The sequence below is a fragment of the Pseudofrankia saprophytica genome (assembly GCF_000235425.2).
Classification (GTDB): Bacteria; Actinomycetota; Actinomycetes; order Frankiales; family Frankiaceae; genus Pseudofrankia; species Pseudofrankia saprophytica.
Window position 1 is genome coordinate 1,621,686 of the sequence record NZ_KI912266.1, and the last position, 115,343, is coordinate 1,737,028.

The window sequence follows — 115,343 nt, forward strand, 5'->3', positions numbered from 1 at the left end:
GGGCCGGCCCTGGCGCTGGAACTGGTGCGGCTGGCGGCCGAGGACGACGACCGGGCCGTCGACGCGGGCCGAGCGGCGGCCCCCGGCGCCGGTCCGGCGGCCACCGGCACCGGGGCCGACCGCTACGCGGTGCCGGCGGCCACGGCGCATACGGCGGGCTGGCTCGCGTGGCTCGGGAACGAGCCGGCGTTCGCCGGACAGCTGCGACCGTTCGCCGACGCCATCGCGGGCAGTCTCGATCAGAAGGCTTTCGGTGAGCTGTTGCGGGGGATGGACCCCGGCTACCCGCTGGTCGTGTTCCGCCTGGCCCGGCTCGCCGGCCGCGCCCAGCCACTGCGCCGGCAGGTGTGGCTGTGGCTGAGGGACACGTGGGTCGAACGACCGCCGCCCAAGGTGCCCTCCGACCTGGAGCGGGCCTGGGCGGACGAGCTGTCCAAGCTGCCGGCGCGCCACCCCCGGGAGAGCGGCGTGCCCAAGGAGGAGGCAGAGCTCGATCTTTGCGGGGTGCTCCTCGGCACCGGACCGGTCGAGGCGCTGAAGGCCCGGATGATGAGCCTGTACTGGACCGAGTACCGCGGATCCGTCCACATGCTGTTTCGCGACCTGGTCAACCGGTACGGCTCCGGCGTGGCGGGCCTACCCATCCTGGAGGCGGTGATGGACGGGCTGGCGGCCTCGTTGGACAGCGATGGCTGGCCCGAAGACTCCTACCGTGCCGACGACACGCTGATGCTGCTGGGCTGGCTGGCGCAGGATGCGATGAGTGTTTCGCCCGGCCTGGCGAAGATCGTTACCCGATACCTGGGTGCGAAGCCGAAGCCTCGTCTGCGCCATGAGACGGCGAAGACCTGGAAGATGCTGCTCGAGGCCTACGTGGTTCCGCGCAGGGACCGGTAGCGGGCAGGGCAACGGCGCGAAGCGGCGCGGGCACCCGGCCCGCGCCGCGCCGGCGTCACCACAGGTCGGGACCCTCGTCGAACCCGCCCTCCGTCGGGTCCGCGGATCGATCCCGCCTCGCCTGGCCCGGTGGCACCGGTCCGGCGGGGCGCGCCTGGTCAGCGCGGGCCGCGTCAGCGCGCGTCGCGTCAGGGCGGGCCCGGTCAGCGCGGGCCGCGTCAGCAGGAACCGGGCCTGGCCCCGCGGGTCGCTGCCGCCCACCACCCTCGGCACCGCGCGTCGCCCGTCCGCCAGCGCCGTTCGGCTCGGCGCGGTTCGGCTCGGTCGCCGGGACGCGTGGGACGAAGCCGGGTGCGTCGCCGGCGGGGCGAGCCGGGCCTGGCCTGCCGTCCGCCGGGGCGACCGGTCGCTCGGCGCCGCGTCGCGGCTGCTCGTCCCTCCTCGGCGGTGGCCACTCCCGCCGCCGCAGGTCATCCATACCGGCGCGTCCGCCAGCGCCGTTCCGCGCGTCCTCCCAGTTCTCGGGCGGCTGCCGCTGGGAGGGCGGGAGCAGGGTAGGCGCCGGCGTCGGGCCGTTCGCCAGATACTCGCCGGGGTCACGCTGGATGCGCCTGCGCTGCTCCTGGGTCCAGCGGTCGAGCGCGTCCTCGGCGAGCTTCACCTGGCTGTCGATGGTCTTGTTGGCCAGCTCCTCGATCGCGGCGTCCCGCCTGTCCCTGGCCGCCTGTGCCTCCCGCAGCGCGTCCTGGTCGTAGATCAGCGCCGCGGCCCGCTTCTGCCGGCTCTGTGCCTGGGAGATGGCGAGATGCTCCCGCTCCTCGATCTCCAGTGCCTCCTCGTACTTGTTCTTCTTCCCGAGCGACATGAACAGCTTGAACAGGATCGGCAGGCACTCGATCGCGGTGATGAACAGCAGCAGCAACAGATGGGCGGTGCGCATCGACGGACGCTCGCTGGTGAGCCTGTCCAGCGCCTCGATCCGGATCAGCAGGCCGGTGTCGTCGGCGTTCTGGTCTCGGAAACGTTTCGTGTCGGCGTCGACCGCGGTTCGCAGCGTGCGCAGTTCGGTCTCGACCCTCGTGATGTTCGCGGTGATGGAGGGACGCTCCGTCCCGGTGGAGCTGTTGTACGCCGCGAGCGCGTTGTCGTGGGCCGTGGTGTATTTGCCCTGGGCGGTCGTGAGGGCGGTCTGGGCCCGGTCCCTGATGCCGGAGAGCTGCTGGAGGTAGGGGCCGTCGCCGGGTTTGCCGGAGGCACCGATCGGGCTGCCGCAGTCTGACCGGCCAAGGTACTCACAGGTGTAGTTGTTATCGGCGGTGGTGAAGTCGTCCTGCGCCTTCTTCAGGTCGGCCTTCGCGGTCCGGACGGGCTCGTAGTCGTCCTCGTTGAACGGCTTCCCAAGATCTTGCAGCTGCTTCTTGAAGGCGGCGTCCTGCTTTTCCAACGCATCGATCCGGGCGCCGCGCTGGTCAGTGCTGGACTTCTGGATGAACGCCGCCTCCCGTTCGGCGTGGATAAAGTTGATCTCTGAACTGATCTCCGGCTGGAACATCTGCAGAACGAACGGCGTCGAGACGACGATGCCGATGAGGACGGCGAGCCCGGCGCGCGGCAGCAGGAGCAACAGGTTGCCGCGCCCGGCGGTGGCGAGCAGCCAGCGGTCGAAGCCCAGGATCGCGCAGCCCCAGAGGAAGCCGGCGATCACGCAGATCGCCACCGGCAGCTTCAGCCCCATGTGCAGCGCGAAGGACGCCGAGACGGCGGCCACCGACGAGGTGATGAACACCGAGCTGCCGAGGCCTATGTACTTCGGCCGGTCGGACGGGAAACGTTCCAGAACCTCGAGGTTCGCCGTGGAAAGCCACAACATGAACCGGCCCATGGCCCGAAACGGCGCGCCGATGAGCGGCCCGGCGCCTGTCATCGGCGGGCGCGCCTGATCTGAGCTCGATCGCATTTCTCTCAGTCCCCCGTCATTCGCGCCGCGATCGTCCCGCGCGGTCGCGCGCCGCCGCCACGGCTGGAGCTGACCGCTCCGCGGTCACCGCCACCACAGCCACCGTCGTTTTCTGCCGACGCCGGTATTCTCGTCGTCCTCGCCGCGGGCCTGATCGGCGCCTGGCTCCGCCGTCGCGTCGAGTGCCCGCACCCGCTGGAAATGCGCGTTCCACGACTGGCTCCGGCCGGGAGTGCGTCCAAACCGGCTGGTCAGCGCGGCCGATGGCTTTAGCCAACTGGACGGATGGACCGTCGGCATGCCGTCGGCTCGCTCACCCACGCTGCCCCGGGGGCTGGGCGGCCGGTACCTGGCCAGCAGTTCGTTGGGAGTGGGCGCCTCGGCGCCGAGCCAATGCGTATCGCGCCGGCCGCCGCCCAGCGCGCGGCGCGGCCAATCAGGCAGGACCAGGCCCACGGCGGGTTCGGCGAAGGTGATGGTCTGCGGGCTGAGTTCGCGGTTGGCGCCGCCGGGGCCGTGGGCCGTCAACCAGCGCCGCGGGACGTCGTCGAAAGCCACCATGACCGAGCCGATCGGGCCGTGTACGCCGTATCCTTCGAGCTCGACAGCGGTGGCGCCGATCGCGACCCAGCTAAGTTCATACGTCCTGCCACGGGGGCCGGCGCGTGGTTTTGCTTGGATGCTGGTGAAGTGGGGTGCGACGCCGCGAGCGCGGGGCATGTTCGCCATTCGGTCCCCCTCCGGACGCATCCGAGTTGGGGATCGGAATCCGTCAACCGGCCCGGGTGACTGGGCGGCTTGGCGTGTAGCCATTTCCGCTGGTCACCGGTCTGGCGGTCACCGTACCGCGTGGCGACCGTGCCGCCCGGTGATCGGGCTGCCCCGTCGAGATGCCATCCGGTGACCGTGCCGCCGTATCCCCGTCCCACAGCGTCACATCGACAGGATACGCGGGGCAGACCAACCAGAAAGCGGTCTGTTCACGCTTCCCGCCATTCATCGACCAAACAGCGCGAAACCCTACCCGGAGGTCGTAGGTTCCCTCCGTGGTCCGGATGCGTGATGGCCGGTCCAGGAGCCCTGCTCAGCCCATGACCCGCCGATCGGCTGGGTGAGGAGGTGGCGATCGTTCATACGGTCGCGCCCACCCACTCGGCGGCCGATCGGCGGGGACCGCCGGAAGCGTCGGTCCGTCGGTCCGCCTGTCAGTGCTCGTCGGTCCGTCGGTCAGTGCTGACACCGCCGGCGGTCTCGCCGAAGACGCCCTCGGTGCGGGCGAGCAGCCGCATGCCCTCGACGGTCTCGCCGTCGGTGGCGTCGGTGGCGTCGGTGATCACGCTGCCGGCGCGGCTTGTCGCCGCTGGTCGCTGTGCGCCGCTCTGCCGGATCGACGTCGGCGATCCGGCAGAGCGGCTGAACGCCCCGCGCTGACGCGGCGCGGCTCGCATACGCGTCCGTACCGGGTATCAGTCGTCGCCGAGCCCGGCCGCCTCGAAGGCGGACAGGGTTGGCGGGATGGTGGCCGTCGGGACGGTGTTGCCGATGAGGGGGTCGAGGGTCTTCAGGCCGTCGCCGGTGTTGTAGATGACGGTCTCGGCCTCGGGGTCGAGCAGGCCCTCGCGCAGCTGGCGGCGCAGGTTGGCGACGGTGACGCCGCCGGCGGTCTCGCCGAAGATGCCCTCGGTGCGGGCGAGCAGGCGCATGCCCTCGACGATCTCGTCGTCGGTGACGTCGGTGATCACGCCGCCGGTGCGCCGGGCGACGTCGAGGGCGTACGGGCCGTCGGCCGGGTTGCCGATCGAGAGCGACTTGGCGATCGTCGACGGGCGGACCGGCGCGACCGTGTCGGTGCCGCGGGCGAACGCCGCCGCGACCGGGTTGCAGCCGGCGGCCTGCGCGCCGAACACCTTGTACGGCGACTCCTCGACGAGCCCGAGCCTGATCAGCTCGCGGAACGCCTTGTCGATCTTGGTCAACAGCGAGCCGGACGCGATCGGCACGACGACCTGTTGGGGCAGGCGCCAGCCGAGCTGTTCGGCGACCTCGTAGCCGAGCGTCTTCGAGCCCTCGGCGTAGAACGGCCGGACGTTGACGTTGACGAACGCCCACTCGTACTCGTCGGCGAGCTGGCTGCACAGCTTGTTGACGTCGTCGTAGTTGCCCTTGATCGCGACGAGGGTGCCGCCGTAGACGGCGGTGGAGACGATCTTTCCGTTCTCCAGGTCCTGCGGGACCAGCACGATCGAGCGCAGGCCGGCGTGGGCGGCGTGCGCGGCGACGGAGTGCGCCAGGTTGCCGGTGGAGGCGCAGGCGACGGTGGTGAAGCCGAGGTCGCGGGCGGCCGACAGCGCGACGGAGACGACCCGGTCCTTGAAGGAGTGCGTCGGGTTGGCGCTGTCGTCCTTGACCCAGAGGGTCTTCATGCCGAGCTCGGCGGCCAGCCGCGGCGCCGGGCGCAGCGGGGTGAAGCCGGCGTCGAGGGATACGCGGCGGGCCGGGTCGTGGCCGGCGGGAAGGAGGCCGACGTAGCGCCACAGGTTGCGCGGGCCAGCCTCGATGGAGGCCCGGGTGACGCGGCGCAGCCGGTCCTCGTCGTAGGAAATCTCCAGCGGAGCGAAGCACTCGATGCAGACGTGCGAGGGTGCCAGAGGGTAGGTTGCGCCGCAGTTGCGACAGGACAGACCTACCGCTGGGTTCGCGGTGTCATCTGAGGTGAAGCCCGACTGGGCAGAGCGCTCCGGCGCAAGAGTCATTGGAACTCCTCATCTTTCCCGGGGCCGCCATGGCACCACGGGTCGGAATTGGCACCTGCCGCGGAGGTGCGCTCGCGTCGTCCGGTTGCCCTGCCTGTCCCGTCGCGCGGAGCGCGACACTGGGTCCAGGGGCCGCCTCCCAGGGGGAGATACGGCTAGGACGAACCGCCCGAAGGGCGGCGAGCACACTCATCCGCTCGGTTGCCGGGGCTTCACTGGGCCGTTCCCTCTGCCCCTCTGGATGAGCCATCTTCAGTTGTGTCTCCGTACTGTAGACCGACGCACCTCCGAGCGCACCGCACTTCTTGGCGTATGCACTGTGACGCCGCTTGCGTCCTAGCGCTCGCCCGGGCATCGGCGGGCCCTCTTGGCGGATGCTGTCCCGTGGGACTGCCGGCCTGAGCGCGAGCCCACCGGAGGTCCACCAGCGTCGCTGGGACATTGCAGATCCAGGCCTGTGGCCGCGGGGCCGACGATGATCGGACCGCGCGACCAGTGGGCCCTCGGGAGGAGCCGCGCACGTGAGTGTCCGTGTCGTCTACACCGACCTCGACGGGACCATGGTCGGGCCAAAGGGCTCGTTCTTCCTGGCCGAAGCGTCTCCCGACGACGCGCTGCGCGGATCTCCGGGGACGTTGACGCTCGCGGCCGCGCAGGCGCTGCTCGACCTGCACACCGCCGGCATCGTGCTGGTCCTGGTCAGCGGGCGGACGCGGCCGCAGCTCGTCGAGGCCGCGGCGATCTTCGGCGCCGACGGCTTCATCGGTGAGCTTGGCGCCATCGTCGGCTGGGACCAGGGCCGCCAGAGCGAGATCCTGCGCGGCGCCATGCCCGAGCGTTTCAGCCAGGTGCCCGAGGACCTGCTGCACGAGCTGATCGCCGCTCATCCGGGCCGCCTGGAACTACACACCCCGTGGCACACCGGGCGTGAGCTGGACGTGATGTTCCGCGGCAAGGTCGACATCGCCGCCACCGACGCCTGGCTGCGCGCCGCCGGCTATGGCTGGCTCTCGCTGCGCGACAACGGGCTGATCGCGCCCGCCCACATGCCGGACCTCGGCGTCAACCCGCACGTCTACCACCTCGTGCCCGACGGCGTGGGCAAGGGCGAGGCGGTCGCCTGGGATCTCAAACGGCGCGGCATCGACCCGTCGGACGCCATCGCGATCGGAGACTCCGCCAGCGACCTGAGCATGGCCAGCCACGTCGGCCAGATGCATCTGGTCGCCAACGCCCTGCGCCACCCGGACATCGCGGGCCTGCTGCCCGCGTACGACAACGTCGTCGTCGAGAAGGAGCCGGTGACCCTCGGCTGGGCGAGCGCCGTCCGCGCTGCGGTCGCGACCTGGCAGTCCCCACCGATCGGGTAGGGGCTGCCCCGGTCCCGATCAGTCTGCGCGACCGCCGATTAGCGGGAGTAGCGGGACCTCCGCGGGCGGGGCGGCCGGAAGGGCGGCCAGCTGTTGGCGGAACCAGTCGCCGGGAGGGAGCCTGGCGGCGAGCGTGGCGAGGTGGCGGGCGCGTCGGCGGCGTTCGGCGGTCGGCATGCGCAGGGCAGCGTCCATCGCTTCGGCGGTCTCGGTCACGTCGTACGGGTTGACCACCAGCGCGTCCGCGGCCAGCTCCGCGTAGGCACCGGCCTCCCGGGAGAGAACCAGCGCGACGTCGCGACCGGAAATCGTGGGGCCTTCCTTGGCGACGAGGTTCATGCCGTCGCGAATGGGGTTCACGACGAGGACGTCCGCCAATGTCAGCGCCGCCAGCGAGCGTGGGTAGTCGTCGGTCACCTCGAGGCGCAGCGGCAGCCAGCCGTCGGTGGCGAACTCGTCCTCGATCTCGGTCGCGATCCGCTGCACGGCCGCCGTGTACTCGCGGTACTCGGGCAGGTCGTGCCGGGAGGGGTAGGCGCAGACCAGGTGGGTCACGCGCCCTCGCCAGACCGGATGGTTGCGCAGAAGCTCCCGATAGGCGTCCAGGCCGCGGACGATGTTCTTCGACAGTTCGGTGCGGTCGATCCGTACGATCAGCCGCCGGTCGCCGACCAGCTCGCGCAGCTCGGCCGCGCGGGTGACGACGTCCTTGGCCGCGGCCCGCGCGCGCAGCGCCACCGCGTCGACCCCGAGCGGATGGATCCCGATCCTGACTCGGTGGCCGATGTGCCCAAGGGGGGCGTTCGGCCGGGCGGCCTCGCCCTGTCCGTCCTCCTCGTCGGGCGCGGTCCGCTGCTCGACGATCGGGACGGTCTCGCCCAGGGCCGCGGGCACGGTGGCCGCGGGCACGGTGGTGATGACGGCTGGACTCTCGCCGTCGCTCGGGAGCCGGTCGTCGATCTGGATACGGTCGTCGATCTCGATCTCGTCACCGAACAGCGCGCGGGCGCAGTCGCGGAACGCCGTCGCCCAGCGAGCGGTCAGGAAGCCGAGCCGATCGGCGCCGAGCATCCCGCCGATCACCGCACGCGACACCCGATCCGGCAGGATTCGGAAGTAGTCCGGCGGTGCCCAGGGAGTGTGGGTGAAGTGCGAGATTCGCAGGTCCGGGCGCAGCTTGCGTAGCAGACCAGGTGTCAGCGTCAGGTGGTAGTCCTGGATCAGCACCGCGGCGCCGGGCGCGGCCTCGGCTGCCAGCGCCTCGGCGAACATCGCGTTGTAGGCCTCATAGGCCTCCCAGTCCCGCCAGAACACCGCGCCGAAGCTCGGCTCGGCCGCCGGCGCGAACAGCAGGTGCAGGACGAACCACAGGGTGCGGTTCGCGACCCCGTTGTAGGCCCGGTCGAACACGACGCGGTCGACGTCGAGCATCCGCACCGCAGCGCCGCCGGTGTCGAACCTCGCCCGGTCCAGCCGCCCGTCCGGCGACTCGCGCGTCGCCTTGCGGTCGGCGTCGCTGAGCGCCGCGCAGACCCACACGATGCCGGACGGGGGATCGCCGCCGTCACCGTCGGCCGCGTCCCCGAGCTCGGCGGCGGCCGCCCCGGTGCCCGCGGCGGTCGCGGCGGCGTCGCGGATGACCTCCTGCATGCCGCTGACGAGCCCGCCGCTGCCGCGCCGGGCCACCAACATGCCAGTCTCCGAGAAGGAGAAGGCGACTGGACCTCGGTTGGAGGCGACGAGCACCCGCGCGGTGCCGGCGGCCGCTGGATCAGGCCCCGCCACCGCGGCTCGGCTCAGGTATGGCACATGGGCACACTAGACGAGTAAGCCCCCGCCGTTGACCAAGTAGCGCTACACGACGGTGCCAAAAGTTAACTTGGTGGACAGGCTGCTGTGACAGGTCTGTGGACTTGGTGACGTCGGGGATTGACCTGGGTCAGCGGAGGCAGTCGGCACTCACCGCAGGCGGTTGGTGAGGACGCGCAGGAGGGCGACGACGCCGGTCGGCCCGTCGACGACCAGGTCGGCGCGGTCGCGCAGCACCGCGGGGACCTCTGGACCGTCGCTGCAGACGGTGAGGCCGGCGACGCCGGCCCGGCGCAGCTCGTCGACGGCGTCGAACGCCGGCAGGTCACCGAGGTCGTCGCCCGCGACCAGCACCGAGCGGGCGGCCCGCTCCTCGACCAGCCCGCGCAGCGCCCTGCCCTTGTCGTGGTGCGGCGGGCGCAGCTCCAGCACCTTCTTGCCCGGCGCCGCCTCGAGCCCGTGCTCCTCGGCGAGGCGGCGCAGGGCCGGCGCCAGCGCGCCGAGCGCCGCGTCCGGGTCGGCGGCGCGCCGGACATGCACCACCAGGGCCTGGACCTTGTCCTCGACGGTCACGCCAGGCGGTGCGTCGCGCAGCACCTCGGGCAGCAGCGCGCGCACGGCGGCGACCCCCGGCAGCGGCTCGGGGCTGCTCGTCACCCCGGTCGCGCCGTCCCAGCGCTGCAGCCCGTACTGACCGAGGACCGTCAGGTTGGTGAGCGCCTTCGCGGGCGTCTCCGGCGCGGCGCCGTTGCCGGCGGTGGCCTTCCTCCTGGCACCGCCGTTCTCGGCTCCGTTGCGCGGCGCGAGGCCGGTGAGCTCGAGGACCGCGTCCACCGGCCGGCCGGTGATGATCGCGCACGTGCCCACCCGGTCCGCGAGCGCCCGCAGGGCGTCCACCGCGCCCGGGGCGGGCACCGCGTCCGACGGCCGGGACACGATCGGCGAGAGCGTGCCGTCGTAGTCCAGTGCCACCAGCGCGGTCTCCGGCGCCGTGATCAGCGCGGCGAGCCCCGCGCCACCGGCCGGGGTGCGTGGGGCGGGGGTGGGAACAGTTGTCATGACGCTGCCTCAGTTGGGCCTACCTGGGCGACCATGGCAACAAGTGTGCCGGTGGCGTCAGATCGGCCACGCACCGACCACCCAACGAGACCTCAGAGTAACCACACCTGTCGCCTCTCCCGCCCCACTGGGCGGCTTCCCCCGCCGCCTCGTCCGCGAGGTCGTGCAGGATGCCGGGCTGGTCAGGGGATGCCCGGGCGCGGCCAGCGCGAGCGTCAGGGCCTGGGGCTGGGATTGGGGTAGTACTTGGTGATGACGAGGAGGAGCGTGTCGTGCTCGCCTGCCGGGCGTACCAGATCGGCCGGGTCGACCTTGCGGACCTCGTCGATGCCGGGAACGAGGCGCTGCAGGGTGCGTGCCGCCGGCAGCAGGTCGTCCTTCTCGTAGAGGACGACGGTGCGGGGGACGTTGATCGAGCCTCCCCAACCACCGATGCGCGTCACCGTGAAGCCGGCCGCCTCGACGCGTGAGCGGGCGTCCGAGGCGAGTCCCTCGACCTTGGAGTTGTTGAGGATCACGACCGGGGCGAAGGCTTGTTCACCGCCGGCCGGGGTCGGCGGGCGGGTGGCGGGTGTGGCCGGCGCCGAGGTGGTGGTGGGGGCGGCCGACGGGGTGGCGGTGGGGCTCGCGGTCGGGCTGGCGGTCGCGGAGGCGCTGGCCGTGGTGGTGGTCGCCGTGGTGGTGGTCGCCGACGGGCGGGCGGTGGCCTGGTCGGCGTCGTCATCGGGGTTGTGCAGCAGGTTCACCAGCAGGATGCCGGCGCTGACCGCGAGAATGGCGATCAGGGCGCCCCACAGCCCGCGCGGCCCGCGGCTGGGCGGTGGCCGGCGCCGGCCACCGCCACCGCTGCCCGTGGCGCCGCCGGAGCTGGAGGCGCTGCCAGCGGCGCCCGCGGTCCCGGCGGTTCCCGCGGTCCCGGTGCCGCCGCGGGCGGCGCCGGCGCGCGGGGCGGGTGTCGGGTCGGTTTCGCTCATGCCCGGTCGGCTGGCTGGGAGCCGCTCGCGGACGCGGACGCGGTCGGCGTGGCCGGGGACCAGCCCTGGCGGCGGGCGGCGCGCAGGCGGGACAGGCGGCCGACCAGCATGGGCTCGGCGGCCAGGGCCGCGGGGGATTCGATCAGCACGTTGAGAAGCTGGTAATAGCGCGCGGGGGACAGGCCGAACTCGGCGCGGATGGCCTCGTCCTTGGCAGCCGGGTACCGCCAGGTGCGCTGCTCGAACCGCAGCACCCGGGTGTCGCGCTCCGACAGCCCTGGCACGGTTGGTTCGGACGTCCCGGCGACCGCTGTCGGCTCGCCGTCATCCATGGCCCAACCCCCTTCGGCCCGTAGGTGCCGCGGGTCCCGCGTCGACGGGACCGCTCCAGTCGCCTGATTCCCGCGAACGCGGCTATCAGGCTGGACGTCACTATTTCACCCCCTGGCCCCGACAAACCGGGGAGCCCCCACCAGCCCTCCGATGTCAGGATCTGGCCGGGCCGGGCCGGGCCAGTGGCGGGCGGCGCGGGCAGGAAACGGTGAGCGGCGGCTGGTGGGCGAGCGGTGGGTCACTGGTCCGGAAGGCGCTTGCCGCACCATCGGTCGGCGCCGCCGGGGTCCTTGACCAGTTCGTAGTCGGTGCCCTGGTCGTTGACCCGCACGAACGTGTAGCAGAGGTTCAGCTGTCCCCAGTTCTTGAAGTCGACCGGGCCGGGCAGGAGGCCACCCGCGTTGTAGTCGGTGACGCCGCGCAGGGTCCTGATGTAGCTGGCGCGGGTCGGGCAGGCGGGGCCCCGGAGCAGGCCGGTCAGGAAGATGTCGGTGCTGAGGTAGGCGATGAGGGCGAGCTCCTGGTCCGGCGGCTGCAGCTCCGGTGCGTAGGCGCGCATCGCGTCGATGTAGAGGTCGTGGGCGGGAGTTCGGTTCAGGAAAGGCACATAGTTCATGTAGGTGTACAGGCCGGCGATGGTCGCGCCCTTCTCCTGGAGCACCCCGCGGTCGTAGCCGGCGGCCGACAGGAAGACCTTCACCACGGCGCCCGCCTCGTGCGCTCCTGCCATGACCTCGCTGGTGTCCGCGGCGGACAGGGCGCCGGCGACCGTGTCCACGCCGGCGTTCTTCAGCTGCTCGCCGAGCTGGCTCCGGCTGGTGTGGGTCGGGTTGTAGATGAACTTCGTCGGGGACACCTCGATGCCCGCCGCCCGCAGGCTGTCGGTGACCTTCTCGCTGATCTGGTTGGAGACCTGGTCGGTGTCGCTGAGCACGATGGCGGCCTTCGTGCCGCCCCGGGCCTTGACGAAGGTGCCGAACGTGTCGACCGACGGGCCACTGGTGATCACGTAGGCGTGGGCGAACATGTTGTCGTAGAAGTGCTCAGCCCAGATTGCCTCAGCCGGCAGGCCCGCCACCGGGACCTCCTGCTCGTGCAGATAGTCGGCGCCGCCCGCGGCGGCGGTCGTCGACTCGACCACCCCGAAGACGTGCTCGTTCTCGACGAGGTCGCGCATCGCCTCGAGGTTCTGGGCCCCGCTGCCGACGTCGTCCCGCCATGCGAACGTGAGTTTTCGGCCGTGGATCCCGCCGGCTGCGTTCTGTTGCTCGACCCGGGCGACGAATCCGGAGCGGGCCGCGCCCAGGGCCTGGGCCAGCGGCCCGGTGTCGGGATAGACCCAGCCGAGTTTGATCGAGTCGGGGCTGAAACCGGGGGTGGTGCAGGGCGCCGGGCCGGTGGCGGCGCTGCCTGAGGTCCCGCAGCCGGCCAGGAGGGCGGTGGCCATGGTGACCGCGGCGAACAGCGCGGTTCTTCGCAACCGGGTCGGCGGCTGTAACCGGCCCGGGCTTTGTAACCGGGTCGGGCGTTTCGGCCGGACGGCCCGGGACCGGGTACGCGAATGGCGCATACGAGACGCTCCTTACCTCCTGGCCGGATTCCGGCAGACGATAGTCGGACCGATGATCGCGACGTGAGGTACCCCGGTGTTTTCCGAGTTCTGGAGAGTCCCGGTTGATGCTGAATTAATGATTGGCCCCCGTTCGGGGGCCTGGACCACGTCGCGCGGGCTACGGTGGGTCCGTGGCCCGCAGGTTCACCCGCACCACCGAGGACTTCGACTGCCTGGTGTGCGGTACCCCGGTACGGGGCGACGGCTACACCAACCACTGCCCGCGGTGCCTGTGGTCCCGGCACGTCGACGTCCAGCCGGGTGACCGGGAGGCCGGCTGCGGCGGCCTGATGCGCCCGGTCGGGGTCGAGGCCCGCGCCCATGACACGGTGCTCACCCATGTCTGCGAGCGCTGCGGCCACCGGCGGCGCAACCGGGCCTCGCCCGTGGACGATCAGCAGGCCCTGCTGCGCCTGGCGGCCGAGGCGGCGAGCGCGGCCCTCGCCGGCGGCATCGACGGCGCCGTGGCGAGGTCCGCCGCCAGCGCCAGGGAGCGGCGCCGGCGGCGATAGCGATCCCTCAGGGGTAGAGGCCGCGGGTGCGGTGTGCCTCGGCGACCCTGCCGACGCCGATGACGTGCGCCGCCTCGCGCAGCGTCAGCCCGCGTTCGGTGGCGAGCCGGGACACCTGGGCGTAGGCACGCTCCATCAGCTCGGCCAGCCGTTCGTTCACCTGGTCCTCGGACCAGAAGTAGGCCTGCAGATCCTGCACCCACTCGAAGTACGAGACGGCGACCCCACCGCCGTTGGCCAGGATGTCCGGCACCACGACGACGCCGTTGTCGGCCAGGATCGGGTCGGCCTGCGCCGTCACCGGGCCGTTGGCGCCCTCGACGATCATCCTGGCGCGGATCCGCGGGGCGTTCTGGGCCGTCACCACACCCTCGAGCGCCGCCGGCACCAGCACGTCCACGTCGAGCTCCAGCAGCTCGGCGTTGGTCAGGGTGTCGGTGCCGGGGTAGCCGACGACCGTGTCGGCGCCACGGGCGAGGTGGCGGATGAGCGCCGTCGGGTTGAGCCCGCGCGGGTTGTAGACGCCGCCCTTCACGTCGGACACGGCGACCACCCGGCAGCCCGCGTCGTGCAGGTACTGCGAGGCGAGCGCGCCGACCTTGCCGAAGCCCTGCACGGCGACGGTGATGCCCTTCGGGTCGACGCCGCGTTCACGCAGCGCGGCGAACATCGCGAGCTGGACGCCGCGGCTGGTGGCGCCCGCCCGCCCGGCGGAGCCGCCGACGGCCAGGGGCTTGCCGGTCACCACGCCGTGGGTCGTGTGGCCGGTGTGCGTCGAGTAGGTGTCCATGATCCAGGCCATGGTCTGCTCGTCCGTGCCGACATCCGGGGCCGGAATGTCCTTCTCCGGTCCGATCAGTGGCACCAGCTCGGCGGCGTAGCGGCGGGTCATCCGTTCCCGCTCGCGGTCGGAGAGCATGCGCGGCTCCACCGCGATCCCGCCTTTGGCACCGCCGTACGGAATTCCCATCAGCGCGCATTTCCAGGTCATCCACATGGCGAGCGCCTTGACCTCGTCGAGGTCGGTGGACGGATGAAAGCGGATGCCGCCCTTGGCTGGCCCTCGCGCCAGGTTGTGCTGAACCCGGTATCCCGTCAGCACCAGCAGCTGCCCGTCGTCGCGCTGCAGCGGGACGCTGACCGTGACCGACCGCCGCGGCATGCGCAGCAGGTCGTGCAGTCCGTCGTCTAGTCCCAGGTGCCGCGCGGCGTCCGCAAGCTGGACGCAGGCGGTGTCCCAGGGTGATGCCCCGAGGCTCACTGGCCCTCCTATGTGGCCCGCGGGGACGAAGACCCGCCGCGAGAGCCACCCGGCAGGTAGGCGCGCCGGGCGAGCCCGCGACCTACCTGACCGGCTCCACCGATCCGGGACCTCCCAGCAGATCCGCCGGCGGACCCCCGGATCGGCGGACCGATCCGGGGGCCGCCGGCGGGAACCCCGTGAACTCCGTGGCGGGAGAGCCCCCGCGAGCGCATCGCCGTTGATGCACTAAGTCACGCACGGTACCCGCCTTGAGCGATCCCCTCCACGCGGCCCGGCGTGGTCGGCCGGTACGGTCCGCGATATGCGCCCTGATTCGCCACGGCGAGACAACGCGTGGGCGGCGCGCGCCGTGGCCGCTCGTCGCCGGACGGCAGGGAAGATCGCTCCTCGCGCGGCGGTGGCCGACTTCGAGACACGGTCGGTGGCGTGGTGAAGGACATGGAGCGTGTCGTCCCCGAGCGTGTCGCCGATCTCGCCGCGCACGGCGGCGGCGCGGTGCCGCCCGCGGGCGTCGGCGAGAGCCGCGGCTGGTCCGCCCGGGCCATGGGCAGGTGGCGTGAACCGTGGTCGCGGCGGCGGTTGTGGACCTTCTGGGCGGCCAGCCGGGCCGTTCTGCTGACGTTGGTCTTCGCCGGCCGGGTGCTCGGCGCCCAGCAGGGCGTCCTCGGCGACGTCCGCCTCTACGCCGGCTGGGGGGAGGCGTTCGTCCACAGCCACGGCCTGCCGGTCGCCGACGAGACCTGGCAGTACCCGCCGGGCGCGGTCCTCGTCTTCGCTGTCCCGGCGCTCGTCCACGCCGTCGTGGGCCTGTCCTACCGGGTCGGCTTCCCGCTGTTCATGGTCGCCATCGACGCCGCGGTCACCGCCGCCCTCGCCCGTGCCGGCGGGCGACCGGGACTGCCGGGGCCCGGGGCGCGGATCTGGCTGGTGGGCACCCTGCTGCTCGGGCCGGTGACGCTCGCCCGGTTCGACCTCGTGCCCGCGGCCTGCGTCGTCGCGGGGCTGCTCGCTCTCGGCGCCGGGCGGCCCGGCCGGACGGGCTTCGCCGCGATGGTCGGCACCCTGGTCAAGGCCTGGCCCGCCTTCCTTCTGGTCGCCGTCGGCCGGCCTTCGGCCCGCGCCCTGGCGCGGATGGCCGTCGGGGCGGCCGTCGCCGTCGCCGCCGTGGGGCTGGCGCTCGTCGCGGCCGGGGCGGGTGGCGACCTGCTCGGTTTCCTCGGCGCCCAGCGAGCCCGGGGCCTGCAGCTGGAGGCCGTGCCGGCAACCGTGCTCGTCGTCATCCGGATGTTCGGAGCCGGCGAGACGGCTCGGTACTCCTACGGCTCGCTGCAGTTCGGCGACTCCACCGCCCGCACGGTCGCGACCGTCTGCACCGTGGTCGAGCTGGTGGTGGTCGCGGCCGTCGTCGTCCGCTGGTGGCTGCTGCCCGCCAGAACGCCCGCCGCGGCCGGTGCCGCCCGCGCCCCGGCCGACGCCTCGGCCGGCTGGGCGGTGATCGTCTGCGACCGGCTGCTGGCGCTGCTGCTCGTCGTGCTCGTGACGTCACGGGTGCTCAGCCCGCAGTACCTGCTCTGGGTGCTGGCGGTCGCCGTCACCGGCGTCGCCCTCGCGGCCGGGACCGGGAGCGACGCCAGGGCCGGGGCCGGAGCCGATCCGGCGACGTCCGAGGTCGGCCGGGACGCCCGCGGGCGGCGGCGGACGTGTCTGGTCATGCTGCTGGCGGTGGTCGCGATCAGCCAGCTGGTCTACCCGTGGCGTTACAACGACGTCATCCAGGGCCGGGTGGTGATGAGCCTGGTCCTCGTGGGGCGCAACGCGCTGCTGCTCGTCGCCACCTGGCACGCCGTCCGGGTCAGTCTGGCGCGGCCCGGTGGTGAGCCCGTCGCGTCGCCACGGCGCCGGTGGCCGTGACGAGCGCGGCCGCGACGGCCAGCGTCACCACCAGCGGGGCCGGGAAGGCCGGCCCGTGCGGACCGAGCAGCCGCCACGTCTGCGCCAGCGGAGACAGCGTCGCCCCGCACAGCAACACCGAGGTGAAGCACACGACCGCCACGCCGGCCCGGCAACGCCTCCGGGCGGGCCCCGCCGCGTCCCGTGTCCGGACGTGCTCGTCGGCGATGAGGACGGCGAGCATCGGCAGAGCCGGGCCGAGGTACCAGGGGTAGAGCACCGGGCTGCCGATCGCCACCGCGAACCCGCCGATCCCCAGCACGGCGAGCCCATCCCGGTCGCCGGCCGTGGCCGCGGAGGTCCGCGGGCGCCGCCAGGCCCGCCACAGCAGGACAGCGACGACCGCCGCGGCGGCCGCGAGGGTCACGGCGCGGCAGTCGGTCAGCAGGGCCGAATCGCGCCCAGCCGGGACACGCCAGCCCACCAGGCCCGCCCCGGCCGCGACGAGGGTGGCGAGGAGCGACGCGGGCGCGATCCCGGTCGTCAGCTCGCCCGAGGTGGCCAGTGCCTTGATCCAGGTCGGCGGGAACCCGCTGGCCAGCACGCTCAGCCCGAGCACCGCCGCCGCCACGGCCAGGTCGACCGCCACGGCCGCCGCCGCGAGCCACCACCGGTTCCCAGCCGCGGCCCGGCTACCCGGGCCGACGGCCGGCGGTTCCGAAGCCGCCGGTCCCGGAGCCGTCGGCCGGGGCGCGTCCGAAGCCGGGGCGAGCCGCATGGCGTCGCGGGCGTGCGCCACGACCAGCCAGGCGAGTCCGAGCAGAGCCGTCACCTTGATCATGCCCGCGAAGCAGGCCAGCGCCGTCGCCGCCACCGCGGCGCCGGAGACGACCCGGCGGGCGTTCCCGCCGAAAGGCCCTCCACTCGGCTCTACCCCCGGCCCTCCGGCCGGTCTCTCGATGGGAACGTCGTCGCCGGCCCGGCGTCGATCGATCAGCAGCGCCCCGGCCAGCGCGGCGGCGGCCAGCGCGTCCAGGTGCATCCCGCCGACGAGGTGGATCACCGTCACCGGATTCGCGGCCACGAGCGCGAGCACGACGGCCCTGGCGAGGGCGCCGTCCCCCGCGCCGTCCCGGTGGCCCTGGCGGCGGCCCTCGCCGGCCGGGCCGGCGGTGCGCGGCAGGCGGCCGACCAGGCGGACGGCGCACGCGACCATCACCACCACCGCGACGACCGCGACGACCCGCAACGTCACCAGTGCCGTCGTCGGCCCGCCGCCGAGCAGATGGCCAACCGTCGCGGCGAACCTCTCCACGGCCACCGCTCCGCCGCCGTACGGCGTGTGCGTGTCCCGCCAGCGTGGGTCGACGGCGTCGCTGAACGCGGCGCCCAGGGTTCCAGCCGGATGGGGGGAGCCGGTGCCGGGCGCCGGTCCGCCGGCCGCCAGGGCAGCCACCCCGTGGGTCGCCGGGTCGAGGCCACGCCGGGCGAGCTCGCCCTGCGCCGCGTAGGCGTAGGCGTCCCGGCTGAACAGCGGCGGGCCGAGCGCGAACGGCAGGGCCCAGGTGAGGGCGGCCGCCAGCGCGGCGCGCGGACCCGCCCGACCGGACAAGGCTCGCCGGACCAGGGTGATCCAGCACACGCACAGGGCGATGACCGCGAGTGCGGCGATACCGGCAAGGGCGCCCCTTGTGGTGCCGGTGGGCGGAGTGGATGGGAGAATGCCCCACCAGGGTGTCGGGTCGATTGCGCGCGGATCACGTGGCCCGAGCCGGCCCTCCGCAGTAACAGCCGCAATGGCCGCACCAGTGCCCGCGACGACCAGCCAGACAGTCGCGGAACCGGCTCGGTCGGTCGCCCAGCCGGGGAGTGGGCGAGGACTCGGGAACGTCTGGGAGGTAGCACCGGGTGGCAGGACCCCTCGCCATACCCGGATCCTCGACGGGCCCCCAGCGTGCCCGTCCGCCGTCGGAGCCGCGGGAGGCATCGCCGCCACCGGCCGCCTCGCCTCCGCCGCAGGTCGGGCCGCCTCCGGAGACCGCGGAACCGCTGACAGACCACCAGGGGCCGAGCCATCCCGCGCTGGGCGATGATCCGGCTCCGTCACTCCCACAGACCTCCTCGGTCGTTGATGCCAGCCCCCCGGCCGTCGAGGTCCCGGCGGTGGAGACCCAGACCGTCGATTCTCTGCCCGTCGATCCCCCGGCCGTCGAGGTCCTGGTCGTCGAGACCCTGGCGGACGCCGCCCCGGCCAGCCTCGATCGTGCCCTATCGGTGCACCCGCCATCCGCCTCGGCTTCGGCTTCCGCCCCGACCTCGGCCTCGACCGAGGCGCGGGCTGGCGAGCCGGGGGACGCCGGCGAACGGCACACGTCCACCGGCGGGTGGGCCGGCCGGTGGGGGGCCGTCCGCCGGGCGGTGGTCGGATCCGGGCTGTTCGTCGGCCGCGCCGTGCGGGCGCGGCCCTGGCTGCTGACGGCCGCGCTGTGCGCGCTGACGCTGGGTCTCGGCCTCACCGGGCCGGACACGCCGGCGCAGGAGTACCGGGTCTGGCTGTTCGAGCACGGCGGCGCGCGGCTCTGGGACAACCAGTGGTACGGCGGGCACACGGTGCTCGGCTACAGCGTGCTGTTCCCGCCCCTCGGCGCGCTGTTCGGAACCCGGCTGCTCGGGGCGCTGTCCTGCGTCGCGTCGACGATGCTGGTGGCGCGGCTGCTGCGCGGTCCACGCCGCCGCAGCGGCCACCACGATCTCGCGGTCGTCTGGTTCGCCGTCGTGACCGTCGCGAACCTCGTCGTCGGCCGCGGCGCGTTCGCGCTGGGGATGGCGTTCGGGGCGCTCGCGCTGGTCGGGGTGCGGGAGCGACGCGGCTGGGTGGCCTGGGCCGGGGCGATCTGCTCATCGCTGTCCTCGCCGCTGTCCGGCGCGTTCGTGCTGCTGGTGGCGGCGGCGCTGGTCGGCAGCCTGCCGTGGCGGCGGATCCTGCCGATGGTGGGAGCGCTCAGTGGCCTGGTGGTGTCGCTGGTCTTTCCCGAGGAGGGCGTCCAGCCCTTTCCCGCGCTCACCTTTCTCTGTCTGCTGGCGCTGATCGGCGGCGGCCTGCTGGTGGTGCCGCGCCGGGAGCGGGCGGTGCGCCGTGGCCTGCTGCTGTGGGCGGCGGCGGCGACGGTGTTCTTCTTCGTGCCGTCGTCGGTCGGCGGCAACATCACCCGGCCGGCGACGCTGCTGGCCGGGCCGATGGCCGCCGTGCTGCTCGCCCGCCGGCCGCGGGTCCTGCTGGTCGTCGCGGCACCGCTGATCGGCTGGTCGATCGGGCCGGTGCACGGCGCGCTGATAACCCAGGGCGACCCATCCGCCTCTCCCGGCTACTACAACGGGCTGCTCAGCTACCTCGATCGCGACGACGGCCTGGTCCCGGCCGGCCGGGTCGAGATCCCGTTCACCAAGGCGCACTGGGAGGCCCGCTACGTCGCGCCGCACGCGGAGATGGCCCGCGGTTGGCTGCGCCAGCTGGACACGAAGGACAACACGCTCTTCTACGACGGCACGCTGACGGCCAGCACGTACCACGACTGGCTGCTGGCCCGGGGCGTCACCTACGTGGCGCTGCCGAACGTGCCGCTGGACGCGTCGGGGCAGGCCGAGGCCGAGCTGCTGCGGTCCGGGCTGCCCTACCTCGACCTTGCCTGGCAGGACGCCAACTGGAAGGTCTGGATCGTCACCGACTCGAGCGGCCTGGTGCGGGGACCGGCGACGCTGACCGAGCTCGGCGTCAGCTCGATCGCGGTCGACTTCCAGACGCCGGGCGTGGCGACCGTCCTGGTGCACTTCACCTCCCTCTGGTCGATCACGGAGGGCAACGTCTGCGTGTTCCGCGCCGCCGGCGACTGGACCGGGATCCTGGCCGAGACCCCGGGACCGGTGCGGCTGTCGGCACGCCTGTCGGTCGACGGCCTGACCAAGGCCAGCGCCCTGGACTGTCCCGCCGATCAGCGCGTGCACTGAATATCTTCAGCCGTCGACCGACCGCCTGAACGCCGCAAAAGGGTGACTGAACACCGCGAAAAGGGTGACGGGCCCGCCATTACGCGGGGGTTGCCATGCGGACGGGCGGTTCGGGTGGAAGATGGCCAGATGGCCAAGCCGGTGTCGGTGTTCCGACACTTACCCTCGCGGCCATGGTCTGACGTCTTTCTTAGGACCAACGGGACAGATACCGGCGGTCGGGCATGCCCGCGATCTGGCAGCATGACCGGCACGATCAGTGTGACGAGTGGCGGCCCGCGTCAGGTCGGCCTGATCGATGGCACGGCGGGGGTACGGAGGCCATGAAGAGCTCACTGCTACCGATTATGTTGATCGTCGTGCTCCTCGTGGGCGCCACGGTCTTCGTCGTGCTGTCCAGTCGTTCGGGCCGCACGCAGTACGGCCCCGGCGGTCAGCGGCCGCCCGCCGACGAGCCCGGGCGGGACGACGGCCTGCCGGGCCGCCGGGCCGGCCGCCGCCGAGCCGGCCGCGGCAACGCCGGCGGTGGTGCCGGCGGCGCGCGCCGGCCCGCCCCGGACGACCGCTACTCCTCGGACGCGGCGAACCTCATACCGGGCTTCGGGCCAACCGTGCCCGCCGGCGGCCGCGCCGGAACACAGGCGAGCGCGCCCGGAGGCGGGCCAGCCGCCGCGGCCGGCGGCGCCGCCGGCCCGGGACCTGACCCCGACCTTGACGCGCGCGGCGCTGACCATGCCTGGAGTGATGACGTGACGACGCAGGTTCCCACCGGCGGCGACGGCGGCTGGCCGGACGACGACCGCGACCCGGAGTCCACCGGCTGGGCCCCGCCGCCCAGCGGGCCGCCGCATCCCCGGGCGGCCCCGCCCGAGCCGGCCACCGTCAGCTCGACGGCGCCGACGGATGGCGTGGACCCCGCCTGGGTGGCCGACGACGCCGCGTGGACCGTCCAGTCGCCCTCGAACCGCACGCCGCTACCCGAGGTGCCGGCTGCCCCGCCGGCGCCTGCCGCAGCGGCAGCTCCTTTCCCATCAGCCCCGACCGAGCCGGCGCCCGCGGCGCCCCCAGCGGCATCGGCGGGCATCACGAGCACCGGGCCCGGGCCATACGTCGCCGAGGAGCCCGAGCACTTCAGCGCGCCACCGCTGCGGCTGGCCGCGGCCGGGCGGACGCGGCGCGGCAAGCGCGGCGGGCCCAACGAGGACGCCTTCGTCGTCGTCGACGGCCTGCTCGCCGTCGCCGACGGCGTGGGCGGCGAGGCGGCGGGGCAGATCGCCTCCACGCTCGCCGTCACGACGGTCGCCGGCTTCCGGCCGCAGTATGCCGCCGACCCCCGGGAGGGGCTGCGCGCGGCGGTGGAGCGCGCGAACCGGGTGGTACGGCAGCGTCCCAAGTCCGAGCCCTCCTGGCGCGGCATGGCCTGCACCCTCGACGTCGTCGTGCTCGGCAGGCAGGAGACGACCGGGCGGACCATCACCGTCGCGCATGTCGGCGACAGCACGGTCTGGCTGCAGCCGGGCAAGGGCGAGCCGCGCCAGCTCACCACCCCGCACGCCATCACCGGGGGTCCGCTGCTCAACGCGGTGGGCCTGGCCGACGAGATCGAGATGGACCTCTTCCAGGTCGAGGTCCGGGCCGGCGACCGGGTGGTGCTCTCCAGCGACGGCATGACCAAGGTCATGAAGCCCGAGCAGCTGTACGGCCTGCTCCACCAGCTCGCCAGCGATCCGCCCGAGCGCGCCGCCGACGCCCTCGTCGAGGCTGCGCTGCTCGCCGGCGCCAGGGACGACACCACCGTCGTCGTCGCGGACCTGGTTCCCGAACCGACGCCGCGCTGACGCCGCGGACCACCCCGTACCACCCGCACCACCCGCGAGGCCCGGCCAGGGCGGACGCGGACGCCCGACCGGCGTCCCGCCCCGGCCGGGCCTCGTCGTTTCCGAGGTGTGCCAGGGATCTCGGCCTGTTCTCCGTGCTGGGCCACGGCAAGGCCCGTGCCCGCGGTTATTCTACGGTCCGTAGAACTTTCTACGTTACGTAGAAGATAGAGCCGGTCATCTCGGGGCACGGCCGGCTCGGAAGGGACCACGGATGGTCCTCGACTCGCCGGTGGTCGCCGAGGCCGCCACCCAGCTCGCCGGCGCCCAGCTCGCCGGCTCGCTCGCGCTGGCGCGGGGCCAGACCGCCTTCAGCCTCGCGTTCCACATCTGCTTCGCGGTCTTCGGCGTCGGCATCCCCTGGCTCTTGCTGTACACCGAGGGCCGGTGGTTGCGGACCGGCGACGAGATCTGGCTCGCCCTGACGAAGAAGTGGTCCCGAGCGTTCGCCGTGCTCTTCGCCGTCGGCGCCGTGTCCGGCACGGTGCTCTCGTTCGAGTTCGGGCTGCTCTGGCCGGCGTTCATGGCCCGTTACGGCGGTGCGCTCGGGCTCTCGTTCACCCTCGAGGGCTTCGCGTTCTTCGCCGAGGCGATCTTCCTCGGGATGTACCTCTACGGCTGGAGGCGCCTCTCGCCTCGAGCCCACTGGCTGACGCTCTGGCCGATCGCGATCGCCGGGACGCTGTCGACGCTGTTCATCATCACCGCGAACGCCTGGATGAACGTGCCGGGCGGGATCGTGGAGACGGCGGACGGCCAGGTCGTCGCGGCCGAGCCGCTGGCGCCCCTGCGCAGCCCGTCCGCGCCGCCCCAGGTCGCGCACATGCTGCTCGCCGCGCTGATGTGCACCGGTGGGGTGGTCGCGGGGATCTACGCCGTCGGAATGCTCCGGGGCCGCCGCGACACGTACCACCACAGGGGCCTGCGAGTCGGCCTCGTCGTCGTGCTGGTCTGCGCGCCGCTCCAGCTCGTGGTCGGTGACTGGGCGGCCCGGGTCGTCGGCGCCCGCCAGCCGGCCAAACTGGCCGCGATCGAAGGACTGTATGACACGCGGGACCACGCGCCGCTCACGATCGGCGGTCTGTACGACCCGAAGACCGGTGACGTCCGGTACGGCATCGAGATCCCGGACGGGCTGTCGCTGCTGGAAGGGTTCGACCCCGACCATGTGATCACAGGGCTGGACTCGGTACCGGCGGACGAGCGGCCGAACGCGACGATCGTGCATCTCGCGTTCGACACCATGGTGGGGCTCGGCACCGGGCTGATCGCGCTGTCGGCGCTGGTCGCCGCGGTGGCACTGCGCCGCCGACGGCGCGGGCTGCGACCGTTGCTCCCCACCGGTCGGCCCTGGCTGCTCGCGGCCGTGGCGAGCGGGCCGGCGTCGGTGCTCGCGATGCTCGCGGGATGGGAGGTCACCGAGGGCGGCCGGCAGCCCTGGATCGTCCAGGGCCGGATGCGGGTGGCCGACGCGGTCACCGCCACCGGCGGGATCGGCTGGATCTTCGCCGGCACCCTCGCGCTCTACCTCGGCCTCGCCACCGCGCTCGTACTCATCCTGCGGCGGATGGCGACCGGCGGCCCCGGCTACGAGCCCCGGACTCCGACCGAAGGACCGCCGAGCGAGCCGTACCCGCCCGACCCCGACCGCCCGGATCCGGACGTCGCGCCGGCGGGGCGGGCCGCGCGGGACGGCGGGGCGGGGCGATGAGCGCGGCGGACCTGCTCGTCGTCGTCATGGTCGTCGGCCTGACCGTGTATGCCCTGCTCGCCGGCGCGGACTTCGGCGGCGGCCTCTGGGACCTGCTGGCCCGTGGCCGGGACGCCGCGGACCAGCGGGCGCTGGTCGCCGGCTCCCTCGGCCCGGTCTGGGAGGCCAACCACGTCTGGCTGATCTTCGTGATCGTCGCCCTGTTCAGCGGGTTCCCGGCCGCGTTCGGCGTCGTCGGGTCGACGCTGGAGGTGCCGCTGGTGGGCGCGCTGCTCGGGATCGTGCTGCGCGGCGCTGCCTACGTGTACCGCGCGTACGGTGGCGGCGCCGCCGGCCCGGACCACTGGTGGGGGCGAGTGTTCGCCGCCGCGTCCGTGCTCACGCCGTTCTCGCTCGGGGTGGCGGGCGCCGCGCTGGCCACCGGTGACCTGGCCGAGGGCGCCCCGTTCGCCCCGCTCACCAACGCCTTCGGGGTGGTCTGCGGGTTGTTCACGGTCGCGGTCACCGCGTTTCTCGCCGCGGTCTACCTGTGCCGGGACGCGGCGGCGCGGCCGGCGGCCGCCCATCTCGTCGCCGGCTTCCGGCGCCGGGCACTGGCCGCGGCGGTGGTGGCCGGCCTGCTCGCGGCGGTGCTGCTGCCGCTGCTCTGGTCGGACGCGCCCGTCGTCGCGGACCGGTTCGCCGCCCGGTCCGTGCCGCTCGTCGCGGTGTCGGCCCTCGGTGGTCTCGGGGCGGTGGCGCTGGTGTGGCGGCGGCGGTTCACGGCGGCGCGGATCGCCGCGGGGCTGGCGGCCGCCGGAGTGCTGTGGGGCTGGGCGGTCGCTCAGTACCCGGATCTCGTGGTCGGCCGAGCCACCGTCGACGGTGCGGCGGCACCGGCGGCGAACCTGCGCGCCCTGCTGGTCGCGATCGCCGCCGGCATGCTGGTGATCCTGCCGTCGCTGGTCGCGCTGCTCAGGCTGTTCGCACACCCTGAACCGGCGGGATCAACGGGGCCGTCCGGGCCGTCCGGGCTGTCCGGACCATCCGGACCATCCGGGCCGTCTGGACCGACTGGACGGGCGGGATCGGCGGGGCTGGAGGGGCACCGCTGAGGACCGCGGGCGGCCGTTCCGGTCAGTCCGGGACGGCATCGTGGCGGGGGCGGGTGAAGAGCACCTCGTCGAACGGCGGCTCGTCCGGCGTGAGCGAGTCGTGGACGGTGAGCCGGATGGTCGTCGTCCCGCCGGGGATGCCGGGGTCGACGTGGAGGGCGGCGAACGCGTAGGGGTGGTCGGTGGAGCGCGCGGCGAGCCACGGCGCTCCCTCCGTCACGTGGATGGTGCGCCGGCGGCTGACCGGGCTCTTCCCGAACCGGCGGCGGCCGGGACCGGCCGGCGGGTCCGGCGGCTCCGGCTCGATGACCACCTGGCCGGCCGGCGGGTGGAACAGCGCCCCCGTGCTCGGCGACGACGAGCCGCCGGTGCCGATGGTGACATGCACGGTTCCGGAGGTCGTGTCCACGACCTCGCCGGCGAGCGCCAGCCCGGGTGGTGTCGCGGTTCGCGCCGCCATCGGCACCGTGGGCGCGGTCGGCGACACCGCCGCGTCGGCCGTCGCGGCGGTGCTGGTGCTCACGGGCACGACCGGCCGTGGCGTCAGCACCCTTGAGCCTGGGACGACGCCGCGGACCGGGTGGGTCCGCTCGTAGTGGTGCTCATGCCCGCAAAGAACCAGATCGACCTCGTAGCGGTCGAACAGCGGCAGCCACTCCTCGCGCAGGCCAAGATCACCGCCGTTGTGGTAGGCGGCGGTGGACATCGCCACCTGGTGCATCGCGACGATCACCCAGTCGATCTCGGGGTCGGCGCGGGCGGCGCGCAGGGTCTGCTCCAGCCAGGCGGTCTGCCGGCCGCCGCTGAAGCCGCGCAAATAGACCAGCCCGTGCTCCTGGTAGCAGGCATCCTCACCGAAGAGCACGACGAAGCGGACGCGGCCGACGGTGAACGCGTACCAGAGGCCCTGGAAGTCGCCGCCGGCGCCGTTGTCCGGCAGCTGGAAGTAGGCCTGGTACGAGTCGAGCCCGAACCGGCCGAGCCCACGCTCGCTCTCGTGGTTCCCGGCGACCGGCATCCACGGCCGCCGGCTGGCCGACGGGGCGATCATTCGGAACCAGTCCGCCCAGACCTCGGCGGGGTCGCGCCGCAGGCTCGCGTACGACAGGTCGCCAAGGGCGAGGTGGAACAGCGGGGCCAGCATGTCGACCGCGGCGACGACCGCCCCGGAGGCCGGCGTGCCGTACGGGTCGTCCTCCTGGTCCGTGCCGTGGTCACCGAAGCAGGTGAACGTGAAGGCCGAGCCGTCCGCCTCCGAGGCGCCCGCCCCTGAGCCGTCCGCGCCCTCGCCGGTGCCGCCAGCGCGGGGGGCCGTGCGGAAGTCGCCGGTCGGGGTTCCCGCCCGGGAGGTCCGCTGGGAGGCCGGCGGCTCGGATCCGCCGAGCGCGGGGGAGATCTCGTAGCGATAGTGGACGCCCGGCCGCAGCCCGACCAGCGTGGCGTGCTGGACGTAGACCCTTCGGCGGTCGGCGTCCCGGTAGGTGCTGGTCGTCGCGTACGCCTCGCCCGGCTCGGCCGCGTCCGGGTCGACCGGCGCGAACCGCACCATGGGCCGGCTCACGGGGCCGTCCGTCAGCCAGGACACGACCATCGATCTGGCCGGGTCCGCCCCGAACGCCAGGTGAACCCCACCGCCGTCCGCCACCCGCCGCGTCACGGCTGTTCGCCCCCGTTCCCATCCTGGTGACCTGCTCCCGACACGCCAGAGGGCGGCCACGGACTCCGTGGCCGCCCTCCCGCTTTCGATCAGTCGCCGCCGGCGGCTACCAGCGGCGCTCTGGCCGCCTTACTCGCTGGACTTCGCCAGGTCGATCGGCGGGGTGTCCGGGACCGAGCTGGGCTTCGTCTCGCCGCGGAAGACGAACTTCGCGTCCTCGCTCTCGGGGTCGCCCTCGACGTCGCCGATGACGATCTCGCCGGGCTTGAGCGTCCCGTAGAGGATCTTCTCGGAGAGGACGTCCTCGATCTCCCGCTGGATCGTCCGGCGCAGCGGCCGGGCGCCCAGCACCGGGTCGTACCCGCGGATGGCGAGCAGGGTCTTGGCGGCCGGAGTCAGCTCCAGCGCCATGTCCTTGTTCTTCAGCTGCGTGTCCACCCGGGCCAGCATGAGGTCGACGATCTGGATGATCTCGTCCTTGCTCAGCTGGTGGAAGACGATGATGTCGTCGATGCGGTTGAGGAACTCCGGCCGGAAGTGCTGCTTGAGCTCGTCCTGGACCTTGGCCTTCATCCGCTCGTAGTCGACCGCGCCCTGACCGGTGGCGAAGCCGATGCCCGGGCCCTTGGAGATGTCGCGGGTGCCCAGGTTCGACGTCATGATCAGGACGGTGTTCTTGAAGTCGACCAGCCGGCCCTGGGAGTCGGTCAGACGACCGTCCTCCAGGATCTGCAGGAGCGTGTTGAAGACGTCCGGGTGCGCCTTCTCGACCTCGTCGAACAGCACGACCGAGAACGGCTTGCGCCGCACCCGCTCGGTGAGCTGGCCGCCCTCTTCGTAGCCGACGTATCCGGGCGGGGAGCCCACCAGTCGCGAGACGGTGTGCTTCTCCATGTACTCGGACATGTCGAGCTGGATGAGAGCGTCCTCGTCGCCGAAGAGGAACTCGGCCAGCGTCTTGGACAGCTCGGTCTTACCGACACCGGACGGGCCGGCGAAGATGAACGAGCCACCTGGGCGCTTCGGGTCCTTCAGGCCGGCGCGGGTACGCCGGATCGCCTGGGAGACGGCCTTGATGGCCTGCTCCTGGCCGATGACCCGCCGGTGGAGCTCGTCCTCCATGCGCAGGAGACGCGCGGTCTCCTCCTCGGTGAGCTTGAAGACCGGGATGCCCGTCCAGATGGCGAGCACCTCGGCGATCTCCTCGTCGCCCACCTCGGCGACGACGTCCATGTCGCCGGCCTTCCACTCCTTCTCGCGCTTCGCCTTCTCCGCGAGGAGGGTCTTCTCCTTGTCGCGCAGCGACGCCGCCTTCTCGAAGTCCTGCGCGTCGATCGCGGACTCCTTGTCGCGGCGGACGTTGGCGATCCGCTCGTCGAACTCGCGCAGGTCCGGCGGCGCGGTCATCCGGCGGATGCGCATCCGGGAGCCGGCCTCGTCGATCAGGTCGATCGCCTTGTCCGGCAGGAAGCGGTCCGAGATGTACCGGTCGGCCAGCGACGCGGCGGCGACCAGGGCGGCGTCGGTGATCGAGACGCGGTGGTGCGCCTCGTACCGGTCGCGCAGGCCCTTGAGGATCTCGATGGTGTGCGCCACCGAGGGCTCCGCGACCTGGATCGGCTGGAAGCGGCGCTCCAGCGCCGCGTCCTTCTCCAGGTGCTTGCGGTACTCGTCCAGCGTCGTCGCGCCGATGGTCTGGAGCTCACCGCGGGCCAGCATCGGCTTGAGGATCGACGCGGCGTCGATCGCGCCCTCGGCGGCACCCGCGCCGACGAGCGTGTGCAGCTCGTCGATGAACAGGATGATGTCGCCGCGGGTGCGGATCTCCTTGAGGACCTTCTTCAGCCGCTCCTCGAAGTCACCGCGGTAGCGCGAGCCGGCGACGAGGGCACCCAGGTCGAGCGTGTAGAGCTGCTTGTCCTTGAGCGTCTCGGGCACCTCGCCCTTGACGATCGCCTGCGCCAGGCCCTCGACGACCGCGGTCTTGCCAACGCCGGGCTCGCCGATCAGGACCGGGTTGTTCTTGGTTCGGCGGGACAGCACCTGCATGACCCGCTCGATTTCCTTCTCGCGCCCGATGACCGGGTCGAGCTTGGCCTCGCGAGCGGCCGCGGTCAGGTTGCGGCCGAACTGGTCGAGCACCAGCGACGTCGACGGCGTGCCCTCGGACGGACCGCCGGCCGTGGCCGGCTCGCCCTTGCCCTGGTAGCCGGAGAGCAGCTGGATGACCTGCTGGCGGACCCGGTTGAGGTCGGCGCCGAGCTTGACCAGCACCTGGGCGGCGACGCCCTCACCCTCGCGGATCAGGCCGAGGAGGATGTGCTCGGTGCCGATGTAGTTGTGGCCGAGCTGCAGCGCCTCGCGCAGGGACAGCTCGAGGACCTTCTTCGCGCGCGGGGTGAAGGGGATGTGACCGCTGGGTGCCTGCTGCCCCTGGCCGATGATCTCTTCAACCTGCGACCGCACACCCTCGAGCGAGATCCCCAGCGACTCCAGCGCCTTCGCCGCGACACCCTCACCCTCGTGGATCAGGCCGAGGAGGATGTGCTCGGTGCCGATGTAGTTGTGGTTGAGCATCCTGGCCTCTTCTTGAGCCAGGACGACGACCCGACGTGCCCGGTCGGTGAATCTCTCGAACATGTGCGCTCCTTCGAGCTGCGACCGACCACACGACAGCCGGTATCCGCATGCTAGCTCCGCCGAGGCATGTCCTCACGCATCGAACAGAAACCTACCCGCCAGAACCCGTCCACCTCGTCGCGGACGGGGCCGACATCGCTGTCGTGCCCCGATGGGTCCAGACGTCTACTGCAACGTCTATGGCAACCGTGGCGGAGCAGGCATGATTCCGTCACGGGGTTCCGCCGAGAGCGGAAACGCGCAGGCCGACGACCGGCGTCCGTCTCGGCGGCTCGAACCGCCGCCCCCGGCTGCTGGGTCCTGGCTGCGCGGAGGCACGGCGGCGCGGGCGGGCGAGGGAGGGAACAGAACCCTCGCTTCCCAGCGCGGCCGTCACCGTATGTTACAGATCGCGGGACGCCTTCGTGGAGTGTGCTGGTCGTGATTCACGTCGGACAATCGCGCTTTGTGTTTGCCATGATGCTTTACGTGATGGCGCGGCGACCGGATCGTGCTGGTTCCGGAAACGTGCCGGCGTCGACATCTTGAAGCTCACGGACGAGACCGACGGGCGGCGCATGGCCGGGCCGTCCGTTGGGCGTTCGCCGTGCGCGCCGCGGGCCGCGCCACACCGCGCGCCGTGGCATCGCGAGAGCGCGGCGCGGGTGGCGCGAGCCGGGGCCTGACGTCGCGGGCGGGGGCCTGGCCACCGCGAGCGGGGCCGGGCGCCGACGACGGCGTGCTGGTGGCGAGGCAGGTCAGCGGTTCATGCCGAGGCGCCGGGAGACGCCGCCGGTGCGGGCCGGCCCACACCGGCCCACACCGGTCCGCGCCGGCCGGCTGGCGGCCCGGAAATGCTCTTGGCGTTGTCAGCCGACGGCGGCGGAGGCATCCGACGCGTCCGGGCCGACTCGTTGGCTGAGGAACCGCCGAAGCAGGGTGCTGGACGTGTGGACCGTATACGGGAAATAGATGATTCGTGCACCAACGGTCGCGAGATCGGCCTCGAGCTTCTGCGCTTTCGCGGTACCGCGCCAGTCGTCGCCCTTGAATAGCACGTCGTAACGGACGGACGGCCACATGTCGAACTTGTCCCGGTGGGGATCGGCGACCACCTCGTCCACGAGCCGAAGGCTGCCGACGATCTCGATGCGCTCGACGAGTGGAATGACGGGAGGCCGCCCCTTCACCGCCAGCACGACCTCGTCGGTCACCACCCCCGCCACCAGCCGGTCGCACTCCAGCCGGGCGCGCCGGACGATGTTGAGATGCCCGATGTGGAACATGTCGAAGACGCCGGGCACGTAGCCCACTGTGGTCATCCCGAGCTTCCGTTTCCTGGTCGTGCCGGCGCCGCCGAGGGCGCCAGCGCGGTCATGGTTCCGTACCACCTGACCAGCGCCGCGAGCAGGAACAGCAGGTTCGCCGCCGCCAGGACGCCGTAACCGACGGCGAACACGCCGCCGAAGGTGCCGCCGACACCGAGCAGGGCGAAAAGAAGGCAGAGGAGCCCGTAGTCGCTGGGTACCACCGCGAGTGACCGCCAGACGGGTGCGTGCACCGCTACCGGCTGGTTGCTGACGGGGAGCCCGGCGCGCGCGGCCTGGCGCTGGCGCAGCAGATCGTTGAGGATCATTCCGAAGAACGCCACCGCGTTTATGACGGCGTACCCGAGAGGCACCAGCAGGTAGCTGCCGCGACCGAGGTCGGAGAACCGGTAGCAGGACACCGCGACCGCGAGATGCAGCGACGAGATCTTCGCGGCGTCCACTATGTGGTCGAGCCACTCGCCGGCCAGCGAGCCGCCGCCCCGTAGCCGGGCAAGCTGCCCGTCGGCCGCGTCGAACGCGTAGCCGAGCACCAGGGCCAGGCAGATCACGACGCCGATCGGCACGGTCGGCCGGACCAGGGCGAGGAGCGAGATGCCGCCGAACGTGAACACGGCGCTGATCGCGGTTACCTGGTTCGGGGTGAGCCCGACGACGTAGGCCCCGGCCGCGAGCAGCCGGCCGATGCGCCTGTTGACGAACCGGGAGTAGGCCGGGGCGCCCTTGACGGTCTTCTGCGCCAGCCGCAGGCGGGCGAGCGCCTGCCGGTAGGTCAGCCGCTCCGGTCGCGCCGGCGGCGCGCCGGCCGCCCGGTGCGGCTCGGCGGAGGTGTCGACACTCATCGGCGCCTCAGGACTTCCGTGTCCGTCCCGAGCACCTTCGTGTCTGTTATGACCGCCGTGCCCGTCGGGTGTGGGCGCGCTCCGTTCATCACGTCCGTCCACTCACTTCGTCGGAAACGGCTGAGGGTATTGGCAGGTCATGGGCAGCGCGGCACCGGCCGTCAGGAGGCGATGGGCTGCTGGTCCGGTGCCGGCTCCTCCGCCAGCGGTTCGACCATCCGCGGTTCGGTCAACCGCGGTTCCGTCATCCGGGGCTCGGTCGACCGGGGCTCGACCGGTCGCGTGTCGGGTCCGGACTGTCCGGGGGCGCTCGACGGCACGTCGGCGGCCGGGGTCTCGTCGTGCCGCGGGGGCGGCACCAGGGCCGTGGGCACCCACTCGATCCCACGCACGTCGGAGGAACGGCGCAGTGACGTGATCAGGCCGGGGCGCTTCGGCGGCTTGCGTTCGGCCAGCCGTAGGCAGAGCCGCTCGTAGCCCGCCGCCACGTCGTCCCAGTCGAACTCGCGCGCGGCGCGGGCGCGGGCCTTGTCGCCATACAGCGGCCCGATCGAGGCGTCCCGTTCGGTCAACTCGAGCAGCTCGGTCAGCTGGTCGGCGTCCTCCCAGAAGAATCCCGCGTCGCCGAGCACCTCGCGGTTGAACCGGTTGCCGATCGCGAGGACGGTCGCCCGCCCTCCCATCGCGCGCAGCAGCGACGGGTTCGTGCCGCCGACGCTGTGACCATGGCTGTAGGTCCGGCTGGTCTGGTACAGGGCGTTGAGCAGCTCCTGGTCATAGACCCCGCCGAGCGGCCTGATCTGGTCCTCGTCCTGGAACGACGCCATCAGGCCCCGGGTGTAGTCCGTCGGGTAGGGGTTGCCGCCGACGATCACCAGCGGGTACCGGCAGGAGCTGTTCCGGTAGGCCTGGGCGATGAGGTCGATGTTGTTCTCGGGCTCCAGGCGCGCGACCACCAGGTGGAACTCCCCCGGCCGCAGGCCGACCTCGGCCAGGCGATGGGCAGCCGGCTCGTCGAGCAGGGGCGCGCCGTAGGTCAGCACGGTCGACTCGACCTGGAACTTCCACCGGTAGTAGTCGGCGATCGCGACGCAGTCCGCGATGAGGTACTGCGCCCACGCGACCGAGAGCGCCTCGGCGGCCAGGTAGTACCTGCGTCCCGCGCCGGCCCACTTCCCGCGCTTCCACTCCAGGCCGTCGACGTGCACGGCCGTGGGGATCCGCCGCAGCTTGAGCAGCGGGAGCAGCGGAGCGTTGGCCGCGTTGAAGACGAGGGCGACGTCCGGTTTGTGCCGCAATGCGTGCAGGCAGCTGAAGCCGGTGTGCGAGAGCGTTTCGAGTGATCGCCTGCGCATCGCCGGGACCTGAACCCGGCGCATTCCGAGGTACTCCTGGGCGCCCCCGGAACGGCAGTAGACCGTGACCTCGTGGCCGAGCTTGACGAGGCGGTGGCCCACTTCCTCGACAGCGGTCTCGAACCCGCCATAGTTCGCGGGCACGCCTCGAGTGCCCATCAAAGCTATATGCACGCCAGCCCCCGCTGAATCTAGCGCCGCGCTCGGTGGCAGCCGCGCGCGGTCGTCGTTCCTGGCGCCGGTTTTCCGGCATTGCGCCGCGGACCGTCGATACCCGCTGGCCAGGTGAATGGCCGCCGCCGGTCGACGGCCGTGGCTCGCCAGCTGTTCACGGTTGGATCATGAAATGATCATGTGCCCGTCAGCTGGGTCTGATGTCGGCTGTTGTCGGACTGAAGGCTACCTTAAATCAACGCGCGAGTCATGGTCTAGACACTCCACGTTCATGGCATGCCCGATGGGCGATCCTGGTGAGTTTGGGGGGTTGTGCGGGCCGCCCGTACCGCGCTGCGACGTGCCGACCCGCCAACGGACGGTCACGGGTCCGTCACCTATTTTGCCGATGAACACATCCTGGCCTGGTATTTTTCCCAAACTATACGCAGCGGTCATGCGGTCGACATGTTCCCGGCGATTGCGGTCGTGGGCTCGTCGCGCCTGTGTCGCGAGCCTCAGTTCACTGACATCCGGCCCAGGGCGGTGAACGAATCACACTGCCTGGCATCTTTGACTGGTCGCCAACAAAGCCGGTCGCGGCCCTCGAAGCGCCCGCGCGGGCGGACCTGCATCCATTTCAAACGCCCGTGGGCTCCACCGCTCGACCGAGCGGTGGAGCCCACGGTTTGTCGGGCCATCTCGGGCCATCTCGGGCCGCTTCGGGCCACTTCGATGGCTAGTGGTGGCTAATTCGTCATGGGACGGTGACCGTCCTGGTCGTGACGTCGGTCCAGCCGAAGGTGTTCGTCACGGTCAGGGTTATCCGATATGTCCCGGCCGCGGCGAACGTGTGGTTCGACGTGACCCCGGTCGTGACCGTCCCGTCGGCCCAACTCCAGGTGTACGAGCTGATGGCGTTGTTCGGGTCGGTCGAGGCCGAGGCGTCCGCCGAGCACGCCAGGGCGGTGCACGAGGTGGTGAAGGACGCGGTCGGCGCCCCGGCCGTCGGCGCCGACGCGAAGGCGCTGAACTGCGTCACCACCGGGGCGTTGGTCGCCGACCCGGACAGGAACGAGCTCAGGCCGACCGAGCCCGCGGCCTGGAGGGTCGCGGTGCTGTCGGTCGCCGTCCGCGTCCAGGTCCCGGGTTCGGCGACGCTCGCCGGCCACACCTTCAGCCGCAGCGTCGTCGGAGACGTCCCGACCACCTGGAGACGCACCTTCAGCTGCAGGCCCGGCGTGTAGGTGACACCCGCCAGGCTGACCTCGGTCGCCAGCGTCGCCTCGGTCGAGGAGTTCAGCAGCCCGGTGATCGCCACGGCGACGGTGTTCGACGAGGTCAGCCGGATCCGGCCGCGGTACTCGTTGTTCGACGCCGTCCGCCGGCCGACGGTGTAGATGTAGACGCCGTTGCCGGTACCCACCTTGTCCGTCGTGACGGTCACCGTCGTGTCGCTGTCCGTCTTCGAGACGCCGCCGAGGTAGGCACCCGTCTGGGAGCCCGTGGTCGCCGTCGCGAACGAGGCCACCCCGGCGGAGACGGTCCGTGGACCGGCGCCGAAGTAGTTCGTCCACGCCCCGCCCGTGTCGGCCGTCCCGACGCTGTTGCCCGTGACGGTCCGGTTGAACGCGTCGAGGGCGAACGGCGACGGCGATGGGTTGGCGGGTGGCCGTGGCGCGACGACCTGGGTGACGGTGCCGGTCGCGCCAAGGTTGTCGGTCACCGTCAGGGCCACCGTGTAGTCGCCCGCGGCGGCGTAGGTGTGTGACGGGGTGGAGCCGGTGCCCGTGGTTCCGTCACCGAAGTTCCAGGCGTAGCTGGCCACGGTGCCGTCCGGGTCCGACGAGCCGGAGCCGTCGAACGAGAGGGCGAGCTCGCCGCCGCTCGACGTGAAGCTAGCCGTCGGAGCCCCGTTCGTCGGCTGTGTCGGCGAGACCGTGTGGGTCACGGTGCCGGTCGCGCCGAGGTTGTCGGTCACCGTCAGGGTCACCGTCCGGTCGCCGGCGGCCGCGTAGGTGTGTGACGGGGTGGAGCCGGTGCCCGTGGTCCCGTCACCGAAGTCCCACGCGTAGCTGGCCACGGTCCCGTCCGGGTCCGACGAGCCGGAACCGTCGAAGGTGCAGGCCAGGCCCGTGCAGGTCTGCGTGAACGCGGCGGTCGGCGCCGTGTTCACCCCACTCCCAAGCGAGTAGTGCGCCGCCACCTGGTTCGCGGTGAGCTCGGCGGAGTAGACCGCCACCTCGTCGACTGTGCCGGCGAAGTAGTTGCTGCTGGCGCCGCCCCAGGTGTTGTCGCCGCCGACTCGCCAGCGGCCGGTGTAGCCCTGCGCCTGGGTCTGGGGATTGGTGCCGACCAGGGTGCCGTCGACATAGAGCTTCATGCCCGCGCCGCTTTGGGTGGCGACCAGATGGTGCCACTGGCCGTTGTTGTAGCTGGTCGGCGAGGTGATGGTGTTGGTCTGGCCCGTCCACACCCCGAACTCGAGCTGGCCCGAGTTCAGCATCCAGACGTGCCGGTCGTAGTTGCTGCTGTTGCCGCTGACCGCGTCACCAAAGCCGATCAGCTTGCCACCCGAGGTGGTCGCGGTCTTGAACCACAGCTCCTCGGAGTACACGGTGGGGTTGGTCACCGGAGTGTTGCTCACGATCAGGCCGTTGGAACCGTTGAGCGTGACGCCCTTCCCGCTCGCCCCGGTCACCGTGCTCGGGACGTTGTAGGTCACCCCGCCGCTGTAGGTGCCGGCAGAGCCGTTCGGCGAGGCGTCCGCGGCCGTCGGGCCCGACGCGTCGTCCAGCCGCCAGTACAGGTCGGGACCCGCGCCGTAGATGCTCGCGCCGTAGGCGTCCGCCGGGGCCTGCGGGATGTTGAGCGTGTAGCCCGCGTCGACGTAGTGCTTCTGGACCTGGGTCGAGGTCAGCGCGGTCGGGTAGACGGCGACGTCGTCGATCGAGCCGTTCAGGAAGTCGCTGCTCGGTCGCGACGGCCAGCTGCCCAGGTTGTCGCCGCCGATACGCCAGTAGCCGGCATACGGCTGGCCAGAGGTCGTTCCGGTGTCCCGGCCCACCCGCTTGCCGTCGACGTAGAGAACCATTCCGCCGCTCGACAGCGTGGCGACCACGTGGTGCCACTGCCCGTCGTTGTAGGTGCCCGGGCTGGACACCGTCCGAACGGCGTTCGGGTAGACGCCGAAGATGAAGTGCCCGGCGTTGTCCATGTAGACGTGGCGGTCGTAGCTCGACGACGTTCCGGTGTTCCGGTCGCCGAAGCCGATGACCTTGCCGCCGCTGGTCGAGGTCGTCTTGACCCACGCCTCGGCGGTGAAGGTGTTCGGTCCCGGCTGCGTCGTGCTCTGCGCGGCTGTGCCCGTCGCGCTGCCGTCGAAGGTGGACGCGGTGTTCGCGTCGCCGCCGATCGCGCCCGCCGCGCCGCGGGTCACCGTGCTGCCCGCCGTGAGGTCGCTGAACCCGGCCCAGTCGTACACCGCGGTTCCGGATGGCTCACCAAGGCGCCAGTAGTCGCTGGCTCCATCCCCCTGTACGTCCTGGACGTACTGACCGGCCGTCGCCGAGGAGATGGTCACCGCCGCGCTCGTCGGTCCGTTGGTCGTGTTGTTGTACGGGTCGTAGACATAGACCTTGTACGTATGTGAGCTGCCGGGTGCCAGGCCGGTGTCGACGAAGCCGGTCGGTTTGAGCTGCCAGAAGGTCGAGTTGACGGTCGTGGTGTACACGGGGTTGGCGGTGTTGCCGTCCCGGACGACCTTGTAGGTCAACGCCTCGTTGTCCGGGTCCCAGGTGGGCGTCCAGGCGACCCGGGCGGTGCCGGCCGCCAGCGAGACGACGTTCGGCTGCAGGCTGGTCGAGTACTGCGGGCCGACGTGGTTCGGGGCGAGGTTCTTCACGGCGAAGCGCACGAGGCCCTGCTGCGCGGTCCCGTTCACGGACGGGAACTCGCCGCCTAGGGAGATGTAGCTCCCGTTACCGGTGATCGACCAGGCGGCCTGGCTCTGCCCGGTGTAGGTGCCGGCCGGCAGCGTGGGGTACCAGTCGAGCTGGGTCGGGCTCGGGTTGCCGAAGAAGTCGTAGTAGCCGCCGACCGAGTTGTGCTGGACCGTCCCGGTCGCCGCCTTCGTGAACGCGGTCGCGCGGTGGAAGGTCCAGGGATCGGTCTGCGGCCAGGCGCCGATGTTGCCACAGAAGTGCTCATGGCTGACCGTGTACACCGAGTCGCCGAGCGCGAAGGTTCCGTAGGAGTCGCCGTGGCAGTCCTCGACCCAGACGAGGTTGCCCGTGTTGGGGGAGGCGGCGAAGACACCCTCGAGGTTGCCGCCGGGGCCGAACACCCAGCCGGTGCCGTAGATGTTGGTGCCGTCGGTGTACAGGCTGTTGAATCCGGCGTCGTTCCCCGAGTTCTGGAGGAGCTGGTTGGCGGCCCAGGGCACGGTGGCACCGGTGGTCGCGTCGATGGCGCCCAGGCCCTTCGCCGGCACGCCGTTGAGGGTGCTGAACTGGCCACCGACGATGACGAGCGACTTGTCCGGCGTGAGCACGAGCGCGGTGACCTGGTTGTCGTCCGCGGTGGGCGCCCAGTTCAGCAGCGCGCCGTTGGTGGCCGAGTAGGCGGCCAGTCGCGCGCGGGAGTTCCCCATCGCCGAAGCGAAGATGCCGCCGACGTAGACGGTCGAGTTCGTCGCGGTCACCGCGCGCGCGGACGCCGCGGTGCCGCCCGTGAAGCTGTTCACCAGCGAGCCGTCGGCGGTGTTGAAGGCGGCGACGCGGTTGTGCGTCTGCCCGTCGACGGTGGTGAAGTCGCCGACCACGTAGACCCGGGTGCCGTCCGGTGAGGCGGTGATCGCGCGCCCCTGCGCGTTGAGCGTGTGGTTGAAGCTCGTGATCAGGTTGCCGGTGGTGATGTCGTAGGCCAGCAGGTTCGCCCGCGCGGTCTCGTTGCTGCCGGCGGGCGAGCCGGCGGGCCGGGCCGAGGTGAAGCTACCCGTCGCATACACCGTGTTGCCAACGGTGACCTGTGCCCACACGACGCCGTTGATCTGGACCGTCGGCAGCGCGTCGGCACTCACCGTCTCCGGCGTGCCTGGATTAGGCGGCGCGGTGTCCGCGCGCGCTGGTGGTGCCGCCGCCAGGACGACAGCGGCGCCCACCGCGACCAGCGTGCTCGCCGACAGGGCGGCGATGGCACGTCTGGCCGCACGGGTAGCTCGACCCCGCATGGTTTTCTCTCCCCCAAGGTGCGTTCAACGCTTCCCACGGGGGCCACGTCACTGGCTCGCCTCCTGGCGACCACTCCTGGTGACCGCACACGACCGGAGGCGACCCCCTGCTACCCCCGTTGTCGGGGCAGTGTGCCACAGCGGGACGGAACGGGCCATGGGCGGTGACAACCGGCTGACCAACAGGTGACGGGCAGATGGTACGAATCTGCCCGAGCTGGGGCATTGTGTCCTGTCGACAGGGCACGACGGGGCCGCCGCCGCGCGCTATCGCCGGGGGCGCGGTTCTTCCCGGAATTCTGGAAAACGCGGCGGTCGAGGTCGGGATTTCGTCCGTTTCGACACTATTGCGCAGGCGGGCGTTCCGCCGTATGGCCCGCGCGGCAGAAATGGCCCGATCGGGCGGTGGCGGGTGCTGCCCGGCAGACGAGGTCCGATCAGCCGACGTGGCCCGTAAGGACCACAGCGGGCTGGGACGCGTCGTAACTGATGACGGTCGCGACGTTCTCCCGCTGGTCCTCGGGGATGAGGAAGACGTAGACGCCGCTCGCCGCCGCCCCCGATTTCAGCGTCCCGCGCATCGGTTTGTTCTCGGGGCCGGAATCGGCGGTCGCCGGCGTGGACGTCGCCCCGTAGGACACGGTGACGGTGACCGGGCCCAGGTCGATGGTGTGTCCGGAGTCGTTGCGCAGCTCGATGGTGAACGCCACGGCCGGCTTGTTGGCCAGCTCGCCTGGGCCGGTGCCGCCCGAGCGGATGGACCGCGTGCCGGGGACGGACACCGTCACCTTGTTGCCGAAGTCGACCGCCGCGGTGATCGGCAACGGGCTGGCGGTCGCGGCGGTGCCCGCGGGCACCGGCGCCAGGGCCGTCGGAAACGGTCCCTGGTCCTTGTACGGGTCATTGTCGCTGTCGCAGCCGACGACGGTGAGAACGAGCGCCAGCGCGACAGGAGGGACAACAAGCCAGCTGGCGACACCATGGTGCTTCACCCGGGACCGGTTCACCCGGAATATGGCCGTGCCCGTGGCACCGGAGATGGCTGTGGAGCTGGGCGAGGTCGGGCCGCCCTTCCCGGATGCCCGCGGCCTGCCCGGCCCGCCGTCGTCTTGAGTGGATGTCGCGCGCCGGTTCACTGTTCTCATGCCCCCCGTCGTGCCCCGCCGTCATACCCGTGGCACGGTCATGATGCCTGCTGGATACCGGGGTTTCCGGATCCCGGATTCCCAGTTTCGCGTCACTGTGTGTTATATTTTGGTTACGTCTACGGTCGATTCGCTCCCTGTTAGCGGCAGTTCGCCCGTGGTCGCGTATCGTAGCCCTGCCACGTCGGGGGGCGGATGCAAGGGGATTGCGTGCGCGTTGTCGGAGCGAAAGTTCATCGCGCTACGAGGTTCTTCCCGCTGATTGTCGTGATCTCGGCACTCGTGGCGGGGGCGCTGACCGGATGCAAGCCGGGGGCCCCCTCAGGGACCGGATCCACGCAGTCCACCGGTGCTGGTCCAGGAACGCCCCATCCCACTGGCCCGACGACCGGCGCCGCCGGAACGCCGCCGGCCTCCGCCGCGCCTCCCACCGCGACGACGCCGGGGACGACGCCGTCAGGCGAGGTCCCCGCCCAGGTTCCGCCGGCCTCACTGGTGCCCGGCGCCGCCGGCTATCCGGCGCCGGCCGGTGCCGTGTTCGCCGCGCCGGCGGGCTCGGACGACGCGCCGGGAACCCTGGAGCAGCCGTTGCGGACCGTCGCGGCCGCCCTCGCGAAGGCGCCCCCTGGCGGCACCGTGGTCCTGCGCGGCGGGGACTACCGCGAGACGGTCGCCAGCGTGACCAAGCCGGTGACGATTCAGCCCTACCAGCGCGAACAGGCCTGGCTCAACGGGGCCGACATCGTCAAGGACTGGGCGCCGCTGCCCGACGGCTGGGCCACGGCGACGTTCCGGAGCACCCTCTGCCGGACCTGCTACTACGAGAAGGCGGTCGACCCCGCCCGCCCACTCGCCGGCAGCCCGAACCAGGTCTTCGTCAACGGCAAGGCGCTGAAGGAAGTGGCCGGGGACGCGCAGCTGGACTCCGGCTCGTTCTACGTCATGGACGACGGCACGGTCGTGATCGGTACCGACCCGGCGGGCGTGACGGTCCAGATTTCGGTCCGCTGGAAGGCCATCCAGTTCGACGGGGGCGCCAGCGGGAGCGTCGTACGCGGAATAGGTGTCCGCGGCTACGCCCCGGTCTGGATCGAGTCGCAGCAGCTCGCCGCCGTCATTCTCAACGCCCCCGGCGTCAGGTTCACCGGCAATGTCCTCACCGATGTCGCCGGGACGGCCCTGGCCGTGACCCGGCCGGGCGCGGTCGTGACCGGCAACGTCGTCATCCGAAACGGTCTGCGCGGGATGGTCGCCAACCGGGCCGACGGCCTGGTCGTCACCGGCAACAGGTTCGACCTGAACAACACGGCTGGCTTCGCCACGACGACCTGCGGGGCGGTCTGTGTCATCGCGGGGCTCAAGATCACCCGCACGCGGGGGCTCACGGTCAAGGGAAACTCGTTCTCGAACAACGACGGCGCCGGCGTCTGGTGCGACCTCGGGTGCATCGACGCGACCGTGACCGGCAACCTGGTGTCCGGGAACACCGGCAACGGCATGTTCTACGAGCTCTCGACGAACGCCGTCTTCGACGGCAACACCATCACCCGTAACGGCAGGGGCCTGAAGATCGCCGGATCGGACCGGGTCACGGTGAACGGAAACCATTTCACCGACAACGGCATCGATCTCGGCGTGTACGACGACCCGCGCAGCCCGAGCGTCGAGAAGTACTCCGAGCAGAACGGGCTGACCTGGGACACCCGTCAGGTCACGGTCACCGGCAACAGCTTCGTCGGTGCCGGCGGGACCGACGACGTGCTGCTGGAAACGAACAGGACGGCGCAGGTGACCGCACCGGACATGATCGGGCGTTTCGTCTCCAACACCTTCCAGCCCGCCGCCGGGGGCCGGGTGTACTGGTGCTCATCGAGCTGCATGTACTTCCCGACGGTGACGGCTTTCCTGGCGTCTGGCGCGCTGGGGTGAGCAGATCCTTGCCGCTGGACGAGGGGGACGACAGGTGAGGACCGGAACGCCGGCAGAGCCGCCATGCTGACCCCCTTCGGGGAGATCCCGGACCGGCTCGCCCGGCACATGACCATGGCCGAGCAGCACGAGTACCTGCGGCGGCGCCGTCCGAGCAGGCGGGCCGTGCTCGGCTCGGCGCTCGCCGCGGTCGCCGGGCCCACCCTGCTGGCGGGTACCGCCAGGGCCTCGGTCACGACGCCGGCGCAGGTCGGCCCGCGTTACCTCGCGTTCGGCGGCGACCCGGCGCGCGCGATGACGGTCTCCTTCTCGACCCCGGCGCGGTTCGGCCGTGCGCTGGTCCGTTACGGCCCCGTGGCCGAGACCGGGGAGGCCACCGACCTCGGTGCCACCGCCGAGGTCGAGCTGGCGAACGTGGATCTGGCCACGACGTCGTACGGACACGCCAACCTCACGGCGCTGGCGCCGGCCACGGCCTACCGTTACCGGCTCTCGGTCGACGGGGCCGAAGGTCCCGAGGGCACCTTCACGACCGCTCCCGACGGCCCGGCGCCCTTCACGTTCACCGCCTTCGGCGACCAGGACGTCACAGCCGACGCGGTAGCGATCCTCGGCCAGGTGGCCGGCGCGAAGCCGGCCTTCCACCTGCACGCGGGTGATCTGTGTTACGCGGCCGGCGGGAGCGGACTGCTGACGGAGTCATTCTCCATCCGCCGCTGGGACCGCTGGCTGGACCAGATCTCCCCGGTCGCGTCGAAGGTGCCCTGGATGCCGGCGGTCGGCAACCACGAGATGGAGCCCGGCTACGACATCCACGGATATGGCGGGGTGCTGGGCCGGCTCGCGGTGCCCACCGGCGGCGCGCCGGGCTGCCCCGCCACCTACGCGTTCCGCTATGGGAACGTCGGCTTCATCTCGCTCGACAGCAACGACGTGTCGTACGAGATCCCGGCGAACTTCGGCTACTCGGCGGGCAGCCAGCTCCGCTGGCTCGAAGCGATCCTCGCCAGGTACCGGCGGGACCGCTCGGGAGTCGACTTCATAGTCGTCTACTTCCATCACTGCGCGTTCAGCACGAGCAACGCCCACGGTTCCGAGGGCGGGGTCCGGGAGCTGTGGGTGCCGCTGTTCGACCGGTACGCGGTCGACCTCGTCATCAACGGCCACAACCACAGCTACGAGCGGACCCTGCCGCTGCGCGCCGGGAGGCCGGTCGCGGGCGGGGCCGGCGAGGTCGACTCGACGGTCGGCACGACCTACGTCACCGCTGGCGGCGGTGGAGCGGCGCGTACCCCCGGCTTCGGGCATGTCAGCGGCAGCAGCACGATCTGGCAGTCGGACGGGCGGCCGTACTCCGAGGCCGTGGACTGGTCGATGCCGACGGGGGCGGACCAGTACTCGGTGCTCATCGCCGAGGTCGCTCCCGGCCCGGCCGCCGGCGGGGAGACGACGATGAAGCTGCGGGCGGTCGGAGCCGACGGCACGGTCCTCGACCGGGTCACCCTGCGCCGTCCGGCGCGGCCCCATGAACCAGCCGCGGCCCAGGCGGAGGGCGGCGGTGACGGGGTGGCGCCGTGGGCGATCGGCGGCGCGGCCGCGCTCGCGACGGTGGTCGCGGCCGGTGGCGGCTACGCGGTCCACCGCCACCTGACCACGCGCTGACGACGCTGGCCGCTCGCGCTCCCGCTCCACGCCCGCTCGCCGAACCGGAGCGCGGGCGGCTGGCTCAGCGCGTGGCCGCCAGACCGTCGACGACCGCGGCGATCCTGGTTTGGTACTGCTCGATTCCGAACCGTTCGGCCGCCTCGGCCTGGCCGGCCGCCGCGAGCCGGGTGGCGAGCGGCCAGTCGTCCAGCAGGCGGGCGATCGCGGCGGCCAGCGCCTCGGGATCGTCCGGGGCGACGAGCAGCCCGGTCCGTCCGTCGTCGATGATCTCGACGAGCCCCTGCGTCGCGCTCGCGATGACCGGCCGTCCGGCGAGCAGGGCCTCGACCGCGACGTTGCCGAACGGCTCGACCCGGGAAGGCACCAGGACGAGGTCGGCTGTGCGGAAGAAGCTCTCGGCGTCGGCCTGGAAGCCGTGGAAGTTCACCCGGCCTGAAAGCGGCGGCTCGTCGGCGAGGATCCGCAGCTCCTTCTCGAACCACTCGTAGCCGTCGAACGTGCTGCCAACCAGGTCCAGCCGCACATCCCGGCCGTCCGCGCGCAGCCGCTGGACGGCCTTGACCGCGACGTCGCTGCCCTTGCGCGGGGAAAGCCGGCCGACCAGCACCAGCCGGGCGGGCGCGCCGGGGCGTGTGCGCATCGGCTCGGTCCTCGCCGGCGCCGCCACCCCGTTGTAGACGAGCTCGATCCTGGCCGCCAGGCCCGGCATGGAGGCCACCAGGGCCGCCGAGGCGGCGGAGCTGTTGACCACGACGATCCGGGCCAGCCGTAGCGGGGCGGTCAGCGCGAGCCCGACGAGCCGTCCGGTCTGCTCCGCCTCGTGCACATGGACCAGGCAGGTCCGGCGGGTCAGCCGGGCGGCGGCCAGCCAGGCCGGGATCGTCAGCGTGTTCACGTAGACCACCGCCGGCTCGACCTGCCGGATCAGCCGACGGAGCTCGACGATGGCGCGCGCCATCCTGGCCGCCAGGCCGAGCGCCCGGGCCGGGCGCAGGTACTGCTTGCGCAGGACCGGGACGTCATAGGTCCGGATCTCGGCTCCCGCCCGCTCGAGCAGGGGGCGCAGCGGCCCGTCGCCCGGCAGCACGACGACCGCCCGGTCACCGGCGGCCACGACGGCGCGCACCGAATCGACGAGCATCCGGTCGGAACCGTAGAGCTCGACCGATGGGTGGGCGAACAACACCGTCCGCGGGCCGGCCACGGGAGGGACCGCCGTCGCCGTCACAGGACCTCCGCGATTCGCTGGAAGGGTGGGCATTCAGGGCACCGGAACCCGTGGGGCTGGCGGCCGCGCCGCCTGCGCCGATGCCGGCGAGGGCGACAGCGACGGCGACGGCGGTGTCGTGGGGCTTCGCGGCGTCGTCGGCCTTCCCGGTGGCGTCCGGCCTCGCGTCGCCGGCTGGCGCCGCGGCTGCGGCCGCGGTCGTGGCGGTGGCGGTGGCGGCAGGGCGCGCCGACGCGCGGACACGCGCAGCAGCGTGCCGGTCCAGCCCACGAGCACGAACAGCAGGATGTTCGCGACGTTCGCGGGCGCGGCCATGTGCTCGGCCGTCAGACCGTCGATCAGGAGGAACACCACGAGCGCGGTCAGCATGGTGAGGTCGGCCCGCTCGGTCGGCGCCACCCGTCGCCACAGATGCCGGAGCGCGACCGCGAGCCCACCGAGCATCGCGAGCCAGAGCACGACGCCGACCAGGCCGCCGTCGACCATGATGTTGATGAACGCGTTGTGGCCGCCGCCGAGGCCGATCTGGCTGTAGAAGATTCCGCGTGAGGCCGTGAAGCCCCAGCCAGTCAACGGTTTCTGCTCGAACGCCTGGTAGGCGAGGGTCCACAGGTTCGTACGGTCGTTGAGCGTGGCCAACTGCTCGGTCGACTCGCCCCGCGTCAGATAGCCGAGGATCGTGTCCGACGAGGTGATCACGCCGATGGTGGCCAGGATGCCGATCGTGAGCAGCAGGTCCGCGCGCCGCGCGCCGCGCGCGCCCAGGACGATCACCAGCAGGATGGCGACCACCGCGCCCGAGAGCGCGCCGCGGGTCTGGGTCGCCAGCAGTCCGTACCCGACGATGACGAGCAGGACCCGGTAGACCCAGTCCGGCCACACCCGGTGCGGCCGGCCGGCCCGGACCAGGTAGCCAGTCACGATCACCGTGGCCGCGCCCGCGTAGATCCCGGCCACCACGGGATGGACGTAGAGCCAGGTGAAGCGGCCCGCCGTCAGGTTGCTCACCGGGGGGAACGGATGGACGCGGCCGAAGAGCACCGAGGCGGCGACCAGCGCCACGAAGGCGTGCGCGAGCCCGTGAAGCTGCCGGCGACTGGCGCGCCGCGCGATGGTCTGGGCGATCGCGACGGTGAGCAGCAGCTGGGCGCCTCGGACGAGCGCGAGCTGACGGTAGGGCGACCAGAGCCCCGCGCACACGCAGTAGATCGCGAAGATCCACGCCAGGTTGATGACCGTCGCGCTTCGGCGCCCGGCCGGCGCGCGCGCGACGGTGAGCAGGAGGACGGCCGCGACCGCCGCGTAGACGCCGATCTCTATGAAGATGAAGATGTCCGGCTGCCCGGACACGGTCGCCTGCTGGTCACGCAGCCGCAGCTTGTAGTCGCTGGCCAGCATCAGCGGCAGGATGACGAACGCCAGCGCCCACCGGTTCTCGCTCGGCAGCAGCCGTGGCATGGGCATCCGAACCGGCCAGAGCGACCGCTCCCGGGCCAGGGCGCGGGCCCAACCCGGCCCGGCGGCGGCCGTGGTCGTAGGGGTGGCCGTGGCGCGTGACGGGTCAGCTGGGTCGGGTCGGCCGGCGAGCCGCTGGAGCCACAGCGCGCTGCCGGCCCGCGCGGCCGCGAGCGCGGCGGGAGCCAGCGCCGGGTGGTCGGCCGCCAACAGGCCGAGCAGCAGGGCGAGGCCGACCAGGGCGTCGAGGAAGCGGGCGACGAAGACCGTTCGGGACCGCCGGCGCGCGACGAGCGCGGTCGACGCCGGGAGCCCGAGCGCCTGGGTGCAGGTGTACAGGGCCCAGGCCAGCACCGCCACGGACGGCACCGTGATCTCCGGCCCCACGACCAGCCTCGACAGCGGGCCGGAACCGGCGACGGCGACCGCCCCGACCAGCACGGTGGTGCCGATCAGCAGGGCACTGGCCCGCCTGACCCGCTGCCCGGCCCGGCCCGCGCCCGCGGCGTAGAGCGGCAGCAGGACGTTTCCCGCGGCGTTCACCACCAGCTGCGCCGGCGCGAGCAGCAGCCGGGCCGCCTCGACCCGGCCGAGGGTGGCCCGGCCGGCCAGCACGCCGATGAGCACGCGTGCCACGAACAGGAGCGCGGGAGCGAGCCCGGCCTGCAGCGACCGCCACAGCGCGAACGAGACGATCTCGCGAAGCAGCTCCGGCCGTGGCCGGCCGAGCCGCAGCCGCGCCAGGGGGAGCTGGCCGAGGGCGACGAGGATGGCGACCACCGCTCCCGCGGCCATCGCCAGCACGACCACGACGAGGCTGATCGAGATTCCCGCGGCCGTCGCCCCCGCGAGCGCCGCCAGCGTGGCGCCGACGTAGACCGCGTCGTTGGCCGCGAGCTTCCAGAACTCCAGCCTGGCCATGAGCACCCGGCGGCACAGCTCCTCGTTCAGCCAGAGCAGGACCAGCGCAGCGAAGGCCACCGCCCCGACCGGTTCGAGCTCGCCGAGCGAGATGGCGACTCCATAGCCGACGCCGGCGGCGAGCATCGACAGGACGGCGTGCAGGGCGAGCACCGTGCCGCGCAGGTGTGGGTCCTGGCGGTCGAGCACGGTGAGCGAGTCGCCGACGAACGCCGTGTACAGCGCGGTGAGCAGCACCAGCGACGAGGTGAGCAGCGTCAGCGAGCCGAAGGTGTGGGCGCCGAGTGCCCGGGCCGTCGCGATCTGGATGACCAGGCTGCCGCCGGCGTTCACCGCCTGCGAGGCGACGGCGCCGGCGGCACGACCGCCGATCCGGCCTGGCCGCGGGAGGCGCGAGCGGGGCGGCGTCTCGCGTGCTTCACGACCCTCCAGCCGGGATGGCCGTGGGAGTCGGGACATCAGTGCCGGGTGGCTATGGGCCGCGCCGCCGGGGTGTCGGCGCCGGTGCCGTTACCGGTGCCAACGGGCTCGGCTTCCGCGGTCGGGCCGGCCTCTGGCGTCGCGGTGGCCGCTGTGGCCGCTGTGTCCGCCTCGGCTTCGGTGAGCCCGGCTTCGGCGGGCACGGTGCGGTTCGGCGCCTGCTCGGCGCCTGCCTTCGGGCCGGTGGGCGTACCGAACCCGTCCGCTGGGCGAGGCGTCTCCGCGACGATGGGCTCGCGGTCGTCAAGGGCCCGGTAGGTGGAGCGTTCCTTGGCCATTCGGGTGATCACCACGCCGACGATGGGGAGATCCGCGGCGGCGGTCTGCGTGCGCAGCCGGTGCAGCGGACGGGCCGGCGTGCGCCGGCGCACCACCGCCACCATTCCGGTCGCGGCGGTGGCCAGTGCGAAGACGTCCACCGTCGCGCCAGCGGCCGGGGTGTCGACCAGTACCACGTCGAAGGTGTCCCGCAGCTGGTCCAGCGCGTCGGTCAGGGCTCGTCGACGCAGCAGGCCGGCCGGTTCGCCGACCGCGCGGCCGCGCCCTACCACGGCCAGCTCGCCGCCTTCGGCCGCCGGAACCGTCCGGATGGCGGCGGCGAGCGTCGTGGTTGCGGCAGCGAGCTGCGCCAGGCCGGTCGCGCCGGGCTCCGTCGGGAACCGGCTCGTCAGCTGGCCGGTCCGCAGGTCGCCGTCGACGATGGCGACCCGGGTCCCGCCGGCGGCCAGCGCGGTCGCGAGGCCGATGGTCGTCACGGTGCGTCCGTCCCGGCGGCCCGAGCCGGCCACCAGGTACAGCCCGTTCCCGGCGGTCGCGGCCAGGGCGTCGGCGACCGCGTAGTAACCGGGCAGCGCCCCGTGGGCGGGATCGGCCAGGCCGGCCCGCCGGCGCGCGTCGACGGTGGGGATCTCGCCGAGCAGCGGGGCCTGGAGCAGCTGCGCGGCCTCGGCGCCGTCCTCGACCTCTCGGCGCCGCCCGGCCCAGGTCCAGGACGCGGCGCCCGCGATCAGCAGACCCACCAGCGCTCCGAGCATGCCCGCGCGGGCGGCCCTGGCCACCTTGCCGGGGCGTGGCTGCGCGGTGGCGGGGTCGATGAACGTCGTGCCCGAACCGAAGAGCGCCGCCTCGGTCTGCGTCTGGGCGGCCTTCTGCTGCAGCGAACCAAGGGCGGCGGTCGCGGCCTGGACCGCGGCGGTGTCGACGGCGTTGTTCGTCCTGATGCCGGCGAGTTCCTTGTTGAGCTGCGCCCTGGCCACGGAGACGGCTCCCAGCGCGCGGTTCACCGCGTCGTTCGCGGCTCGCAGCGTGAGGCTCTGGTAGGCGGTGACGACCGCGTCCGCGCGACGCATCGCCTGCCGCGGGGTGTCTCCGTCGGCCGTCACGACCAAGATGTCGGCCGATGCCGAGGCGGTGACATTCACGTTCGCGCGCAGGGTGCGGACCGATGTTCCGTCGCCGAGCTCGTTGGCGGCCTCTCCGAGAACGTCCGTGCCCTCGGCGAAGCGCTCCTGGCCGTCCGCATAACGGCCAAGATCGGCCCCGGAACTACCACCGCCAAGAAACAGCGCCAGGCTGCGCGGGTTCGCCAGGCCCATACGGGCGACGGCCTTCGTCGGCGGCGCGTTCACCACCCCGACAACCGCGGCCACCAGCACGCTGGCCAGCACCATGAAGGCCGAGAAGGCACGGTGACGCCACAGAGATGACAGCGGACCCGGACCGGTGTCGTACTCCGCGGCAAGATCGGAATCCTGCACGCGACCCCCAGATAGACGCGTCAACGTTAACACGAGGGCGGTAGACCGTGAACGGGAGGCGGCCAGTGAGCCACCAACGGGCGAGTTTGACCCCGTCACAACCACCAGGTGGCGCGATGTGATGCGGGCGTCGGACCGCCCGTGCCACCGCGCCATTTTGGCGCTTCACAGGGTTGTAGATGCGGTCGGCCGCCGAGGTTCCGGCCGCTCGTCGACGCCGGTCGGCAATGGTCGGGATTCCATCGACGAGATCCTTGGACGCGATGCCGTGGAATGCCTCCGTTGTTGTTTCCGGTGACGTGGTGGACCTACCGCCGCGGATCACTTCTCTAAATTGGGTTTTCGTCGTTCAGGCCGCCTCGTGCGGGCCTGGCCCGGCGCGGTTTCCGCCGATCCGCCGATCCGCCATCGGCCTGGTGCCGGCTGCCGGGTCGGTAGGCTGGACATGGGTACCGTCGGTAGCCACCCACGCTCCGCTCACGGCCGGCCTCGCGCGCGGCCGTTCGCGCACGCGCGGCGAAGCAGCTTGCCGCGGTCGTCCAGGTTGGTCCTGACGGCTGATCGGAAGGCGGGTGCGGTGGCGGCGACGGTCCGGGTTATCACCCACGACGGCGAGAAGGTGCGGGTTCGATGACAGCCGACGGGTCCGGGGCGCCGCTGCCCCGATCCGGGTACCAGACCGACACGGTGGCCCGGGACGTCCAGACCGCTCCAGACGGCACGCCGGCGCGGATCGCCGGGCGGCTGGTGCTGTGGCGCCGGATGGGTGGCCTGGTCTTCGGGCATCTGCAGGACCGCAGCGGTCGGGTGCAGATCTCGCTGGCGCGCAACGACCTCGGCGAGGAGACCTTCAAGGCGTGGCACAGCTCCGCGCGGGTCGGTGACTTCGTCGGCGTCACGGGCACCGTCTTCACCACGCGCAAGGGCGAGCGTACGGTCGCCGCGAGTGACTTCACCGTGCTCAACAAGGCGGTGCGGGCGCTGCCGGACAAGTGGCACGGCGTCGCGGACGTGGAGACCCGCTACCGGCGCCGCTACCTGGACCTGCTGGCGAACCCCGAGTCGCGCGAGCGGTTCCAAGTCCGCTCACGGGTGATCAGCAGGATCCGCCGCTTCCTCGACGAGGCGGACTTCCTCGAGGTCGAGACCCCGATCCTGACCGAGGCCGCCTCGGGAGCCGCCGCGCGCCCGTTCGTCACCCGGCACAACGCCCTCGGTGAGGACTTCTACCTCCGCATCTCGCCGGAGACCTACCTCAAGCGGCTGGTCGCGGGCTCGCTCGACCGCGTGTACGAGATCGGCCGGAACTTCCGCAACGAGGGGATCGACCCCTCGCACCTGCAGGAGTTCACGATGCTGGAGTGGTACGCGGCCTACTGGGACTACCACGACAACATGAGCTTCGTGCGTGAGCTGATCCTCGCCGTCCTCGACGACGTGCTCGGCTCCCGAACGGTCACGTACGAGGGCGTCAAGCTCGACTTCGGCGCCGACTGGCCGGTGGTGGACTACCGCGAGGAGGTGGCCCGGCGCACCGGCGTCGACCTGCGCGTCGTCCGCGACTTCGAGACTCTCCGGGAGAAGTGCGCCGCCCTTGGCCTGGACGTCACCAAGGCGGCCTCGTACGCGGCGCTGGTCGACCTGCTCTACAAGAAGACGGTCCGTCCCGAGCTGGTGGCGCCGTGTTTCCTCGTCGGGCACCCGGTCGAGCTCGTGCCGCTGGCGCGGCGCACGGACGAGGACCCGACCCGGCTCGACATCTTCCAGGTCGTCGTCAACGGCTGGGAGATCGTCAAGGCCTACTCCGAGCTGGTCGACCCGGTCGACCAGCGGGCCCGGCTGGAGGAGCAGGCCGAACTGCGGGCGGCCGGCGACGACGAGACGATGATGCTGGAAGAGGACTTCATCGAGGCGATGGAGTACGGCATGCCGCCGATGTCCGGCCTCGGCCTCGGCATCGACCGGTTCGTCGCCCTGATCACGGACGCGCCGACGCTGCGTGACGTGGTTCTCTTCCCCTCCATGCGAGGCGCCAAGGGAACCGGCGGGGACAACGCGGCCGCTGTGGACAACGCCGCCGCCGCGGACGGTTCCGCCACCGCGGACGGTTCCGGGGCTGTGGACGGTTCCGGGGCCGGCGAATCCGGCCGCTCCGAACCGTCCGGCGTTCCCGACATCTGACCGGCCCACTCGGTCCGCGCGGCCCACTCGGTCCGCGCGGTCGTCGCGGACCGGTCTTCCGCCAGCGGTCTCCACCGCGGGCGGAAGGCCGGTCCGGTCACCGGCCTCTGGCGAAGCACACCTCTCGAACGGTCATCAAGATGATCTTCACGTCGAGCCAGAGTGACCAGTTCTCGATGTAGAAATTGTCGAACCGGGCCCGGTCCTCGATCGACGTATCGCCGCGAAGACCGCTGACCTGCGCCAGGCCGGTCAGGCCCGAGGGCACTCGATGCCGGTGTCGGTAGACGGGAAACTCCGCCGCGAAACGGTCCACGAAGTGCGGGCGCTCGGGCCGCGGGCCGACCAGCGTCATGTCTCCCCGGAGAATGTTCCACAGCTGTGGTAGCTCGTCGAGCGACGTCCGGCGCAGAAAGCGCCCGACGGCGCCGAGGCGGTCGTCGGTGGAGATGTTCCAGCGAGTGGCGGACTCGGCGTCGTCGACCGGCTTGAGACTGCGGAACTTCAGCAGCTCGAAGTGGCTGCCATCCTTGCCGACCCGGATCTGCCGGAACAGCACTCCCGCCGGGTCCTCCAGCCACACGGCAATCGCGGTCACCGCCAGCACGGGCGCGAGGAGGACCAGCGCGGTGGCGCTCAGGACGACGTCCAGCATCCGCTTTATCAGCCAGGACGGGCCGCTGCGCCGTGGATAGCGGATACGGGCGACCGGAATGGCCCCGATATGGTCGCGCAGTCCCCGGGCCGGCTGGATCTCGAAGAGGCGTGGAACGACGAAGATCTCGCAGGGCCGGTCCGCCGTCGCCCGCAGCATCTCCACCACGCGGGCATCGGAGCTCTGGCTGAACCCGACCAGCACGACCTCGACGCCGTAACCGCGCAGAATGATCGGAAGATCGTCGAGGCGGCCCAGGCGTGGTACGAACCGTTCGGCGGGCCGGTCGCCGGAGGCGGCGTCCAGCAGCCCGATCAGCCGCAGCCCGTAGCCCGGATTCGCCGTCAGGGTGGCGGCAAGCTGCGCGCTGACGGATTCCGTTCCGATGAGCAGGGCCGTCCTACTGCCGAAACCCTTCCTTCGGACGCCGCTGATGAAGCGGTACGCCAGGGCGCGCGCGAGGGGCTGCGTCGCGATCGCGGTCAGCGCCAGGGCGGCGAACACCTTCGTGCCCGGGCGCATCCCCAGCAGCTCCACCCCCACGCCGCCCAGGAGGGCCGCCGACAGGCTCCTGGATATCAACGACGGCATCTCGTCCAGGACGGACAGATGCAGGTGCGGACGGTAGAGACGGCCTCCGTGGAAGAAGAGCAGACAGACTACCGTGAAGGCCGCGAGTGGAAGCCGTCCTTCGCGTAGCAGCGCCGCTGGCCAGGCCAGTCCGGCCACATCCGCGACCAGCACCACGAGCCAACTGTGATGACGTCGGATTGTCCTTTTTCCGTCGGAGGCGAGGATCTCCCCGTCGGTGCGCTGTCGCGGGACCGCGAGCTGGTCCATCACGAATCACCGGCGACCGTTGCCGGTACCGGCGGAACGGAGGGACATCTCGTTGGCCCGCGATCTACTGCGGATGAGAGCCACGCGCGCGACGGACCCATGGCGGGCCGTCGATGGCGCAGTGAGCTGCTTCATTTCTTCCCCTTGCGTGACGGTGCGCTACTGCCGCACCTGGCGGGTTGAATCGGTGGGAGAAACTCGTCGGACCACGCGCGTGATCGATCGTGTTGGGTCGGGTTTTGCCGATTTGGTGATCGCCGGCTGACCTGAAAACAGCCGACGACCACCCAGCGGATTCCTGACGACTTCGCGCCGGAATTGGGACCGCGATACGACGTGATATCGCGGGCCGGCCCTTTACGCGGCAGGGCGTCCTGTCCGCGTTCCGGTCGTGGCCAGGCGCTGGCCGGCGCCGGTCCGCCGAAGCATCTCGATCTCACCGCGCAGCCGGTCCGCGATCGTGTTCACGTGTGGTTCACGCCAGATCGAGTGATGATCGCCGGCGACGTTCTCGAAGCGCCATTCGCCGGTGAGGACGCTGCTCCAGTGCAGGTTGTCCGCCTGGGTGGCGTTGTCCGCGGCGACGAAGACCAGGGTGCGGCCGGCCCAGGCCTGCATCCGGTAGCACCTGCTGGCGACCAGGCCCTTGCACAGGAACACGTCATAGTGCGTGGTGCCGGCAAACCGGAAGAGCCCGGCGAACGGCAGCCGGTGCATGTTGCGAAGGATCTTCACAACCGGCCGCTCACTGTGCCGGATCCGGCGGATGACCCGGAACCTCGCCAGCCGTCCGGGCGGCTGGGCGACCGACCGCTGCTGATCACCGCGCTGCCGCGGAATGGCCTCCGCCAAGGCCTGCTCGGTCCCCTTCCGCTGGGGTGGCTTGAGGACGGTACCCGGCAGGACGGTGTCGAACGTCCCGAGAAGGACGACCTCCTCTCCCGCGGCCCGCAGCCGGCGCGCGGTCTCGTAGGCCACCAGGCCGCCGAACGAGTAGCCGAGAAGCGTGTAGGGGCCCCGCGGCTGGATGTGGCGTATCGCCGTCAGGTGCCGGCGCGCGGCCCTGCCCACCGACCAGTCCGGCCAGCCGCGTCCCTCCAGCCCGTACTCCTGCAGGCCCCAGGCGGGCTGGTCGTCGCCCAGCCGGCGCACCAGCGGAAGGAACGTCAGCGCGAGCCCGCCCGCCCCGGCGAAGCAGAAGAGCGGCGGCCGCGAGCCGGTGGGCTTCAGCGGGACCAGGGTGGGAAACCGCGACCACTGCGCGGGCTCGGCGGAATCGCCCGTCGGCCCGGGCCCGCGGCCGGTGGTGATGGCGTGTTCCGCGAACGTGGCGAACTCGGCGATGGTGGGAGCCTGCAGGAGCGCCGCCGACGGAAGCCGTACTCCCAGCTCTCGGTCGATGAGGGCGAGGATCTCCTGGGCGACCAGCGAGTCACCACCGAGCTCGGAGAAGTCGTCGTGGACGCCGATCTCGTCGAGATGCAGCACCCGGGACCAGATCTCCGCCACCGAGGTCTCCCACGGGGTCCGCGGCGCCACGAAACCGGCGACCGGTCCCTTGGGCGGCGCCGGCAGGGCGGAGACGTCGACCTTCCCGCGCTCATTCCGGGGAAGCGCGTCGAGCTGGATGATGATCGAGGGAATCATCCACGTCGGCATCTTCACGCGTAGCTGCATGCGGATGGTCGCCGGGGACAGCCTGGACGCCGGCGGGCAGGCGACGTAGGCGACGAGCCTGGTCGAGGACGACCGCCGTTCTCCGAGGACCACCGCCTCCGTCACGTCGTCGATGTCCATCAGCGCGGACTCGACCTCGATCGGCTCGACCAGATAGCCGTTGATCTTCAAGGCGTGGTCGACCCGGCCCAGCAGCTCGAGCTGCCCGCCGCTCGTCAACCGGCCCAGGTCGCCCATGTGGTACGTGCGCCGGCCGTCCGCCGCCCGGCCGAACTTGGCGGCGGTGCGCTTCTCGTCGTGCCAGTACCCGTCGGCGATGTAGGGCGAGACGACCGTGACCTCGCCCGGCTCACCGGGTCCCCGGGCCGTACCGGTCTCCGACTCGATCAGCACGGCCTTGTCGGGCACCGGAGATCCGCTGTTGATGACGCCTTCCGGCAGCGGATCCACCGACCGCACCAGGTTGAACGCCAGGGTGCCCACCTCGGACGCCCCCGTCCAGTTGACGAAGACGGACGCCGGCGGCAGGTGTTCGCGCAGCGCCGCCACCTCCCTGCCGTGTACCGGCTCGGCGCACGTCATGACCATCCGGAGATCGGGCAGCACCTGGCCGGGCGTCACGTTGGCGAGCAGCGACCGCAGCAGCGACGGGGTCGAGTGGATCGTGGTGATCCGATGCTCGAGCAGCCATTCGAGCATTTCGCTGGTGGACCGTAGCCGAGGGTTGAAGATGTGCAGCGCGGCGCCGCTGCGCAGGGCCCAGGTGACGACGCCCATTCCGGCCGAGAAGGAGAACGGGAGTACCAGGGCCATCCGGTCGGTCGGCCCGAAGCCCAGCGCGTCGACGCCGGACGACGCCTCACAGGTGATCATCCGTTGGCTCCAGGCCACACCCTTCGGCAGGCCGGTGGAGCCGGAGGTGAAGAAGATGAAACCGATGTCCGCTGGCCGCGGTACCGCCCGCGGCCCAGTGGGATCGTCGGCCGTCTCGACCTCGAGGACCGAACCGTCGGCCACCCGGAGGCTGTCCACCACGAGTCGATGCCTCTGGTCGGTCAGGATCGTGGTGGCCCGGCTCAGCTCGTGCATCGTGGCCAGCCGGGCTGTGGGAATGAGCGGGTCCAGCGGAACGACCGGCCGACCGGTCTTCAGCGCGCCCAGAACACCCATCAGGCCGGTGTCGTCGTGCCCGAGCACGGCCGCGATCGGCCCGGTGTGGTCGCCAGCCTGGTTCAGGATGAGGTTGGCGATCATGTTTGTCTGCCGGTCCAGGACCGCGTACGTCGTCACCCGGCCTTCGTGGACGAGAGCCGGGGCGTCCGGCGCGGCGGCCGCCGCCTCGGCTATCCGGGTGACGAGGGCGGGGCCATCATGGTGTCCCGGGACCGTCGACCAGTCGACATCGTTTACAGATGTGTGCGACGGGCTTGACATGTATCTTTCCCCCCAGCGGGACGTTCGGAACGCCCTATTGGACGGTCCGGGCGCCACCAGGGGCGCGCGAACCGTTTTGGCGGAATGGCGTCCGCCGCGGCGTCATCGTTCGACTGGAATCGGGTCCTCTACCGGCGCGGTGGCCATCGGGTGCTGCTGGGCGGGCAGACCCTCGTGAAGCGGGCGGCCGGTTCTTGTCGAAGACCTTCGCCTGCGGTGGAGCGGCGGCTCGTTCAGCACCACTCCATGCGGAGCGACACCGGCGATCGTCAGCTCGAGAAGGGCGTCCCGCACCTCGTCATAGGTGCTCCGGCCAAGCCCCACGACAAGCACGAGGACATCGGCGCCGCGAGCGGCCTGAATTGCCTCGCCCGACGAGCTCAGGACAGGCGAGTCGACGATTTTGACCGTCGGGCGCAGGCGCGGTTCGTTTTCCGGAGTCGACGTGGAATCATCGACGACCTCCGCGCCGCGCCGCGCCGCCGAGGCCATGAACCGCCGGGCGACGAACGTTCCGCCCACTCCCGGAGCGACCGCGAGCACCGCGATCACGAGATCAATCGGGCCATCCAGCCCCGCGCGTTGGTTCAGGTGCAGGCGCACGGCCCGGTCCGCCGCCGCCAGCCTGCGCCGTCGGGTGGCGGGCGATCGCCATCCGGCCAGATTGGGCAGCACCGTCGTTGGCTGGATCGCGAGATCACCCAGGTCGTCCGCGCGGTAGATGACACGTCGCCGGCGGCGCCGCAGCATCGCCAGCCCGAAGCCGGCCAGGGCGCCGAGCATCGCCAGAAGACCCACCATTACCGAGGAAGGGCCGTCCGTCGAGGTGACCGTTCCCCGCTTCACGATCTCCACCAGCCCAGTGGTCTGGTCGGCGGCGAGCCGGAGCTGCTCCTCCTGGCCGAGGAGCTGCTGATACTGGGTGCTGAGCGCCTGGAGCTGTGCCTCCTGACCGGGCCCGGAAGTGGCGGGGAAGTCCCTGAGCTGGACCGCCAGGGTCCCTGCTCTTTGTTCGACTCCGCCGATGGCCGCGGTGTAACGCGCGGCCGAGGTACGCTGCCGGTCGGCCGCGTACAGCGTCGCCGCGGTATCGGCGATCCGGCGCGCCTGATTTTCGTCGTCGGCAGTGACGGAAATCCGCATGACGTCGGTGAGCGCGACCTGCGTGACCTGGAAATCGGTCACGTCAGGTAGACCCAGGCGAGCCGCCACCTCAGCCTGGAACTCGTCGCTGGAAACCACCAGGACCTGATTCTGGACGAATCTTTGAGCGGTTTCGCTGGTGACCTGCTGGCTATCGCCGAGCAACGGCGGATCGGGGGCGACGAGCACCTCCGATGCCGCATGTACTTTTGAGCCGCCGAGATGGCTCAAACCAAGACCGAGGACGCCGCCCAAGAGGGCGCCCACGGTGGCCGTGACGACGACCCTCCTCGGCCAGATGGCGCTTTGATAACGCGAGATGAACGGTTGGTGGATCTCTGCGGAATTGTCGGCCTGCTCAGCTGCTGTGGCTTGCTGAGAAGCACGGTCGAAGGCACTCTCGGCGGCGAACGCCATCCGTCCCCACTCGACAACTCAAGTGGTCCACCCCCCCTGTGGTTTGGACCCTGCTGCTATCATTGTAACGAGGCGCGACGGGTTGTCAATGAGAACGACCCGCACTCATCTGCGCGCTCATCTGCTTCGTCGAGGTTACTGTCGAAGTTACTGTGTACCGACAGCCGGCATCGAGTCGACGACTTCTGGCTAAACGGCCTGATGGTGGGGGCGCTGGATGCCGGCGGACGGGGGACGGGGGATGGCGATGAGGCGTGACTTTGCTTGCGCATACGCAAGCCCGCTGGGCCACGAGTTCCGGCCGGGTTACCGCTGTTGGCGACGCGAAGGCCACACCCTTTCGATTGTGTTTCAGCCAGATGAAATTCCACATACCAATTTCGATGAATTGGTGGCCGGCCTCGGGCCGCCGCCCGCCTTCATCCGCGTACGGGCGTCGCCGGCCCTGGGCGCGGTCCGGTGAAGCCCTCCAACCGGACACTCTGGTTCCTGGTCGCGCAGGCCGCGTCCCGGCTCTCGTCGATCTGGATCTTTGCCGTCGTCGCGCACAACACCTCGTTGCAGGGGCTGGGGGCGCTGTCGGTCGCGACGGCGATGGCGGCCACGGCGCAGGCGATAGCCCCCGCGGTCATCGGCAAGCCGATGGCCACCTTGCCTTCCCGGGAGGCGCGGGTCGCCGAGATACCCATGGCCTACTCGGCCACCGTCCTGCTGGGCCTGGTCGTCGGAGCGCTGCTCGGCGCGGCCTCGCTGGGGCTGCACGGCGCGGCCCAGCTGGCGCTGATCGGCGGGGCGTTCGGGGTGCCGGCGGGCCTGGTCGTCGAGGGCACCTTCTGGCGGCTCGTGTACGTCCGCGGCCCCCGAGCGGCGTCAATGACCTTGAGCGCCTGCTATGTCGCGCAGGCCGCGCTGGTGGCAGTGGCCGCCGGGTGGGTCTCGGCGACGTACCTGGTGGTCGCGCCATACCTCGCCCTCGCCGGTGTGGCGACCGTGTTGCTCCTCGTGAACCGCGGCGCGACCTGGCCCGCCGCGCGCGCCTGGATCGTGGGCCACTACCGGCGGTGGCTGCCCTACGTCGGGGGGGCCGGGGCCAGTCTCGCGCTGGTGCAGGTCATCCCCATCGCCATCGCGGCCACCAGCGGCCTGGCGGCCGCCAGCACCTGGCGAGCGGGCGAGCTCGCGTTCGGGGTAACCAACCTCATTCTTGGGGCGAGCGCGCAGCTGTTGCTCGTGCGCGAGCACGATGGTGACCTTCGGGCCACCTATCGTCGGGGCGCGACCCTGCTCGGCTGTATCGCCCTCTGCAACGCCGCCGCGGTGGCCTTCGCGCCCCGCTCGTTCCTCAGGCTCTTCCTGGGTCCGGCGACCGATGAGCTGGAGTCAGTCCTCGCGCAGTTCACCGTGCAACGGGTGGCCATGTGCGTCGCGTCGGTCGGGACGCTCGTCCTGATCCCGGTTCTGCGCGCGGGGGTGGTGGGCGCGCTGGACCTCGGCTCGGCGCTGCTCAAGCTGGCCCTGCTCGTCGCCGGCGGCTGGATCGCCGGCGTCGCGGGCGGCATCTGGGGCCTCGCGGCCGCCGAGGTGCTGCTCGCCCTGGCCTGCACCGCGTTGCTGCTGGCCCGGACCAGAGCCGCGCCTCTCCCGCCACGCAGGCGCCACCGGCGCCACCGGCGGCGGAACACTCCCGGCGGGGGCGGGCAGACCGTACCCGCCGCCCGGGCGCCGTCCTCGTCCTCGGCCGCCTCCTCTGGCGGTCCTTCGACCACCTCGACCCCGTACCAGGTTCAGGAGAGGCGATGACGGAGATTCGTCTGGGCCTGGTGGTGACCACCGTCGGCCGTCCCCAGCTGCGTCGGCTCCTGCTCTCGGCGGCAGCCGCCTCGCATCCGCCGGACGTCGTCGCCGTCGCCAACCAGTCCGGGCGGCCCCTCGGCCTCGATCTGCCGGACCTCCCGTTCGAGGTACGGGAGATCGCGAGTTCCGGCGGAGCCAGCCGAGGCCGGAACGAGGCGTTCGAACTGGTCGCAAGTGAGACCGACGTCGTCGGTCTGCCGAACGACGACACCTGGTACGAGCCCGGTGCGCTGGCCGCCGTCCGCGCCCTGTTCCGCGAGACCCCGGCACCGGACGCCGTCGCGGCCAGCCTCGTGGACGGCGGCCGACCGCGGCTCACGCTGCCCGCCGACGGGACGCCGCTCGACCGCCGGACCGTGTGGCGGGCGATCGAACCGGGACTCTTCCTCAGGTCCGCGGTCTTCAAGGAGCTCCAGGGATTCCGGGAGGACCTCGGCACCGGCGGGCCATCGCCCTGGCAGTCCGGCGAGGGGACCGATCTCCTGCTGCGCCTGCTCGCCGACGGCGGCCGAGTGGTGAGTGCTCCCTCGGTCCGGGCATTGTGTGACGGCGAGCGCCGGGACCTGACCAGGTCCGAATGGGTTCTCAAGCACCGCAGATATGCTCGGGGAACCGGATACGTATACAGGGTTCATGAATATCCGCTGCGGCGGCGGCTCACCATTGTCGCGGCGCCGTGGATGCGGGCGGTGGCTGCCCGTGGCCCGCTCGGCGAGCGTTTCCTGGTGGCTCGGGCCCGATCTCTCGGGCGGGTCGAAGGCCTGCTCGACCGGCCGCTTCGGACGGTGGCCAGCCCGCACCGGGCCCGCTGACCAGCCAGCCAAGGCTGAGCGAACCCGTCGGTGCCTGAGACGCTGGAAGCGTCTCAGGCACCGACGAAGACCGCGAAAGCCCAGGACGGGAGACGGGCCAGGCCCAGCGGACTCGCTACTGCCGGACGTTGCAGTTCGCCGCCGCGCTGGCGACCGGCAGCGCGCGGCCGTCGCGCTCGATCTGGGTCAGCGAGTAGCCGGCGCTGTCGGAGTTCTTCCAGAAGACCGTGGCGGGGCCACCGGTGATCCGGATGCCGCTGATCCGTACATTGCTGACGCAGCTCGACCTGGTCAGGATGCCGAGCTGGCCAGGCGCCTCCGAACGGGTTCCGGAAATGCTCAGCCCCTGGATCGTGATGTTGGAGCTGACCGCGCCGGCCCGGTCGCTGAAGACCAGGACGGCACCGTGCTCGACCGAACCGTTCTGGTTCGCGTCGACGAGACTGCCGCCGGTCACCGAGATGTCCTGCACCGGGTAGGTGTTGTAGGAGGATTCCGAGGCTATGTAAAGGCCGGCCGCGCTCGAGGCCCTGCTGTAGATGTCGGTGAAGGTGATCCTGCTGCCACCGACGACAGAGAGGCCACGCCCCCAGACGTTGTCGTAGACCCGGGGTGACGAGATCGTGATGTCGTGGCACAGGGCCCCGTCCAGGTACGACACGACCGCCACGCCGTCATCCCCGGAACGCGACACCTGCGGCCGGACGACCTGGCCGGCGCTCGAACCGCCGGTGATGTGGATGCCGTCCGAGCGAGTGTCCGCCACCGTGACGTCCTGTATCAGGAACCTGGTGGCCCCTTCCACCTGGATGCCGGCGGCGGCCGAGCCCGTCACGTGGACCCCGACGAGCCGGGCACCCGAGCCACCATCCAGGACGAGCGCCGACTGCTGCGGCGCGGTCCAGCGCTTGGTCGTTCGGGCGATGCCGAACACCAGGCCCCCGTCCACGACGACGTCGTCCGCCTGCACCATGAACGCCGAGTGGGACTCGTCGGTCGCCTGCAGCGTCGCCGCGCCACTCACATGCGTACCGGCACGCCGGACCTGGAGCACCTGGGAATGCGCGTAGGTGTGCCCCTGCCGGAAAACCAGCGTCTCACCCGGGCGGGCGGCGTCGAGTGCGCGCTGGATCGCGGCCGAGTCGTCCGTGCGCCCGTCGCCGACCGCCCCGAAGGTCTCCACCGCGATCCGCGGGCCCGTCGGCGTGCTGGTCGTCTCCCCGGCCGATGGGCGGGGGCCGGACGGCGCGCTCGGGGCCGCGGTCGGGGAACCGGCGGTGGGGGGAGCGGGAGATCCGCCGCCGCTGGACGGACTGGCTGGCGTCGAGAGTGGGGCGGTCGTGGTCGGCAGCGGCCCGCCGGGCCCCGCCGGCCCGACCTTGCACGCGGACAGACCCGCGGACAGGCCGGCCGACAGGCCGAGCGCGACAGCCATCCGGACAATTCGCGACTTTCTCGCCCGGACCAACCCGACCTGGGTTCGCCTCTGTTCTGGCCGCCGGTGTTCTGCTTGCCGTTCTGCTTGCCCGCTCGCGATACCGGGCCGAATGCGGCTCCTTGACTCCAAGATCCGCGGCCAGCCCGGTGAGCCACACGATGGAACCTGGTCATCCTTCAGCGCGGTACTGCCTGCCCTGATGCGCTGCCGTGATGCGGCGAAATGCGTCATGAGGACGCCTCCAGTTGTCAACCCCCCCGCCGAATGCCAACCCCTCCGCCGACAGCGACAGTGGGTGCATACTACCCGCCGCGGCGTATCCGACAAGCGGCCGTCACGGCCGGTGGGGCGGCAGCAGCCCGAGCGTGCCGTGGAAAACCCGACCGTGCCCTGGGAAAACAGTGGCCTTGTCGGGGACGCCGCCTAGGCAACTGAAACCCAGTACACTACGATTTGCCGGACCCAGGCGAACAGGATACATACGCTCTGGGGTGCGGGTCGGGTGCTGGACGCCGGGCCCGTGGTATCTATCACGTGGACGATCATGGTCCCAAGATGTGGCAGCTCCATCCGTTCTTGTTTCAGACCTGTTTCGTCCTGTTGAATCCGGGGGTCAACATGGCGAATGCGTTGACGCCAGATGAAGACCAGGTGTTGGTCGTCGGTGCGGGCCCAGTGGGCCTTACCGCGGCCCTGGCATTGCGCAGTCGCGGCCTGTCGGTAACCGTGCTCGAGGCGGAGATCGAGGGCCGTGAACGTCCTGGCAGTCGAGCTATTTTCGTGCACCGCGAGACCCTTGAGCACCTGGAGAAGCTGTTCTCCGGGCTTGGCCGGGCGATCGCCGACGAGGGCGTTCATTGGCTCGGTAAGCGCACGTTCTGGGGCGACCGCGAGGTCTTCGCCAGGACTTATCCACCGCCTCGGCCGGGGACGCTCCCGCACTCCACGAACCTGACCCAGGTCCGTACCGAGGAGGTGCTCCTCGCCGCCTGCCGGGCCGTCGGTGTTCGCTTCCGGTGGCGTTTCCGGATCGAAGGCGTCGAGTCCGGGCCCAGGGGAGTGACGCTGCGCACCGACGACGGCCGGGCCTTCTCGGCGCCGTACGCCATCGCGGCGGACGGCGCCAGGTCGACGGTCCGTCAGGCGCTCGGAATCCCGCTCGAGGGCAACCGTTCGGAGTCGTCGTTCGTGATCGTCGACGTCGAGGAGGCCGCCGACGAGCCGCTCCCGCTGGAACGGCGGTACCACTACGCACACCCCGCGGTCGGCAGGCGCAACGTGCTCCTCGTGCCCTTCGCCGGGGGTTGGCGGGCGGACCTGCAGTGCCTCCCCGACGACGATCCGGGCCAGTTCGGCGACGCCGAGGGGGTCCGTCGCTGGATCGCGAAGGTGCTGCCAACGCGGTACGCCGACCAGGTCAGGTGGGTGTCGACCTACCGTTTCCGCCAGGCGGTCGCGCGGGAGTTCGTGGACGAGGCGGGCCGGGTGTTGCTGGTCGGGGAGGCCGCACACCTGTTCGCGCCCTTCGGCGCGCGTGGGATGAACTCGGGGGTCGCCGACGCGGTCGCGGCGGCGGAGGCGATCGCCACCGCGCTTCGCCAGGGCGAAGGCGAGCCGGGCCCCGCGGACTCCATCCGAGCCTTCGACGCGCGGCGGCGCCAGGCCGCCGAGGGCAACCGCCGGGCCGCCGGGCTCGCGCTGGACCACATGCTGGCCCGCGACCGGAGAACCCGGCTGCGGCGTCGGGCGGCCGCGGAGCTCGCCCGCGTATGGGAGCCGGCCGGAGAGTGGCTGGACGCGGCCCCGTACGGCCCGAGGGGACGGGTCAACCCCGCGGGGGGCCGGTACTAGTGGTCGTCGTCCCGAACGCTGCCGGCCACGAGGACGGGCCGTCTGCTCCGTCTGCTCCGTCTGCTCTGCCTGGTCGGCGGCCGGCGTCCTCCCGGCGAACACCGCCGGCCCGGCTGCTCCGGGCGCTGTGGTCCGACGACAGCCGGCCACGGCCGTCGCCGAGTGTCTGGTGGATCTCGCCGGTCGGCGCGACCCTGCTGATCGTTCCGTGGACGTTGCTGCTCACCTGGAACCTGACCGACGTCGGCTTCCGGCTCGGCTGGCGCACGCCGAAGCTGGTCACGAACTCGACGCTCCTGCTCTACGCCGCCGGCGTGACCGTCATGCTGATCGGCGCGACCATTCCCCAGCTCGCCCGGCCGTCCGTGCGTCGTGACGCCGGCTGGCCAGGGTTCGGGCCGGGCAGCGAGCCGTTCATTCGCGGCGCCGCCCGGGTGCTGTTCTGGCTCACCATGGTGGGTTATGCGGCATTTGCGCTGTCCGGGGTCAGGGGCGGTGTCACGCCGACGATGATCGTGGACGCGGTCATTCACCAGAGCACGTTCGGCGGAGACCTGAAACAGCGCTTCTCGTCCGTCGCCGGGATAACGACTCTCACCCAGGTGGGCATCGCCTTCGTCGTGGTCGCCGCGGTCGTCTGCCGCCGCGGCCGCGGGCGTGACCGGGTGTTGCGATGGCAGCTGGGGGTGGTCCTGGCCCTTGGCCTCGCCCGCGCCTACCTCTTCGCCGAGCGGCTCGCCATCCTGGAGCTCGCGGTGCCGTTGGCGACGATCGTGGCGATGCGGCTGTTCGTCGGTGGACGGCGGCGTACCCGGGTGGCGGTGGCCCTGCTGCCGATCGTTCTGCTGCCGGCGATGGTGGCGGTGTTCGGAGCGTTCGAGTACTCCCGGAGCTGGAACTTCTACCGGCAGAGCGAGGGTGGTTCCTTCCCCGTCTTCGCGGCCGAGCGTTTCGCCGGGTACTACGCGACCGCGTACAACAACGGCCAGCTCGCGCTCGACCACGACCGGTACCCCGGACGGCTGCCCTTCGCCACGATCGAGGCGTTCTGGACCGCCCCGGGCATGGACGGTCGATATGTCGCCCTGTCCGGCCGGGCACCCATGGGTTCGGGGCTGGCGGATCCTGTGCTGGCCGCGTACGCCAACCCCGAGTTCAACAACCCAGGTGGAGTCGCCGCGCCCTTCGTCGACTACGGGGAGGTCGGAGGCCTGGTTTTCTTCTTCCTGGCGGGGCTCTGCCTGGGGGCGGCATACCGGGGTTTCGTCCACGGGCGGCCGAGCGGAGTCCTGCTCTACCCGGTACTCGTCACGGGAGTTCTCGAGCTGCCGCGGTACATCTACTGGACCGAGGGGCGGACGGCGCCAGCGCTCGTCGCGCTGGGAGTGGTCGGATGGCTGCTGCGACAGCGGGTCGGGCGGGTCGTCCCGGCTGGGAACGGGCGGCCGGCGGCTGGCGGCATCCGAGAGGTTCTCGGCGTGCGGCCGGTCCACAATGTTCGATAGGTCCATTTTGGAGACGCCGTTGAAGGTCGCGATTGTTCACGAGCGTTTCACCGAGCCCGGCGGGTCCGAAGCGGTGGTCGCGGCGTTGCACGCGATATGGCCGGAGAGCGAGGTCTTCGCGCCGCTCGTGGACGAGAAGGCGGTACCCGGCAGGCTCGACGCCGGGAAGATCCGCGGTAGCTACCTGCAGCACCTCTACCGGGGCGGCCGACCGACGCACCTTCTGCCGTTGTTGCCGGCCGCCATGAGCCGGCTGCCAGTGGGGGCGCCCGACCTCGTCGTAGTCAGCCATCATTCGTTCGCCAACCGGATCCGGGTGGCGCCGGAGATTCCGGTGCTGTCCTATGTCCACACGCCGGCTCGCTGGATCTGGGAGCCGGCGAGCCGATCTGATGAGCTGCGTGGCCGCGCCCGGCGGTCCGCGCTGGCCGCATTCTCCGCGGCCCACCGCCGCGGCGACCGGACGGCCGCCGCTCGACCGAACGTGATCCTGGCGAACAGCGTGGCGGTGCGGGATCGGATCGCCCGCTGGTGGGGGCGGGAGTCCACCGTGGTCCACCCACCGGTGGACACCGAGTTCTTCACCCCCGCCAATGTCGCCGAACGGGAGGACTTCTATCTGCTTGCCGGCCGGCTCGTACCGTACAAGAGCCCGGAGGTGGCGGTGGCCGCGGCGAACCGGCACGGATTCCGGCTGGTCGTCGCCGGTGAGGGCAGGATGCGCCCGGAGCTCGAACGGCTCGCCGGGCCGAACGTCAGTTTCCTCGGCCGAGTCGACCGCGACACCCTGCGCGACCTGTTCCGGCGATGCCGGGCGCTGCTCTTTCCCGGCGAGGAAGATTTCGGCATGGTGCCGGTCGAGGCCGCGGCCTGCGCCGCGCCGGTCATCGCGCTGGGCGTGGGCGGGGCTCCCGACTCGGTGATGGACGGCCGGACGGGCGTTCTCTACCCGCCGACCGGCGACCCCATCGCTGATCTCATCGCCGCCGTTCGGCGTTTCGAGCGGGAAAGCTTCCGCCCGGACGACATACGCGCACAGGCGGAACAGTTCTCCGTGCATCGCTTCAACGAGCGGATGCGCGGCGAGGCCGCGGCGCTGACCGGCTGGTAGCCGCCGTTCCCGACGGCACCGGGACGAGCCCGAGAGTCAGCCGCGCGGTCGCGTCCAACGCGGCGCCGAGCGTGAAGCCGTCCTCGATGCGTCGCCGAGCGGCGACACCCTCCTCATCCGCCAGGTCCCGATCCGCGAGCCGAACCGCGATCGCGGCGGCGAGGTGCGAGACGACGGTCTCGCCCGAGCCGGAAACAACGGCGCCAGCGGCGCCGGCGCCGAGCACCTCACGTACCCCGCCGACGTCGGTGGCGACGATGCTGCGGCCGGTCGCGGCCGCCTCCAGCAACGCCAACGCCAGACCCTCCCACCGGGATGGCAGGACCACGACGTCCGCGGCCGCCAACCAGGTGGCGATCTGGTCCGATTCGCCGACGAGCTGGATTCCAGCCTGATCGGCCGTCGCGACCTCGAGCTCGGCCCGCGCCGGGCCGTCGCCGACCAGCGCGAGGGATGCGCCGGGAACCCGAGAGGACACCGATGGCCAGGCTCGGACGACCAGATCCTGGCCCTTCTGCTCGCACAGCCGACCCACCGTCACCGCCAGCGGCACGGACTGGTCCAGGCCGAGCGAGGTCCGGGCCTTGGCCCTCCCGGTCCGATCCTGGTAGGGCCACCCGGTCACGTCCACGCCGTTGTGGATGACCCTCACGCGCGAGGTCAGCACACCCGCGTCCGCGCCCTCCTGACGCTCGGTCTCGCTGACGCAGAGCAGGACATCCGCCCACCTGGCGGCCAGCCGTTCCCAGCGGAGCACCATCCCGCGCATCCGGCCCGTGGTCGCGTGGAACGACCAGGAATGCGGTTGGCAAATGGTCGGAATGCCGCCGTGGATCACCATCCGGCCGATCATCCCAGCCTTGCTGCTGTGCAGGTGAACTACGTCCGGCCGCAGGTCCCGGACAATGGAGCGAAGCCGCCCCACCTCCCCGAGGGTTCCCCGGCTGGCGGGTGAACGCACCGCGTCCCAGGCGCGGGTCTGTTGGCCGACCTCGCGCAGGCGTTCTGGCAGCCATCCGTCCCTCGGGCAGGCGACCCATACATCCCATCCCCGGGCCCGTTGATCCGCCGCCAGGATTTCCACCCAACGAGCCACGCCTCCGGAAACCGGTTGGCTAACATGCAGAACCTTCAGCGGACGTCCCCCGTCGACCATGTCTCGAATGATAGCGACCGACCAGCTGCTCCCAACAGGTTTGCTGGTTCTTTACCGCCGGTTCGCCGAATGGTCGAAATGATTTATCGTGTCGTAACGCTCGTGACATCGAAGCGTGTCCGTGCCGTGTCTCTCATCCACTTCGATGACCATACGGCCGCAAGCCGGTTGCCGTCATCTACCGATACCGATACCGGTGTCGGATCCGAATTACCTCGGGGACGGCCTTGACCAGCGCGACTCACTACCGCATGATTCTCGCGAGTCGTCCCGCGACGAGCGCGCGAGCCAGCCGGGATACTCGACAAAGGGGGGCGCGAGGCACGCTTCCGACGTGCGAGCGGCGTATTGCCATGCGCGGGCCTGTGAGATTGGCCGCACTGGCGCACTGCCGCTTTTTTGCCCTGCGTCGAAAACGTCATGCGTCAACACTGGTGAGGGTCAGCATCAAGGGGGGTAGTTGACCACCCACTCCGTAGACGGCGTGCCGGCACAGCGCGATCGCGATTCCGCCGGTGTCGCCCGCGCGTCCTGGCTCAGCACCGTCGACCGTTATAGGTCGGCACTGTCGGCGCCGGATGACGACCGTATCTGGAGCCGGCGGCTGGAAACGGCGTCCGCTGCCGAGATCACGGAGATCCAGGCCGTCAAGCTACGCGCCCTGGTGCGCTATCTTCACGCGGCGGTGCCCTTCTACCGACGCCGGTTCGACGCGATCGGCCTCGAGCCCGGCGACATTCGAGGCCTCGAGGATCTGACGGCGATCCCACCCGTGACCAAGCAGGATATGGCGGCTGACCTGGCCGAACACCCTCCGTGGGGTACGTACACGGCCGTGGACGAGCCGACCTGGCTGAGCAAGGGATGGCAGATCTTCGCCAGCTCGGGCACGACCGGCGCGCCGCGCGCGTTCCGCTACACCGGGTTCGACCGCGAGACGTGGGCCTGGAGCACGGCCCGGGCGATGTATGCGATGGGCTTCCGGCGTGGCCGCGACAGCGCCATGCTCGCCTTCGGCTATGGCCCGCACGTATGGCTGTGGGGCGTGCACTACGGACTGAACCTGATGGGGATTCCCATCGTCACCGCCGGCGGTCTGGCCACCACGGCACGGGTCCGCTTCCTGGACATGTACCGGCCGACGATCCTCGCCTGCACGCCGTCCTACGCCCTGTACCTGGCCGATGTCATGAAGGAGATGGGGCTCGACCCGGCTGAGACCTCGGTGCGTCATCTGTTCTGCGCCGGTGAGCCGAGCATGGCCGTGCCGGCCCTGCGGGCCAGGCTGGAGAGCACCTGGCAGGCGACGCTGCACGAGTTCTATGGCTGCACCGAGGCCGCACCCTCGGCCGGTGCGCACAGCTGTGCCGAGGTCTCCGCGGCGCCCGGGGAGGTGAGCCTGCACCTGCCGGGCGACACCCACCTCTGGGAGGTGGTGGACCCGGACACGATGGCACCGGTCCCCGCCGGCGAGCGCGGCGTCTCGGTGGTGACCAACCTCCTGTCCGAGGCGTCCCCGCAGCTGCGTTTCGTCGTCGGCGACTACACGCGGCTAGGCGCGGAGCCCTGCCCATGCGGGCGGAACACTCCCCGCGCGCGGGGCGGATTTCTCGGCCGGGCGGACGACATGCTGAACGTGCGCGGCGTGACGCTGTTCCCCTCGATGATCGAGGACGCCGTGCGCCGGGTTCCGGACGCCGGCGTCGAGTACGAGATCGTGCTGACGGCGCCCCGCGGGCTGGACGAGCTGATGGTGCGGGTCGAGGCGACCGCGGGGTTCCCGGCCGGTGACCACGGCGCGCTACGGGAGGCCCTGGTCCGGGAGATTCGGTCGCGGGCCGAGCTGCGGGCCAGCGTGGAGATCCTCGAGTACGGGGTGCTTCCCCGGACGCAGACGAAGGCGCGCCGGGTTCGGGACCTGCGGGCCGAGACGGCTGCCTGAGCGTGGTCAGATGAACATGAGAGCGGGGACGGGAACACGACCGCCGGTGGGCGCGGCTCCCAGGCTCGGCCGGGTCGAACAGCTCGTCCTTCGCGGCGACGGGCTGACGACCACGTCACTGGAAATCCTGACCGGCCACGAGATCACGGTTCGGGTCCGCCGCCACTGGCGGCTGGCACTGCCCGCACAGGCGGAGCGGGCGTACGACATCTTCGACGGCTACACCGGCCCGGGCGCGGACACACTCGCCGCCTATTCGACCGTCGGCTACCGAGACCTGGGCGGAGTACCGGGCGACGACCTGCTCATCCGCGAGGTGCTGCTCTGCGGCGACGACGGGGTCATCTACGCGACCGCGAGCCTGTTCGCGGTGCTCGACCGGCTGCCGCCGGACGTCGCCCACCGGCTGGCGACCACCGGAGCGCCCATCGGCAAGCTGCTCGTCCGCGCCGGCATCCAGGTCAAACGCGAGATCCGCCGGTGGGGCCACTTTCCGGCCGGCGACTTCGCCGCCCACCTCGGCCCGGCCGTCCAGGCGGACACCCGGGTTCCGGCCCGTACCTACCTGATGCGCAGCATGGTGACGGGCGAACCCCTCACCCTGATCACCGAATGGTTCGCCCCGCGGCTGTTCGACACCGCCTGACCAGGGTCAGCGGGCGGGCACCGCGGGCCCAGGCCGCCCATGGCGGTGACCAGGGGTCAGCTTCTCTGCACGAGCGAGAGGCGATCGCGCGGCGGCCCGGGCATCGACGCCGGAGCGAGACGAGCACCAATCGCGGCGTCAACTCGTCGAACCGTTGAGAACCGACCTCCTCTTCGCGACCGAGTCCTGACGACAGAGCCTGGTGCGGCCGAGGATCTCCAAGACCTCGCCGTGCTCCTTCGGCGCTGACACCGGCGACGGATTCCGTCAGTCCGGGTTCTTCGGGGACGTCGCCGCCGCCGCCGCGCATGTCATGCCCGTAGGCCACGCGGCCCGGCCAGGTGAGTGGCGCCGACGCGATCGTCACCTCCAGCCTCTCGCCACCGACCATCTCAGGTTCGTCGGGTGTTTGTACCGCCGATCTCTCCTTTTCCTCGTGCTCAACAGAATCATACAGGCGATCGGCGCCGACGGTGGATTAGCGCTTTTTTGTATGCATGTGTGGCGGACGTGTCACCAGACCGTTACAGCGGGATCCCGGTTCACTTGTCCGGTGCGTTGTACTCTCCGGGCATGGGCCATTGGCGGCCCCGTTCGTTTAAACGAATCGCTGTCGCTCACGGGGATTTATCATGCGCTTTGCTCCTATTGTGGCCCGAGGGCTTCGAATGCTGTGTGGGTCCTAACGCTCCGGTGGTCCCAGCCGAATCCACTCTGAGCCCCGTCCGCCCTGCGTCGGCAGGCCTGCGGAGCCTTAGCCGTGACTCGCCGTTCCGGAGCCTCCGGACGCCGGCGGGTGGGCTGCTCCGTACTGTTCGCCGACGCCCTCCTGCGGAAGTCCCGACCATGTCAAACACCATCGTCCTGCCTACTCAGCGTGCCGGCGAGCCCGGCGATAGCCGGGCGGTGTCGACCGGCTTTCCGGTACCGAGACGTTTTCGGCCGGACATCCAGGGGCTGCGCACGATCGCCATCGTGACGGTCGCCCTCTATCACGCCGGAGTGCCATTCCTAGCGGGCGGCTACATCGGCGTCGACGTGTTCTTTGTAATTTCCGGATTCCTAATCACCAGGCAGCTCGTCGCGGAGGCGGCGGCTAACGGACGAGTCAGCCTGGTCCGGTTTTACGCTGCTCGTTTCCGTCGCCTCTTGCCGCCTGCGGCGGTGGTCGTCGCCGCCTCCGTCGTCGTCGCACACTATGTTCTGCCGTACCAGCAGATGAAATCCCTGATGACAGACGTCCGGTACGCAGCGTTTTACGGTGTCAACTACCACTTCGCGCACGAGGGAGTGCGGTACCAGAACGCCTCCGAGCCACCGTCCGCCATTCAGCATTTCTGGTCGCTCGCCGTCGAGGAGCAGTTCTATGCCGTCTGGCCAGTGCTGATCCTGCTCTGCTGTCTGCTCGGCCGACACCGCCTGCGGTACCGGCTGGTCATCTCAGCCATCGCTGCCATCACGGTCGCGACGCTGGCCTATTCTGTCGCGATCTCTGCCGGCCAGGCCCCACTCGCATACTTCTCGCTGCAGACGAGAGCATGGGAACTCGGTTTTGGGGCACTAGTCGCGCTGACGGCCGATCAGTGGGCTCGCCTATCGTCCGGCATCTGCCAGATCCTCGGCTGGGTCGGTCTCGGTGCCGTCCTCGCTGCGGCGGTCCTTTACGACGAACACACGGTCTACCCGGGTGTAGCGGCCGTCGTGCCGGTTGCGGGCGCGGCGATGCTGATCGGGGCGGGGATGCTGCGGCACGACCGGACTCCGGAGACCTTTCTCCTGGAGCGGCCGTCTATGCAGTATGCCGGCAAGGTCTCCTATGCCTGGTATCTCTGGCACTGGCCGATGCTGATCCTGCTACCGGCGTGGGTGGGTCATCCGCTCAGCGTCTGGGAGCAGGTCGAGATTGTCTGCCTGGCGTTCTGGTTCGCGGTCCTGACCTATTTCCTTGAGGATGCCGCACGGCGGGCTCGTCGGACGGCGTTCGGCTGGATATGGGCCGGTGCGCTGCTCTCGACCTTCGTCGCCCTTTGCTCAGTCGTTGGAACCTTCACGTTGCCATCGCTCACGACCTCGGGCGTCGCGCGCACCGCGCTTGCCCTCAATGCTCCGGACGTCACGGCGGTCCAGGCGGCGCTGGTGCGAAGCATTCCCATTGAAAAACTACCGCGGAACCTGACGCCGCCGCTCGCCGAGGCGCCCCAGGACGCGCCGCCCGGCTGGCGCACCTGCGGGTTCGCGGATCTAAATCAGACCGAGATCAGACCGTGTATCGCGGGTGATGCCTCCGCGGATAAGGTTGCGGTCGTTCTCGGCGACTCGCACGCCCATCAGTGGATGACCGCGCTGGACCAGGAGGCGAAGCGGACGGGGTGGAAGCTGGTCGAGATTACCAAGGGTGCCTGTCCGATCGCGAATGTTCAGTTCTTCCAGAACGACCTGAAGCGCGAGTACCGTGAATGCGACGTGTTTCGACGGTGGGCGGCGGCCGAGGTGGCCCGCCTACAGCCCGATCTCGTCATCGCGAGTCAATCCAACATCGCGCCTTGGGACAACATCACCGATGAGGAATGGGCGCGCAGGTCAGTCGCGGCCCTGGTCGAGTTGGCCGGATCGACCGCCTCGATCGCTTACATCGGCGACACGCCGACCTTCCTCACCGATCCGGTCACCTGTCTCCAGCGGAACCTGAACGAGGCGCAGCGGTGCCTGGTCCCGCGCGCCGATGCGTTCGGGCATTTTCCGGACCGGTACTTCGTCATCGCCGACGCGATGCGGCGGGCTGGTATCGGTTTCATCGATTCGCTGCCCTTCTTCTGTACTCCACAGCTCTGTCCATCGGCGGTCGACAACATGGCCGTATACCGCGACCAGGGCCACATCACCGATACCTATGCCACATGGCTCGCACCCATGCTCGAACCGATATTCCTAGGGGTCCCCCAGTGACCATAAATGTCACGGTTCCCAGTTCGGCCGGGCGGCACAGAACCGGACGGCCGGTGGCCGACGACCTGCCGCGTGCGCCCACTGACGCCGAGAAGTACGTCTACTTCGGTCGGCAGCACCGCTGGTACATTTGGCTACGCAGCCTCGCGACACTCTCAGCTGCAACGTCGCTCTTTCTGTTCGCCAACACCACGGTCATGACCTGGTGGTTCTGGATACCGTTCAGCATCTTCACGGCCTACATGGTCCTCACGCACATCTGTACGACCGCGAAACGCAGGATCTCCCGCGTCGACCATGAGGCCATCACCGAGCTCTGGAACCCAACGCGATACCCGTCGGTAGACATCTTCCTTCCATGTGTCGGCGAGGATCTCCGGGTCATCCAGAACACGTATGAACACGTCGCGCGGCTCCATTACCCGGGGGCGGTTGCCGTGTATGTGCTGGATGACGGCGCCCGGGCCGAGGTGCGCCAGCTCGCCGAGGACTACGGGTTCCGGTATCTCAGCAGGCCGGACCGCGGACGCCTGAAGAAGGCCGGAAACCTGAAGTTCGGCTTCGAGCACTCCGACGGCGATCTGATCGTGATCTTCGACGCGGACTTCTGTCCCCGGCCGGACTTCATCCTGGAGCTCGCGCCCTACTTCGACGCGTATGAGGATGTCGGGATCGTCCAGTCGCCGCAGTTTTTCGACACCCACCGATCAATGCCGTGGCTGCAGCGCTGCGCGGGCACGGTCCAGGAGTCGTTCTACCGCTGGGCCCAGGTCTCACGTGACCGACTTGGCGCACCGATCTGCGTCGGCACCTGCGCGATTTACCGGCGCAGCGCGCTAGTGAAGTCCGGCGGGTTTGCCCAGATAGGCCACAGCGAAGACGTGCACACTGGGGTCAACCTGCTCAAGGTGGGCTACCGGACGATCTACGTGCCGGTGATCCTCGCGAAGGGTGTCTGCCCCGACCGGCTTGCGAGCTTCATCTCCCAGCAGTATCGCTGGTGCGCTGGCTCGATGAGTTTGCTGCGAGACCAGGCCTTCCACGACTCACCGCTCAGCTATCGGCAGCGCATGTGCTTCTTCACCGGATTCGGCTACTACATCTCGACGGCAGTCGGGATCATCACCCTTCCACTGCCCACGATCATCATGGTGTGGTTTCTGCCAGACCGGGTGCACCTGTCCAATTTCTTCTGGCTGATGCCTACGTTCTTCATGTACCCGCTGATCCGGGTAGTGCACCGGACGGGCTGGACGCCGGCTACGATCCGTGTCTACACGATATCGTCGTACTCCCACGCAGCCGCAATCCTCGACACTCTACGGAACCGCACCTCCGAGTGGGTGCCGACCGGTGAGACGAAGCGGACCACCATGACGTCTAAGGTCACCGTGGCTCTGATCCTCTGGACCGGCACGACCAACGTCGTCATGTTCGTCGGTGCCGTGCATTTCTGGATGACCCGGCACGATCCTGTCTCGGTCGCACCCGTTCTGTTCATGGCGTCGCTTGCCTCGTTCGTCTGGGTACCGATAGCGTCGGTGGCGTGGCAGGAGCGACGTGTTCGGCGGCAGAAGGTCGAGAACACCACGTTGACCGCCTGACGGAACCAGTTACCGAAACCCGCCGAAAAGTGCTCAGAGCTGCGACGACGGTATTGGGCAGCAGCGTTGTCGTCGCGGGGCTCGCCGCCCTGGGATGCACAGCTGGGTGGGGCGGAGTCCCAGTCAGGATCGGTATCGTCCACCCTCCGAGTAACTTGCGGTCCAGGGAGAACCTGCTGGGATACCGGGCTCCGGTCGTCGGCGGCCTTTACTACACGTTCGACACCTCGTGGGCGCGGTATCCCGCCGATCGCGTCCCGGCGGCCGGCCGCGAGCTCGTCGTCTGCTGGATGCCGAAGATCGCGACCGGGGTCCTCGCTCTGGCGGACATACCGGCGGGCAGACACGATCGACACATTGACGCGATGCTGACCGGAATGCGCTCGTTCGACGGACCGGTCGTCTGTCGATGGGGTCACGAGCCCAACGGCGACTGGTACCCCTGGTGCGCGGCCTACCCGCGTGGCAGGTCGGCGCCTGAGCAATACGTCACCGCCTGGCGCTACATCGTCGCCCGCGAGCGGCGTATGCCCGGTCCGTCCAACATTCGATGGTTCTGGTGTCCGACCGGGCGAGACGTAGGTGGCGTGGCGATGGAGCGTTACTGGCCTGGAGAGGACTGGGTTGACATCGTCGGTTGTGACGTCTTCAACGAGCCGCAGGAGTGGAAATCTTTCAACGAGATCGTTGCCGACCCTTACCGCAGGATTACTTCGCTGTCGGACAAACAGTTCTGGATCGGCGAGACGGGCTGCCACGAGCCATTGCAGTGGCAGCGCGGCACCAAGGCCCAGTGGATCGCTGACATGGCCGAGACCCGGTCGTTCCCTCGGATGCGCACCATCTGCTATTTTGACTATGATGCGAGGCCGGCGGGCCGCGCAGACTGGCGGTTCGACTCGACACGGGAGACGCTGGCGGCCGTGCGAGAGATCCTTGGCCGGGCTAAGGGCGTATAGGGCGCCTCAACCGATGCTCGCGTTTGCGTGACGTTTCTTGGGAGATGGCTAGCCTGAGCCTGGTCGAGTGACGCGCGTGAACGCGAGGAAGCGATTGGTACGGTAAGGACCGTCTTTACCAGCCGGCCGTACAGAGCACACGCCCGTAGCCGACGCCTGGTCAGGCGTTCGGACGGCCAAGCGCATGAAATTTCCAACCGGCGGCGCGCCAGCGTTCGACGTCCAGCGTGTTGCGGCCGTCGATGAGGATCGGGTTGCGCACCAATGACCTCAGGAGGACCGGGTCGACCTCGCGGAACTCGGCCCACTCGGTCAGGTGCAGCACGATGTCGGCGTCGCGGACGGCTTCGAGGGCGTTCGGCGCGTACAGCAGTTCCGGATGACGACGCATGGCGTTGGGGACTGCGGCCGGGTCGCAGACGGTGACTCGTGCGCCGGCGCCACGCAGGAGCTCCGCGACGTCGAGCGCGGGTGAGTCGCGGATGTCGTCGCTGTTCGGTTTGAAGGCCGCACCGAGTACCGCGACCGCCCGCCCCCGGACGTCGCCCCCGGACAACTCGGTCGCGAGTTCGGCGACCCGTGCCCTGCGGCGCAGATTGATGGCATCGACCTCGCCGAGGAAGCCGACTGCCCGGCCGACCCCGAGCTCCTCGGCGCGGGCTTGGAACGCACGGATGTCCTTGGGCAGACAGCCGCCGCCGAATCCGACCCCTGCCCCAAGAAAACGACCTCCGATCCGGGAGTCGTACGACAGCGCCGACGCGAGCCGCTTGACATCGGCCCCGACGACCTCGCATATCTCGGCCATCGCGTTGATGAACGAGATCTTGGTGGCGAGGAAGGCGTTCGCAGCGACCTTGACCAGCTCGGCCGTGGCGAAGTCACAGACGATGGCCGGAGCACCCTCCGAGATCGGATAGGCGTAGACGACACGGAGCAGGTCCTCGACCAGCTGGGTGTCCTCGGCGGGCACCCCGAAGACGAGCCGGTCGGGTCGCAGAGTGTCTTCGACGGCGAAGCCCTCGCGCAAGAACTCGGGGTTCCAGCCCAGGTGGACGCCGGGGGCCTCGGCGGCGAGCCGGACCTGTAGCCGGGCCGCGGTGCCCGTCGGCACGGTCGACTTGCCGACGACGAGGGAGCCAGTCTTCGGGCCGACGGCCAGCAGCCGGTCCACGGCGGCGTCGAGATGGCTGAGGTCGGCCGTCCTTGAGCCAGGCCGTTGCGGCGTGCCGACGCAGAGGAAGTGCACATCGGCGTCGGCCACTGCCTCGAAGGAAGTGGCGAACGTCAGTCTGCCCGTGTCGATGTTCTTGCGGAGCAGCTCCTCAAGGCCGGGCTCGAAGAACGGGACCACACCCGCTCTCAGACTGTCCACCTTGGCCGCGTCGACATCGATCCCGACCACCGAGAAGCCGAGCTCACTCATGCACACCGCGTGAGTGGCACCGAGATAGCCCGTGCCGATCACACTGATGCGACTGATCTTCGGCTTTCCGCCCTGATCCATTTCTTGCCGCCCCTCAATCCGTTCACGTATTACGCGGCCGGTCAGGATCTTCCGACTGTGCTGCGCAGTCTAACGGCGAAGAGCGCTACTGATATTCATTTATGGCGGGACGGCGGCTGTTTCATGAATTCTCTATTCAATTGCCTCATGCTGATATGTTGGCCGGATCCGCGGATTGGGTACCGCGCGCTCGCGGCCCGCGCGGGGCATTGGCTGCGTTGTTCGGCGACGGCCTTGTGAAGGGCGGCGGCGCCGAGCGCCACCGCGCCGAGGCTCGTAGCGCCGCCGGCGCGGACGTCTCGTCCCTCTGAGCCTGGGGCATTGGCGACGGCGGGCGACAGGGCAGCCGGGTTCGGCTACTTGCTCTTGGAGATGTAGGCGTGGACGGCGTCGGCGATCGCGCGCTGGCCGGAGGCGTTGGGGTGGCCGCTCGCCTCCAGGCCGGCGCCGGTCAGGCCGACCGGGTAAACCCAGGGGTCCTTCGTGCACAGCTTGTGGTCATCGAACACCCGGTTGATGGAGAGGAAGTCGACGTCGGACTGGCTGGCGGCGCGGCGGATCACCCGGTTGAGATCGTTGTTCAGGCCGGCGAGCTGGACGCGCTCGTTGTTGTCCAGCCACTTGCAGATATTGGCGGTGCTGCTGGGGAACAGGTCCGGATAGCCGACGACGACGACCCGGGCGCCGCCCGCCGCGGCCTTCACCTGGGAATAGGCCGTCTTCAGCAGCGAGGGGAGCTGCTTGGTGACGTACTTGCGCTTGTTGTCGTCGTGACCGGTCCAGAAGCAGCGCCAGACGACACAGCTGACGATCGTGGACCCGAAGCCGGCGTCGTTGCCGCCAATCGTGATCGTCACGATGTCCGGCTTCACACCGCTGGCGACCAGCGCGCGCAGCGCCTCGACCTGCGGTGGCTGGCCGTGGAACGAGGTGGTGAACGCGGTGGTCTTCGCACCCGAGCAGGCGAGCAGGCGGACGGTCGAGCCGGCGATCTCCTGGCCGAGCAGCCGAGGCCAGGCATTGGCGCCCCGGCCGCAGCTCGCGGCGTCCAGGTCGAAGGGGGCGTTGCCCTCGCCGGACGAGTAGGAATCGCCGAGAGCGACGATCGTGAGAGGTTTGTCCGCGAGGGGTTTGTTGGTGCCGACCGCGTTTACGCTGGTCTGCCCCCTGGAAACGTCACTGTCGACCTGTTCCAGCTGGGTACGCGGCTGGCATCCGGAAAGCAGGATGGCAAGCGTCGCGAACAGGCTGACAACGCCCAGGCTGACGAGGCGAGGCGCCCGCGTCGGCGCTGGCGAGCGGAGCTGCATGGTTCCGGAGCGTAACTGAGCAACCGTCCCTTGGCTGGCGGATAGCGGTCGGCGGCCATGGGGGAATGTGTCGCTTCTCCGACGGGCCAGCACTCCGGCTGCTCAACCGCGCTGGTGGCGCTGGCCGCGTCGGCGGCGCTCGAGTCCCGCCATGCGCCCAGCTCGGCTACGGCCTACGCCGTCGCCCGGTTTCGGCTACCGCCGCCGGGCGTCCGGTCGTCGCGCGCGGGTGAGAACAGCGCAATGAATGTCGGCGACCAGGCGTGCCCGATCACCAGGGTATCCGGCGGAACGAGGCGTCGGAACTCCCGTAGCGACAGGAGGCGGGTGAACTCGGCGCGAGACTCCCGCCAGGTGGGCGAGAAGTGCCTCAGGACGGTCGATGTGTGCGGCTCGACCGGAAACCATCTGTTTGGCGTGGTAATTACCCAGGAGCGGGCCACCCGGCCATGCTCACGTACGAAATCCCGCTGGTCGTTCTCGTCGCCGACATGCTCGATCACCGCATTGGACACGGCGATATCCACGGAACCGGTTCGGAACGGCAGGCGCCGACCGTCGCCCCGGACGTAGGGCCAGTCGATGGACGTGGGACGGTAAAGGTCGCAGGCCGCCATGATTCGGCCGGCCGCGGCAACTTCGCGTTCCACCACGAGCTTGTTTGGATTGCCCGCGTCTCCCGCCCCGACCAGCAGCACGGTGCGCAGCCGGTGGTCCGCCATGAAGCGGGTGATGACGGCCGCCTTCCGGGCCCGGTTCCGGGTGCTGAAGGCCAGGACCAGGCGCTGGAGCCACGACCACTCTTCGCCTACGGGCACGCTGCCCTCCGCCGGCACGCTGCCCTCGGTCGGCCCGTCGCCGTCCGCTGGCCTGTCGCTGTCCGCCGGCCTGTCGCTCACCGCGCGAGCAGGCGCTGCAGGTACTCGCCGTAGCCGCTCTTCGCGAGCGGATGGGCCAGCGCCGCGAGCTCGTCGTCCGTGAGGTAGCCCTCCCGCCAGGCGATCTCCTCGACGCAGCCGATCTTCAGTCCCTGCCGTTCCTCGATGACCTGCACGAACTGGGCCGCCTGCATGAGCGAGGCGAAGGTGCCGGTGTCGAGCCAGGCGGTACCGCGGTCGAGCAGGTGTACGCCGAGCCGGCCTCGGTCGAGGTACTCCTGGTTGACGGCGGTGATCTCCAGCTCGCCCCGGGCGCTGGGCTTCGTCTCGCGCGCGATCTCCAGCACGTCGTTGTCGTAGAAGTAGAGGCCGGTCACCGCGTAGCTGGACTTCGGCCGGGTGGGCTTCTCCTCGATGGAGACCGCGCGGTGGTCCCCGTCGAACTCGACGACGCCGTAGCGCTCCGGGTCGGAGACGTGGTACGCGAAGATGATGCCGCCGGCGGGGTCGGTGTACTGCTTCAGCGTGTTGCCCAGCCCGGCGCCGTAGAAGATGTTGTCGCCCAGAACCAGGCAGACCTTGTCGGCGTCGACGAAATCCGCGCCGACGATGAAGGCGTCCGCGAGCCCGCGCGGTTCCGGCTGGACGGCGTACTCGAACCGGCAGCCCAACCGGCTGCCGTCGCCGAGGAGCTGGCGGAAGCGGTCCTGGTCCTCCGGGGTGGTGATGATCAGAATCTCGCGGATTCCCGCGGACATCAGGGTTGACAGCGGATAGTAGATCATCGGCTTGTCGTAGACCGGCATCAGCTGTTTCGAGACAGCCTGAGTGATCGGGTAGAGGCGTGAGCCGGTGCCACCGGCCAGGATGATGCCCTTCATACCGCCCTTCCGGTCCAGAGGAGCCTGCGCGGCGTCGAGTACCGCGCTTTTAGCAATGCTGCCCGGCGCAGGCCCGATGGCGCGTCCAAGCTGGCCGCGCATGCCGACCAGCTTCCGCGTCAAGCCTAGCCACGTGAGACGCCCGGGCCTTGGACATGGGTGCGGGTACTGGTACGGCGCGGTCGGGCCGGTGGCCGATCGTTCGACGGTCGCCGAGCGTCGACCCACCGGCGACCAGGGATCTCGCGGCGCGGTCTCACGCGGGAGACGTCGAGGTCGCCGCGGCCCTCGGCGCGGAGGTGGTCGGGCTCGAGGTGACGCTCGTCGGCGCGGGCGCGGCGGCCGCCGAGGCCGGACTGGAGCTCGGCGCGGCCGGCGCGGTGGTCGGCGCGGCCGTGGGCGTCGCGCTGGGCGTCGGTGACGAACTCGGCGATGAGCTGGGCGGCGGGCTCGGTGACGAACTGGGCGGCGCGCTGAGAGCCGCCGACGTCGGGGCCGGGGTGGTGGCGGGGATGCCGGTGACCACCACCGTGGTCAGCGTCCGCACGGTACAGCCGGCCGGGGTCGTGGTGAGGGTGACCGTGACCGAGCCGCCGGTGATCGGCGCGAGGCCCAGGCGTGCCAGCGGTACGGAGCCCGTGGCGGGCCGGGCCGGCACGTTGGTGTCCGCCTGCGCGAGCAGGGCGCCGGCGCTGGACGCGCGGGCCTCGGCATGGATCGAGACGTTGCCGGTGGCGGTCGCGCTCGCGGCGGTGTAAGTGCCGGTGACCTCCAGGGTGGAACCGCTCGCGGTCGGGCTGACAGTGGCGGCCAGGCTGCCGGCGGTCACGGCGATGGTGGCGCAGGCGGCGCTGGTCGGGCTCGCGCTCGCGCTCGGGACGGCCGCGCCGGCGGCAAGGGTCACGACCGGGACCGGGGCCACGGCCGGGGACGGCGCACCGCTGGAGCCGGCCGCCGGCGTGAGGGCGACGACCGGGATCGGCACCGTGGTCGGGCTGGTGCCGTCGTAGCCGGTCATCCACGCCAGCACCGCGCGCACGTAGGCGTCGGACGGGTTGTAGGAGAAGATGGCCGCCCGCAGCTGCGCCGGATTGGTGAGATCCCGGCCATGTGCGCACAGGTAGCCGCCGGCGGCGAGGGCCGCGTCATTGATGTTGCTCGGGTCCTTGCGGCCGTCGGAGCTGGCGTCGCGGCCGGAGGTCTTCCACGTGCTCGGGATGAACTGCATCGGGCCGACGGCGCGGTCGTAGACCTTGTCGTTGTCGAGCGCGCCGTCGTCGGTGTCGCGCAGCAGCGCGCGGCCGCCCTTCCCGTCCAGCGCGACGCCGACGATCGTCGGTGTGACGGTGCCGTCGGCGGTGATGGAGCGTCCGGTCGCGTTGTTCGACTCGACCCGGCCGATGCTGGCGAGCAGCTGCCAGCGCAGATGGCAGCCGGGCAGCTCGCTGGCCATCATGGTGACGGCTCGCTGGTAGGCGGCGAGGATCCTGTCAGGGATCTGCGTGTTGGCGCCGGCGAGGCGGACCAGCGCGCCGTCGCCGTCGCCGTCGCCGGCGGCGGCCGCCGCCAGCGTGTCCGTGCCGACCTCGTCCCCGGGGCCGGGGCTCTCGGTGACGAGGACCGCCCCGTCGCCGCCGTCGTCACTGATCTCGCCGTCCGGCGTCAGCGGCGGCATGGGGTAGGTGTCGCCGCGTACGGGCTGGGTGCTGGGTGAGCTGGCCGCGGCCTCGTCATCACGGGGGCTGGCGGGCCCCCCACCGAGCATGAGCAGCAGTCCGACCGCGGGCACCGCGACGACGCGGGTGAGGCTGAGGGCGCGGCCGCGCCGCCGTCCGGCCGACCGCTTTGGCTTGCGGTGACGATGGCGTTGCGTGGGCCGCGCGGGCACCGCGGGAGTCGACGCCCCCGGAGTCGCCGACGCGGACGGCGCGGAACTCGGCGGCGCGGAAGGCGGCGATGGCGCGATCATGGCGCGACCACCGCGTCCGTCTGCCCGTCGCTCGTCGCCACGCCTGTCCGGTTCGCCACTTTCTCCCCGTCCCGGTCGTCCCCCCGGCCGCGGAACCCAGGCGCTCGACGGCTGGCCTCGACGGCCAGCCGCACCCACCGAGCCGTCCCGGCCGCCGCCGGCGGGCCCGTGGTGCCGCGTCAACCCGGCGAATGTACCGGACCTCCTTTGCCGGAAACGACCCCTAAACGCACGGAGGATGGAAACCGGATGAACTAGCGGCCGAGTCGGGCTACCGAGTCGGCGGCGTCCGGGCTCCTGGACGCCACGGCTACAGCCACCGCCACCGTCGGCGGTGGCTGGGCCGGCGGTGGCTAGTAGGCGCCTTCGCGCTTGAGGACGGCGAAGACGGTGCGCCAGAGGATGATCAGGTCCATGGCGAGCGACCAGTTCTCGACGTAGCGCAGGTCGAGCCGGACCGCTTCCTCCCAGTCGAGGTCGCTGCGGCCACTGATCTGCCACAGGCCGGTCAGGCCCGGCTTGACCATCAGCCGGCGGTGCACGTCGCGCTCGTACTGGGCGACCTCGCTCGGCAGCGGCGGGCGCGGGCCGACCAGCGACATGGTGCCGTTCAGGACGTTGAGCAGCTGCGGCAGCTCGTCGAGGGACCACTTGCGCAGGAAGCCGCCGACCCGGGTGATCCGCGGGTCCTTCTCCATCTTGAACAGCACGCCCTTGCCCTCGTTGCGGGCCTCGAGCTTCGCCTTGAGCGCCTCGGCGTTCACCACCATCGAGCGGAACTTGAACATCGTGAACTCTTTGCCGCCCTGGCCGACCCGGGTCTGCCGGAAGAACGCCGGGCCCTTGCTGGTCAGCCGGATCGCCAGCACCAACGCCACGAAGAGCGGCAGCAGGGCCAGCATGCCGGCCAGCGCGAGGCTCCGGTCGAGCATGCCCTTCATCAGCCGGCGAGCGCCGGAGAGCTCGGGCTCCTCGATGTGCAGCAGCGGCAGCCCGGCGACCGGACGCAGGTGGATGCGGGGCCCGGTGACGTCCGTGATCGCGGACGACACCATGACGTCGACGTCGGAGCCCTCCAGTGCCCACAGCGCCCGACGCAGCCGCTCGCCGTCGATCTGCGGGCTGATCGCGACGGCGGTCGCCCGGGTGCGCCGGATCGCCTCCTCCAGCGCCTCGGACGTCCCCACGATCGGCACGCCGGCCAGGTCGAAGCCGGCGCGGTCCGGCCGTTCGGAGCTGTGCAGGCCGGGCGCCCGGTCGAGACACACGCCGACGACGTTCCAGCCAGCGGTGGAGTCGCGCCGGGCGATCCGAACCAGCGAGGCGGCCGACTCGCCGGCGCCCACCACCAGCACCCGATGCTGGCACTGACCGGCCCGGCGCATCCGGTGCAGCCGCGCGCGGGCCACCGCTCGGCCGACGAGCGTCAGCAGCGTGGCCGTCGGGAAGGCCACCAACAGGTACGAGCGGGCGAACTCCGCCTTGGTCGCGTACGAGGCGACCGCGACCAGGGCGGTCAGCCGGATGGCCGCGTTCAGGACGCGGCGGAACTCCTCCGACCCGCCGCCGAGGAACCGGTACTCGTAGCCCCGGTTGAGCGCTACCGCGGCGATCCAGATGAGCGGCAGGCCAAGGGTGAAGAACAGGTAGGGCCGCGACGACGACGGCGCCTGGCTGAACGTGAAGATCCCGCCGAAGCGGATCAGGTAGGCGAGGCCGGTCCCGGCCAGGCAGGCGGCGAGGTCGGCGAACATCGCCGCCCGCGCGTAGTCGCGCTCCCACCTCAGCTGCGCTCGGTACGGCTCGCGCACCCCTTCGTACGGGGTGTTCGACAGGATCGCGAGCTCGGCGGCGCTGCGGGTGGTGGCGTTCGGATGGTTCCGTCGCTCCGGCGGCCGGCCCGCCAGGCGCGCCCGGAAGTTGCGCATCGAGACGCGCAGCGTCGCCTCGCCGTCGCCGTTGCCATTCCCGTCGCCGGGGTTGGCGTTCCCGGCCTGTCCGCGGGTCGTCGTCGCGGTCACCGGCGCGTCCTTCCTGGGCCGTCTACGCCTGCCCGCCAGCCAGCGGCGACCGACCGCGGGTCGGCGCGTGGGATGACCCGCTTCGCACCCATGCGCACCCCTCCGCCGAACCAGCCTGCGGGCAGCAGCCCACGCGCACCTCGCCGGGCAGTCCGTGGGCGGCCGACGTGACTCGCGTTGAAAATACCAACGTCTGACCCATCCCCGGCGTTGAGGCATCCTTCTCGGATTTCGGCGGGCGGCGGACAAATGGTCCACTTCCGGACATTGGGCGTCGGCCCGCGCCCGGCCGCCGCTGGGCGAGCGGGCGAGCGAGCGGGGCCGGCGGCTTCCCGCCGTGGGCATATGTGCCAGGCATCCCCGCCGAAAGACCGGGAGCCGCGCCGAGGCGCGGGCGGACACCGGGCCAGTCCCGTCCCGCCGGCCCGGAGCCGGACGACCTCCCGGGCAGTGGGCAGGACCACATCTGACGGGTGGCCCAGGGCCCCACCAATCGGCCGGCCTGGGCCCTGACCAGGCCAAACCCCGCGGATCGGTGGGGGAGGGTCAGTAGGCGCCCTCGCGCTTGAGGACGGCGAAGACGGTGCGCCAGAGGATCATGAGGTCCATGGCGAGCGACCAGTTCTCGACGTAGCGCAGGTCGAGCCGGACCGCCTCGTCCGTCGGCAGGTCGCTGCGGCCGCTCACCTGCCACAGGCCGGTCAGGCCCGGCTTGACCATCAGCCGGCGGTGCACGTCGCGCTCGTACTTCGCGACCTCCCGCGGCAGCGGCGGGCGCGGGCCGACCAGCGACATGCTGCCGTTCAGGACGTTGAGCAACTGCGGCAGCTCGTCGAGGGACCACTTGCGCAGGAACCTGCCGATCCAGGTGATCCGCGGGTCGTCCTTGGACTTGTACATGTAGTCGTCCTCGCGGTCGTTGAGGGTGAGGACCTCGGCGAGCCGCGCCTCCGCGTCGACGAACATCGAGCGGAACTTGAACATCGTGAACTGCTGGCCGAGCCGGCCGACCCGGGTCTGCTTGAAGACCGCCGGGCCCCTGCTGGTGAGCCGGACGGCCAGGGCGAGCCCGAGCAGGAGCGGCGAGAGCAGCGTCAGCGACACGAACGCCACCCCGCGGTCGAGCAGCGCCTTCATCAGCCGGCGGGCACCGGTGAGCTCGGGCTCCTCGATATGAAGAAGTGGCAGACCCGCGACCGGACGCAGGTGGATCCGGGGGCCCGTCACGTCGGTCACCGCGGAGGACACCAGCACGTCGACGTTGGAGCCCTCCAGTGCCCACAGCGCCCGGCGCAGCCGCTCGCCGTCGATCTGCGGGCTGATCGCGACCATGGTCGCGTCGGTGACCCGGATCGCGTCCTCCAGCGCGTCCGACGTCCCGACGATCGGGATACCGAACAGGTCGAAGCCCGCTCGCTCCATCCGGTCGTGGCTGTGGCGGCCGGGCGCTCGGTCCAGGCAGATGCCGACGACCGACCAGCCGGCGCTCGGGTCGCGGCGAGCCAGCCGCACCAGCGACGCCGCGGACTCCCCGGCGCCGACGACGAGCACCCGGTGCTGGCAGCGGCCCGCCCGGCGCATCCGGTGCAGCAGCGAGCGAGCGGTGGCCCGGCCCGCGAGCGTGAGGACCGTGGCCACCGGGAAGACGATCAGCAGGTAGGCCCGGGCGACCTCGGCCTTGGTCGCGTACGAGCCGACCGCCACCAGCGCGATCAACCGCACGGCGGCGTTGACGACCCGGCGGAACTCCTCGGACCCGCCACCGAGGAAGCGGTCCTCGTAGGCCCGGTTCAACGACATCGCGGCGAGCCACGCGATCGGGAACACCACGCTGATGATCAGGTACGGCATCGGCGACGGCGGCATCAGGTCGAAGTCGACGATGCCGCCGAACCGCAGGACATAGGCGAGCGCCGCCGCGAACGCCCCCGCCGCCAGGTCCGCGCCGATCACCAGCCGGGTGTACTTGCCCTCCCACGCGATCTTGGCGCGGTATGGCTGGCGCCCGACGGGCTTCTCCAGCCCGCCCTGCGCGTCGTCGGCCGGCGTCTCCGCAGGCGCCGTCTCCCTGGGAGAGGGGACGGAGACGCCCGGTGCTGCCGCCGGTGCCGCCGCCGGTGCTGGCGCCGCGGTGAGTCCGAGGCTCTCGAGGCCGCCGGGTGGCAGCGGGAGCAGCGTCGGCCCGGTGACCGCGCCGAACGGGGTGCTCTCGACGCCTTCCGCCGAGGAGTCCGCCGCGGCGTGGTCCGTCCCGGCCCCGCCGGGCGCCAGGACCTTGTCGGTGACGTCGTTCCCGGCGACGGCGTTCTCGGGAGCGGCGTTCCCGACGCCGCCGACGCCGCCCCTGACGAAGAGGCCTCCGGTGACGATGCGCTGGGTGACGTCCGCGTCGGCCTCGGCGGGGCTGGCCGCGGCGGCGCCGGGTGTGACCGGGCTGGGCATGACCGGGTTGGGCATGGCGAGGCTGGGTGTCGCCGGCCCGCTCGCGGGCGGGCCGGCGGAGCGCGCGCCGCGGGAACCAGTGACGCGTGGACCGGCCGGGCGCGGCGAGATCCGCTGCCTCGGGACCCGAACCGTCGTCTCCGGGTCGGTGCCGGTGGCCTCGGTGATGTCGTTGTCTACGGCGTTCTCGTCCATGGCGCTGGGCTCCGCGGGACTCCGGTCGGCGGCGTTGACCGCTGCGACGGCGATCGACGCGACGGCGTTCGACGCGGCGGGCTCCACGGCCGCGCGGTGGTCCGCGCCGCTGGCGTGCAGGGTGCCGGACCCGCCGGGTGACGGGCCAGAGCCGTCCTGACGCGGTTCGTCCGCCCTGGGGGCGGCGTGCTCCGTGTGGACGTGCTCCGTGTCAGGGCCACCCGGGTCAGGATGCTCCGTGTCCGGGGTTTCTGTGCGCAGACTCGCGGTGGCCGGGGCCGTTGTCCTCGGGCGAGCTGTGTCCCCGCGCGGTACGCGCGGTTGCTCCGCGCCCGGGGGCTCTGTCCGAACATGTGTGCCTATACCGTCGATCGTCTCCGTCACCGGTGGCCCCCGCCCCTACGTCCCCCGACGTTTCGGCCCGTCCGGCCGACGGCGTCAGCCGTCGAGCGTGGCCACCCCCGGTCGCCCCGGGTGTGGGCCTTCGGCTGGACGATCGGAGAGCGATCGGACAGCTCTTGGCCTGCCTGCGGCCGATACAACGGGTCGGCCCGAAGTCTAACGGCACGTCATAGTGTCTTTGGTCTTCTTGCGAGTAATCCACGGCACCGGGCGGGCTGCTCTACGTGGGTCCCTTGGTCTTGAAGTGGTCCATCTGAACGCTTGTGGGTGTGCCGTAGTGGTGTTACGCACGCTCCATGCGGATTCGATCGCGCAGTGTGACTCGGATGGCCATAAATGTCAACGATGTTAATTCGATGGAATCGTGACCATCGTCATATGTCGGGAAGGCGACGCCCCGACCAGGGTGTTTGCCGAGACCAGGTCGGGTCGGGGTGCCTCCGACCGGCCGCCACCGCGTTCCGCCGGCCGCCCGCCCGGCCGTGACCGAACTGGTTAGGCGACCTGCCGGCCTCGGACTGGCGAGCTATGTCGGAAAAGGTGCGATATGGATTTCCGACGTGTTTCGGAGCGGCATCAGATGTTCTTGGTGAACACCAGCCGGAGGCCGATCAGCGTGAGGTGTGGTTCGTGTACCTGGAGGGTCTCGCTCTCCTTGATGACGAGCGGAGCGAGGCCACCGGTCGCGATGGCGGTCGCCTCCGTGCCCAGCTCGGCGCGGATGCGCCGCACCAGGCCGTCCACCTGCCCGGCCGCTCCGTAGATCATGCCGGACTGCAGGGCCTCGACCGTCCCCTTGCCGATCACCGAGCGGGGCGGCACCAGCTCGACCTTGCGCAGCTGGGCGGCCCGGGAGGCGAGCGCGTCCAGCGCGATCTCGATGCCCGGGGCAAGCGCGCCGCCGAGGAACTCCCCGCGCGCGGACACCACGTCGATGTTGGTCGACGTGCCGAAGTCGACCACGATCGTCGGCCCGCCGTACAGGTGGTGCGCGGCCAGCGTGTTCATGATCCGGTCGGCGCCCGCCTCCTTGGGGTTGTCGATGAGGATCGGCACTCCCGTACGGGTCCCGGGTTCGACCACCACCACCGGCACGTGCCGGAAGATCCGCGCCGTCATCCGGCGGATCTCCCGCAGCGCCGCCGGCACCGTCGAACACACCGACACGCCGTCGATCTCGAAGTCGCCGAGCAGCCCGCGGTAGATCAGGGTCAGCTCGTCCGCCGTCGCGTTCGGCTGGGTGCGCACCCGCCACGAGTCGGCCAACGTCTCACCGTCGAACACGCCGAGGACGGTGTTGGTGTTGCCGATGTCGATCGTCAGCAGCATGGGTGGGACTGTTTCCTACTCGTCGCCGGTGTCGAGGGTGAGGTCCAGGCCCAGGTCGAGCGCGGTGACCGAGTGGGTGAGGGCACCGACGGCGAGATAGTCGACGCCGGTGGCCGCCACCTCGGCGGCGACCGCGAGAGTAAGGCCGCCGCTGGCCTCCAGCCGGACACCGGCCGGCCTGGCCAGCGCCACCGCCGCCCGCAGCTCGTTGGTGCTCATGTTGTCGCACAGGATCAGGTCCGCGCCAGCCTCGACCGCCTCGGCGACCTGCTCGACGGTGTCGCACTCGACCTCGACCGGCAGATCCGGGAAGGCGCGGCGCACGGCGGCGAACGCGGCCGGCACCCCGCCGGCGGCGACCACGTGGTTGTCCTTGACCAGCGCCGCGTCCACCAGCGACATCCGGTGGTTCACACCGCCGCCGGCCCGCACCGCGTACTTCTCCAGCGCGCGCAGCCCCGGCAGGGTCTTGCGGGTGTCCCGCACGGCGGCCCCCGTCCCCGCGACCGCGTCGACCCAGGTCCTCGTCGCCGTCGCCACCCCGGACAGGTGGCACAGCAGGTTCAGCGCGGTGCGTTCGGCCGTGAGCAGGCCGCGCACCGGACCGCGCACCCGCAGCACCTCGCCCCCGGGCTCGACCCGGTCGCCGTCCGCCGCGGTCAGCGTGACCTCGACGCCCTCACCGACGACGGCCTCGAACACGGCCGCGGCCACGGGGAGTCCCGCCACCACGCCACGCGCGCGAGAGACGATTCGGCCGGTGGCCACCAGGTCCGCGGGCACGGTGGCGGCCGACGTGACGTCCACGCCCAGCCCGCTCGCGGCCGGCAGGTCCTCGGCGAGCGCCCGGGACAGCACGTCGGCGACGGCCGCGGGCTCGAGGCCCGCGGCGGTCAGGGCCGACGCGGACGCGCCCGACAGCCCGAGGGCGAGCCGGAGCGCCGCGCTGGGGGTGGTGGGGGCGTGGGTCGCGGCCGTGCTGGGGCTCACGGTGCCACCTCTCCTTCGGCTCCGTCGGCGGGGCTCGCCTCTCCGGCGAGGTTGCCAGCGCCGGCCGCAGCCGGCTCGAACGCGACGCCGAGCGCCCCGTCCGGGTCCAGCCGGACCAGCAGATGCCCGCGCCAGTCGTCGTCCGCGTCGGCGAAGTCCTCGCGCCAGTGCGAACCGCGGGTCTCCGTGCGTGCCGTCGCCGCGGCGACCAGCGCCGTCGCCACGGTCCGCAGGTTGCTCATCTCCCACGCGTCCGGGCCCGCGGTGACGGTCGAGCCGGTCACCCGCACGTCGCCGATGGCGGCGAGCGCCTTCGTGGCGGCCAGCAGGCTCGGCGCGGAACGCAGCACCCCGGCGCCGTCGGTCATCACCCGGGCGAGGTCGCCCCGCTCGGCGGGGTCCGCGAGCCCGGCGGAGCCGCGCTCGACCACCGCCAGCGCCGGCTCGCCCGGGGAGGGCAGCCCGCCGGCCAGGTCGTCGGCTATCCGCGCCGCGAAGACCAGGCCCTCGAGCAGGCTGTTCGACGCCAGCCGGTTCGCGCCGTGCACGCCCGTGCAGGCCACCTCGCCGCAGGCGTAGAGGCCGGGCACGCTGGTGCGGCCCCAGGTGTCGGTGCGCACCCCGCCACTGGCGTAGTGGGCCGCCGGCGCCACCGGGATCGGCTGGGTGACCGGGTCCACACCCTGGGCGCGGCACTGGGCGGTGATGGTCGGGAACCGGCGCAGGATCGTCTCCTCGCCGAGATGCCGGGCGTCCAGGTAGAGGTGGTCGACGCCCTGGGCGGCCATCACCCGCGACATCTGCTTCGCGACCACGTCCCGCGGCGCGAGGTCGGCCAGCGGGTGCACGCCGGGCATCACCCGCTCGCCGGCCGCGTCCACGAGGACGGCGCCCTCGCCGCGCATCGCCTCGCTCACCAGCGGCCGCTGGCCGACGGCGTGCGGCCCCGTGCCGGGAGCCCAGAACGCCGTGGGGTGGAACTGGACGAACTCCAGGTCGGTGACCACCGCGCCCGCGCGCAGCGCGAGCGCCACCCCGTCGCCGGTGGAGACCGGCGGGTTCGTCGTCGACGCGAAGATCTGGCCCATGCCGCCGGTCGCGAGGATCACCGCGTGCGCGATGACGGCTCCGACCCCGTCGCGGCTACCCTCGCCCAGGACGTGCAGGGTCGCGCCGGCGGCCCGGCCGTCCGCGTCGGTGAGCAGGTCGAGGACGAGGGCGTGCTCGATGACCTCGACGGCCTCGTCGGCGCGCAGCGCCGCGATCAGCGCGCGCTCCACCTCCAGCCCGGTGGCGTCACCGCCCGCGTGCACGATCCGGTCGCGCAGGTGGCCACCCTCCCGCGTGAGCGAGAGCTCGCCGGTGGACGTGCGGTCGAACTGGGCGCCGAGCGCGGCCAGCTCGCGGACCCTGGCCGGGCCCTCGTCGACCAGCACCCGCACCGCCGCCGGGTCGCACAGGCCGACGCCCGCGACCAGCGTGTCGCGCAGGTGGTCGTCGGGCGAGTCCTCGGCGGCGAGGGCGGCGGCGATCCCGCCCTGCGCCCAGCGGGTGGAGCCCATGTCCAGCAGGGCCTTGGTGACCAGCAGCACCCGGCTGGCCGGCAGCGCCGCGCGCACCCTCAGCACCGCGGACAGGCCCGCCACACCCGAGCCGATCACCACCACGTCGGCGTGCCTGGTCCAGCCGGCCCGCGGCGCGCCGAGCCGCGCGGGCAGCACCGGCAGCGGGGGCAGGCCGGCCGGTGACGCCAGGGACAAGGGCCGCCGGGTGCGCGAAGGAGAAACATTTTCGCGCACCCTTTGGCCCGCCTGGGTGTGCGGCGCCGACGCCGCGGGCGAACGGGTGCTGGTCATGGTCAGGCCTCTGGTTCGGCGGCGGGTGGGAGGGTGAGCTCGACGTTGTCGATCAGGCGGGTGGCGCCCACCCTGGCCGCCACGAGCAGCAGGGCGGGCCCGGTCGTGGCCTGGCCGAGGTCGTCGGGACTGGCGAGGACGAGGTAGTCGACCTCGATGCCTGGCTCGGCCGCGAGCACCGCGCGCGCGGCGGCGACGACCGCGTCCGGGCCGGCGGCGGCGGCCGCGAGGCCGGCCGCCAGCGCCCGGGAGAGCGCGAGCGCCGAGGACCGCTGGGCGGTGGTCAGGTAGGCGTTGCGGCTGGACAGCGCGAGCCCGTCCGGCTCGCGGACGGTCGGCACGCCGACGATCCGCACTCCGAAGGCCAGGTCCGCTGCCATCCGGCGGATGCAGACCAGCTGCTGGGCGTCCTTGCGGCCGAAGAACGCCAGGTCCGGCCGGACGAGGTGCAGCAGCGTCGCGACGACCGTGAGGACGCCGTCGAAGTGCCCCGGCCGGCTCGCCCCCTCCAGCATGTCGCCGAGCGGCCCGGCACCCACGGTCACCAGCGGTGCCGGGTCGTGCACCACCGACGGCGCGAACACGACGTCCACACCCTCCCGGGCGCACACCTCGAGGTCGGCCGCCAGGGTGCGCGGGTAACGGTCGAGGTCCTCGTGCGGCCCGAACTGCAGCGGGTTGACGAAGATCGTGACGACGACCTGCTCGGCCTCCCGGCGGGCCGCGCGGATGAGGGTGGCATGCCCCTCGTGCAGCGCGCCCATGGTCATCACCACCGCCCGGCGCCCGGCCGGCGGGGCGAGCAGCGCGGCCAGCTCCGCGCGGGTGCTGGCGAGGGCGGGCCGAGTCCTTGCGTCGGGATCGGCGAGCGGGGTACGGGGCATCTGGCCGTTCCAGTCCTCGAGTGCGGTACCGGACGTCGCGGACGACTGTAACCCCTGCGCAACCCCCATGGGGGTCCGCTGTGACCCACGCAGGAAGGGGCCAGGCCGGTGAGGTGGCGTCGTGTCCCGCCTTGATGTCGCTCGGACTTCGCGGTCGGCGGCTGCGGCGTCGCGTCGTCTACGTACGGTGACAAAGTGCGTACGGCCGAGCGGGCCGGTGACTGCTCTATCCAGCCGGCCGGATAGATGGCCCGGGGCGTGCCGTAAGCAGTCCAGCGTCGCCGTCGCCGGGCGCCCGTACCCGAGTGGAAATCGGGTCAGCTCACCGAGCCTATGGGCTCGGCCATGTAACACACCTCCGGGGCGCTGTCGTGAGGTGTGTCAGCTCACCGAGCCCATGGGCTCGGTGAGCTGACACGGTTCGGGTGATGGTGGAGCTGGAGGCGGTGTCGGGGCAGGGGATGCGGCCGCGGATCGAGCAGGCGAGGCCGACATGCTGTTCACCCGCTCCGCTCCGAAGGCTTGATCAGGAGCCAGGTGGCGCGGATCTCGCGCGCGGGACACAGCTGTGCCCACCCTGCCGCGGGGGACGGCAGGGCGGGCACAGGATCGGTGTGGCTAGCCAAGTGTGGCTAGCTGGGCGCGGTTAGCTGGTGTGCGAGTGGGCTCGGAGGCTCCTTGGCTGCTGGGTGGGGAGAACCGTCGCGGGGGTCTCGCCCGCGTCGGGGCCGGCCGCGGGGGTGGAGCCGGCCTTGGGGCGCCAGACGCGGTCGCCGAGCAGGGTGAGCATGGCGGGCATCAGCAGGACCCGGATGACGGTCGCGTCGATGAGGATCGCCGAGCCGAGGCCGATGCCCAGCTGCTTCATGCTGACCTGGGACAGCGTCGCGAAGATCGAGAAGACCGCGACCATGATGACCGCCGCGCTGGTGACCACGCCGGCGCTGCGGCGCAGGCCGGCGAGCGCCGCCGACCGCATGTCCAGCCCCGCCTCGCGGGCCTCGCGGACCCGGGAGAGCAGGAACACCTGGTAGTCCATCGACAGGCCGAACAGGATCACGAACAGCATCAGCGGCATCCAGTTGGCGATGCTGCCGGTGGCCGTGAAGTTCAGCAGGCTGTCCGCCCAGTGGTGCTGGAAGATCAGCACCAGCAGGCCGTAGGCCGCGCCGACGGAGAGCAGGTTCAGGCCCACCGCGAGGGCCGCGACCGTGGCGCTGCGGAACGCCGTCAGCAGCAGCCCGAAGGCCAGCAGCAGCACGAACCCGATCACCAGCGGGGTACGCCCGCCGAGCTGGTCGTTGAAGTCCAGCGAGCCGGCGGCCAGGCCGCTGACGTCGGCGCGCGCGCCGGGGATCTTCTCGATCGTCGAGGGCACCAGGTCGTCGCGCAGCGTGTGGACCGCGTCCATCGACGCGTCGTCGGTGCCGCCGCCGGCGATCGGCATGAGCACGCGGGCGACGGTCTTGTCGGCGCTGATGTCGACGACGACGGGCTCGAAGCCGACCTTGGCCGCGACGGCCTTGGACCGCAGGTCGTCGATCGCGGCGGTGACGGGCGCCGAGGTGACGTCGGGTGCGGACACCACGATCACCGCGGGCGTGGGCCCGCCGGGGAAGGCGGCGGTCAGCCGCTGGTAGGTCTTCATGACCGGGATGTCCTTGGGCAGGTCGTCGAGCCCCTGCTCGGCGGTGTGCATGCCCAGCGTCGGGAGGGCGAGCAGGATCAGCAGGCCGCCGGTCACGGTCGCGACGATGCCGGGGTGGCGCATCAGCCGGTCGAGCAGGCGGACCCGGCCGTTCTTCCCGGCCGCCTCGAGGAGCGCGGCCCGCTCGGCCCGCTCCACGCGCTCGGCGTGCTCGGCGGCGACGGCCGCGCCGAGGACCTCGGTCATGGCCGCGTCCGCGATCTCGCCGGCCTGGCGCTTCGAGTGCCGCGCGGTGCGGCGCGCCGCCCGCCGGGCCCGCCGGGAGCGGGGCGCGTCCGGCGCCGCCGGGCGCTTCCACGGCAGCCGGCCGAGCTCGACCCGGTCACCGAGCAGGGACAGCAGCGCGGGCAGCACGGTGACCGAGCCGAGCAGCGCGACCAGGACGACGATCATCGTGCCGACCGCGATCCCGGTGAAGACGCTCATCCCGGTGATCATCAGGCCGGCCAGCGACACGGCGACGGTCAGGCCGGAGACCAGCACGGTGTGGCCGGAGGTCTCGGACGCGATCGCCAGCGCCCGCTCGGGGCCGTGGCCCTTGGCGCGCTCCTCGCGCTCGCGGCGGATGTAGAACAGCGCGTAGTCGACGCCGACGGCGAGGCCGATCAGCAGCATGACCGATGTCGCGATCTCGTTGGTCGGCATCAGGTGGCTGACGAACGCGACGACGCCGAGCGTGCCGATGAACGCGGTCATCGCCAGCGCCACCGGGATCAGCGCGGCGATCAGCGCGCCGAACACGATCAGCAGGATGGCGATGGTCACCGGGATCGCGGACCACTCGGCCCGCTGGAAGTCGTTGCCCATCGTCTCGTCGAGGGCCTTGTCGGCGCTCGCCTGGCCGAACTGCTCGACCGTGAGCCCGCTGTGGGCGGCGGCGACCGAGGCGACGGTGTCCATGACCGGCTCGATCCGGTCGGCCGCGGTGTCGGGGTCCCCGGTGAGCTCGAAGGTCACCAGCACGGACCGGCCGTCCGCGGAGACCAGACCGCTGTCCTCGGTGGCACCCTGCGCGGGGATCGGGGCGCGCACGTCGGTCACCTCACCGGTGGCCGCGATCCGCGCGATGACATCGGCGACCGTCGCGCGGACCTGCGGGTCGGCCAGCTGGCCGCCGGCCGGCGCGGTAGGAAGCTGGATGAGGACGTTCTCGCTGTCGCGGTCGACGAAGCCGGCGTCGCGCAGCGTCTGCTCCGCGCGGCCGCTCTCGCCGAGGCTCATGTCCTCGTCCTTGAGGGTCTTCGTGCCGATCATGTTGCCAATCATGATCACGGCGACGACGGCGAGCAGCCAGCCGGCGACGGCGAACTTGCGGTGCCGCACGCTCCAGCGCGCGGCCCTGGCGGCGAGGTGGTTGGCGTGACCGTCGGCGGTGACGCGGCCCGCGTTGCCGTTCGGCCGGCGGGCGGCCCCGGCGGCGGAGCGCGCCGGGGCCTGGGCGGAGTGATCGGCCCGATGGCCGTCGGGGTGGTGGGGAGCGCGACTGGGCATGGGTCAACGGTCCCGGAACGGGCGGGCAAGGTCACTGGAGTGAACCGCCGGCCCTGGGGTCAGGCCAGCCTGTGGGCCATGGTGGGTCACCACCGCCGGCCGGGGTGGGGCCAGCCCCACCCTGACGCGGTGCGGCGCGGGTGCCGCCGTCCTTTGCCGGGCCCGTGACCAGGACTTCCACCCGTGCCCGCGGCGTTCCCGCGGCAGGCGCGAAAACTGGCGTCCGCGGGGCACGCCGGCCGTCATCCGCTGGCGCCAGGCGTCCCGGGTGGATGTCGGAACGCCGACAGGCGGCCGACGGTCTCGTCTCCGTAACGGCCGAGCCGCGCGGGTCGATCCCTGCGAAGATCGACCCTTGTGGAGGCTGCCGAGTAGTCGCCGAGCAAAGCTCCTGTCCGGCAATGCACGGGCCGGGCCTAAAGTGCCTCTCCGGCGGCGATAAACCAGGCCCGGAGCCGGTGGGGCGGTGAACGCGACTGGTCCGACGGTAGGTACAGTTACGTAAGGTACAATTTCTGTACTTGTCAGGTGGGGGTGCCTGGGAATCCGTGACAAAAACCGCGACTGTCTTCCGCTGGAACGACTTCCCGCGGCGCGACCGCCTCTGGCTCGGCATCGAGAGCACATTCGCGGTCGCGACCGGCCCGGCCGAGATGCCGTCGGTCGAGGCCGCCCGAACCGTGATCCGGCAACTCGCGACGATCGACCCGTCCAGCCGGTTCACGCGTCGCATCGATGCCGCCAGGGGGGCCCGTGTTCCTGTTCCGCTCAGGCAGCGCGAACGGTTCCTGTCGGCCGTCGTCGTCGACCTCGACGACAGCCCGGCCGCCATTGGCGAGCCCGTCGAGGATTCCGGCCCACTGCTGGCCCGTCTGGCCGAGCTCTGCGAGGAGGGTCTCGGTGACCTTCCGTTCCGGATCTTCGTCGGCCAGCGCTGCTCGTTCCTCATGTTCTCCCACCTCCTCGGCGACTACACCTGCCTGAAGTTCTGGGCCGGCGTGCTGCGCCACGCGCTGGAGGGCAGCCGTCCGACCGACCTGGTGGGTGGCGGGACGCGGTACCCGCTACCCCGTGCCCTGCGTGAGACCTACGGCCGCCGGCCGGCCCTGCTCAGGGATCTCGCGGCGTCGATGCGTGAACGGCACGAGGTCCCCGCCGGCCGGCTTGGTTTCCTGGGTGGCGAGCTCCCGGGTGGCAAGCAGCTCGAGCTCGGCGAGTTCCCGGGTGGCGAGCAGCTCGAGCTCGGTAAGCGGCTGCCAGCCCAGGCCGCGGCGGGGCCGCGCCCGGCGGCGGGCGGCGTGGGCAGGCTGCTCCAGCGTTCCCGGCCGGGTTACCTGGCCACGCTGCGCGCGTGGCGGGACCTGCACGCCCCTGGCGTGTCCGTGAACAGCGTGCTGTTCGCGGCGACCATGGCCGCGATGGACGCGGCTGGGCTCGGCAGCGCCGACGACGGCATCCACCTGCCCTGCGACCTGCGGCGCTATCTGCGGGTCGGCGCTCCGACGTTCGGCAACTTCGTGGAACGCCTGACCATCTGGCCGGACGATCCGACGTCACCGGAGTCGTTCGGAGCGGAGCTACGCCGGGCGACCGAGCTGGGCCAGCCGCTGGCCAGGCAGGCCTTCCAGATCGCGAAGTCCTGGCTGCCTCGACCGCGCCCCCAGGCCGCCGCGCCGCCGGCCGCACCCGACGTGCGGCCGTGGCTGGTCAGCTGGGGCCGGGAGCCCGAGCTGGAACGTCTGCGGTGGCTCGCCCCGCCGGAGGAGCGCTTCTTCGCCAACGCGCGCTCCGGGGGCAAGGACGAAGGCATCTCCTTCATCTACCTGGAACTCGCGGGCGTGCTGCACGTGCGGGCGCAGTTCGACGAGCGCCGCTACGACCCGGTGCTGGTGAACGAGGCGTTGAACCTCCTGTGCACCGACCCGATCAAGGTGCTGAACGGCCAATCCGGCCAGCGGGCCTGACCGGGTCGGTGACGGTCCTTCGCCCAGGAGGACGACGGCTGGCTCAGGACGTCGACAGGTAGTCGTCGAACGAGATGCCGGTGAGGCGCTCGTACGCCTCGACGTAGCGCGCCCTCGTCGACACGACGACGTCGGCCGGCAGCTCGGGGGCCGGAGTGTCACGGTCCCAGCCTGAGTTGACCAGGTAGTCCCGGATGAACTGCTTGTCGAACGACGGCTGGGCCCCGCCCGGCGACCACAGGTCCGCCGGCCAGAAGCGGGACGAGTCCGGGGTGAGCACCTCGTCGCCGAGCCGCAGCACGCCGGCCGAGTCGTGGCCGAACTCGAACTTCGTGTCGGCGAGCAGGATCCCGCGCTCCGCGGCGAGGTCGCTCGCCCGGCCGAAGATCTGCAGGGTGAGCTTCTCCAGCTCGGTGGCGAGCTCGCCACCGACCCGGTCCGCCGCGTCGGCCCGGCTGATGTTCTCGTCGTGCTCGCCGATGGGCGCCTTCGTCGACGGGGTGTAGATCGGGTGCGGCAGCTTCGAGCCGTCGACGAGGCCCTCGGGCAGCGGGTGGCCGCTGACGGCGCCGGTGCGCTGGTAGTCCTTGAGCCCGCTGCCGGTCAGGTAGCCGCGAGCGACACATTCGATCATGGCCATGTCCAGCCGATGGCACAGCATCGACCGGCCGCGCAGCTGCTCCCGGTAGGGAGTGAGCTCGGCCGGGTACTCGTCGACGTTCGAGCTGATGACGTGCGACGGAACGAGATCGGCGAGCTGGTCGAACCACCACAGCGTCAGGCCAGTCAGCACCGCGCCCTTGTCGGGGATCTCGGTCGGCAGGATGACGTCGAACGCGGAGATCCGGTCGCTCGCGACCAGCAGGACCGCGTCATCTCCCACGGCGAACAGCTCGCGGACCTTACCCGAGCCCAGGTGCGTCAGCCCGGCGAACTCCTCGTGCGTAAGCGGCATGATTTCTCCAGGTTCCTAGCTCAACGCCGTCAGCTCAGCGCCGCGAGTCGGTCAAAAACAGGTCCCAGCCGCTCGACATAGCGTTCGGGCCGGCTGACCTCGTCGAGACGGCTCTCGTCGAGGGGCAGGCCGCGATCGGCGGCATGCTTGCGCAGCGTCTCCCGGAACGGGACGCCGGTCTGCCAGGTCTCCATCGCGGCGGCCTGGGTGATGACGTAGGCGTCCTCCCGGGACAGGCCGGTCTCGACCAGTTCCAGCAGGACGGCGGAGGTGTAGACCAGCCCGCCGGTGGCGTCGAGGTTCCCGCGCATCCGGTCAACGTCGACGACCAGGCCGGTCACCAGCCGGGTCGTCAGGTTCAGCAGGTAGTCGGCGCCGGCGGCCGCGTCCGGCAGCGCGATCCGTTCCGTCGAGGAGTGCGAGATGTCCCGCTCGTGCCACAGCGGCACGCCCTCGAGGACGGGGACGTACTGGGCCCGCACGATCCGGGCGAGCCCCGCGATCCGTTCGGACATGATCGGGTTCTTCTTGTGGGGCATCGCGGACGAGCCCTTCTGGCCCTTGCCGAAGGGCTCGGACAGCTCGCGCACCTCGGTGCGCTGCCCGTGCCGGACCTCCAGCGCCACCGCCTCGCACAGTGTGGCGATACCGGCCAGCGCCGCCACCCAGCTCGCGATGCCGTCGCGCAGCACGACCTGGGTCGCGACCGGCGCGGGGGCCAGGCCCAGCCTCTCGGCGACGTGGCGCTCCACGTCCGGGTCGATGTTCGAGTACGTCCCCACCGCCCCGGAGATCTTGGCGATGGCGACGTCGGCGCGGGCGGCACGCAGCCGGTCGCGGCAGCGCGCGACGCCGAACGCCAGGTCCGCGACCCGGTGGCCGAAGACCGTCGGCTCGCCGTGGATGCCGTGGGTGCGCCCGACCCGCAGCGTGGACCGATGGGCGAGCCCCAGGTCGCGCAGCGCCGCGACCAGGGTGTCCGCCTTGGCGAGCAGGAGGTCGGTCGCCTCGACCAGCTGAAGCGCGAGCGCCGTGTCGAGCAGGTCGGACGACGTCATTCCGAAGTGGACGTAGGCGGCCGCCGAGCGCGGCTCGGTCTGGTCGGCCCAGGCGGTGAGAAACGCGATCACGTCGTGCTGGGTGACGGCCTCGATCTCGGCGACCGCCGCCGGCGTCGGTGCCGGCGCCGCGCGCACCGGCTCGACCGCGTCGGCGGGGATGCGCCCGGCGGCGGCGTGCGCCTCCATGGCGAGCACCTCGACCTTGCACCACAGCTCGTACTTGTACGCCTCCGACCAGACCCGGCCCATCTCGGGCAGGGTGTAACGCTCGATCATGCCGACACGCCGGCGGGCGCCGCGGCGGCCGCCGTCACGCGGGCGAGCCCGTCCGCCGCCGCGCGCTCGAAGTCGTCCTTGTAGGTGGCGAGCTTGCCGGCGAGCTCCTGGTCGGCCAGGGCCAGGATCTGGACGGCGAGCACGGCCGCGTTGGTGGCGTTGTTCAGGCCGACGGTGGCCACCGCGACGCCCGGCGGCATCTGGGCGATGGCGAGCATCGAGTCCATCCCGTCGAGCGCGCCCCCGGAGATCGGGACGCCGATCACCGGCAGCGTGGTGAGCGCGGCGACGGTGCCCGGCAGCGCGGCGGCGAGCCCGGCGCCGGCGATGACCACCTGGATGCCTCGGCCGCGCAGGCCCTCCACCCAGTCGGCCAGCGTGCGGGGCGCGCGATGGGCCGAGAGCACGGCCTCCTCGTGGGCGACGCCGAACCGCGCGAGGGTCGCGCCGGCCTTGCTCATCGTCTGCGCGTCCGACGCCGACCCGTACACAACCGCGACCCGCGGGCGGGCGGAGGGGGACTCGGGGGTGTTGTTGCTGCTCACTTCGCTCCTCGTCGTCGGGGAGGACTCCGGCTCTACCACCGGCAGGTGCTCCTGGGGCGCCCCTACTGCTCGGGGCGGTGACCGCCTGGCCAGCCTCGCTGGACGCTAGCCAGCCTCGCCAGACCCGCCGGCCGAGCCGGCGCGGCGGACGTCCGCGGCGTGGCGCAGCCGCGACGGGTCACCGATGTCGGTGCGGTACTGGGCGCCGGCCAGCGAGATCCGGCTGACGGCCTCGTACGCCGATCCTCGCGCGGACTCGAGGTTGGAACCGATCGCCGTGACGGACAACACTCGGCCGCCGGCCGAGACCACTCGTCCGTCCGCGTCGCGTCTCGTCCCGGCGTGCAGGACGTCCACCCCGGTGAGCTTCCCGGCGGCTTCGAGGCCGCGGATCGGGTCGCCGAGCCGGGGGGTGCCCGGGTAACCGGCGGCGGCCACCACCACGGTGACCGCCGCACCCGACCGCCAGACCGGCGGGCGGCGGCCCGTCAGCACGTCGGTCAGCGGCGTGCTGAGCAGCGCGAGGATCGCCTGCGTCTCCGGGTCGCCGAACCGGGCGTTGAACTCGACGACGCGCGGCCCGCGGGCGGTGAGCGCCAGACCCACGTAGAGCAGACCGGTGAACGGGGTGCCGCGCCGGGCCATCTCGGCGACCGTCGGGCGGACGACGGTGGTGACCACCTGGCCGGCGAGCCCGCGCGAGGCCCAGGGCAGCGGGGCGTAGGCGCCCATCCCGCCGGTGTTCGGACCGGTGTCACCGTCGCCGATCCGCTTGTGGTCCTGGGCCGGCAACAGCGGTGCCACGGCGCCGTCCTCGGTGACGACCGCGAACAGCGACACCTCCGGGCCGTCGAGGTACTCCTCGAGCACCACGCGGTCGTCCGGTCCGCGCAGGCAGTCGCGGACGGCCGCGACGGCGGCGTCGCGGTCCTCGGTGACCGTCACCCCCTTGCCGGCGGCCAGCCCGTCGTACTTGACGACGTACGGCGGGCCGAAGGTGTCCAGGTCGGCGAGCGCCGGCTCGATCTCGGCGTGGTCCCGGGCCGCGGCCGTCGGCACGCCCGCGGCCCGCATCACCTCCTTGGCGAACGTCTTGCTGCCCTCGAGGCGCGCCGCGGCGGCGGACGGTCCGAAGCACGGCAGGCCGCGGGCGCGCAGCTCGTCGGCGGCGCCGGCGACCAGGGGGACCTCCGGGCCGATGATCGTCAACTCGGCGCCGACGGACTCGGCGACGGCGGCCACCGCGTCCGGGTCGGCCACGTCGAGCGGGCGGCCCTCGGCGAGGTCGGCGATGCCGGCGTTGCCCGGCGCGCAGACGATCGAGCCGACGCGGGGGTCGCGGGCGAGCGCCCGGCACAGCGCGTGCTCCCGGCCGCCCGAGCCGATCACAAGGACCTTCATGCTCACGCAGCCACCTCTGGAGACACCCGGCCAGGCGGTCGTGGGCGTCGTACGCCGTGCGTCATCGGTCCGTCGGTCCTTTGCCTGTCGGGGGGCCGCTGCGGGCCGTCACCCCCGGAACCGGCGACACCGGTCGGCGGGGACCTTGGGCCCGGGCCGCACCATACCCGGAAACCGACCTGTCACCCGATTCCCCGACGCGCGCCTAAAGCCCGAGCCGGGCTCGGTGTGATTCAGAGCCCAACGCCGGCTCGCCACAGCAGCCTGGCCATGCCGTCTACCAGGTGGAGGGCGCAGCGGCGTGCGTCGACCTCGGCCATGCCCTCGACGATCGACGGCACGTCGACCGGCCAGACCCGGACCTGCCGGCCGAGCACGGTCAGCGGGGCCGGCAGGTCCCGGCCCTCGAACGTCCGGCCGCCCGGCTCGACGAACAGGTGCAGCGACCGGCCGGCCGACGGGAAGCTCTCACAGCGCCAGTAGAGCACCGGCCATGCCGCCGGCCGGTTCCTGCCGTGCCAGCGGCCGGGCGACCCGCCGCCCCGGGCGTGCTGGTCGCGGCGTTCGGTCCCCTGCGGAAGGTCCGCCGTCGAGTCGTCGGCCGCGCGCAGCGCCGCGCGCGGCCGGCCCTCGGCCCGGTGCCGAGCCCGCGCCAGCCGTGGCGCGTCCCGCACCACCCGCATCGTCACGGGCGCTACCAGCTCCGCCTCGGCACACAGCTTGAGGAACGCGGCCAGCTGCGCCTCGACGTGGGCGGCGACGGCCGCCGAGCGCTCCCTGCGCTCCGCCTCAGCCAGCCGGGCGCTGCGCACCCAGTGACTGCCGCGCAGCAGGACGTCGGTGAGGGCGTCGGGCAGCGCCTCGCCCGTCGGAGAGAACCCGACCGGCCAGGCGTCGGCGTCCACGTCCGCGCGGTAGCCCCCCGCCCGGACCTGCCAGAGCGGCTCCGCGGGGCCGGCGAGCACGGCGGCGCGGCGCCACAGGGCCTCGTCCCCACCGGGTGCCACCACCAGCGGGCCACCGGGACCGTCCTCGCCAGGCTGACCGTCGGCGGGCGCGGGCGGCACCATCGATGCGGGCCCGAAGCTGTTCTCCCTTCGCGCCTCCGGCGGTCCTGGAGTGGGCTGCGGTTCCTCGGACGGGCGGGCGACCACGTGATCAACCTCCCGGCGGCTGCGGGGCGTGACCAAGAAAGCGTCGCTCGTCACTGTCCGTAGCGCAAGTTGGTGGCCGCCGGGGGCCGGTGAACGTCCGAGGTTCGTGACCGTCAGAGGTACGTCAACGTCAGAGGAGGTCGCGCAGGACGAGTGTCTGGTCGCGGCCGGGGCCGACGCCGATCGCCGAGATCGGCGCGCCGGACATCTCCTCGAGCGCCTTGACGTAGTCACGCGCCTCGGGCGGGAGCTGGTCGAACGACGTGGCCCCCGAGATGTCCTCGTTCCAGCCGGGCAGCTCCTCGTAGATCGGCTTGGCGTGGTGGAACTCGGTCTGGGTCATCGGCATCTCGGACATCCGGGTGCCGCCGACGTCATACGCCACGCACACCGGCACCGTGTCGAAGCCGGACAGGACGTCCAGCTTGGTCAGGAACAGGTCGGTGAGCCCGTTGACCCGGACCGCGTAGCGGGCGATGACCGCGTCGTACCAGCCGGTGCGGCGGGCGCGGCCGGTCGTCACCCCGAACTCGCCGCCGACGCGGCGCAGCTCGTCGCCGACCTTGTCGTCCAGCTCGGTCGGGAACGGTCCCGATCCGACCCGGGTGGTGTAGGCCTTGATGATGCCGATCACCCGAGTGATCCGGGTCGGGCCGATGCCCGCGCCGGTGGCCGCGCCGCCCGCGGTCGGGTTCGACGAGGTGACGAACGGATAGGTGCCGTGGTCGACGTCGAGCAGGGTGCCCTGGGAACCCTCCAGCAGGACGACCTTGCCTGCGCGCAGCGCCGAGTCCAGCACGAGGCCGGTGTCCGCGATGTGCGGGCCGAGCTGCGCGGCGTACTCCAGGTACTCCTCGACCACCGCGTCGACCTCGATCTTGCGGCGGTTGTAGACCTTGGCGAGCACCTGGTTCTTCTCGCGCAGCGCCAGCTCCAGCTTCTGGCACAGGATGCCCGGGTCGAGCAGGTCCTGCACCCGGATGCCGGTGCGCGCGACCTTGTCGCCGTAGGCCGGGCCGATGCCGCGGCCGGTCGTGCCGATCCGGGCCTTGCCGAGGTAACGCTCGGTCACCCGGTCGAGGGCCCGGTGGTGCGGCATGATCAGATGGGCGTTCGCGCTGATCATCAGCCTGGAGGTGTCGATGCCGCGGGCGCGCAGACCGGCCATCTCCGCGAGCAGCACCCCCGGGTCGATCACCACACCATTCCCGATCACCGGGATGCAGTCCGCACGCAGGATCCCGCTGGGGATCAGGTGCAGGGCGTACTTCTCGTCGCCGATGACCACCGTATGGCCGGCATTGTTGCCGCCCTGGTAGCGCACGACGTAGTCGACGGCGCCGCCCAGAAGGTCGGTCGCCTTTCCCTTACCCTCGTCGCCCCACTGGGCTCCGATCAGGACAAGCGCAGGCACGGGGTGAGACTGTACCTAAGAACGAAGCCCCGCCTACCCCACCGATTGGCTGAGTGACGGCTCGGTGCCTGACTGTGCCTTCGACCCCGTGAGCCGATGATCAGTCGGCCTGGGTGAGCTGGCCAGGGGCGGTCGGGTCGCTGTCGAACAGGAACTTCCCGATCCGCTCGACCTCGGCGGTCTCGCCGATCGCGGCGGCGGCCTGCCCGAGGGCGGCCAGGGCGCGCAGGAATCCCTGGTTCGGTTCGTGCGACCAGGGGACCGGTCCGTGCCCGCGCCAGCCCGAGCGGCGCAGCGCGTCGAGGCCGCGGTGGTAGCCGGTGCGCGCGTAGGCGTACGCCTCGACTGGGCGCCCGCCGCCGAGGGCCTCCTCGGCCAACGCAGCCCACGCCGCGCTGGAGGTGGGGAACCGGGCGGCCACGCGGCTTGCGGCCTCACCCGCGGCGAGCGCCGCCGATGCGGGGTCGACCGGCAGCAGGGTGGCTGGTGGTCCGCCCATGAGATCGGGCCGTCCGGACGGAGTCGTCATGCCCCAACCGTAGACGGCGCGGCCCCCCGGCCACGGACCGGCCCGCGCGCGGCGTCCGAGCCGTGCGTCAGCCCTGGACGGTCGCCTTCCAGAGGTTCTCGCCGACGACGCCGGGCTCGCCGTCGCTGACCCCGGTCAGGTACGAGTAGAGCGCGGCGACGCCCTGCGACTGCGGGCCGAACTTGCCGTCGACGGTGAGCGAGAAGCTCTGGTCGCGCATCTGCTGCTGCCAGACGTAGGCGTCGGCGCGCACCTTGCCGCCGTCGGCCGTGGAGATCGTGCCGTGGAAGCCCGACTGCTGGACCTCGGAGCGGGCCCGGTCGAGCGTCATCGGAGGCTCGGCTGGCTGGACCGCCTGTTGGACCGAGCCGCTGGACGCGGACGACGAGACGCCGCCGACCGGCCCGTTGTTGGTCAGGCCAAGCTTCTTGGAGCAGGCCGGCCAGGGGGACCAGCCGCGGGAGTTGTAAAGCCGGTATGCCGCTTCGTCCTGAACGGCCGGGGCCGCCTCGCTCGGCAGGCCGGAGTAGCCGAGGCCCTGCCAGGTGCGCTTGTCGAACTGGTAGGCGCCGTAGAAGCCGTTGCCGGTGTTGATCGAGTAATTGCCGCCGGACTCGCACTGACGCAACCGGGCGAAGTCGTCCGGGGTGGCGGCGCCGGCCGGTATCGCGGTGACCGCGAGGCCGCTGCCCACGAGCGCCGTGACCGCGCCGGTGGTACGCAGCAGGCGGGCGGTCGACGACGGGCCCTGCGGGGCACGGTGCCGGCCTCCCGTCCTGGAGGCGGACCGGGCGTCACCGGACTGCTCAGACGGCATGTCGATCCCTTCCCTGCGCCTGCGGGGTGAGCTGTCGGGTTCGGGCTGGGAATGCCCGGCCGGTGTCACCTCGCGCGTCGCCCGCGGCGTCGCGCCCAGCTGACCGGCTTCACCCCGAGGACGTGACTGTCGTCCCGTCCGGAAGTGGGTCCCCCGCTCCTGCCCGAGCGGATCGTGCCCCGCGGCAGCGGGGCCATCTCCACACGCGGGTGGGGGCAGGACTCGGCGTCCGCCCGCGCGACTCACCCAGGTCGGATGAGTAGCACCGGACTGTAGCGAGTCGTCATCCTTCGCCGCAAACCGGGGTCACCCCAACGAAAGGGACGACCCCGGTTCGCGACTGTTCCGGCGGTGGCGCCAGCCACTCGCTGACGCCGCCCGACCGGCACGCCGGCCGGCGGCCACGCGATCATGATGAGGCTCGCGCGGCCTTCGACTCTGTGGCCGGCGCGACGGCACGGCGGCGAGGCAGCGACCGTCGTCGCCGCCAGATCCCCTCGCCCCACCGACCAACCGGCGGGCCAAGGCCGCACGCCTCCGACTGGCGGCCGGAGACGGGGTGGGAAAGGGGTCCCGTCGCCAGCGTGGGCAGCGGTCGGTGGGGGCCGATCGCGGCGAGGTTCCAGTGGCGGCGGGTCGACTGACCTCGCGGGGCCGGCCCGGGAGGGAGGATCCGGGCGGGTGGCCCAGGCCGAGGCTCCTGCCCGGGATCGGTGTCAGCCGATCCCCGGGAGTTCCGTCAACGACGGGCAATGGCAAAGCCCCGCGTGACGGGAGGCCTCGGCGAGAAGGTCAGCCGGGCGGTGACGCCTGACGGCTCAGGCGAAGGTGGCGGCCCAGGTCCTCTGGCCGACGACGCCGTCGACGGCCAGGCCCTTGGCCCGCTGCAGCGCGCGGGCGGCCTCGGCCGAACGCGGCCCGTAGTGCCCGTCGGCGGCGAGGGAATAGCCGATCTTGTTCATCTGGGCCTGCCAGGACTGGACGTCGGCGCGGTACTGGCCGGCCAGTGCCGTCGTGAAGGGCAGGTGCGCCGTGGTCGAGGAGATCGGCTGGGCCACGAGAGGCGCTCTGGGGGCCGACCGGGAGGCCTGGCCGGCGCCGGCGGAGCTCGCGCCCGGGGCGAGCTGGTCCGGACCCATCCCGCGGCCGCATTCCGGCCACTGGCCAAAGCCGGAGCGCTGCGCCAGCCGCAGCGCCGCCTCGTCCTGAACCGCCGGTGGCGCGGCACTCGGCAGCCCCGAATATCCGAGGCTCTGCCACGTCCTCACGGAGAACTGGTACGCGCCGTAGTATCCGTTGCCGGTATTGATGGAATAGTTTCCGCCCGACTCGCACTGGCGCAGTTCTGCCCAGGTGGAAGAGGCGTTCGCGGGTGTCGCGACGGCGAGTGTGCCGCCCACGGCCGCGGCGATGACGGGAACTGCCGCGAGGGACTTGCGTAGCCGGCGTGCCGGGGACGTGACGGCTCGCCGGGGTTCCCGGGAATTCCGGGGAGAAACCTGGCGGATCGGCCCCGCCGATTCGCCAGCTCGGGGGCTGACGGAGACGCGCACGCTCGTGGTGCCGTCTGGCGGACATTCGGCCACCGGCGGAACGAAACGACCGCCGGGCATGCGATGTCGACCAGGGGTACTTGATTCGGACATGCGTGATTGCCCTTCCCCACGCCTGCGAGGTGAGCTGTCGGGTTCGGGCTGGAAAGAGATTGCCCGGCCACGCGACATTTTCGGCTGTTGGGTTGACGCGCTCGGTTCGGCGCGTCAACGAGCACAGCGAAAGTCGGTCGGCTTCACCCCTAGGACGCCTGTTGAGGGCGAGGCTGGCGTGGCGCGCTTTTTGGCCACGCAGGCCGTCGCACTATTGAGCCTTTTCCGTCACCACTTCGGCTCCACGGGTCTCGTCGGTCCGATCAGGTTGGTGGAAAAGGCCGCTGCCCAGGATCTCTGGATCAGGCGTCCGGATTCGGTTCCCCCGTTCCTGCCGCTGGTTCAAAACTCGCCGGGCGGGGGCAGGATTCGGCGTGCCGCCCGTTGGGTGCCTGTCCTGTCGCCAGGCACGGCGAAGACCATAACCACATTCCTCGGCGTGGCGGCAAGCATTGAAATAGGCACGTGAAGAAGGCCACACCGGCGTGTCGCTGCTTGAAATGTGCCCGAAACGATGTTATCGCGCGCGTACGCGCGCTCATCTTTCCTACCCGGCTCCGCGGGCGGCGTTTTCTTGCTCTGCGTCGAGGATCTGCTAGCTGGCGGTTTCGTCCCACAAGGGGCCGGACCGTCCGAGCAGAGGGCCACACGCGGGTCTGGTTCCGTCCGCGTGTCGCGTCGAAAAATAAATCTACCATTCTGCCGTCCGAAGGGCACCTTCGATGCTTGCTCGGGCGAAATGCGATCCTCGCTACACCCGCCCCGAATCACCCGGTTCGTGCGCAGATGGTAGTCGAATGAGTGCTCATGGTTGACCATCGACAGATTCGACCCCTGTGGCGCACTGGCCAGGCGTGTCCGGTCGTGGTCCGCTTTCGGTGGCGCTAAGTAGTCCACTGTGCAACGGCGAGTAGTCAGTAGTGATGCTGACCGCTTTGCCCACCCACGGGTGGACCCGCCGCTCTGGTGGACCTGCCCGTCCGGTAGGCCCGCCCGTCCGGGTGGACCCGCCCGAACGGGCGATGGACCGGCCGGGGACAGCAAACGACCCGGGGCCGCCAAGTTGGCGACCCCGGGCCGAAGATCCGACGCCGAGCTAAATCTGGCTGGTGCCCCGGATCGGATGGATCTTGGTTTGGTGACGTTCAGCGGCAGGTGACCGCGCGGCGCGGAGGCGCGCCTCGCGGAGGCCCGGCCCACGAGCGAAGCGAAGTGGGCCGGGCCGCAGCGAGGTCGCCGGAGCGCCGTGCCCGGACGGAGCGAACCAAACTAAAGAGCCTGGCCGGCGCTGCGCAGGTCCTCGCAGGCCTGCGCGACCCGCTTGGCCATGTTCGCCTCGGCGGCCTTGCCCCAGGTGCGGGGGTCGTAGGACTTCTTGACGCCGACCTCGCCGTCGATCTTCAGGACGCCGTCGTAGTTCTTGAACATGTGGTCCGCCACCGGCCGGGTGAACGCGTACTGGGCGTCGGTGTCCACGTTCATCTTGACGACGCCGTAGTCCAGCGCCTCGCGGATCTCGGAGAGCTCCGAGCCGCTGCCGCCGTGGAAGACCAGGTTGAACGGCTTCGCGTCGGCGCCGAGCCCCAGCTTGGCGGCCACGTACTGCTGGCCGTCGCGCAGGATCGTCGGGCGTAGCTTGACGTTGCCCGGCTTGTAGACGCCGTGCACGTTGCCGAAGGTGGCCGCCAGCATGTACCGGCCCTTGTCGCCGGTGCCGAGCACCTCGGCGGTGCGCCACATGTCCTCGGGCGTGGTGTAGAGCTTCTCGTCGATCGCGCCGACGACCCCGTCCTCCTCGCCGCCGACGACGCCGATCTCCACCTCGAGCACGATGTTCGCGGCCTTGCAGTCGGCGAGCAGCTCCTCGGCGAGCTTGAGGTTCTCCTCCAGCGGCACCGCGGAACCGTCCCACATGTGCGACTGGAACAGCGGGTCGCGGCCGGCCTTCACCCGCTCCCTGGAGATGGCGACGAGCGGGCGCATGTAGGTGTCGAGCTTGTCCGCCGGGCAGTGGTCGGTGTGCAGGGCGATCTGCACCGGGTAGGCCTTGGCGACGTGGTGCGCGAACTCGGCCAGGGCCTCCGCGCCGAGCACCATGTTCTTGACGGTCGACCCGGACAGGTACTCGGCTCCCCCCGTGGACACCTGGAGGATTCCGTCGCTGCCCGCCTCGGCGAAGCCGCGCAGCGCGGCGTTCAGCGTCTGTGACGAGGTGACGTTGATGGCTGGGTAGGCGAAGGCGTTCGCCTTCGCCCGGTCGAGCATCTCGGCGTAGACGTCTGGGGTCGCGATGGGCATCGAAAGCTCCTGTCAAAGGCGTCGGGCCACCGAGCGGGCGGACGCGGCCGGGTTCGCCCGCCGGCGGCCGTCGCCCGCCGGCGGACCGGGCAGGGGTGGACGGCGCGCGCCGGGGTGTGCCGGGACCGCGCGTTGTGGGCTGTGTTGCGCGAAGGGTATGACGCGAGGCGGCTGTGAGGGAGCCCGTTGCCGCCGACATCGCCCGCGCCACTGGGACTCGTGACTACTTACCCTTCGATCCGTCATCTTCGCAGCGGCCGCGCCGATCGGGTATCACGGCGCGCGCCGCGAAGCGTCCGGCGACGGGTGCGCTCGGCGCCCCGTCAGACTGATGGCATGGATGTCGACCGTCTATCCGGCCTGACCCTGTATCTGACCGTCTTCGCGATCGTCTTCCTTGAGAGCGGCGTGCCGATCGGGTTCTGGCTGCCGGGAGACGCGATGTTGCTGGCGGCCGGGCTGCTGGCGGCGGATCCGACACACCGGGTGTCGCTGCCGCTACTTGCTGCCGGCGTGACCGTGATGGCGGTCGTGGGGGTCTGCGTGGGCTATGTGACCGGGTGGCGGCTCGGCCGGCCCTGGCTGGAACGTCGACACAAAAAGCTGCTTGACCGCACCGAGGAGTTCTACGGACGTTTCGGCCCGGTGACGCTGGTAGCGGCCCGATTCGTGCCTTGGGCGCGCACCTTCGCCCCGATCCTGGCGGGCGCGGTGCGGATGCCGTGGTCGCGCTTCCTGCTGGCGGCCGTGGTCGGCGCGGTGATCTGGGGTACCGGGCTGACCGCGCTGGGCTACGCGGCGGCGTCGGTGCCCGGGCTGAAGGAGTCGACTCCGTGGCTCGCGCCGTCCGTCGTGGTCGTCTCGGTCCTGGCCGGCCTGTTCGGTGAGCTGCTGCGGCGCCAGGTGGCCCGGCGCCGCGCGACGGTGGCCGGAAGCCCAGAGGAAGAGGAGACCGGGGGCGAGGGCGGGGGCCTCGTGAAGGAGAAAAGGAAAGAGAAGGAAGAGGAGAGGAAAGAGGAGCCGGTCGGGCTCGCGCCCGTCGAGGGCGGCGGCCTGTCGTAGGCCCGGGAGGCAGTCGTAGGTTCTGGAGGCGGCAGGTGGGTGGCCGTCGTCCATGTGGTGTGCCGGGCGCCGTGCGTGCTGAGATCCGGGTGTGCTGTCATGCTGCATGCTGGGACGTGATCTGGACTCCGGCCGTGAGGACCGCGTGCCAGCAGGATCAGAACGGTCTCGTCCGCGAGGTCACGGTCAGGAGGGCTGACGTTGGCTCGGGTGGTGGTCACCGGCGCCGCCGGGTTCGTCGGCGGGGCGATTGCCCATGCCCTGCGTGGTCGCGGGGATGAGGTGGTCGCGCTCGACGTGGCCCGCGGCCCTGGCGTGCGCACCGCGGACGTGAGCCGGCCAGGCGACTGGGAGAAGGAGTTCGCCGGCGCGGACCTGGTGGTCCACGCCGCGGCGGCCGGCATGGGCGGGGTCGGCGAGCTGCCGCCGATCCGCGGTGGCCGACCGCTCGGCAGCGCGCGCATTCCGCTGGCCCGGATGCGCCAGGTCCTGCTCGGCGGGACGGCCACGGTGCTCGACGCCGCCGCCCGCGCCGAGGTGCGCCGGGTCGTGCACCTGTCCTGCGTGTCGGCGCTCGGCCCGGACATCGCCGACGGCATCGACGAGACCGCGCCCGTCGGGCTGACCGGCGACCCGCGGGCCGACACCCTGGCCGCCGCGGAGCAGTCGGTGAGCGCGGCGACGGCGTCCGGCCTGTCGGCCACCGTGCTGCGCCTCGGGGACGCCTATGGCCCGCGGGCCGGCCGGTGGACGGTCTGGCCGGTGCTGCTGCTGCGTTCGGGCCGGTTCGTCCTCCTCGACGGTGGCACCGGGTGGCTCAACCCCGTCCACATCGACGACGTGGTGGCGGCCGTGATCTCGGCCGCGGACTCGCCGCGGGCGGCCGGCGAGATTCTGCACGTGACCGGGCCGGGGCCGTGCACGGTCGCCGAGTTCGTCGGCTACTACAGCCGGATGCTGGATCTGCCCGCACCGCGCTCAGTGCCCGCCCGGATGTACGGCGCGCTGGATGAGGCCACCGTGGCCGTCGGGCGTCTGCGCGGCCGGGTCGAGTCGCACCGCGTCCCGCGGCCGGGCTCCGCCGCCGCGCTCGCCGAGGCTGGCCGAGGCAGCCAGCCCGCCGGCGTCGCTGGGGAGCCCACCGGGGACGCCGGCGGCGGCCAGGCGTCCGTCCCGTCGGCCGGCTCCGCGGCCCTGGGGATCGTGCGCGGTCTCGGCGCCCGGCTGGTCGCCGGGGTCGACCCGCGCGGCCGGATGGACCTGGGTCCGCTCAGCGTGGCGGACGTGACCAGGACCGGGAGGTGCTCGGGCGAGCGGATCACCGCGTTGACCGGCTGGGGCCCGCGGGTCGAGCTGGCCGACGGTATGAGCCGCACCGAGGCCTGGCTGCGTGACCGCGGCCTGCTGGGCGTCCGCGAGCCTTCCCGGCGCGGGTGAGCGTGGGTGGCGACGGGCCGACGCTGACGACGCCGCGGCTGCAGGCGTTGCCGGTGACGGTGTGGAACGCGGGCTATGTCGCCGAGGAGCTGGCGCGCAAGGTCGCGCTCGCGGCGCGCCCGGCTCCGGGGCTCGGAGTCGGAGGGCTGTTCGCCGGCCCGGACGCGCGCGGGACGACCGAGCCGGCGGCGTTGCGCCGCGAGCTGCGCCACCGGACGGGTGCCGGCCGCGCCGCGCTGACCTGGGTGGTCCGCGACCACGGCGGCGTCGCCGTCGGGCTGCTCGGCGCCGACACCCGGGCGCACCGTGCGGCGGTCGCGGTGGTGATCGGCCCGGACGAACGCCGGCGCGGATACGGCGCCGAGATCGTCCGGGCGTTGGCGACCTGGCTGGAGGCGTCTCTTCTCGCTCTGGTGGAGACCCGAGTGCGCGCCGACGACGCGGCATCCGAACGACTGGCGATGGCAACGTCCTTTCAGCCCACCAGGGTCGTGCTCACCACCGGCTGGCGACTGTGGTGCCGCCCGCCGTCCCGCTGATCGGGCCGAGCCGCCATTACGGGGCGTAGCGGCGTGCCGGACGCTCGCGGCCCGCTCGTACCCCTCGTTCCCGGGGTGTGCCGCACCGCGAGAAGCCCGGTTCCCTGCGTCATTGCCGCAGCTCAACGCGGCGTTTCCGGATTGTTCTTTGGCCTGCACATCGGCGGCATGCGCTGCTAGGTTGTCGGCTACCCGACAACGTTTGAGGTCTTGTTTCGTCGCCGATGCGTAGCTTCTGGCCACCTGTAGGGTGTCCCGGCTGTTCAGGCGGTGACGGCCTGAGGCACCATGGCAATGATGTCGCGACCGGACAAGGCTTCCACCGTCCGGATCGGGTATCCGCGTCGGCCAACACGGCGGCGTGTGTCCGGGAGGGGGAGCTCGACGGTCGGCGCGATGCGCCGGGGAGGTGCACCATGAGCGTGGATTCCCCACACCCGATCTCGTCGCAGATCCCACCAGCCGAGGTCACGTACGACCATCTGATCATTCCGCCGCACTGGCGGCGGCCGGACGAGTCCGTCCCCGGCGCGCCGAACTCACTCTTTCCGACTGTCGACGCGCCCCCGGCGCAGGCACAGCCGGCGAGTGGCCCGCACCTGACCGGCCCGCACACGGGGGCGATGACCGGTCCGCTGCTGGTCGGCACGACGGCGCGCGCGTTCGCCAAGCTCGACGACATGATCCGGCTGAGCTCCGAGGACAAGGCGGTGATCGACGCCCGCAGGGACGAGGCCGAGCGGGCCCTGCGCGCGATCTTCCCGCCACGCTGCGCGCTGCCGCTCGTCGGTGTCGCCACCATCGGCTCGGCCGGCCGGGACACGATGATCCGCCCGCTGGACGAGGTCGACATCTTCGCGGTGTTCAGCGCCGCGGGCGGCGCCTGGAAGCGGTTCCGCTGGGACTCGCGCGACCTGCTGCTGTGCGTGCGGGGCGCGATCGGCGGCGACCGGGTGCAGACCATCGGCACCCGCGGCCAGGCGCTGCGCGTCGTCTACGACACGCCGCCGGACGTGCACCTCGTTCCCGCGTTCGACCATCCGCGGGCCGGCTACGTGATGCCGGACCGGGTCGGCGGCTGGCTGCCGACCCGGCCCGAGCGGCACGCCAGCTGGACCGAGGACCTGGGCCCTCGGGTGATCTCCGCCGTGCGCCTGCTGAAGGCGTGGAACCGGGTCTGCGGCAGTCACCTGCGCTCGTTCCACATCGAGGCGCTGGCCGGGACCGTGCTCGCCGGGCGCGGCCTGAACACCCGCCAGGCGCTCACCACCGTCTTCCGGCACATGGAGGAGGTCGGCCTTTCGATGGCCGACCCGGCGGACGTCGGCGGCGACCTGTCGACCTACCTGCGGCCGGACGACCTCGGCGCGCTTGAAGAGTCGATCCGGTTGGCGCGCTCCTACTCGGAGAAGGCGATCCTTGCCGAAGCCGACGGCCGGCACGAGGAGGCCGTCGCGTTCTGGGCCGCCATCTTCGGGCCGGAGTTCCCGACCTTCGGGTAGGAACTGTATTTCTGGTTCGCTCCGGCAACCTCCGCCGCGGCCCCCTACTTCGCTTCGCTCGTAGGAGGGCCTCCGCGGAGGCGCGCCTCCGCGCCGCACGGTCACCCGACGCTGAACGTCACCACCCTGCCCGGCCCCCGCGGGGGCCACTTCGCTTGAACGTCTGGCGGCCCTATCCGTGGTGGGTGGGGCGCGGTGTTCGGTTGTCGGAGGTGGTGATGGGGGGCAGGGCGCTCGTGGTGGTGGTGGGTGGGCGACGGCCTAGGCGGCTGGGCCACCACATGGCGGCTCCGATGTCCAGGGCGAGCGCGGGGACCAGGATCGAGCGCACCACCAGGGTGTCGAGCAGGACCCCGAAGGCGACCAGGAAGCCGATCTCGGCGAGCTGCACCAGCGGGAAGATGAACAGCACCGAGAACGTGGCCGCGAGCACCACCCCGGCCGAGGTGATGACTCCGCCGGTGACGGCGAGCCCGCGCCGCACCCCGGTTCGGGCATCGGTCCGCGCGGCCTCCTCGCGGACCCGCGTCATCAGGAAGATGTTGTAGTCGACCCCGAGCGCCACCAGAAAGATGAACCCGAACAGCTCCAGCGAGGGATCGGAGCCGGGGAAGCCGAAGACGTGCGTGAACGCCAGCGCCGCCACCCCGAGCGCGGCCAGGAACGACAGCACCACCGTCGCGATCAGCAGCGGTGGCGCGACCACGGATCGCAGCAGCATCGCGAGGATCACCAGCACGACGGCGAGCACGAGCGGGATGATCAGTTGACGGTCGCGCACCGAGGCGTCGCGGACGTCGAGGTTCACCGCCGTGTTCCCGCCGACCAGCGCGTGCGCGCCCGGCACGGCGTGGACCCGGTCCCGCAGCCGCTCGATCGTCGCGAACGAGGCGGCGCTGTTGGGTGAGTCCGTGAGCACCACCAGGAACTGCGTGACCTCGCCGTCGCTGCTGCTCTCCGTCGAGGCGGCGACGCCAGGGGTCGCGTTGATCACACTGGCCAGCTGGTCGTCGACGCTGGCGGCGCCGACGACATAGGTCGGCTCGCTCGCGCCGGGCGGGAAGTGCTTCTCGACGATCCGCTGGCCGACGATCGAGTCGGTGGACTTGCGGAACGCGTCCTGCTGGCGAAGCCCGGTGTCGAGCGTGACGATGCCGACCGCGAGTCCCGCGAGCACCGCGGCCGTGACCAGCCAGACCAGCCGGGGGCGGCGGGCGATCGCGGCCCCGATCCGCGCCCAGGTGCCCGTCATGGCCATGTCCACCGTGTCGGTCCCGGCCACGGCCACCGCCACGGGCACCCCACCGACCACCTCGGTGGGCACGGCGGCGAACTTCGGGACGAACGGCCAGAACAGCCGGCGCCCGCAGATCACCATCGCGGCCGGCAGCAGCGTCATGATCGTGACGAACGCGGTCGCGATCCCGATAGCGCCGACCGGGCCGAGGCCCCGGTCCGAGTTCAGCTCGGCGAGCAGCAGGCAGAGCAGGCTGATGACGACGGTGCCGGCCGAGGCCAGGATCGCCGGGCCCGCGCGCCGCACGGCGACGCGCATCGCGTCGGCGGGCGCGGCATACCTGGACAGCTCCTCGCGGTAGCGGGCGATCAGCAGCAGGGCATAGTCGGTCCCCGCGCCGAACACCAGCACGCGCAGGATGCCGGCGCTCTGCCCGTTGACGGTCAGGCCCCCATGGCGCGCGAGTAGATAGGTGGCCGCGCTGGCGGTCTGGTCGGCGGCGCCGACGGCGAGCAGCGGTACCAGCCAGAGGAACGGGCCGCGATAGACGATCAGCAGGATCGCCGCGACCACGCCGGCCGTGACGAACAG

Annotated in this window: 75 protein-coding genes and 3 riboswitches (1 of these 78 only partly in view); of the genes, 26 read left to right on the forward strand and 49 right to left on the reverse strand. The window is 71.5% G+C overall.

What is annotated here, in order from left to right; all coding sequences use genetic code 11:
- On the forward strand, positions 1-897 hold an 897-nt coding region (locus tag FRCN3DRAFT_RS0206955; RefSeq protein ID WP_007518908.1), incomplete at its 5' end, for a hypothetical protein.
- A gap of 55 nt (positions 898-952) precedes the next feature.
- On the opposite strand, the gene FRCN3DRAFT_RS0206960 is transcribed toward FRCN3DRAFT_RS0206955, so the two are convergent.
- The 4 genes from FRCN3DRAFT_RS0206960 to thrC all read right to left on the reverse strand — a co-directional run bounded on the left by FRCN3DRAFT_RS0206960 (position 953) and on the right by thrC (position 5,607).
- Entirely contained in the window at positions 953-2,821 is a 1,869-nt protein-coding gene (locus FRCN3DRAFT_RS0206960; RefSeq protein ID WP_007518907.1) for a DUF4407 domain-containing protein, read from the reverse strand.
- 117 nt (positions 2,822-2,938) lie between these two features.
- Complete coding sequence (locus tag FRCN3DRAFT_RS0206965; protein WP_007518906.1) at positions 2,939-3,583, reverse strand: hypothetical protein; 645 nt, start codon at positions 3,581-3,583, stop codon at positions 2,939-2,941.
- Between the two features lie 476 nt (positions 3,584-4,059).
- Positions 4,060-4,191 carry a hypothetical protein gene (locus tag FRCN3DRAFT_RS57055; protein WP_269799812.1) on the reverse strand — a complete coding sequence of 44 codons (132 nt, stop codon included), beginning with the start codon at positions 4,189-4,191 and terminating at the stop codon, positions 4,060-4,062.
- Positions 4,192-4,320: 129 nt separating this feature from the next.
- Positions 4,321-5,607, reverse strand: coding sequence for a threonine synthase (thrC, locus tag FRCN3DRAFT_RS0206980; RefSeq protein ID WP_007518904.1), 1,287 nt, complete (start codon positions 5,605-5,607; stop codon positions 4,321-4,323).
- 6 nt (positions 5,608-5,613) lie between these two features.
- Positions 5,614-5,855, reverse strand: a riboswitch (SAM riboswitch).
- 273 nt (positions 5,856-6,128) lie between these two features.
- Between thrC and FRCN3DRAFT_RS0206985 the strand changes: the two genes are divergently transcribed.
- A complete protein-coding gene (locus FRCN3DRAFT_RS0206985; RefSeq protein ID WP_007518903.1) occupies positions 6,129-6,977 on the forward strand; it encodes an HAD family hydrolase in 849 nt (282 codons plus the stop codon).
- Positions 6,978-6,995: 18 nt separating this feature from the next.
- Here FRCN3DRAFT_RS0206985 and FRCN3DRAFT_RS0206990 read toward each other — a convergent pair whose 3' ends face one another.
- The 5 genes from FRCN3DRAFT_RS0206990 to FRCN3DRAFT_RS0207010 all read right to left on the reverse strand — a co-directional run bounded on the left by FRCN3DRAFT_RS0206990 (position 6,996) and on the right by FRCN3DRAFT_RS0207010 (position 12,722).
- Positions 6,996-8,669, reverse strand: a complete 1,674-nt coding sequence (locus FRCN3DRAFT_RS0206990; RefSeq protein ID WP_007518902.1) for an alpha,alpha-trehalose-phosphate synthase (UDP-forming) — start codon at positions 8,667-8,669, stop codon at positions 6,996-6,998.
- Positions 8,670-8,936: 267 nt separating this feature from the next.
- The gene (locus FRCN3DRAFT_RS0206995) at positions 8,937-9,845 is read right to left on the reverse strand and encodes a trehalose-phosphatase (RefSeq protein WP_007518901.1); all 909 of its coding nucleotides are present in this window, start codon (positions 9,843-9,845) and stop codon (positions 8,937-8,939) included.
- A gap of 215 nt (positions 9,846-10,060) precedes the next feature.
- Positions 10,061-10,819 (reverse strand): LytR C-terminal domain-containing protein, encoded by a 759-nt coding sequence (locus tag FRCN3DRAFT_RS43055; protein ID WP_007518900.1) that lies wholly within the window; start codon positions 10,817-10,819, stop codon positions 10,061-10,063.
- Complete coding sequence (locus FRCN3DRAFT_RS43060) at positions 10,816-11,151, reverse strand: DUF3263 domain-containing protein (protein ID WP_007518899.1); 336 nt, start codon at positions 11,149-11,151, stop codon at positions 10,816-10,818. Before FRCN3DRAFT_RS43060 ends, FRCN3DRAFT_RS43055 begins: the two co-directional genes overlap by 4 nt.
- A 239-nt stretch (positions 11,152-11,390) precedes the next feature.
- Positions 11,391-12,722: an ABC transporter substrate-binding protein gene (locus tag FRCN3DRAFT_RS0207010; protein WP_007518898.1), complete on the reverse strand. Its 1,332-nt coding sequence runs from the start codon at positions 12,720-12,722 to the stop codon at positions 11,391-11,393.
- 173 nt (positions 12,723-12,895) lie between these two features.
- Here FRCN3DRAFT_RS0207010 and FRCN3DRAFT_RS0207015 point away from each other — a divergent pair, with 173 nt between their 5' ends.
- Entirely contained in the window at positions 12,896-13,276 is a 381-nt protein-coding gene (locus tag FRCN3DRAFT_RS0207015; RefSeq protein ID WP_007518897.1) for an RNHCP domain-containing protein, read from the forward strand.
- A 7-nt stretch (positions 13,277-13,283) separates the two neighbouring features.
- On the opposite strand, the gene FRCN3DRAFT_RS0207020 is transcribed toward FRCN3DRAFT_RS0207015, so the two are convergent.
- Positions 13,284-14,537: a Glu/Leu/Phe/Val family dehydrogenase gene (locus tag FRCN3DRAFT_RS0207020; RefSeq protein WP_007518896.1), complete on the reverse strand. Its 1,254-nt coding sequence runs from the start codon at positions 14,535-14,537 to the stop codon at positions 13,284-13,286.
- Positions 14,538-14,966: 429 nt separating this feature from the next.
- Between FRCN3DRAFT_RS0207020 and FRCN3DRAFT_RS0207025 the strand changes: the two genes are divergently transcribed.
- Complete coding sequence (locus FRCN3DRAFT_RS0207025; protein WP_232793950.1) at positions 14,967-16,451, forward strand: glycosyltransferase 87 family protein; 1,485 nt, start codon at positions 14,967-14,969, stop codon at positions 16,449-16,451.
- Here the strand turns inward: FRCN3DRAFT_RS0207025 and mptB are convergent.
- Positions 16,393-18,417: a polyprenol phosphomannose-dependent alpha 1,6 mannosyltransferase MptB gene (mptB, locus tag FRCN3DRAFT_RS0207030; RefSeq protein ID WP_483414345.1), complete on the reverse strand. Its 2,025-nt coding sequence runs from the start codon at positions 18,415-18,417 to the stop codon at positions 16,393-16,395. The genes FRCN3DRAFT_RS0207025 and mptB overlap by 59 nt on opposite strands.
- Positions 18,418-18,593: 176 nt before the next feature.
- Between mptB and FRCN3DRAFT_RS0207035 the strand changes: the two genes are divergently transcribed.
- The 4 genes from FRCN3DRAFT_RS0207035 to FRCN3DRAFT_RS0207050 all read left to right on the forward strand — a co-directional run bounded on the left by FRCN3DRAFT_RS0207035 (position 18,594) and on the right by FRCN3DRAFT_RS0207050 (position 25,117).
- A complete protein-coding gene (locus tag FRCN3DRAFT_RS0207035; protein WP_007518893.1) occupies positions 18,594-20,435 on the forward strand; it encodes a hypothetical protein in 1,842 nt (613 codons plus the stop codon).
- Positions 20,436-20,758: 323 nt separating this feature from the next.
- The gene (locus FRCN3DRAFT_RS0207040) at positions 20,759-22,273 is read left to right on the forward strand and encodes a PP2C family protein-serine/threonine phosphatase (RefSeq protein ID WP_027140337.1); all 1,515 of its coding nucleotides are present in this window, start codon (positions 20,759-20,761) and stop codon (positions 22,271-22,273) included.
- A 253-nt stretch (positions 22,274-22,526) separates the two neighbouring features.
- Positions 22,527-24,023 (forward strand): cytochrome ubiquinol oxidase subunit I, encoded by a 1,497-nt coding sequence (locus FRCN3DRAFT_RS0207045; protein WP_007511148.1) that lies wholly within the window; start codon positions 22,527-22,529, stop codon positions 24,021-24,023.
- Positions 24,020-25,117, forward strand: coding sequence for a cytochrome d ubiquinol oxidase subunit II (locus FRCN3DRAFT_RS0207050; RefSeq protein ID WP_007511146.1), 1,098 nt, complete (start codon positions 24,020-24,022; stop codon positions 25,115-25,117). The genes FRCN3DRAFT_RS0207045 and FRCN3DRAFT_RS0207050 overlap by 4 nt, the downstream gene beginning before the upstream one ends.
- Before the next feature lie 22 nt (positions 25,118-25,139).
- On the opposite strand, the gene FRCN3DRAFT_RS0207055 is transcribed toward FRCN3DRAFT_RS0207050, so the two are convergent.
- The 7 genes from FRCN3DRAFT_RS0207055 to FRCN3DRAFT_RS0207085 form a co-directional block, all read right to left on the reverse strand.
- Positions 25,140-26,774, reverse strand: a complete 1,635-nt coding sequence (locus FRCN3DRAFT_RS0207055; protein WP_007511144.1) for a purple acid phosphatase family protein — start codon at positions 26,772-26,774, stop codon at positions 25,140-25,142.
- Between the two features lie 129 nt (positions 26,775-26,903).
- Positions 26,904-29,414: an ATP-dependent Clp protease ATP-binding subunit gene (locus tag FRCN3DRAFT_RS0207060; protein WP_007511142.1), complete on the reverse strand. Its 2,511-nt coding sequence runs from the start codon at positions 29,412-29,414 to the stop codon at positions 26,904-26,906.
- Between the two features lie 848 nt (positions 29,415-30,262).
- Positions 30,263-30,697: an FAD synthase family protein gene (locus tag FRCN3DRAFT_RS0207065; protein WP_232793951.1), complete on the reverse strand. Its 435-nt coding sequence runs from the start codon at positions 30,695-30,697 to the stop codon at positions 30,263-30,265.
- Positions 30,698-30,711: 14 nt separating this feature from the next.
- The gene (locus FRCN3DRAFT_RS0207070; protein ID WP_007511138.1) at positions 30,712-31,563 is read right to left on the reverse strand and encodes a CDP-alcohol phosphatidyltransferase family protein; all 852 of its coding nucleotides are present in this window, start codon (positions 31,561-31,563) and stop codon (positions 30,712-30,714) included.
- Positions 31,564-31,724: 161 nt separating this feature from the next.
- Positions 31,725-33,077: a DUF1972 domain-containing protein gene (locus FRCN3DRAFT_RS43065; protein ID WP_232793952.1), complete on the reverse strand. Its 1,353-nt coding sequence runs from the start codon at positions 33,075-33,077 to the stop codon at positions 31,725-31,727.
- Between the two features lie 751 nt (positions 33,078-33,828).
- On the reverse strand, positions 33,829-38,301 hold the full coding sequence (locus tag FRCN3DRAFT_RS43070; protein ID WP_007511134.1) for a PKD domain-containing protein: 4,473 nt from the start codon (positions 38,299-38,301) through the stop codon (positions 33,829-33,831).
- Positions 38,302-38,738: 437 nt separating this feature from the next.
- Complete coding sequence (locus FRCN3DRAFT_RS0207085) at positions 38,739-39,293, reverse strand: hypothetical protein (protein ID WP_232793953.1); 555 nt, start codon at positions 39,291-39,293, stop codon at positions 38,739-38,741.
- A gap of 648 nt (positions 39,294-39,941) precedes the next feature.
- On the opposite strand from FRCN3DRAFT_RS0207085, the gene FRCN3DRAFT_RS43075 reads away from it, so the two are divergent.
- Together FRCN3DRAFT_RS43075 and FRCN3DRAFT_RS43080 are read left to right on the forward strand one after the other, a co-directional pair.
- Positions 39,942-41,375 carry a right-handed parallel beta-helix repeat-containing protein gene (locus FRCN3DRAFT_RS43075; RefSeq protein WP_051466170.1) on the forward strand — a complete coding sequence of 478 codons (1,434 nt, stop codon included), beginning with the start codon at positions 39,942-39,944 and terminating at the stop codon, positions 41,373-41,375.
- 63 nt (positions 41,376-41,438) lie between these two features.
- Positions 41,439-43,037: a metallophosphoesterase gene (locus FRCN3DRAFT_RS43080; RefSeq protein WP_007511128.1), complete on the forward strand. Its 1,599-nt coding sequence runs from the start codon at positions 41,439-41,441 to the stop codon at positions 43,035-43,037.
- Positions 43,038-43,101: 64 nt separating this feature from the next.
- Here FRCN3DRAFT_RS43080 and FRCN3DRAFT_RS0207100 read toward each other — a convergent pair whose 3' ends face one another.
- The 3 genes from FRCN3DRAFT_RS0207100 to FRCN3DRAFT_RS0207110 all read right to left on the reverse strand — a co-directional run bounded on the left by FRCN3DRAFT_RS0207100 (position 43,102) and on the right by FRCN3DRAFT_RS0207110 (position 48,881).
- On the reverse strand, positions 43,102-44,268 hold the full coding sequence (locus FRCN3DRAFT_RS0207100) for a glycosyltransferase (RefSeq protein WP_007511126.1): 1,167 nt from the start codon (positions 44,266-44,268) through the stop codon (positions 43,102-43,104).
- Between the two features lie 33 nt (positions 44,269-44,301).
- Entirely contained in the window at positions 44,302-46,977 is a 2,676-nt protein-coding gene (locus FRCN3DRAFT_RS49260; protein ID WP_051466171.1) for an O-antigen ligase family protein, read from the reverse strand.
- 125 nt (positions 46,978-47,102) lie between these two features.
- Entirely contained in the window at positions 47,103-48,881 is a 1,779-nt protein-coding gene (locus tag FRCN3DRAFT_RS0207110; RefSeq protein ID WP_007511122.1) for a P-loop NTPase family protein, read from the reverse strand.
- Positions 48,882-49,511: 630 nt separating this feature from the next.
- Here FRCN3DRAFT_RS0207110 and lysS point away from each other — a divergent pair.
- Positions 49,512-51,062 carry a lysine--tRNA ligase gene (gene lysS, locus FRCN3DRAFT_RS0207115; protein ID WP_007511120.1) on the forward strand — a complete coding sequence of 517 codons (1,551 nt, stop codon included), beginning with the start codon at positions 49,512-49,514 and terminating at the stop codon, positions 51,060-51,062.
- A 97-nt stretch (positions 51,063-51,159) separates the two neighbouring features.
- Here lysS and FRCN3DRAFT_RS43095 read toward each other — a convergent pair whose 3' ends face one another.
- The 3 genes from FRCN3DRAFT_RS43095 to FRCN3DRAFT_RS0207130 all read right to left on the reverse strand — a co-directional run bounded on the left by FRCN3DRAFT_RS43095 (position 51,160) and on the right by FRCN3DRAFT_RS0207130 (position 57,228).
- Positions 51,160-52,464 carry a sugar transferase gene (locus tag FRCN3DRAFT_RS43095; protein WP_198535945.1) on the reverse strand — a complete coding sequence of 435 codons (1,305 nt, stop codon included), beginning with the start codon at positions 52,462-52,464 and terminating at the stop codon, positions 51,160-51,162.
- A gap of 450 nt (positions 52,465-52,914) precedes the next feature.
- A complete protein-coding gene (locus FRCN3DRAFT_RS43100) occupies positions 52,915-55,668 on the reverse strand; it encodes an AMP-binding protein (RefSeq protein ID WP_007511116.1) in 2,754 nt (917 codons plus the stop codon).
- A 102-nt stretch (positions 55,669-55,770) separates the two neighbouring features.
- A complete protein-coding gene (locus FRCN3DRAFT_RS0207130; RefSeq protein ID WP_007511114.1) occupies positions 55,771-57,228 on the reverse strand; it encodes a hypothetical protein in 1,458 nt (485 codons plus the stop codon).
- A 459-nt stretch (positions 57,229-57,687) separates the two neighbouring features.
- On the opposite strand from FRCN3DRAFT_RS0207130, the gene FRCN3DRAFT_RS0207135 reads away from it, so the two are divergent.
- Both FRCN3DRAFT_RS0207135 and FRCN3DRAFT_RS0207140 read left to right on the forward strand, forming a co-directional pair.
- On the forward strand, positions 57,688-59,028 hold the full coding sequence (locus tag FRCN3DRAFT_RS0207135; RefSeq protein ID WP_007511111.1) for a hypothetical protein: 1,341 nt from the start codon (positions 57,688-57,690) through the stop codon (positions 59,026-59,028).
- On the forward strand, positions 59,025-59,894 hold the full coding sequence (locus tag FRCN3DRAFT_RS0207140) for a glycosyltransferase family 2 protein (RefSeq protein WP_007511110.1): 870 nt from the start codon (positions 59,025-59,027) through the stop codon (positions 59,892-59,894). The genes FRCN3DRAFT_RS0207135 and FRCN3DRAFT_RS0207140 overlap by 4 nt, the downstream gene beginning before the upstream one ends.
- 115 nt (positions 59,895-60,009) lie before the next feature.
- On the opposite strand, the gene FRCN3DRAFT_RS0207145 is transcribed toward FRCN3DRAFT_RS0207140, so the two are convergent.
- A complete protein-coding gene (locus FRCN3DRAFT_RS0207145) occupies positions 60,010-61,329 on the reverse strand; it encodes a glycosyl hydrolase family 28-related protein (protein WP_007511107.1) in 1,320 nt (439 codons plus the stop codon).
- Positions 61,330-61,950: 621 nt separating this feature from the next.
- On the opposite strand from FRCN3DRAFT_RS0207145, the gene FRCN3DRAFT_RS0207150 reads away from it, so the two are divergent.
- The 3 genes from FRCN3DRAFT_RS0207150 to FRCN3DRAFT_RS0207160 all read left to right on the forward strand — a co-directional run bounded on the left by FRCN3DRAFT_RS0207150 (position 61,951) and on the right by FRCN3DRAFT_RS0207160 (position 65,799).
- Positions 61,951-63,183, forward strand: coding sequence for an FAD-dependent oxidoreductase (locus tag FRCN3DRAFT_RS0207150; protein WP_035926739.1), 1,233 nt, complete (start codon positions 61,951-61,953; stop codon positions 63,181-63,183).
- Positions 63,184-63,398: 215 nt separating this feature from the next.
- The gene (locus FRCN3DRAFT_RS43105; RefSeq protein ID WP_157845184.1) at positions 63,399-64,688 is read left to right on the forward strand and encodes an O-antigen polymerase; all 1,290 of its coding nucleotides are present in this window, start codon (positions 63,399-63,401) and stop codon (positions 64,686-64,688) included.
- A gap of 19 nt (positions 64,689-64,707) precedes the next feature.
- Positions 64,708-65,799: a glycosyltransferase gene (locus FRCN3DRAFT_RS0207160; protein ID WP_198535947.1), complete on the forward strand. Its 1,092-nt coding sequence runs from the start codon at positions 64,708-64,710 to the stop codon at positions 65,797-65,799.
- Here FRCN3DRAFT_RS0207160 and FRCN3DRAFT_RS43110 read toward each other — a convergent pair.
- Positions 65,753-66,955, reverse strand: a complete 1,203-nt coding sequence (locus FRCN3DRAFT_RS43110; protein ID WP_083401311.1) for a glycosyltransferase — start codon at positions 66,953-66,955, stop codon at positions 65,753-65,755. The two genes, FRCN3DRAFT_RS0207160 and FRCN3DRAFT_RS43110, sit on opposite strands and share 47 nt — an antisense overlap.
- A gap of 460 nt (positions 66,956-67,415) precedes the next feature.
- On the opposite strand from FRCN3DRAFT_RS43110, the gene FRCN3DRAFT_RS0207170 reads away from it, so the two are divergent.
- The 5 genes from FRCN3DRAFT_RS0207170 (at position 67,416) to FRCN3DRAFT_RS49265 (ending at position 75,052) form a co-directional block, all read left to right on the forward strand.
- The gene (locus FRCN3DRAFT_RS0207170) at positions 67,416-68,897 is read left to right on the forward strand and encodes a phenylacetate--CoA ligase family protein (protein ID WP_007511098.1); all 1,482 of its coding nucleotides are present in this window, start codon (positions 67,416-67,418) and stop codon (positions 68,895-68,897) included.
- 10 nt (positions 68,898-68,907) lie between these two features.
- Positions 68,908-69,543, forward strand: coding sequence for a chorismate--pyruvate lyase family protein (locus tag FRCN3DRAFT_RS0207175; protein WP_007511096.1), 636 nt, complete (start codon positions 68,908-68,910; stop codon positions 69,541-69,543).
- Positions 69,544-70,389: 846 nt separating this feature from the next.
- Entirely contained in the window at positions 70,390-72,489 is a 2,100-nt protein-coding gene (locus tag FRCN3DRAFT_RS43115) for an acyltransferase family protein (RefSeq protein ID WP_007511094.1), read from the forward strand.
- Between the two features lie 53 nt (positions 72,490-72,542).
- Positions 72,543-74,093: a glycosyltransferase family 2 protein gene (locus FRCN3DRAFT_RS0207185; RefSeq protein WP_007511092.1), complete on the forward strand. Its 1,551-nt coding sequence runs from the start codon at positions 72,543-72,545 to the stop codon at positions 74,091-74,093.
- Positions 74,094-74,383: 290 nt separating this feature from the next.
- Positions 74,384-75,052, forward strand: a complete 669-nt coding sequence (locus FRCN3DRAFT_RS49265; protein ID WP_157845185.1) for a glycoside hydrolase family 26 protein — start codon at positions 74,384-74,386, stop codon at positions 75,050-75,052.
- Between the two features lie 160 nt (positions 75,053-75,212).
- On the opposite strand, the gene FRCN3DRAFT_RS0207195 is transcribed toward FRCN3DRAFT_RS49265, so the two are convergent.
- The 12 genes from FRCN3DRAFT_RS0207195 to FRCN3DRAFT_RS51125 all read right to left on the reverse strand — a co-directional run bounded on the left by FRCN3DRAFT_RS0207195 (position 75,213) and on the right by FRCN3DRAFT_RS51125 (position 94,915).
- The gene (locus FRCN3DRAFT_RS0207195; protein WP_007511088.1) at positions 75,213-76,559 is read right to left on the reverse strand and encodes a UDP-glucose dehydrogenase family protein; all 1,347 of its coding nucleotides are present in this window, start codon (positions 76,557-76,559) and stop codon (positions 75,213-75,215) included.
- A gap of 356 nt (positions 76,560-76,915) precedes the next feature.
- Complete coding sequence (locus FRCN3DRAFT_RS0207200) at positions 76,916-77,869, reverse strand: SGNH/GDSL hydrolase family protein (RefSeq protein ID WP_007511086.1); 954 nt, start codon at positions 77,867-77,869, stop codon at positions 76,916-76,918.
- A gap of 173 nt (positions 77,870-78,042) precedes the next feature.
- Entirely contained in the window at positions 78,043-78,705 is a 663-nt protein-coding gene (locus FRCN3DRAFT_RS49270; protein WP_131803388.1) for a methyltransferase domain-containing protein, read from the reverse strand.
- A 59-nt stretch (positions 78,706-78,764) separates the two neighbouring features.
- The gene (gene rfbA / locus FRCN3DRAFT_RS0207210; RefSeq protein ID WP_483414346.1) at positions 78,765-79,730 is read right to left on the reverse strand and encodes a glucose-1-phosphate thymidylyltransferase RfbA; all 966 of its coding nucleotides are present in this window, start codon (positions 79,728-79,730) and stop codon (positions 78,765-78,767) included.
- A 154-nt stretch (positions 79,731-79,884) separates the two neighbouring features.
- Positions 79,885-81,417, reverse strand: a complete 1,533-nt coding sequence (locus FRCN3DRAFT_RS49275; protein WP_071041284.1) for a lytic transglycosylase domain-containing protein — start codon at positions 81,415-81,417, stop codon at positions 79,885-79,887.
- Between the two features lie 533 nt (positions 81,418-81,950).
- The gene (locus FRCN3DRAFT_RS0207220; RefSeq protein WP_007511079.1) at positions 81,951-83,618 is read right to left on the reverse strand and encodes a sugar transferase; all 1,668 of its coding nucleotides are present in this window, start codon (positions 83,616-83,618) and stop codon (positions 81,951-81,953) included.
- 546 nt (positions 83,619-84,164) lie between these two features.
- Positions 84,165-85,784: a sugar transferase gene (locus tag FRCN3DRAFT_RS51120; protein ID WP_425343335.1), complete on the reverse strand. Its 1,620-nt coding sequence runs from the start codon at positions 85,782-85,784 to the stop codon at positions 84,165-84,167.
- Between the two features lie 1,449 nt (positions 85,785-87,233).
- Positions 87,234-87,986, reverse strand: coding sequence for a type III pantothenate kinase (locus FRCN3DRAFT_RS0207230; protein WP_007511075.1), 753 nt, complete (start codon positions 87,984-87,986; stop codon positions 87,234-87,236).
- A 15-nt stretch (positions 87,987-88,001) separates the two neighbouring features.
- Positions 88,002-88,976 (reverse strand): carboxylating nicotinate-nucleotide diphosphorylase, encoded by a 975-nt coding sequence (gene nadC / locus FRCN3DRAFT_RS0207235; protein WP_007511073.1) that lies wholly within the window; start codon positions 88,974-88,976, stop codon positions 88,002-88,004.
- Positions 88,973-90,703 carry an L-aspartate oxidase gene (locus FRCN3DRAFT_RS0207240; protein ID WP_035926763.1) on the reverse strand — a complete coding sequence of 577 codons (1,731 nt, stop codon included), beginning with the start codon at positions 90,701-90,703 and terminating at the stop codon, positions 88,973-88,975. The genes nadC and FRCN3DRAFT_RS0207240 overlap by 4 nt, the downstream gene beginning before the upstream one ends.
- A gap of 131 nt (positions 90,704-90,834) precedes the next feature.
- Positions 90,835-91,716: a pantoate--beta-alanine ligase gene (gene panC, locus FRCN3DRAFT_RS0207245; RefSeq protein WP_035924447.1), complete on the reverse strand. Its 882-nt coding sequence runs from the start codon at positions 91,714-91,716 to the stop codon at positions 90,835-90,837.
- 646 nt (positions 91,717-92,362) lie between these two features.
- The gene (locus tag FRCN3DRAFT_RS51125; RefSeq protein WP_007511067.1) at positions 92,363-94,915 is read right to left on the reverse strand and encodes an MMPL family transporter; all 2,553 of its coding nucleotides are present in this window, start codon (positions 94,913-94,915) and stop codon (positions 92,363-92,365) included.
- A 548-nt stretch (positions 94,916-95,463) separates the two neighbouring features.
- Between FRCN3DRAFT_RS51125 and FRCN3DRAFT_RS0207255 the strand changes: the two genes are divergently transcribed.
- Positions 95,464-96,879 (forward strand): hypothetical protein, encoded by a 1,416-nt coding sequence (locus FRCN3DRAFT_RS0207255; protein WP_007511065.1) that lies wholly within the window; start codon positions 95,464-95,466, stop codon positions 96,877-96,879.
- Positions 96,880-96,922: 43 nt separating this feature from the next.
- Here the strand turns inward: FRCN3DRAFT_RS0207255 and FRCN3DRAFT_RS0207260 are convergent, their stop codons facing one another.
- The 10 genes from FRCN3DRAFT_RS0207260 to fbaA form a co-directional block, all read right to left on the reverse strand.
- Positions 96,923-97,834 (reverse strand): phosphoribosylaminoimidazolesuccinocarboxamide synthase, encoded by a 912-nt coding sequence (locus FRCN3DRAFT_RS0207260; protein ID WP_007511063.1) that lies wholly within the window; start codon positions 97,832-97,834, stop codon positions 96,923-96,925.
- A gap of 29 nt (positions 97,835-97,863) precedes the next feature.
- Positions 97,864-99,171 (reverse strand): adenylosuccinate lyase, encoded by a 1,308-nt coding sequence (gene purB / locus FRCN3DRAFT_RS0207265; RefSeq protein WP_007511061.1) that lies wholly within the window; start codon positions 99,169-99,171, stop codon positions 97,864-97,866.
- The gene (gene purE, locus FRCN3DRAFT_RS0207270; RefSeq protein ID WP_035924450.1) at positions 99,168-99,716 is read right to left on the reverse strand and encodes a 5-(carboxyamino)imidazole ribonucleotide mutase; all 549 of its coding nucleotides are present in this window, start codon (positions 99,714-99,716) and stop codon (positions 99,168-99,170) included. The genes purB and purE overlap by 4 nt, the downstream gene beginning before the upstream one ends.
- A gap of 105 nt (positions 99,717-99,821) precedes the next feature.
- Positions 99,822-101,117 carry a phosphoribosylamine--glycine ligase gene (purD, locus tag FRCN3DRAFT_RS0207275; RefSeq protein WP_007511057.1) on the reverse strand — a complete coding sequence of 432 codons (1,296 nt, stop codon included), beginning with the start codon at positions 101,115-101,117 and terminating at the stop codon, positions 99,822-99,824.
- Between the two features lie 233 nt (positions 101,118-101,350).
- Positions 101,351-102,271 carry a hypothetical protein gene (locus tag FRCN3DRAFT_RS0207280; protein ID WP_007511055.1) on the reverse strand — a complete coding sequence of 307 codons (921 nt, stop codon included), beginning with the start codon at positions 102,269-102,271 and terminating at the stop codon, positions 101,351-101,353.
- Between the two features lie 130 nt (positions 102,272-102,401).
- Positions 102,402-103,685: an adenylosuccinate synthase gene (locus FRCN3DRAFT_RS0207285; RefSeq protein WP_007511053.1), complete on the reverse strand. Its 1,284-nt coding sequence runs from the start codon at positions 103,683-103,685 to the stop codon at positions 102,402-102,404.
- Between the two features lie 100 nt (positions 103,686-103,785).
- On the reverse strand, positions 103,786-104,214 hold the full coding sequence (locus FRCN3DRAFT_RS0207290) for a DUF3151 domain-containing protein (protein ID WP_035924454.1): 429 nt from the start codon (positions 104,212-104,214) through the stop codon (positions 103,786-103,788).
- A gap of 67 nt (positions 104,215-104,281) precedes the next feature.
- Positions 104,282-105,031 (reverse strand): transglycosylase family protein, encoded by a 750-nt coding sequence (locus FRCN3DRAFT_RS0207295; RefSeq protein WP_007511049.1) that lies wholly within the window; start codon positions 105,029-105,031, stop codon positions 104,282-104,284.
- Position 105,032: 1 nt separating this feature from the next.
- A riboswitch (cyclic di-AMP (ydaO/yuaA leader) is annotated at positions 105,033-105,211 on the reverse strand.
- A 638-nt stretch (positions 105,212-105,849) separates the two neighbouring features.
- Positions 105,850-106,539, reverse strand: coding sequence for a transglycosylase family protein (locus FRCN3DRAFT_RS0207300; protein ID WP_035926767.1), 690 nt, complete (start codon positions 106,537-106,539; stop codon positions 105,850-105,852).
- 142 nt (positions 106,540-106,681) lie between these two features.
- A riboswitch (cyclic di-AMP (ydaO/yuaA leader) is annotated at positions 106,682-106,908 on the reverse strand.
- A gap of 1,038 nt (positions 106,909-107,946) precedes the next feature.
- Positions 107,947-108,975: a class II fructose-bisphosphate aldolase gene (gene fbaA / locus FRCN3DRAFT_RS0207305; protein WP_007511044.1), complete on the reverse strand. Its 1,029-nt coding sequence runs from the start codon at positions 108,973-108,975 to the stop codon at positions 107,947-107,949.
- A 306-nt stretch (positions 108,976-109,281) separates the two neighbouring features.
- Here fbaA and FRCN3DRAFT_RS43140 point away from each other — a divergent pair, with 306 nt between their 5' ends.
- The 4 genes from FRCN3DRAFT_RS43140 (at position 109,282) to FRCN3DRAFT_RS0207325 (ending at position 113,515) form a co-directional block, all read left to right on the forward strand.
- The gene (locus tag FRCN3DRAFT_RS43140; protein WP_232793958.1) at positions 109,282-110,037 is read left to right on the forward strand and encodes a DedA family protein; all 756 of its coding nucleotides are present in this window, start codon (positions 109,282-109,284) and stop codon (positions 110,035-110,037) included.
- Between the two features lie 201 nt (positions 110,038-110,238).
- Positions 110,239-111,474, forward strand: a complete 1,236-nt coding sequence (locus FRCN3DRAFT_RS0207315; RefSeq protein WP_007511040.1) for an NAD-dependent epimerase/dehydratase family protein — start codon at positions 110,239-110,241, stop codon at positions 111,472-111,474.
- A complete protein-coding gene (locus tag FRCN3DRAFT_RS0207320; RefSeq protein ID WP_007511038.1) occupies positions 111,471-112,013 on the forward strand; it encodes a GNAT family N-acetyltransferase in 543 nt (180 codons plus the stop codon). Before FRCN3DRAFT_RS0207315 ends, FRCN3DRAFT_RS0207320 begins: the two co-directional genes overlap by 4 nt.
- Positions 112,014-112,429: 416 nt before the next feature.
- The gene (locus FRCN3DRAFT_RS0207325) at positions 112,430-113,515 is read left to right on the forward strand and encodes a nucleotidyltransferase domain-containing protein (RefSeq protein WP_007511036.1); all 1,086 of its coding nucleotides are present in this window, start codon (positions 112,430-112,432) and stop codon (positions 113,513-113,515) included.
- Between the two features lie 172 nt (positions 113,516-113,687).
- Here FRCN3DRAFT_RS0207325 and FRCN3DRAFT_RS0207330 read toward each other — a convergent pair whose 3' ends face one another.
- Positions 113,688-115,343: the 3' portion of an MMPL family transporter gene (locus FRCN3DRAFT_RS0207330; protein ID WP_007511034.1), read on the reverse strand. 615 nt of this gene lie beyond the right edge of the window; the window shows 1,656 of its 2,271 coding nt (coding positions 616-2,271); the start codon falls outside the window, past its right edge; its stop codon occupies positions 113,688-113,690.

Bases quoted from the DNA above. Each gene is read 5' to 3' on its own strand.
- FRCN3DRAFT_RS0206960 (WP_007518907.1), bottom strand. From the start codon at position 2,821: ATGACAGGCGCCGGGCCGCTCATCGGCGCGCCGTTTCGGGCCATGGGC.
- FRCN3DRAFT_RS0206965 (WP_007518906.1), bottom strand. From the start codon at position 3,583: ATGGCGAACATGCCCCGCGCTCGCGGCGTCGCACCCCACTTCACCAGC.
- thrC (WP_007518904.1), bottom strand. From the start codon at position 5,607: ATGACTCTTGCGCCGGAGCGCTCTGCCCAGTCGGGCTTCACCTCAGAT.
- FRCN3DRAFT_RS0206990 (WP_007518902.1), bottom strand. From the start codon at position 8,669: ATGTTGGTGGCCCGGCGCGGCAGCGGCGGGCTCGTCAGCGGCATGCAG.
- FRCN3DRAFT_RS0206995 (WP_007518901.1), bottom strand. From the start codon at position 9,845: ATGACAACTGTTCCCACCCCCGCCCCACGCACCCCGGCCGGTGGCGCG.
- FRCN3DRAFT_RS43055 (WP_007518900.1), bottom strand. From the start codon at position 10,819: ATGAGCGAAACCGACCCGACACCCGCCCCGCGCGCCGGCGCCGCCCGC.
- FRCN3DRAFT_RS43060 (WP_007518899.1), bottom strand. From the start codon at position 11,151: ATGGATGACGGCGAGCCGACAGCGGTCGCCGGGACGTCCGAACCAACC.
- FRCN3DRAFT_RS0207010 (WP_007518898.1), bottom strand. From the start codon at position 12,722: ATGCGCCATTCGCGTACCCGGTCCCGGGCCGTCCGGCCGAAACGCCCG.
- mptB (WP_483414345.1), bottom strand. From the start codon at position 18,417: ATGCCTCCCGCGGCTCCGACGGCGGACGGGCACGCTGGGGGCCCGTCG.
- FRCN3DRAFT_RS0207040 (WP_027140337.1), top strand. From the start codon at position 20,759: ATGAAGAGCTCACTGCTACCGATTATGTTGATCGTCGTGCTCCTCGTG.
- FRCN3DRAFT_RS0207045 (WP_007511148.1), top strand. From the start codon at position 22,527: ATGGTCCTCGACTCGCCGGTGGTCGCCGAGGCCGCCACCCAGCTCGCC.
- FRCN3DRAFT_RS0207050 (WP_007511146.1), top strand. From the start codon at position 24,020: ATGAGCGCGGCGGACCTGCTCGTCGTCGTCATGGTCGTCGGCCTGACC.
- FRCN3DRAFT_RS0207060 (WP_007511142.1), bottom strand. From the start codon at position 29,414: ATGTTCGAGAGATTCACCGACCGGGCACGTCGGGTCGTCGTCCTGGCT.
- FRCN3DRAFT_RS0207070 (WP_007511138.1), bottom strand. From the start codon at position 31,563: ATGAGTGTCGACACCTCCGCCGAGCCGCACCGGGCGGCCGGCGCGCCG.
- FRCN3DRAFT_RS43065 (WP_232793952.1), bottom strand. From the start codon at position 33,077: ATGGGCACTCGAGGCGTGCCCGCGAACTATGGCGGGTTCGAGACCGCT.
- FRCN3DRAFT_RS43070 (WP_007511134.1), bottom strand. From the start codon at position 38,301: ATGCGGGGTCGAGCTACCCGTGCGGCCAGACGTGCCATCGCCGCCCTG.
- FRCN3DRAFT_RS43080 (WP_007511128.1), top strand. From the start codon at position 41,439: ATGCTGACCCCCTTCGGGGAGATCCCGGACCGGCTCGCCCGGCACATG.
- lysS (WP_007511120.1), top strand. From the start codon at position 49,512: ATGACAGCCGACGGGTCCGGGGCGCCGCTGCCCCGATCCGGGTACCAG.
- FRCN3DRAFT_RS43100 (WP_007511116.1), bottom strand. From the start codon at position 55,668: ATGTCAAGCCCGTCGCACACATCTGTAAACGATGTCGACTGGTCGACG.
- FRCN3DRAFT_RS0207130 (WP_007511114.1), bottom strand. From the start codon at position 57,228: ATGGCGTTCGCCGCCGAGAGTGCCTTCGACCGTGCTTCTCAGCAAGCC.
- FRCN3DRAFT_RS0207140 (WP_007511110.1), top strand. From the start codon at position 59,025: ATGACGGAGATTCGTCTGGGCCTGGTGGTGACCACCGTCGGCCGTCCC.
- FRCN3DRAFT_RS0207145 (WP_007511107.1), bottom strand. From the start codon at position 61,329: ATGGCTGTCGCGCTCGGCCTGTCGGCCGGCCTGTCCGCGGGTCTGTCC.
- FRCN3DRAFT_RS0207150 (WP_035926739.1), top strand. From the start codon at position 61,951: ATGGCGAATGCGTTGACGCCAGATGAAGACCAGGTGTTGGTCGTCGGT.
- FRCN3DRAFT_RS43110 (WP_083401311.1), bottom strand. From the start codon at position 66,955: ATGGTCGACGGGGGACGTCCGCTGAAGGTTCTGCATGTTAGCCAACCG.
- FRCN3DRAFT_RS0207175 (WP_007511096.1), top strand. From the start codon at position 68,908: ATGAACATGAGAGCGGGGACGGGAACACGACCGCCGGTGGGCGCGGCT.
- FRCN3DRAFT_RS43115 (WP_007511094.1), top strand. From the start codon at position 70,390: ATGTCAAACACCATCGTCCTGCCTACTCAGCGTGCCGGCGAGCCCGGC.
- FRCN3DRAFT_RS49265 (WP_157845185.1), top strand. From the start codon at position 74,384: ATGCCGAAGATCGCGACCGGGGTCCTCGCTCTGGCGGACATACCGGCG.
- FRCN3DRAFT_RS0207195 (WP_007511088.1), bottom strand. From the start codon at position 76,559: ATGGATCAGGGCGGAAAGCCGAAGATCAGTCGCATCAGTGTGATCGGC.
- FRCN3DRAFT_RS0207200 (WP_007511086.1), bottom strand. From the start codon at position 77,869: ATGCAGCTCCGCTCGCCAGCGCCGACGCGGGCGCCTCGCCTCGTCAGC.
- rfbA (WP_483414346.1), bottom strand. From the start codon at position 79,730: ATGCGCGGCCAGCTTGGACGCGCCATCGGGCCTGCGCCGGGCAGCATT.
- FRCN3DRAFT_RS0207230 (WP_007511075.1), bottom strand. From the start codon at position 87,986: ATGCTGCTGACGATCGACATCGGCAACACCAACACCGTCCTCGGCGTG.
- panC (WP_035924447.1), bottom strand. From the start codon at position 91,716: ATGCCCCGTACCCCGCTCGCCGATCCCGACGCAAGGACTCGGCCCGCC.
- FRCN3DRAFT_RS51125 (WP_007511067.1), bottom strand. From the start codon at position 94,915: ATGCCCAGTCGCGCTCCCCACCACCCCGACGGCCATCGGGCCGATCAC.
- FRCN3DRAFT_RS0207260 (WP_007511063.1), bottom strand. From the start codon at position 97,834: ATGCCGCTTACGCACGAGGAGTTCGCCGGGCTGACGCACCTGGGCTCG.
- purB (WP_007511061.1), bottom strand. From the start codon at position 99,171: ATGATCGAGCGTTACACCCTGCCCGAGATGGGCCGGGTCTGGTCGGAG.
- purD (WP_007511057.1), bottom strand. From the start codon at position 101,117: ATGAAGGTCCTTGTGATCGGCTCGGGCGGCCGGGAGCACGCGCTGTGC.
- FRCN3DRAFT_RS0207290 (WP_035924454.1), bottom strand. From the start codon at position 104,214: ATGACGACTCCGTCCGGACGGCCCGATCTCATGGGCGGACCACCAGCC.
- FRCN3DRAFT_RS0207295 (WP_007511049.1), bottom strand. From the start codon at position 105,031: ATGCCGTCTGAGCAGTCCGGTGACGCCCGGTCCGCCTCCAGGACGGGA.
- fbaA (WP_007511044.1), bottom strand. From the start codon at position 108,975: ATGCCCATCGCGACCCCAGACGTCTACGCCGAGATGCTCGACCGGGCG.
- FRCN3DRAFT_RS0207325 (WP_007511036.1), top strand. From the start codon at position 112,430: ATGAGCGTGGATTCCCCACACCCGATCTCGTCGCAGATCCCACCAGCC.